Below are 104,291 nucleotides of genomic sequence, written 5' to 3'. Positions count from 1 at the left end.
TTTTGCAACTGTCTTTGGTTTGGTGCATTGGGGTTTGGTGCATCTGGGTGTCAAGAGTATGCCTGTGGCGGGGCAAGTGTTCTTAAAGGCGGTCATGTTTTGTTGCATGGTGGGCTTTATCCTGTGGCTTGCTGCTGTGGGCGTCAGAGATATGGATAGCATAAGGGCGGTATTCTTAAAGGGATTGCTCTTGTCTGTATTGTTGAAAGTGCTCTTGGGGTTCTTTATACGCGAGCAAGGTGATACGGTTTTACAGAGGTTGTTGCGTGCTTTGAATTTTGTGCTGTTTTGCTGCATTTTGGCACTAATCCTTTTTTTTACCCGTCTGGGAGCAGAGAATCTAGGGTTGAGCTGGCTTTGGTTCTCGAATGAGAGGGTGTTTCCCTGCATTATTGGATTTCTTTCTCCTTTGATTTATCAGGGGGTAAGGTCTGCGCGTGTTCTATGGGCTTGGTTCTTGAGGTAGGTAGTGTTTTCTTGCCTTTTTATTGTTGTTGTTATTTGTACTTATAGGCTTTTCAAGCGCTTCGATATTCCATGGTGGCGGGTGGCGTTTTATTGTGTATTTCCCTCTTTTTGAAGGAAGTGCTGCTTTATTGAAGGAAGTGCTGTTTTACGGCATTTTAGGAGTCGTCCTTTTTTTGGGCTCTTTTAGGGGATGGAGAGTATGGACATACCGTGGGGGCTTTTGTCCTTGATAGGGATTGTTTTTGCTGCCCTGTTGGAGTGGTTTTTGATTTTGCATATGGGGGGGTGGCAAGATGGGGTGGTAACGCGTTGTTTGTGGCTATTGAAGGGGTTGGTGTTTTGCGCCATTGGCTTAGAGCGATCCTTTTTTTTACCCGTCTGGGAGCAGAGAAACTAGGGTTGAGCTGGCTTTGGTTCTCGAATGAGAGGGTGTTTCCCTGCATTATCGGATTTCTTTCTCCTTTGATTTATCAGGGGGTAAGGTCTGCGCGTGTTCTATGGGCTTGGTTCTTGAGGTAGGTAGTGTTTTTTGCCTTATGGGTATGATCTTTAATGTGCTTGCTGTGAGGGGTATTTGATGTCGAACGATTTGTTTTTTTTGCTGTTGTTGGTGTTTTCCTACCTTTTTATTGTTGTCGTTATTTGTACTTATAGGCTTTCCAATCGCTTCGATATTCCTTGGTGGCGGGTGGCGTTTTATTGTATTTTTGGTATTTCCCTCTTTTTGAAGGAAGTGCTGTTTTACTGCATTTTAGGAGTCGTCCTTTTTTTGGCTCTTGAGGGAATGGAGAGTATGGACATACCGTGGGGACTCTTGTCCTTGATAGGGATTGTTTTTGCTGCACTGTTGGAGTGGTTCTTGATTTTGCATATGAGGCGGCGGCAAGATGGGGTGGTAACGCGTTGTTTGTGGCTATTGAAGGGGTTGGTGTTTTGCGCTGTTGTTGGAGCGATCTTTTTTTGTTTGCGTTTGGGAGCAGAGCATATGGGGTTGGGCTGGCTTTGGTTGTCGAAGGATTGGGTGTTTTTTATCATTTGTGGATTTATCCTTCCTGTCGTTTATGTGGGAGCAAGGCGTGCGCGTGTGAAGGCGGAGACGTTTTTTAAGAGAGTGGGGTTTATGGAGCATTAAAGATAACGTCGAGGGAATGATTGTTCAAAAGAACAGCGATAGCGGTAGGTTTGGGGATCAAACCAAAGACCTACTTTGCCTTCAAAATCACCAGAACGTTGTTTGGCTATATTCATAATCACACCGGGGCGTTTGGCTAAATCTGCTTTTTCTTGTGCTAGCGAGGCGGCAAAGATTTTATCTTCTAACGGTCGATTGCGCCAAATGGTGATGATGTTAAAGGCATTGGCACCAATCTCTGAGGCGCCTTTAATGTCTTCTGTGCTGGGGATATCTTTATCCAGACCGCCTTTGCGGGCATGGGCTACAAGGTGAATATGTACATTGTTTAAAACAGCCCAATCAACCATTTTATAAACCGCTTGTTCTTGTTTTGCATAATCATCTGAGGCAATGCCAAGCCGCATCAAACTGTCGATGATAAATTGATCGCAGCCATAGCGCGCGCGGCAATAGTCAAACACATCAAGTAAGGTATCAACGTTTGATTTGCCAACATGTTCATAAAGAATAAGCCCATCGTCTAAAAAATGAAGAATCCGTTCAATCGTCTCTTTTGTAGGTTTTTCTAAGCCGCCTGTTTGTTTGGTTAAACGCCGGAGCGATTGTTCTCCTTTCATTTCTAGAGATGCTAAGCAAAGGCGACTGTTTTGCGCAATCCAATGGGGAATACAGTCTGATAACAATTGGCTTTTGCCTGCGCCACTGGCTCCGCTCCAAAGCGTTAATTCTGCTGGGCGGAAATGTAATTTGTCCTTCAGTTTAGGATAGGGAACCGTATAACCAAGATGTTTTTCAGGCTCTGGCCAAAAAAGCCCAATCACTTTATCTTTATAGTCTGAGGCGCGCCGTAAACCTTCTGGTGCAAAGCTTTGTGCTGAGGAAAAGGCGGCTTTTATGGTGGCTCTATCAATCCCTGCGGTTAAACAGTCATTGGCATCTTTACGGGGTAAACGTACACGGTAGCAACGGTGGCGTCCAAGCCTGCTGGCAATTTCACGGGCTGCTTCTTCTCCGGGCTGGTCCATATCGGTGGCTAAAAAAATCGTTTCAAAAGATTCTAAATGATCAAATTCATTTTCAATCCAGTTGTGTTTGCCTCCACTGCCTCCTCCAAAGGGAACAGAAACTGCCGGATATCCATAGGCGGCTAAGGATAGCGCATCAATTTCTCCTTCAGTGATAACAATTGTACGATTTGTTGAAGAAAACATGGGGAATGGCGCGCACTCCATTAAGGACACATGCTGGGATGCCTGTTGGGGTATGTGTGTGGAGGTGGGGTTGGTTGAGGTGGTGTGTTGGGATGCCTGCTGGGGCGTGTGTGTGGCGGTGTGGTTTGTTGAGGTGGTGTGTTGGGATGCCTGCTGGGGCGTGTGTGTGGCGGTGTGGTTTGTTGAGGTGGTGTGTTGGGATGCCTGCTGGGGCGTGTGTGTGGCGGTGTGGTTTGTTGAGGTGGTGTGTTGGGAGACCTGCTGGTGTGTGTGCGTGGCGGTGGGGTTTGTTGAGGCGGTGTTTTGAAATGCCTGCTGGTGTGTGTGCGTGGCGGTGGGGTTTGTTGAGGCGGTGTTTTGAGATGCCTGCTGGGGCGTGTGTGTGGCGGTGGGGTTGGTTGAGGCGGCGTTTTGAGATGCCTGCTGGTGTGTGTGCGTGGAGGCGTGATTTGTTGAGGCGGTGTTTTGGGATGCCTGCTGGGGCGTGTGCGTGGCGGTGGGGTTTGTTGAGGGGGCGTTTTGGGATGCCTGCTGGTGTGTGTGTGTGGAGGCGTGGTTTGTTGAGGCGGTGTTTTGGGATGCCTGCTGGTGTGTGTGCGTGGTGGTGGGGTTGGTTGAGGCGGCGTTTTGAGATGCCTGCTGGGGCGTGTGCGTGGCGGTGTGGTTTGTTGAGGTGGTGTTTTGGGATGCCTGCTGGGGCGTGTGCGTGGTGGTGGGGTTTGTTGAGGTGGTGTTTTGAGATGCCTGTTGGGGTATGTGTGTGGAGGTGGGGTTGGTTGAGGTGGTGTGTTGGGATGCCTGCTGGGGCGTGTGTGTGGCGGTGTGGTTTGTTGAGGTGGTGTGTTGGGAGACCTGCTGGTGTGTGTGCGTGGCGGTGGGGTTGGTTGAGGCGGTGTGTTGAGATGCCTGTTGGGGTATGTGTGTGGAGGTGGGGTTGGTTGAGGCGGTGTGTTGAAATGCCTGCTGGTGTGTGTGCGTGGCGGTGGGGTTTGTTGAGGCGGCGTTTTGAGATGCCTGCTGGGGCGTGTGCGTGGCGGTGTGGTTTGTTGAGGTGGTGTTTTGGGATGCCTGCTGGGGCGTGTGCGTGGTGGTGGGGTTTGTTGAGGTGGTGTTTTGAGATGCCTGCTGGGGCGTGTGCGTGGAGGCGTGGTTTGTTGAGGCGGTGTTTTGAGATGCCTGCTGGGGCGTGTGCGTGGAGGCGTGGTTTGTTGAGGCGGTGTTTTGGGATGCCTGCTGGTGTGTGTGCGTGGTGGTGGGGTTGGTTGAGGCGGCGTTTTGAGATGCCTGCTGGGGCGTGTGTGTGGAGGCGTGGTTTGTTGAGGTGGTGTTTTGAGATGCCTGCTGGGGCGTGTGCGTGGAGGCGTGGTTTGTTGAGGCGGTGTTTTGGGATGCCTGCTGGTGTGTGTGTGTGGAGGTGGGGTTGGTTGAGGTGGTGTGTTGGGAGACCTGCTGGTGTGTGTGTGTGGAGGCGGGGTTGGTTGAGGCGGTGTTTTGAGATGCCTGCTGGGGCGTGTGCGTGGAGGCGAGATTAGTTGAGGCGGTGTGTTGGGATGCCTGCTGGGGCGTGTGTGTGGCGGTGGGGTTTGTTGAGGCGGTGTGTTGGGATGCCTGCTGGGGCGTGTGTGTGGCGGCATGTTGGGTGGGGTAAAGGGCTTGCCAACCAAACAAAATCGGTTCACATTGGGAGGCTGTTGGTTTGGTTTTTGCTCCTGCTTGCGCGAGCCGTTCTTTGACTAAAGCAAGGGTGCCGTCGGGTTTATAAAAGGGGAAAATAATTTTTTCACCATCTTCTCCTATGCGGTAACGCTTTATAACCTCTAGAGGAATGTGGCGTTCTTTGTGGAGATAGTTTTTTACGAGATTTTGCGGGGTCTGTCCTTTAGGAACTGGTGGACGGCGATAGGAACGACGAGGGACCATAAAGGGTTTGGGGCGTGTCAGATTGAGAGCCGCGCGTGCTTCTTCTAATGCTTGAGAGAGGCTAATGCCTTTGACTTCACACCAAAGGTCTAAAAGATCTCCTCCCGTGCCTTCGGCAAAATCATACCAAAGGCCTGCTTTACTACCACTCAAGCAAATTGATAAACTTTGACCAGCCTCTCCACGTGTGTTGCCTACAATCCAATTGTTGCCTCGTTTGTGCCCTTGAGGAAGAAGCATTTCTGCTATTCTATCTGCTTGTAAGATAAGTTTTTGTTTGATTTCAAAAATTGTGCTCATGGTCATTCGTTATATTACTGCTGTTTTTCTCCAGATGTGGAGGGCTCTATTTTTGCTGTTCTAGCCGTTCGATCTGATAGTGAAATTCCGTGGTGCTATAGGGCTATTGGGGGGGCTTATGGGGCTATGGAGCATTGGGGGGGGCGATATGGCTTGCCAGTCTACTTTGAGGGCTTCTTTGCCACTCTTGGCTTGCCAATAGTCGCTAAACTTCTTGGCTTGCCAAATGGGCTTGGCTCTCACTCAAACCTTCTGAAACGGCTGCGTTGATGTCTGCTTGCCAAGCTTCAGGAAGGCGGTGCCCCTCTTTTGGCAAGGGCGGTATTGGAAGGAGGGATATGCTCGAGAAAGAGGAGGGTAAGAAGAGCGGGGTGGATATGCCTGAGGTTTTGTGCATGCTGGGAGCCTGTTGGTGTGCATGAGTGCGGGGGGGTGTGTTGCCAAAGAGTTTGCTTTTCATTGAGGTTTTTGAAACGGCTGCGTTGATGTCTGCTTGCCAATGTTCAGGAAAGCGGTGCTCCTCTTTTGGTAAGGGCGGTATTGGAAGGAGGGATATGCTCGAGAAAGAGGGGGGTAAGAAGAGCGGGGTGGATATGCCTGAGGTTTTGTGCATGCTGGGAGCCTGTTGGGTGCGTGTGTTGGGATGTGTGTTGCCAAAGAGTTTGCTTTTCATTGAGGTTTTTGAAACGGCTGCGTTGATGTCTGCTTGCCAAGCTTCAGGAAGGCGGTGCCCCTCTTTTGGCAAGGGTGGTATTGGAAGGAGGGATATGCTCGAGAAAGAGGAGGGGGGATGCTGAAAGGCTGGAGAGCGTTGTTTGAAGGGTATGATCTTTGCTGAAAGTTTCTGAAACGGCTGCATTGAGAACTACTTGCAAAGGGCATGAAAAACGGTGTCCTTGGGCAATCACTGAGGCAATGGGGGTGGAAAAGGTGGATGGATACAGAGGGGCTGGAGAGCGTTTGTGTTCCTTTGCGTGCAAGAGATGAGGCGTGTAGGGCGAGTGCTTTTGTGATGAGGGCAGTGTTGGGTGATGGTGATCCGTTTTGCTGTGTGAATGGCTTATTTCAGTGTTGTTTCTGTTGTTGTGGTGGTGGTTTTGAAACATTTTTTGTCCCCGCGTGTGCTTGAAAAATACGTTGTTCGTGTGATGTCAAAAATTATCACTATAGTTGATCAGACTGCGGTAAAGCGTGTCGTTGTTCTCAGAGGGGCGTGGTGAAGAGCTCCCCTGTTTTTGCTGTTCTAGCCGTTCAATCTCACGGCGAAACCAGTTGCGCCATGTGGCTTGCCAATCTACTTTGAGGGCCTCTTTGCCACTCTTGGCTTGCCAATAGTCGCGAAACTTCTTGGCTTGCCAAATGGGCTTGGCTTTCACTCAAACCTTCTGAAACGGCTGCGTTGGATGTCTGCTTGCCAATGTTCAGGAAAGCGGTGCCCCTCTTTTGGCAAGGGCGGTATTGGAGGGAGGGATATGCTCGAGAAAAAGGAGGGTAAGAAGAGCGGGGTGGATATGCCTGAGGTTTTGTGCATGCTGGGAGCCTGTTGGGGTGCATGAATGCGGGGGTGTGTGTTGCCAAAGAGTTTGCTTTTCATTGAGGTTTTTGAAACGGCTGCGTTGATGTCTGCTTGCCAATGTTCAGGAAAGCGGTGCTCCTCTTTTGGCAAGGGCGATATTGGAGGGGAGGGATATGCTCGAGAAAAAGGAGGGTAAGAAGAGCAGGGTGGATATGCCTGAGGTTTTGTGCATGCTGGGAGCCTGTTGGGGTGCATGAATGCGGGGGGGGGTGTGTTGCCAAAGAGTTTGCTTTTCATTGAGGTTTTTGAAACGGCTGCGTTGATGTCTGCTTGCCAAGCTTCAGGAAGGCGGTGCCCCTCTTTTGGCAAGGGCGGTATTGGAGGGAGGGATATGCTCGAGAAAAAGGAGGGTAAGAAGAGCGGGGTGGATATGCCTGAGGTTTTGTGCATGCTGGGAGCCTGTTGGGGTGCATGAATGCGGGGGTGTGTGTTGCCAAAGAGTTTGCTTTTCATTGAGGTTTTTGAAACTGCTGCGTTGGATGTCTGCTTGCCAAGCTTCAGGAAAGCGGTGCTCCTCTTTTGGCAAGGGCGGTATTGGAGGGGAGGGATATGCTCGAGAAAGAGGAAGGGGGATGCTGAAAGGCTGGAGAGCGTTGTTTGAAGGGTATGATCTTTGCTGTAAGTTTCTGAAACGGCTGCATTGAGAACTACTTGCAAAGGGCATGAAAAACGGTGTCCTTGGGTAATCACTGAGGCAATGGGGGTGGAAAAAGGTGGATGGATACAGCGGGGCTGGAGAGCGTTTGTGTTCCTTTGCGTGCAAGAGATGAGGCGTGTAGGGCGAGTGCTTTTGTGATGAGGGCAGTGTTGGGTGATGGTGATCCGTTTTGCTGTGTGAATGGCTTATTTCAGTGTTGTTTCTGTGGTGGTTTTGAAACATTTTTTGTCCCCGCGTGTGCTTGAAAAATACGTTGTTCGTGTGATGTCAAAAATTATCGCTATAGTTGATCAAACTGCGGTAAAGCGTGTCGTTGTTCTCAGAGGGGCGTGGTGAAGAGCTCCCCTGTTTTTGCTGTTCTAGCCGTTCAATCTCACGGCGAAACCAGTTGCGCCATGTGGCTTGCCAATCTACTTTGAGGGCCTCTTTGCCACTCTTGGCTTGCCAATAGTCGCGAAACTTCTTGGCTTGCCAATGGGCTTGGCTTTCACTCAAACCTTCTGAAACGGCTGCGTTGATGTCTGCTTGCCAAGCTTCAGGAAGACGGTGCCCTTTGGCAATCATTGAGACAGTGGTCTTTTTGTTGGAAGAAGGTGGGATGGATACAGAGAGGCTGGGTGGGAGTGTGGTGGCGGATTTTGTTTTTTCCCCCGTGACAATTTGCGCAATAGGGGCGGGAGTAAAATCAGCTTGGGGAGCATTTGAGGGGGAGGCGTTTTTTTGCTCCGTTTCTTCTTGTGGAGAGGAAGGGAAAGCAGAATCAAGAGCTAAGGAGAAAGACGGGTGATCGCTTTGTTCAAAGCTTTCTTTGCAGGAAAAACAAGGTTCTGTCTCATCAGACAAAATTTTCTTTTCTAAAACACCGTAAGGTGTTTCATTTTCTTCTGTCTTTTGAGCTTCTGAGCTTTGTACAGCATCTTTTGTACTTTCGTTAAGCAGTTGTTGAATCTCAGCATTGATTTTCTTGCGCTTTTTTGCCGAAGAACGACCCGCAAAGGATTTTTGTTCAAGCAATTTTTCACGCTCTTGAAAAACATTTTCGCAACGCTTGTTCCATAATCCATTGGCTAAATTTAAAATCTTTCCCTCTTGGATGAGCATTTCTAAAACATTAACAAAAGTTCGCTTGTCACAACCGCAAAGACGCGCTAAACGTTCTTCCGATATTTCTAAAGGTCTACCGCGTGCATACATTTCATTGAGGAGAATCGTATAGATTCCAATTTCGTGTGCGCGCATCCCACGAACGCCTCCTAGAAAGTCATTTTGATACCAACAAACATATGGAAGCCTAGACGATTCATAATGAGGAGTTTCTTGTTGATTAGCGTGTTTCATACTGCAATCTACTTTCTTCTTTTTTATACATTTTCATTGATGATAAAAGCGCAAATAGGAATTTAGCTTGTGTTGCGTTGGCTCTGTTTGATGATGACGAGAGGCTTCTTGATGATGCTTATAAATGATTGGGTGTGCTTGAAGCGCATGCAAACTTACGATTTAAGATTGCGGTGATGGAAAAAATAAAGAGTACGACACATTCTCACGGTATTTGCTTTGTGGCAGCAGCTTTTGGAGGCGGTCTTTTATATTCTGTGGGGTGGTGAAAGTGTTTTTATGATCCAAAATGAAAAAATTCCCCCCCTAAAAAGTAAAATTTGTTTCCTTAATTTTATCCTTTTTAGAGGATAATGCAAGCCCGTTTTATAAAAAAGGACGTGTTTTTTTTAAAAGACGCGCTATATGGTGAAATTATGAATATCGATGGTTGGCGTCAAAGATTAAGGATTGCTTTGGAAAAAAGTGGGCGGTCAAAAAGATCTGTTTCCCTCGCTGCCGGTAAAGGAGCGGGGTACCTTCATTCTATTCTTTCTGAAGGAAAAGAACCAACAATCGAATCTCTCTCGCGAATTTGTCACGAAATTAATATCAGTATGAATTATATTCTTTACGGTAAGGGGGCTAGCCCTGAAGATAAAGAATTTATAGAGCTTATTTCAAAGCTCTCTCCGCAAGAGAGACAGGCAATTTTGACTCTTTTGCGGCGACCCGTTGGCGAAGCTTCAAAATAAGTTCCTTCCGTGCTTTTGAATCAAGACGACTCCAGTATTCTATTAATATTATATCACTCATTTTATCTCTCCTGTGTGTTTATAATTGCAATCGAGTAAGAACAAATAGAGAACAACAAAGGGACATGAGGGGAATAAAGAACAATAAATTTTTATTTACATATGTCATTTGAGCCCCGCAAAGATTTAAAATATATCTTTTATGAAGGATAAAATGGTTGACATCTCTCCTATAGAGGATATAAGACTAACGCTATATTTAGCCTTGTCAAGACAAAGCTATGCTTTATCAACTATCTAAAGGGGGGAAATCATGAAAAATATTCCATTCGTTAAAGAGGATGAAATCATTATCATTCTGTGCGAAGACGAAAAACCTGATACCTATGAAGGACCAATCGACGAAATTGAAGAAGTGCTCGAACTGATTGAAGAATCTGAAACTGTTTATAAAGTTTTACGACTCGATCTTACGACATCTCATGCTGAGGATGTTACGGAACAAATCGCTGATTTTTATGTCGATAATCATGAAATGAATGAAGAAAATACGCCATTGCAGCCATTCGTTTTGAATAGTGAGGCTTATCATGCTTGTTTAAATGAAAGAGCGGCTTGTGATTATGAAGATAATCTCTATGGCTCTTATGAAAAACAGCATCGTTTACGCCCATGTGATGTTTTGACAGATTATTGGTGGTAAACATGCCAAGTTATCTCAAGACATTTTATCGAGGGATTCCACTTTATTATGCTGGAAATATGCGAAATTTAATCAGACTCGAACCACAAAAACACAAGGCTATTCTTTTCATATCGCAAGAGGTAGCTCAGTCTATGGCAAAAAAATTGGAGGAAGATTATTGCTGCCATGATTTTTTCGTCGTGCAATAGCAGGATTGAAAAGGGGGGGGTACTTATGAAAGGGCAGGTGCTTTTTTATGGCGGTGATAGTGGTGTGCGTTATGCTTTCGTTTTTGGGGAGGGGGAGCGTGGGGGAGTTTTCGTCGGTATGGGGACAGGGGGGCATGAAGAAAAGAGCCTTATATAGGAGAAATTGTGGGGGGCGTGTTGGGGAAAGGTGTCGGTTGGCTGGGTTCATTGTGGGGGGGGGGATTGAGGAAATGGAGGGGAAGGTAACTATCAGTGGATTTGGAGTGACACGAAAACATGCTGGGAAATGAAAATGAGGCGTGGGAGAAAGGGATCAGTACAGCGTTGATGCGGGGCAAGTTCTATAAACAAGTTCTATAAAGAGGAAAACAAAGGGGGAAAAGCAAGAGGGGGTGTTTTCGGGGCATGCAAGGAGGGAGCTTGGCGTGATAAGTGAAAACATGCAGGGAAATGGAGGAAAATGTAAAGAGGGAAGTGAGAGCGTTAAAGCTTGTTTAGACCTATTGGGGGGCGGGTTTTGGGAGCTTTTGTATTGCGTGGGGGGAGCGTGGGGGATTTTAGCCGATATGAGATAGGGGGGGGAAGAGCCTATGGATGAGGAATTGTGGGCGCTTTGCCAGGGGAAAAGGTGTTGGTTGGCTGGGTTCATTGTATGGGGGGATTGATGAAATGGAGGGGAAGGTAACTATCAGTGGATTTGGAGTGACACGAAAACATGCTGAAAAATGAAAATGAGGCGGGGGGAGAAAGGGATCAGTACAGCGTTGATGCGGGGCAAGTTCTATAAGGGGGAAAGAGCAAAGGGGGGAAAGCAAAGGGGTGTTTTCAGGGCATGCGGGAGCTTGGCGTGATTAAGTGAAAACATGCAGGGAAATGGAGGAAAATGTAAAGAGGGAAGTGAGAGCGTTAAAGCTTGTTTAGACCTATTGGGGGGGCGGGTTTTGGGAGCTTTTGTATTGCGTGGGGGTACTTATGAAAGGGCAGGTGCTTTTTTATGGCGGTGATAATGATGTGCGTTATGCTTTCGTTTTTTGGGAGGGGGAGCTTGGGGGAGTTTTAGTCGGTATGGGGACAGGGGGACATGAAGAAAAGAGCCTTATATAGGAGAAATTGTGGGCGCTTTGCCAGGGGAAAAGGTGTCGCTCTGCTGGGTTCATTGTGTGGGGGGGGGGATTGAGGAAATGGGGGAAGTAACTATCAGTGGGCTTGGAGTGACACGAAAACATGCTGAAAAACAAGAATGAGGCGGGGAAGAAAGGGATCTGTACAGCGTTGATGCGGGGCAAGTTCTATAAAAAGGTAAGTTCAAGGGGGAAAAGCAAGAGGGATGTTTTCGGGGCATGCAAGGAGGGAGCTTGGCGTGATAAGTGAAAACATGCAGGGAAATGGAGGAAAATGTAAAGAGGGAAGTGAGAGCGTTAAAGCTTGTTTAGACCTATTGGGGGGCGGGTTTTGGGAGCTTTTGTATTGCGTGGGGGGGTACTTATGAAAGGGCAGGTGCTTTTTTATGGCGGTGATAATGATGTGCGTTATGCTTTCGTTTCTGGGGAGGGGGGAGCTTGGGGGAGTTTTCGTCGGTATGGGGACAGGGGGACATGAAGAAAAGAGCCTTATATAGGAGAAATTGTGGGGGGTGTGTTGGGGAAAGGTCTCGCTCTGCTAGGTTCATTGTGTGTGGGGGGGATTGAGGAAATGGGGGAAGTAACTATCAGTGGGCTTGGAGTGACACGAAAACATGCTGAAAAATGAAAATGAGGCGGGGAAGAAAGGGATCTGTACAGCGTTGATGCGGGGCAAGTTCTATAAGGGGGAAAGAGCAAAGGGGGGAAAGCAAAGGGGTGTTTTCAGGGCATGCGGGAGCTTGGCGTGATTAAGTGAAAACATGCAGGGAAATGGAGGAAAATGTAAAGAGGGAAGTGAGAGCGTTAAAGCTTGTTTAGACCTATTGGGGGGCGGGTTTTGGGAGCTTTTGTATTGCGTGGGGGAGCGTGGGGGGCATTTAGCCGATATGAGATGGGGGGGGGAAGCCTATGGATGAGGAATTGTGGGCGCTTTGCCAGGGGAAAAGGTGTCGGTTGGCTGGGTTCATTGTGGGGGGGATTGAGGAAATGGAGGGGAAGGTAACTATCAGTGGATTTGGAGTGACACGAAAACATGCTGAAAAATGAAAATGAGGCGGGGAAGAAAGGGATCTGTACAGCGTTGATGCGGGGCAAGTTCTATAAGGGGGAAAAACAAAGGGGGGTGTTTTCAGGGCATGTAAGTAGAGAGCTTGGCGTGACACGAAAACATGCTGGGAAATGGAGGAAAATGTAAAGAGGGAAGTGAGAGCGTTAAAGCTTGTTTAGACCTATTGGGGGCGGGTTTTTGGAGCTTTTGTATTGGGGGGGGGGAGCGTGGGGGATTTTAGCCGATATGAGATAGGGGCAGCGAGAAATTTGCAGGGATATGTTGTGTGTGGGGGGGGGGGGGAGGAGATCAGCAGTTTTTGTGTTTTCTAATGGCACAATATTTAAGAATGCATTTAAGGATACTGTCGTCTTTAATCCGTGTGAGGGACACAGCTTAAAAAATGTGAATGTTTCAAAGAAGATATATTGCAAAAAACACTTTAAAGATGAAGGGGAGGAAGACTATGCCAATCATTATCGATTGTATTCAGGGAACGGAAGAATGGCAGAAAGTGCGTAATGGTTTGATTACGGCTTCTTTGTTTGAGATGGTTATGGCACAAAAAAAACAGGGGCAAAAAACGTCACGATATCATAGTGTGATGATGAAATTGGCGGGAGAAAGAATTACGGGAAAAACCGTTGAGGAAGGAACAACGCTTTCTCAGCGACGCGGGACAGAATTAGAACCAACCGCACGACAGCTTTATGGAAAACTTACACATACAGAACCTGAGTGTATTGGCTTTGTTTTGGCAGATGACCGCAGACAAGGATTTTCTCCTGATGCTTTTGTGGGAAAAAATGGCTTATTAGAAATTAAAACAAAAAAACCTGAAATTTTAATTCCTCATTTCATGCAAAAGAGTTTTCCGGCAGAACATAAAGCACAATGTCAAGGAGGATTATGGATTTCTCAACGCGAATGGGTGGATTTAATGCTCTATTGGCCTGATATGCCACCTTTGATTAAACGTGCTTATCGTGATGAAGCGTATATTTGCAAGCTTGAAAATGAAATTAGCCGTTTTAATGAGGCTTTGGAGAAGATGGTCCAGCAAATTAAGCGTATTGAGACAGGCTTTAGTATAAGGACAGAGATTGTTTTGAAGGAGAGGAAAAACAGAGAACGGGGAGCGAATGCAAAGCGTTTGCTGGTGGGAAAAACAAGAATGAGGCGGGGAAGAAAGGGATCTGTACAGCGTTGATGCGGGGCAAGTTCTATAAAAAGGTAAGTTCAAGGGGGAAAAGCAAGAGGGGGTGTTTTCGGGGCATGCAAGGAGGGAGCTTGGCGTGATAAGTGAAAACATGCAGGGAAATGGAGGAAAATGTAAAGAGGGAAGTGAGAGCGTTAAAGCTTGTTTAGACCTATTGGGGGGCGGGTTTTGAGAGCTTTTATGTTGAGTATTGGGGGGGGACTTATGAAAGGGCAGGTGCTTTTTTATGGCGGTGATAGTGATGTGCGTTATGCTTTCGTTTTTTGGGAGGGGGGAGCTTGGGGGAGTTTTCGTCGGTATGGGGACATGAAGAAAAGAGCCTTATATAGGAGAAATTGTGGGGGGTGTGTTGGGGAAAGGTGTCGCTCAGCTGGGTTAGGGGGGGATTGAGGAAATGGGGGGTTGGGGAAGTGAGAGCGTTAAAGCTTGTTTAGACCTATTGGGGGGCGGGTTTTGGGAGCTTTTGTATTGCGTGGGTGGGCATTTTAGCCGATATGAGATAAGGAGGGGGGAAGAGCCTATGGATGAGGAATTGTGGGCGCTTTGCCAGGGGGAAAGGTCTCGCTCTGCTGGGTTCATTGTGTGTGTGGGGGGATTGAGGAAATGGGGGGGAAGTAACTATCAGTGGGCTTGGAGTGACACGAAAACATGCTGAAAAATGAAAATGAGGCGGGGAAGAAAGGGATCTGTACAGCGTTGATGCGGGGCAAGTTCTATAAACAAGTTCTATAAAGAGGAAAACAAAGGGGGAAAAGCAAGAGGGGTGTTTTCGGGGCATGCAAGGAGGGAGCTTGGCGTGATAAGTGAAAACATGCTGGGAAATGGAGGAAAATGTAAAGAGGGAAGTGAGAGCGTTAAAGCTTGTTTAGACCTATTGGGGTGCGGGTTTTGGGAGCTTTTATGTTGAGTATTAGGGGGGGGCCCTTATGAAAGGGCAGGTGCTTTTTTATGGCGGTGATAGTGGTGTGCGTTATGCTTTCGTTTTTGGGGAGGGGGAGCTTGGGGGAGTTTTCGTCGGTATGGGGACAGGGGGACATGAAGAAAAGAGCCTTATATAGGAGAAATTGTGGGGGGCGTGTTGGGGAAAGGTGTCGGTCAGCTGGGTTAGGGGGGGCAGCAATAAATAAAGCAAGAGCTTTTTTCACTGGGGAGCGAATGCTGCGTATGATATTTTCGTTGATGGAGGATTCGATAGAGGTGATTGATGTTTGTGGGACAAGAGAAGGGGGGTAAGAGAAGAATAAACAAAATGGTGCTGCGAGAGAGGATTGAACTCTCGACCTCTCCCTTACCAAGGGAGTGCTCTACCACTGAGCTACCGCAGCCCTTTTCAATCTTTGCGCTGTCTTGTGCCATATTGTCAGAAAATAGGCAAGAGAACATTTGTATATTCTTGCAAGAAAACCTATCTTATGTCATGACATATGTCTCTTATACGCTTAAATATTTAAGGCTATGAGTTGCTTGGATAGAAGCTCAGCACTGTTCATAAGGTTGCGCAATGGCACAAATGCATCAAAAACAAGATGAAAGTAATCATCAAGATGAAAAAGAAAAACGACGGCAAGAAAGATTGGCGCAACAATTGCGTCAAAACCTGAAACGTCGAAAAGAGCAAAGCAGAAAAAGAGCGCAATCAGAGCTCTAAAATGCAAAAAGCTCTAAAATGCAAAAAATGTTTTTTAGTGAAGCTTTGCAACCAAACTTCTCAATAGTTTGTTCTCATATTTAGAATGCGTTTTAAAAACGATTAATAAAGCATAACTTCCCGAAGGGGGAAAACCTTTGGAAGGGTAGGCACAAAGGAAAAGAGGGAAAACACGATGGATGCTATTCAAATTGTTGGAGGAGAACAACTTAAAGGAAGAATTCCTATCTCAGGGGCAAAAAATGCTGCATTGCCTCTTATGATTGCAGCGCTTTTGACAGAAGAAACGCTTACTTTAGAAAATATTCCACATCTGGCCGATGTCGAACTGCTTATTCGTATTCTCAATAATCATGGTGTTGGATATGCCGTTGATGGACAAGAGTTTAACGATGAGTGTGTCAATTCAAGAACAATTCATTTTACTGCGCAAAAAATAGCGACAACACGGGCACCCTACGAACTGGTGAAAAAAATGCGCGCAAGCTTTTGGGTTATCGGACCTCTGCTTGCACGGTGCTTAGAGGCTTATGTTTCGCTTCCTGGAGGATGCGCTATTGGAACAAGACCCGTTGATTTTATCCTTGAAGGACTTAAAAGTTTAGGCGCACAGATTACTATCGAAAATGGATATGTTCATGCAAAAGCACCAAAGGGATTAAAAGGTGCCCACTACCGGTTCCCTAAAGTCACTGTTGGTGGAACACATGTATTACTGATGGCGGCGACACTGGCAAAGGGAACAACCGTTCTTGAGAATGCGGCTTGTGAACCAGAAGTGGCAAACCTTATTCGAACCCTGAATGCTATGGGAGCTCAAATAACCGGTGAAGGAACAACAACGCTTATAATTGAAGGAGTTAAAAAACTTAAAGGGACAAAAATACGTGTTATTGCTGATCGAATCGAAGCGGGGACATATGCAATGGCTGTGGCTATGACAGGGGGAGATGTTTTTCTTCAAAATGCAAATCCTAACCATCTCACAAAAGTGCTTAAGGTTCTCCAAAAAACAGGACTCGAAATACAAATAGAACCTCAAGGAATTCACGTTAAGCGAAATCCAAAGAAAACAAAAATTATGCCCGTTGATATTAAAACTGGACCTTATCCTGCTTTTCCAACGGATCTCCAGGCGCAGTTTATGGCGCTCATGACACGGGCTGAAGGCATTGCGCATATTACAGAGACGATTTTTGAAAATCGGTTTATGCATGTTCAAGAACTCAATCGTTTAGGGGCGCAAATAAAGCTTGATGGGCAGAGGGCAACCGTTTATGGAACAGAGGGTTTGCAAGGGGCTCCCGTCATGGCGACGGATTTACGCGCTTCTGTTTCTCTTGTTATTGCGGCATTGGCGGCAAAGGGGGAAACAATCGTCAATCGTGTCTATCATCTTGATCGTGGCTTTGAAAGATTAGAAGAAAAATTAATCCGTTGTGGTGCAAAAATCCAACGCATTACAGTGTAAATCTTTCAAACTTGTAAATCTTTCAAAGATGTACTGAATACTGTTTGTGTGGGCGGCATGCCTTAAGGTGGGTAAGGGCCATGTTTTGGGGTGTGCTTGAAGGGCATTTGGGAGGGGGATAGGACGATGCGTGTTTTTTTAATGGTTTGTTTTCTTTTGTGCTTGAATTTGGGCTTTTGTGCTTGAATTTGGGGTGGTTTTGATGATTTTCTAAAGAGCCCCCTTTCATCTTTCAAAGGTATGATTTTTATGGTTGTTTTTTGAGGGGGAGATGTTTTTCTTCAAAATGCAAATCCTAACCATCTCACAAAAGTGCTTAAGGTTCTCCAAAAAACAGGACTCGAAATACAAATAGAACCTCAAGGAATTCATGTTAAGCGAAATCCAAAGAAAACAAAAATTATGCCCGTTGATATTAAAACTGGACCTTATCCTGCTTTTCCAACGGATCTCCAGGCGCAGTTTATGGCGCTCATGACACGGGCTGAAGGCATTGCGCATATTACAGAGACGATTTTTGAAAATCGGTTTATGCATGTTCAAGAACTCAATCGTTTGAGGGCGCAAATAAAGCTTGATGGGCAGAGGGCAACCGTTTATGGAACAGAGGGTTTGCAAGGGGCTCCCGTCATGGCGACGGATTTACGCGCTTGTTGTTTCTCTTGTTATTGCGGCATTGGCGGCAAAGGGGGAAACAATCGTCAATCGTGTCTATCATCTTGATCGTGGCTTTGAAAGATTAGAAGAAAAATTAATCCGTTGTGGTGCAAAAATCCAACGCATCACCGTGTAAATCTTTCAAACTTGTAAATCTTTCAAAGATGTACTGAATACTTTGGCTTGTTGTGTGGGCGGCATGCCTTAAGGTGGGTAAGGGCCATGTTTTGGGGTGTACTTGAAGGGCATTTGGGAGGGGGATAGGACGATGCGTGTTTTTTTAATGGTTTGTTTTCTTTTGTGCTTGAATTTGGGCTTTTGTGCTTGAATTTGGGGTGGTTTTGATGATTTTCTAAAGAGCCCCCTTTCATCTTTCAAAGGTATGATTTTTATGGTTGTTTTTTGAGGGGGAGATGTTTTTCTTCAAAATGCAAATCCTAACCATCTCACAAAAGTGCTTAAGGTTCTCCAAAAAACAGGACTCGAAATACAAATAGAACCTCAAGGAATTCACGTTAAGCGAAATCCAAAGAAAACAAAAATTATGCCCGTTGATATTAAAACTGGACCTTATCCTGCTTTTCCAACGGATCTCCAGGCGCAGTTTATGGCGCTCATGACACGGGCTGAAGGCATTGCGCATATTACAGAGACGATTTTTGAAAATCGGTTTATGCATGTTCAAGAACTCAATCGTTTGAGGGCGCAAATAAAGCTTGATGGGCAGAGGGCAACCGTTTATGGAACAGAGGGTTTGCAAGGGGCTCCCGTCATGGCGACGGATTTACGCGCTTGTTGTTTCTCTTGTTATTGCGGCCCTCTTATCTTTTTACATGACGGTAAAAGGGGGGGCGGCAAAGGGGGAAACAATCGTCAATCGTGTCTATCATCTTGATCGTGGCTTTGAAAGATTAGAAGAAAAATTAATCCGTTGTGGTGCAAAAATCCAACGCATTACCGTGTAAATCTTTCAAAGATATGCCCCAAAGAATGGCTTTGGAGAGGTTGCTTGGGGTGGATGTTGTTGGCGGCGTGCTTTCAGGTGTGCTTTGGGGGGTGTTTTAGCACAATGCTTTTTGGGGGGGGGCTTTGGGGGGCTTGATCTCAAGAATCAAGGTTTGTTAACCTTCTCAATAAACCGCAGGTCTTATTGCATGGTTTTGGAAAGCGAGCATAAGCGTTTGAGAGGCGGGTGGGGTTCATAAAACAAACACTGTTTTAAATTTTATTGCCAATTTCCTGAAATTGCTTTATTGGTAAGAGAATGTTTTGGTCGTCTACGCAGCGATCAACAGGGAATGAAAGACCCGAAACTTGAGACACGTATTTATCCAGCTTTATGGATATCCCGGATTTCCGGGAGCTTTTGTTATGTCCAGGTGCTCTTTAGCACTAAAAGCAAAAGGCTGAGTCAAGTTTCAGCTCTTTCAACTCCCGGAATACCAATGCGAGGGCGCTCGCAACTGGCAGGGGAGCTTGAAGTGAAAGCTAAAAATCCACACTTTAACGATATTTCGATCGGTCGAAAAATTCGCTTTAAAAGAACAATGATCGGAATGTCGCAAAAGCAATTAGGCAGCCAGTTAGGTGTGACTTTTCAACAAATCCAAAAATATGAAAAAGGCTCTAATCGTATAGGAGCGGGGCGTTTACAAGAAATTGCTGATATTCTCAATGTTCCCATTTCCTTTTTTTACGCTGATCTCTCAACAAAAGAAAACGCCTTGGATCCTTGTGATGAAGGGATCGTAAGTAAAGAAGAGCACATTCTTTTGAAAAGTTTTAGAGAGCTCAAACCTAAGAAAAGGAAAGCTATTTTGTGTTTGATTGTCTCATGAGATAAAAAACACTGTTTTAATTTTTATTGTAAATCTCCTGAAATTGCTTTATACCTTAAAGGTGAGTTTGGTCGTATACGCAGCGACCAAGAGGGATTCAAAAACCCCTAAAATCCGAGCGTAAAAATGAACCTACTTTTGTGGGTGTCCCGGAATTCCGGGAGTTTTTGCTATGTCCAGGTGCGCTCTAGCACTAAAAGCAAAAAAGCTGACTCGGATTCAGTGTTTTTGACTCCCGGAATACCAATGCGAGGGCGCTCGCAACCGGCAGGGGAGCTTGAAGTGAAAGCTAAAAATCTACACTTTAACGATATTTCGATCGGTCGAAAAATTCGCTTTAAAAGAACAATGATCGGAATGTCGCAAAAGCAATTAGGCAGCCAGTTAGGTGTGACTTTTCAACAAATCCAAAAATATGAAAAAGGCTCTAATCGTATAGGAGCGGGGCGTTTACAAGAAATTGCTGATATTCTCAATGTTCCCATTTCCTTTTTTTATGCGGATCTCTCAACAAAAGAAAACGCCTTGGATCCTTGTGATGAAGGGATCGTAAGTAAAGAAGAGCACATCCTTTTGAAAAGTTTTAGAGAGCTCAAACCTAAGAAAAGGAAAGCTATTTTGTGTTTGATTGTCTCATGAGATAAAAAACACTGTTTTAATTTTTATTGTAAATCTCCTGAAATTGCTTTATACCTTAAAGGTGAGTTTGGTCGTATACGCGACGATCAATAGGGAACTGAAAGCCCGAAACCTCGATACATAAAATTAACCTACTTTTGTGGGTGTCCCGGAATTCCGGGAGTTTTTGCTATGTCCAGGTGCGCTCTAGCACTAAAAGCAAAAAGCTGATTCGAGGTCAGTGCTTTCAGGCTCCCGGAATACTTATGCGAGGGCGCTCGCAACCGGCAGGGGAGCTTGAAGTGAAAGCTAAAAATCTACACTTTAACGATATTTCGATTGGTCGAAAAATTCGTCATAGACGCATTGCCATGGGGCTTTCTCAAAAAGAATTGGGGAGATTTTTAGGCGTTAGTTTCCAACAAATCCAAAAATATGAAAAAGGCGCCAATCGTATTGGTGCCGGGTGTTTACTGGAAATTGCTAAAAAATTGCAAGTTCCTATGAGCTTTTTTTATGCGGATTTTTTAACAGCCGATATTTCCGTAAAAGAAAATGTCTTGTGCTCCTGCGATGAAAGGATCTCAAGCCAAGAAGAGCACATTCTTTTGAAAAGTTTTAGAGAGCTCAAACCTAAGAAAAGGAAAGCTATTTTGTGTTTGATTGTCTCATGAGATAAAAAAGACTGTTTTAAATTTTATTGCCAATTTCCTGAAATTGCTTTATGAATAACATTGTGACTTTGGTCGTCTACGCAGCGATCAGTAGGGTCTGAAAGCCCTAAAATCCGAGCGTAAAAATGACCTACTCTTGTGGGTATCCCGGAATTCCGGGAGTTTTTGCCATGTCCAGGTGCGCTCTAGCACTAAAAGCAAAAAAGCTGACTGAACTCAGTGTTTTTGACTCCCGGAATACTTATGCGAGGGCGCTCGCAACCGGCAGGGGAGCTTGAAGTGAAAGCTAAAAATCCACACTTTAACGATATTTCGATCGGTCGAAAAATTCGTCATAGACGCATTGCCATGGGGCTTTCTCAAAAAGAATTGGGGAGATTTTTAGGCGTTAGTTTCCAACAAATCCAAAAATATGAAAAAGGTTCCAATCGTATTGGTGCCGGGTGTTTACTGGAAATTGCTAAAAAATTGCAAGTTCCTATGAGCTTTTTTTATGCGGATTTTTTAACAGCCGATATTTCCGTAAAAGAAAATCACTCACATCATGATCAATGCACCTATAGCGAACAAGAATATTTGCTTTTGAAAAGTTTTAGAGAGCTCAAATCTAAAAAGCAGAAAGCAGTCTTATGGTTAATTTCTCATTAGAGTAAAAAAATAAAAGAATCTCTTGCTAAATAATAAATTATTATATAAACCCTTTTTTAGAGAAGGGGGTTAACATTTCCCCCCCCCCGCAGAAATGTCCCAATGGGGCCTCCTTCTCTTCATTTTAAAAATCATGAAAGATTTTACTCTTTACCCTTTTTTTTAAGAGTGACTTAACCTCTTTTTTAAAGAGTGACTTATCCTATTATGTTATGCCGTAAAACACCGTTGTTTCGAGCGGTGATATAAGGCATGAAAATCTTTACATATTGAGTGTTTTTTAGATATCGTGATCAGTATTCAGGGCCGGGCTTGTTTGTCGCACCTATGAAGTGAACTGCATGAAGTGGTTAGCAGGAGGAACCTGCCGCGAGAGGCTGGACTGTTGATAGGTCGGTGACCGGTAGGAATCTCCATCCTTTGAGATGTGGGGAGGAGGTCAATTGTACTAGAAAAGTTGTGTATTAGGCAAATTCAGGGGTGTGGCGTTTTAGGGGAGAAAAATTTTGGGAAGGGCTTGAAAAATTATCTTGCCAAAAAGAATTCTCAAAAGGAAACATTGGAGAACAATCATCCAAAGGGGCGCACAGTGGAGAGTGATCATCAAAGGGACGGCTGAAAAAAGCTACCAAAAATCTGGAACTTCAGGCTTTAAATGAGGACCAATTCGTACTGCCGAGACCTTTTCTGCTAAACCTGTTCGATCTGAAATCTCAACCGCTAAACCACAAAGGGTGGCGGGACCACATGCTGGTTCAAAACGATTTTGCCTCGTTTTATAAAGAAAACGGTGTAAGGGTTCTTCTTTATCCATTCCAAGAGATGAGTTGTAATCTCCACACATGCCTGCATCCGTTAAATAGGCGCTCCCACCTTCTAAGATTTGCGCGTCAGCCGTGGGAATATGCGTATGTGTGCCAACGATAACACTCACACGGCCATCAAGAAAATGGCCAAAACATTGCTTCTCGCTTGTCGTTTCTGCGTGAAAGTCAAAAATAATCGCATCGGCTTGTTCTATCAATGAACAGGCGAGCAGAATATTTTCCGCTGTTGCAAATGGATCTTCTACTTTGCACGGCATAAAAATGGAGCCCAACACATTGGCGACAAGAACACGGGCTCCATTTTTGGCTGTAAAAACACAAGCACCTCTTCCAGGAGTTTCTTTCGAAAAATTGGCAGGGCGTAAAAAACGATCATTCTCATGGGCATACTGCAATGCTTCTTTGTGAGAAAAAGCATGATTGCCCGAGGTAACAACATCAATACCGATCATCAAAAGATCTTGATACGTCTCTTGTGTGAGACCAAAACCACTGGAAGCATTTTCACCATTCACCACAACAAAATCAAGTCGCCATTGCTCAATCAGTTGAGGTAGATGTTCAAAAACGGCTTTACAGCCTGTGTTACCAACAATGTCACCTAAAAATAAAAAACGCATAGGTGCTTTAATCACATTTTAACATTTTAAGAAACCTTTTTCTGTAAAAATGCCCTGTACCTGTAGATCATGTTCTGCTGCGGGAATAGAGGAAACCTCCTGACATGAAAAGCCCATGCCCCATAATGTTATTTGATGTCCTTGTTTTTCAAGGGCTTCAACCGCACGGTCATAATATCCTCCTCCATAGCCAAGACGGTGGCATTGACGATCAAAAGCAGAAAGCGGGACAATAATATTATTGGGAACAACAACGCTATTGTCTGCACCTGGACCAAAGGTGCCAAAGCGCATCGGCTCTAAAATCGTGTTGGACGAAAATGCACGGAAAATCATGGTAGTGGAATCAAGCACTGCTGGTAAGGCTAAACGCCCACCGTGTAACGCTACAGCATCCAGTAAAGGACGCGGGTCAATTTCCGATCTAATGGGCCAATAGCCTGCTAAAATGAGGCGTGAAAAATCTGTTCCCTTTTTTTCAAGGTACTCCATAAAATGGCAACAAGCACGCTGCGAAAAAAGTGCGCGCTCTTCTATTAAAAGAGCATCACGACGTGATAAACCGCTTTTGCGCTGCTGTGTGCGAAGGGATAAAGCAGCTTCACAGAGAGGATTTTGTGTTATTATTTCGTCAATTGTTTTATAAGATACTGGCATTTTATTCATTATTGGCGTTTTGTAAATCGCTTTATGGATAAGCGCTGTGCGCGTGAAAAAAGTGCGCGCTCTTCTATTAAAAGAGCATCACGACGTGATAAACTGCTTTTGCGCTGTTTGTCGTGCGAAGGGATAAAGCAGCTTCACAGAGAGGATTTTGTGTCATTATTTCGTCAATTGTTTTATAAGATACTGGCATTTTATTCATTATTGGCGTTTTGTAAATCGCTTTATGGATAAGCGCTGTGCGCGTGAAAAAAGTGCGCGCTCTTCTATTAAAAGAGCATCACGACGTGATAAACTGCTTTTGCGCTGTTTGTCGTGCGAAGGGATAAAGCAGCTTCACAGAGAGGATTTTGTGTCATTATTTCGTCAATTGTTTTATAAGATGCTGGCATTTTATTCATTATTGGCGTTTTGTAAATCGCTTTATGGATAAGAGCTGTGCGCGTGAAAAAAGTGCGCGCTCTTCTATTAAAAGAGCATCACGACGTGATAAACTGCTTTTGCGCTGTTTGTCGTGCGAAGGGATAAAGCAGCTTCACAGAGAGGATTTTGTGTCATTATTTCGTCAATTGTTTTATAAGATACTGGCATTTTATTCATTATTGGCGTTTTGTAAATCGCTTTATGGATAAGCGCTGTGCGCGTGAAAAAAGTGCGCGCTCTTCTATTAAAAGAGCATCACGACGTGATAAACCGCTTTTGCGCTGTTTGTCGTGCGAAGGGATAAAGCAGCTTCACAGAGAGGATTTTGTGTCATTATTTCGTCAATTGTTTTATAAGATACTGGCATTTTATTCATTATTGGCGTTTTGTAAATCGCTTTATGGATAAGCGCTGTGCGCGTGAAAAAAGTGCGCGCTCTTCTATTAAAAGAGCATCACGACGTGATAAACCGCTTTTGCGCTGTTTGTCGTGCGAAGGGATAAAGCAGCTTCACAGAGAGGATTTTGTGTCATTATTTCGTCAATTGTTTTATAAGATGCTGGCATTTTATTCATTATTGGCGTTTTGTAAATCGCTTTATGGATAAGCGCTGTGCGCGTGAAAAAAGTGCGCGCTCTTCTATTAAAAGAGCATCACGACGTGATAAACCGCTTTTGCGCTGTTTGTCGTGCGAAGGGATAAAGCAGCTTCACAGAGGATTTTGTGTCATTATTTCGTCAATTGTTTTATAAGATGCTGGCATTTTATTCATTATTGGCGTTTTGTAAATCGCTTTATGGATAAGCGCTGTGCGCGTGAAAAAAGTGCGCGCTCTTCTATTAAAAGAGCATCACGACGTGATAAACCGCTTTTGCGCTGTTTGTTGTGCGAAGGGATAAAGCAGCTTCACAGAGAGGATTTTGTGTTATTTGATGTCCTTGTTTTTCAAGGGCTTCAACCGCACGGTCATAATATCCTCTCCTCCATAGCCAAGATGGTGGCATTGACGATCAAAAGCAGAAAGCGGGACAATAATATTATTGGGAACAACAACGCTATTGTCTGCACCTGGACCAAAGGTGCCAAAGCGCATCGGCTCTAAAATCGTGTTGGACGAAAATGCACGGAAAATCATGGTAGTGGAATCAAGCACTGCTGGTAAGGCTAAACGCCCACCGTGTAACGCTACAGCATCCAGTAAAGGACGCGGGTCAATTTCCGATCTAATGGGCCAATAGCCTGCTAAAATGAGGCGTGAAAAATCTGTTCCCTTTTTTTCAAGGTACTCCATAAAATGGCAACAAGCACGCTGCGAAAAAAGTGCGCGCTCTTCTATTAAAAGAGCATCACGACGTGATAAACCGCTTTTGCGCTGTTTGTCGTGCGAAGGGATAAAGCAGCTTCACAGAGAGGATTTTTTTGTAAGTGCTGTCTGTTTTGTAAAATAAAACCCATCGTCATTTTGATTTCTTGAAAAGAGCATATTGCTCTTTGGCTCATAGAAAAGAGAGCTTCATAGACAAAATAGACAAAGAGGGGCTTGTGCAAAAGGGCATGATCAATTTTTGGGGGGAAATTTATGGGTAAAAAAAGTTTTACTGATGTAAAAAGGGTGATCCACAACAGCCGATGGAAAAAGCTGATCCCGGGAACCTATACAAATAGGTGGGCGCCATATGAAAAAGCCCACGGGCTTGATCAGGGACAGCTCCCTTGGAGATCACTAAGGTCTCAGGAATACGTTATTTCCTGTCGAGAAGCGCAGAACACCCTCCTTAATATAAAACAATTTTAGAGTTTCTGCTAGAGATAAAATAACTTAAAGCTCTTATTTTTCATAAAGTTTTTCAAGAGGGGGGGATGATATTGCGGGTGGCTGCTGGAACTGGCTGTATGATGGAGGGACGGCTTATTCAAAGTAAAAAAAACATAAGTGGGGGCAGGTAAAGTGAAGCAGAATTTTTATGGCAATCGCTTGATTTTTATGTTTTAGGGGGAATGCTTGGAGGAGTTTTGATGGGGGATATTTCTTATTCAAGAATATTGGTTTAACTGACGTTGCGTCTTTGAAGTTTTTGCCTTGTAGGGAATATTTCAGGGCTGTTTTATCAATTTTGAGGGAAAATTGTGAACGCTTTTCGTTTCTATGATTTTTCTTTTCGTTTCTATGATTTTCTAAGTCTAAAAAGGCATCACCAATCACGGGGAGAAGACTATGAGAGTACTCGTGAAGAGCGAAATATAGTAAAAGATAAATATTTTTTGTCTTTAGAATGAAGTAACACAATAAAGAGGTGAAAAATCTAAAGAGGGAGGAAACATGAAACCTATTAACTTTAGAAAATTATATACTTTTACTTTCAAGATGACAATTAAAGAACCTGTTAAGTAAAGAACCTGTTAAGCCCTATATGGTTGCAATTGTTAATGTTGAAGATCTAACAGATATCACTGTTTTTACAATAAACGATGGTGATCCTGTTAGACTTTTTTAGAATTTGTGAAAAAAATAGAAAACAGTACAAGATTTTATGCTTATAACCTAAACTATGATTATGCTATTATTCGATCATGGTGTCATTTTAATCAAAATGATCTTATAACACCTAAATTTTATGATTTTATCTCGCAAAATGATAGAGTTCTTAAATCGGAACTTGCATTTCAATCAAATAAATCAAAAAGAGTTTATCTATTCGATTCATTAGAGTTATTTTTAGTTCCTTTGCAAGACATAATAACAGCTTTTACCGATTTAAAACAAAGTGAAGCTTCTCCCTTTGAGTATATTGATGATGTTATTATTCAACAAAATGATATCGACTGTTGTGTGAATGAAAGCAAGGGATTAGCTATTGCTCTCAAAAAAAGACTCCAATGGGGAAGAAATAAAATGACTTTCGCGGCCGATGCTAAAGCTGTATGGTCAGAAAAAATGTTTAAAAAATTTACAAAAATTAAAGCAGAAACATATTTATTCCCATCTTTAGAAGAAGATGAGGAGAAGATTTTAAGAAAAGCAAATGACGGTGGTTTTTGTTTTTTAATAGATATATGGGTAAATTCATAAATAAAGAAATTGAAATTTATGATGTCAATAGTATGGGCCCTGCTATGATGTTAAAACAATTACCTGTAGGGGCACCTCTTTATAAAAAAGGTAAAATTAAAACTAATGACTTACATCCTCTAGGTCTTCAAAGATTTTATATAAATTCAGCAGAATTAAGAGAAAATAAAATACCTATTTTAAATAATAACACAATCATCATCTGGGGGTGTTGAATATTTACAAATTTTATCTGAATATGAATGTGAACATAAAAAAATATTCATGTTAACATTACAAGAATTTGAATTGTTTAAACAATCTTATCACTACCAAAATTTGGAATTATTAGATGGTTATCTATTTAAAGCAAGAGATGACCGTTTCACTGATTATATTGATGAATTTTTTGAATTGAAAAATTCTTCAGATAAAAAATCAGCAGAATAGGAAAAATGTTTCTTAATTCATTATGTGGAAAAATGGCTGAACGTCCTCATAGAATTAAAAGATATATCGAATTTGAAAATGATGTCCTTAGATTTATTGGGGGTGAAACAATATTCCAAAAATGTGATTATTTACCAATTGCTTTATTTGCTGCAAGCTATGCTCGTATGTTTTTAATTGAGTCTATTTACAAAATTGGACTTGAAAACTTCATCTATTGTGACACTGATAGTATCCGTTGTTTCAAAACTGAAAATGCTAAAAAATTAGATATTCATCCCTCTAAAATAGGGGCTTGGAAATTAGAAAATAAAAAGAAAATTATAGCAGCTAAATATTTAGCTCGTCGTCGATATTGTTTGCAATTTGAAGATAATACTTTTCAAGCAGTTTGCCCATATATACCTTCTGACAAATTAACGCCTCACATCAAGTCATTGGATGATTTTCAACTTGGTAAAAGAGTTAAAATGACAGGTTTTGAAATGGGTGTTGGTGGTCTATACCCAATAGAAAGATTTGTTCCAATTTAAAGGAAAATAGGAAAAGTGAGTATACTGGGAGATGAAAACGTGCATAGAAAGGCGTGAGAGTATCAAATTTTATCTTGTTCTGGCGTAACATACTGTTATTTACTGGCAATATAAGATTGCCTCCTTGATAGGTTTAAGTGTTTTTAATGTGTGTGGTGAATGTCCTTAAGGTTGTTTGTCGAGCTTTAAGTTTAAGGAAATCCCATACGTGGGAAACCAAGTGAAGCCTGCTAGAATTCAGATTATTTACAGACCGGGGCGGGTTAAGAAACTTCGTGCTTTGAGGTGAGGATATTCATTGGTAATCGCTTGATTTTTATATTTCGGGGGAATGCTTGGAGGAGTTTTGATGGGGGATATTTCTTATTCAAGAATATTGGTTTAACTGATATTGCGTTTTTGAAACTTTTGCCTCGTGAAGCCATATTTTATTGTTGTTTTATCAATTTTGAGGGGTGGAGAAGAGCCTATATGGTATGTGCTGCTCTAGGTTGAAGCTCATAAAAATAAAAAACAAATGATAATAGTTTATCAGAGATGCTAAGTAATGTTTTAAACTTTTTCAAAAAATATTTTTTGAGGTTCGTGTTTTACAAATTTTTTATCCATGATGGAGGGATGTGAAAAAAAGAGGTGGTGTGAAGAGGACGCAGGCATGAAGCGTTTGCTTGCTATGAGAAGAAATGCTGTAGGTGCGGTGTATTGGAAGTGTTTGGACGCTGCCTTCAATACAAAACAGGTTCAAACGCATTTGTGGGTAATAGTTTAATGCTGTTTCATAAGCTTTAAGAGCAAGTTCTGGATGCTCTGTTGCTTCCATGGTAATGCCAAGTTTTAAAAAAAAGCTCTATAGTTGCGTGAGATATAGGGGATGTTTCATGGTGTGGTTATAAGCTGGGGTTTTTAGTTTATTGAGTGGGATGTAGAGCCGGCTTTGTGTCTTATCCAAGTTTGAAAGGATGGCGTCTTGTTCTTGAATGTGTTCACAGAGCTTGCGGTGCTTGTTCGTCCAACAGGGCTTGCACGCGCTTTTGAATCCTGCGCATTTGTGGGTAATAGTTTAATGCTGTTTCATAAGCTTTAAGAGCAAGTTCTGGATGCTCTGTTGCTTCCATGGTAATGCCAAGTTCAAAAAAAGCTATATAGTTGCGCGGCTCAAGTTCAAGAGCATGGTTGAGATCAAGCATGGCAAGCTTGAAATCGCTCAGTTGAATGTGAATCCAAGCGCGTCTTACCCAAGCTTCAGCGTGAGTAGGTAAAAGTGCAAGAGCATTATCAATATAATCAAGCGCAAGCCCATAATCGTCGCTACTGATCGCATTTTCAGCCCATGACATTAAAAGATCAATCGTTTCACTCCCCGATTGGGACCATAAATGTTGAAGTTGTTGACTGATCTTTTTCGCTTGAGAAACATCAGCACAATATTTCAACTCTTTTAGTAAACGTAAAATTTCTGCTTCTTTGCGTTGCTTAATTCTGTCAACATGAGAAAGCTGCTCTGAGTCAAAATCTTCAAGAATAATCGCAGATGAATTAGAATCGGAGAGCGTTGAGGAAGGGGTAGGAGAATTGGGGATAAGATCATCTAACGGTAAAAGCGATTGTGGAGAAGGACGATCTTCAGGAAGTGAAGGAGGATTTTGCCCATATCCAGAAGAAACAAAACAAAAAACGCCAACAAAAGAAAGAAAAAAAATGCGCTGGAAAATACAGAAAAAACGCAGCTGAGAAAATCGAAAAGCTTTTAAAAAAATAGAAGAACCCATAAAAACAAGCCCCCAAAAGATAAATCACCAAATTTTATCAAACAATGGACTCGTAACCAACGGACTTATAACCAAAAAAATCTTAAGAAAAAATTTTTAAGCCTACAATAAAGTAGGCATAAAAACATTAATCCTAAAAGAATTAGCCCTGACGCGCTCTAAAACGCGGGTTCGTTTTATTAAGAATATAAATACGACCTTTACGACGCACCAAACGATTGTTACGGTGGCGCTCCTTTAGTGCTTTAAGCGAATTTTTAATTTTCATAATATTCACCGTTTAAACAGTTTACGTAACACAATACTATAATATAGCATTAAAAACTATAATACAGCATTAAAACACAAAAATATAATATTACAACCCAAATACAATATTACAACCCCAATATAATATTACAACCCCAATACACTGCTCACTCAATGAACATTACATTGCGGTGAACATTACATTGTGGTGAACATTACATTGCGGTATTGTATTTGCAGCATAACATTACACGATACACTTTTTCACTGTGATCACAAAAAGAAAAACGCACCCTTAAGGTACGCATTAACACACTTCATTAGCACAACGAATAAGTGAAAATTGCAAAAAAAGCAAGGGAGATTTAACAAGAAGTCTTATTCTTGTCAAGGGTGTATTATACATTTCCTATGCTATGTTAATGGTTGCCTTGAAGGTAAAAATATTCTCGCAAAAAGTATAAAAAAAGGATAAAGAATGAAAACAAGCTAAGAGCTTCTTATTTGTGAGAAAATAATCCTGTTGCTCAGTAAAATATCATCGTTTAGTAAGGTTCATGTAAAATTTATATCATGAGGTGTTTTTTGTTAGTCTGTGATGATATTCTTAAGGCTTATTCTTAAAAACTAGAAAATAAACCGCATGATGAAGATAAATGTGATGAATTGATAAGGATAAATTTCTATTGTTCATAGTAAACATAGTAAACTTAAGAGTCTCGCATAGTGTTAAGGTTTTTTATTGCCAATCTGTGCATCTTTAACCATAGCATTTGCTTCTTGCATATCACAAGCGGGGTTGGTGTATGGGTGAAAACACTTGAAGATAAGGAATAAAACGGTCTTTTATAAATGCTTTCAAGTGCAAGAGAGTGTTGCAACATTGGGGACTGGCAAAGCAGTGTGATGAGAATGGTGTTTATGCTTTATAAGCCTGAAGAGGGTGGTGCACTATGAATGTTATGCTATTATCGAGAGCTTTTATGCTCTATGATGGGGGGGCTGTTGTGAAGTGGTGGCAATGTGCATTGGCCAAGTGTTTCTTTAAAATAAGCGCGTGTTAAAATAAGTGCGTAAATTGGTAACACAAGTGTCTTCTGTTTGAGGCTTTTTATTTCACCTGAGGGCTGAGAGGATGTTTGGTTTGGGAATGGATAAGCTTAGTGCTGTAATCGCATTCTGTAATTATATCTTTGATGTGGAGATCAGAAACGGAGCGGAGCGCTTGGCACTTTTAATGAGGGATTAAATCTGTGCTGTTAGTGTGCTGTTAGAGTGAAAGATTATGCATAAATTTCTCTTTTAGGGCAATAGTTTATGATTCTTTGCAACCCCAATTAACCTCTACGTGTCCAATTACCTCTACGTGGCAACCCAATTATTTCTAAGTGGGGTGGATTGCTGGATATTGTCGAGCAGATGGGGAATTCAAATCATCCAGTGAGGGAGCCAGTATATTGAAAATAGGCCTTGGCTCTTGAATGTGGGTGGTTTGAATTCCTTTTAATATCCATATTGCAGAAAAAATTTGACCTTCCCAAGGGCGGTCTACGATGATGTTTATTGAAAGAGTGAAAGGTTCACATTATCTGGCGATAAACGTAACAAAAGTATGTCATAATACCAATTTATATACATGTTGCCAATGCCAAAGAGGGCTGACATAATGATCATTGGTATCCCAACCGATAGGGGCAGTGCCTCTCTTCCTCCTACGAGGTACGCTATACAAAGAAATCCTGTCATTAATAAAAAGCCTATCGACAGGATTTTCGTTACGAGAACAATGGGTTTACGAAAGGTTAAAAGAAAGAGGAACAACATGTGTCTAAATGGACCCCCTTTACGTTTTTTGGGAGGAACAGGCTGTGCCTCATTTAAAGTTGCTTCTTTACTTTCATTGTTTTCATTTTTGAGTTTGTTTGAAGAGATACCCTCCATTACTTTCCCCTTTTGTATGGTATTTTTGCTATAAAAAGATCTAAGTTTGTGCTGAACATTAATCACATATTAAAATAAGATACAAGCGAAATTATTTTGTTATTATTATAAATGAAGTATTTTTTTTGCTAAATAAGCGTTTTAAAGGCAATTATATTATTAAACTGATAGTATTAAAAAGTATAATTTAGCTTTATCAGGGTAATAAAATAAACATTTATACTTTGTCAATTAAGGGTGCTATTAGGTGCTCTTCAAAGAAGCTTGCATCGAGAAAAAATTTGGAACTTTGTGAAGTGCGGGTCTGTTGGTTTTGACGGATGTCATTGCTGAGTAGAATAAAGAGTTACAAACAGTCTCTTATTGGGTGATTATAGAGTATGCGTAAACAAAGTATGTTTACTAAGGGAGTTCATAAAGAACTGTGCGTGATGCAATAAAAATATGCCATAAAATCAATGAGCATTCTATGCTTGTGATGCGCCTTATAATTCCTTGTCTTAACAAGCTTAAAGAAAAGGTGGGACAACTGATGCGCTGAAAAGAGGGGCGCGTGAGAGAAGAAAAATTGATCTGTAAAGAGGCAATTTAAGCCGTTCGAGGACGTTGAGGAAACTTTTTCGAGAAAGATGTTGAGCGGATGAATGAAAGGAACAAAGTCTTCTATCCGTTAAGAAAAAAAGAGAGAGGGAAGCTGCTATGCTGGAGGGGCTATCTTGCCAATATTGGGCTGCGTTTGCGAGAGTTGTTTGGGCAGAGTAATATGTTTTATCTCTTTGCAGCGGTTTTATGAAAAAATAAAACGATGCTTTTGTGAAAATGCTTTTGTGAAAAAATGAATATAAGAAGAGAGGCTAGAGACAATAAAAGCGCATTGTGGATTGGTATCTAGGGGCGCAATAGATTAGTCTATTTCCTAAAGATTTGGATTAAAAGGAAAATGAAGGAGCTGCCTCTATCATGGGAAAATAACACTGCCTGGAGGTAACATGTTGGATGAGGGGGGAAGATGTGTGAAGCGGTTTGGGGCGAGAAGAGGTGATATTTTAAAAGAGCAGGGCTTGTAGGAGGGTGTGAAGCCCTGTCCGGAGGTGGAGAGTTGAAGGGGTGGGGCGCTTGTTGAGCCACGTGGATGGTCTCTCGGTGTTGGGTGAGGCTTTGTTTTGGGGTGGTGAGATGTGAAGCGGTTTGGGGCGAGGGGGGTGATATTTTAAAAGAGCAGGGCTTGTAGGAGGGTGTGAAGCCCTGTCCGGAGGTGGAGGGTTGAAGGGGGGCGCGCGCTTGTTGTGAACCTGCGTGGATGGTCTCTCGGTGTTGGGTGAGACTTTGTTTGGGGGTGGTGAATTGTGTGTGGGGCTTGGGTAAGAAGCTGGGTTGTCGAGTATTGTTTACAGAGCAGTGCGGGGTGGGTGAACTTTTCATTTGGTTAATTGCTGTAAAGATGTAAAAGCGTAAAAATGTGGATCTGTAAAAGTGAAGGGGAAATTCAAGGACGTGGGGATTTATGTATTGTGTGTGTTTTTGTCATGTTGGGCTTTTGGCATGGTGTGGAATGGTGTGAGAGGATGTGGGGAAGAGGTGGTGCGTTGACGGGAGTGGAGAGTTGAAGGGGTGGGGCGCGCTTGTTGTGAACCTGCGTGGATGGTTTCTCGGTATTGGGGGAGGTTGTTTTGGGGGGCTGAGATGTGAAGCGGTTTGGGTAAGAAGCTGGGGTGTCGAGTATTGTTTACAGAGCAGTGCGGGGTTGGGTGGAAGTTTCATTTGGTTAATTGCTGTAAAGATGTAAAAGCGTAAAAACGCGATTCTGTAAAAGTGGAGCGGAAGTTCAAGGACGTGGGGATTTGTGGATTTATGTATTGTACGTGCTTTTGTCATGTTGGGCTTTTGGCATGGCGTGGAATGGTGTGAGAGGATGTGGGGAAGAGGTGGTGCGTTGACGGGAGTGGAGAGTTGAAGGGGTGGGGCGCTTGTTGAGCCACGTGGATGGTCTCTCTGTGTGTGTGGGGGGAGGTTGTTTTTTCCGTCTTTGTAGGAGAAAAGCGTCTTTATAGGTGGGCTTAAGATTTGCTAGCTGGTCCCATTAATTGGATGACATGCCCCATTTTGCGGTGGGGGTGAACAGTGCTTTTGCCATATAAATGGATCGAGGTACGCTCTTGCGTGAGAAAATATTTTAACATGCTTAAATTGTTACCAAGAAGATTTGTCATTTGGCAATCGCTATGGCGATAGGGACTGCCTAAGGGAAGTCCGCAAAGTGAGGGGTGAGGCTTTGTTTTGGGGGGCTGAGATGTGAAGCGGTTTGGGTAAGAAGCTGGGTTGTCGAGTATTGTTTACAGAGCAGCGCGGGATGGTGGGAAGTTTCATTTGGTTGATTGCTGTAAAGATGTAAAAGCGTAAAAATGTGGATCTGTAAAAGTGAAGTGGAAATTCAAGGACGTGGGGGATTTGTGGATTTATGTATTGTGCGTGTTTTTGTCATGTTGGGCTTTTGGCATGGTGTGGAATGGTGTGAGAGGATGTGGGGAAGAGGTGGTGCGTTGACGGGAGTGGAGAGTTGAAGGGGTGGGGCGCGCTTGTTGTGAACCTGCGTGGATGGTTTCTCGGTATTGGGGGAGGTTGTTTTGGGGGGCTGAGATGTGAAGCGGTTTGGGTAAGAAGCTGGGTTGTCGAGTATTGTTTACAGAGCAGCGCGGGATGGTGGGAAGTTTCATTTGGTTGATTGCTGTAAAGATGTAAAAGCGTAAAAATGTGGATCTGTAAAAGTGAAGTGGAAATTCAAGGACGTGGGGGATTTGTGTATTGTGCGTATTTTTGTCATGTTGGGCTTTTGGCATGGCGTGGAATGGTGTGAGAGGATGTGGGGGGTGATGTTGGATGAGGGAGTGGTGTTTTTGAGAAAAGGAGGGTGTGAAGCCCTGTCAGGAGGTGGAGTTGAAGGGGTGGGGGGCGCGCGCTTGTTGAGCTGCGTGGATGGTCTCTGTGTGTGGGGGGGGGGGAGGTTGTTTTTTCCGTCTTTGTAGGAGAAAAGCGTCTTTATAGGTGGGCTTAAGATTTGCTAGCTGGTCCCATTAATTGGATGACATGCCCCATTTTGCGGTGGGGGTGAACAGTGCTTTTGCCATATAAATGGATCGAGGTACGCTCTTGCGTGAGAAAATATTTTAACATGCTTAAATTGTTACCAAGAAGATTTGTCATTTGGCAATCGCTATGGCGATAGGGACTGCCTAAGGGAAGTCCGCAAAGTGAGGGGGGAGGCTTTGTTTTGGGGGGCTGAGATGTGAAGCGGTTTGGGTAAGAAGCTGGGTTGTCGAGTATTGTTTACAGAGCAGTGCGGGTTGGGGGGAAGTTTCATTTGGTTAATTGCTGTAAAGATGTAAAAGCGTAAAAATGTGGATCTGTAAAAGTGGAGCGGAAGTTCAAGGACGTGGGGGATTTATGTGTTGTGCGTACCCTTGGGGCTTGTTGGGCTTTTGTCTGGTGTGAAATGGTGGTGAGAGAACTAGGGGGATGCATTTGTGAATGGAGGGTAAGTTGGGATGAAGAGGGGTGGTGTGTTGACGAGAGAGGAAAGAAGGTGTGAGGGGAAGGGGGCTATGAAGTGATGGAGGGAAGTTTCGTTTTTGAAGTGGGATTGACCGGTGCTTTCAGTGATCTTACTTTAGGGTGGTGAAGGGACAAGAATATTTTAAAATAGGGCATATTTGTCGCTTTTGATGAAACAGTCTCGTTTGGGCGGGATCTGAAGTTTATAGGGGGTGGATATATTGGCAAATAATGTGAGTTGTTGCGCTTTTTCCTAATCAGAGATCAACCATAAAATTGCTTTTTGTTTTTTCGGCTGGAGTTCTCTAAAATTTTTCACAAGTGAGTGTTCTTTTTCGCTGTATGTTTCTTGATCGTGCTGTAAGAGAGTTTCTTTTGTTGAAAGATCTTTTTTTGTAGTAATATCGGCATAAAAAAAGCTTATAGGGACTTCCAGTTTTTGGGCGATTTCCAGCAAACATTTGGCGCTTACACGATTTAAACCTTTTTCATATTTTTGGATTTGTTGGAAACTGACGCCTAAATGGGTTCCTAATTCTTTTTGGGAAAGCCCCATGGCAATGCGTCTATGGCGGATTCTTTTGCCTATAGAAATGTCGATAAAATGTGGATTTTTGGTTGGCACTTTGCACCCCCTCCGGTTGCGAGCGCCCTCGCATTGGTATTCCGGGAGTAACAAGTACTGAACCCTAGTCAGCTTTTTGCTTTTAGTGCTGGTGGCACCTGGACATAGCAAAATCTCCCGGAATTCCGGGAAACCCACAAAAGTGGGCTCAATTGTACGCTAGGGTTTAGGGCTTGTTTTCCCTCTTGGTCGTTGCGTATACGACCAAAATATCTCTTTAAGTGATAAAGTAATTTCAGGAGATTGGCAAGAGAAATCAATACGTCATAAAACGGCGTGATTGGGAGGGGCAGTGATCTGAAGAGCGTGGGGGGCTGGGGTAAGAAGCTGGGTTGTCGAGTATTGTTTACAGAGCAGTGCGGGGTTGGTGAACTTTTCATTTGGTTAATTGCTGTAAAGATGTAAAAGCGTAAAAATGTGGATCTGTAAAAGTGAAGTGGAAGTTCAAGGACGTGGGGGGGGGCTTGGATAAAAAGCTGGGTTGTTGAGGATTGTTTTCAGAGCAGCGCGGGATGGTGGGAAGTTTCATTTGGTTAATTGCTGTAAAGATGTAAAAGCGTAAAAATGTGGATCTGTAAAAGGTAAGGGGAAATTCAAGGACGTGGGGATTTGTGGATTTGTGTATTGTGCGTGCCTTGGGGCTTGTTGGGCTTTTATCATGGTGTGGAATGGTGTGAGAGGATGTGGGGTGTCAGAATGAAGCCGAGGGAGATTGATGGAATGGTGTGAGAGGATGTGGGGAAGAGGTGATATTTTAAAAGAGCAGGGCTTGTAGGAGGGTGTGAAGCCCTGTCCGGAGGTGGAGGGTTGAAGGGGGGCGCGCGCTTGTTGTGAACCTGCGTGGATGGTCTCTCGGTGTTGGGTGAGACTTTGTTTGGGGGTGGTGAATTGTGTGTGGGGCTTGGGTAAGAAGCTGGGTTGTCGAGTATTGTTTACAGAGCAGTGCGGGGTTGGTGAACTTTTCATTTGGTTAATTGCTGTAAAGATGTGAAAGCGTAAAAATGTGGATCTGTAAAAGTGAAGTGGAAGTTCAAGGACGTGGGGATTTGTGCTGTGTATGTTTTTGTCTGGTGTGGAATGTGTTCAGAGAACTAGGGGGGGGATATTTTAAAAGAGCAGGGCTTGTAGGAGGGTGTGAAGCCCTGTCCGGAGGTGGAGGGTTGAAGGGGTGGGGCGCGCGCTTGTTGTGAACCTGCGTGGATGGTCTGTGTGTGGGGGGGGGTGAATTGTGTGAAGCGGTTTGGGTAAGAAGCTGGGTTGTCGAGTATTGTTTACAGAGCAGTGCGGGTTGGGGGGAAGTTTCATTTGGTTAATTGCTGTAAAGATGTAAAAGCGTAAAAATGTGGATCTGTAAAAGTGAAGTGGAAATTCAAGGACGTGGGGATTTGTGCTGTGTATGTTTTTGTCTGGTGTGGAATGTGTTCAGAGAACTAGGGGGGGATATTTTAAAAGAGCAGGGCTTGTAGGAGGGTGTGAAGGGCCCTGTCCCGGGGGGGGAGTTGAAGGGGTGGGGCGCGCGCTTATTGAGCCGCGTGGATGGTTTCTCGGTATTGGGTGAGGCTTTGTTTTGGGGGGTGAGATGTGTGTAGGGCTTGGATAAAAAGCTGGGTTGTTGAGGATTGTTTTCAGAGCAGCGCGGGATGGTGGGAAGTTTCATTTGGTTAATTGCTGTAAAGATGTAAAAGCGTAAAAATGTGGATCTGTAAAAGTGGAGTGGAAGTTCAAGGACGTGGGGGATTTATGTGTTGTGCGTACCCTTGGGGCTTGTTGGGCTTTTGTCTGGTGTGAAATGGTGGTGAGAGAACTAGGGGGACGCATTTGTGAATGGGGGGTAAGTTGGGATGGAACGGGGGAAGTGTTTGGGTGTGTTGATGGGAAGGGGTGTAGGAAATGGAGGAGGAGAGAGTGCGTATGGGATAAAGGGAAGAGGGGGGATAAGAGGCGGTGGTGCGAAGGGATGCGTGAAGGGGGGGTGTGAGGGGATAGCGCTTGGCTTATGGTACTTGATGAAACAGTCTCGTTTGGGGGGGATCTGAAGTTTATAGGGGGGGATATATGAGCGAAGAATATTGAATGGTGCGCTTTTTCCTAATCAGAGATCAACCATAAAATTGCTTTTTGTTTTTTCGGCTGGAGTTCTCTAAAATTTTTCACAAGTGAGTGTTCTTTTTCGCTGTATGTTTCTTGATCGTGCTGTAAGAGAATTTCTTTTGTTGAAAGATCTTCTTTTGTAGTAATGTCTGCTGTTAAAAGATCCGTGTAGAAAAAGGTAAGAGGAACTTCCAGTTTTTGGGCGATTTCCAGCAAACATTTGGCGCTTACACGATTTAAGCCTTTTTCATATTTTTGGATTTGTTGGAAACTGACGCCTAAATGGGTTCCTAATTCTTTTTGGGAAAGCCCCATGGCAATGCGTCTATGGCGGATTCTTTTGCCTATAGAAATGTCGATAAAATGTGGATTTTTGGTTGGCACTTCAAACTCCCCTCCGGTTGCGAGCGCCCTCGCATTGGTATTCCGGGAGGTTGAAAATACTGAACCTAAATCAGCTTTTTGCTTTTAGTGCGAAAACGCACTTGGACATAGCAAAAACTCCCGGAATCCCGGGATACCCGCAAAGCGGGATAAATTTATGTTTAGGTTTCGGGTCTTCAACTCCCTATTTGACCGTTGCGTAGACGATCAAAGTCACAGGGCTATCAATAAAGTAATTTCAGGAGATTGGCAAGAAAAATCAATACGTCATAAAACGGCGTGATTGGGAGGGGCAGTGATCTGAAGAGCGTGGGGGGGGGCTGGGGTAAGAAGCTGGGTTGTCGAGGATTGTTTTCAGAGCAGTGCGGGATGGTGGGAAGTTTCATTTGGCTTCTTTCTGTAAATGTGTAAAGGCGTGAAAATGTGGATCTGTAAAAGTTGAGTGGAAGTTCAAGGACGTGGGGGATTTATGTGTTGTGCGTACCCTTGGGGCTTGTTGGGCTTTTATCATGGCGTGGAAGGTGGTGAGAGGATTGGGGAACGCATTTGTGAATGGGGGGGGGTAAGTTGGGATGGAAAGGGGGAAGTGTTTGGGTGTGTTGATGGGAAGGGGGGTAGGAAATGGAGGAGGAGAGAGAGCGTATGGGATAGAAAAGGGAGGGGGGATTTGACGGTGGAGATATTTGGTTGGGTAAGAAGTTTGGGTATTGTTTATAGAGTGGTGTGGGGTGGAAGTTTTGTCTTTTGGGGGGATTTTTGGGATTGTTCGGTGGTTGGTTTGGAGGTTTCGTTGGCTGCGTTCTATAAAGATGTAAAAGCGTAAAAATGTGGATCTGTAAAAGTGAAGGGGAAATTCAAGGACGTGGGGGATTTGTGGATTTATGTATTGTGCGTGTTTTTGTCATGTTGGGCTTTTGGCATGGTGTGGAATGGTGTGAGAGGATGTGGGGAAGAGGTGGTGCGTTGACGGGAGTGGAGAGTTGAAGAGGTGGGGCGCGCTTGTTGTGAACCTGCGTGGATGGTTTCTCGGTATTGGGGGAGGCTTTGTTTTGGGGGGCTGAGATGTGAAGCGGTTTGGGGCGAGAAGAGGTGATATTTTAAACAGGGCTTGTAGGAGGGTGTGAAGCCCTGTCAGGAGGTGGAGGGTTGAAGGGGGCGCGCGCTTATTGAGCCGCGTGGATGGTTTCTCGGTGTGTGTGGGGGGGGGGAGGTTGTTTTTTCTGTCTTTGTAGGAGAAAAGCGTCTTTATAGGTGGGCTTAAGATTTGCTAGCTGGTCCCATTAATTGGATGACATGCCCCATTTTGCGGTGGGGGTGAACAGTGCTTTTGCCATATAAATGGATCGAGGTACGCTCTTGCGTGAGAAAATATTTTAACATGCTTAAATTGTTACCAAGAAGATTTGTCATTTGGCAATCGCTATGGCGATAGGGACTGCCTAAGGGAAGTCCGCAAATAGCACGGATATGCTGTTCAAATTGTGAAGTTATGCATGCTTTTTGTGTCCAATGACCAGAATTATGTACACGCGGCGCTAATTCATTCACTAAAAGATGACCATCTGTTAAGACAAAAAACTCAATACAAAGAACACCAACATAATCGAGGGCATTCATGACTGTTACGCTGATTTCTTGGGCTGCTTTTTGCACGTCAAGGGGAATATGGGATGGAACAAAGGATTTATGAAGAATCCCGTTTTTGTGTTGGTTTTCAGGGCAATCATAAAAAATATGTTCCCCTTGTTTTGTGCGAGCCGAAAGAACCGAAATTTCCGATAAAAAAGGAACGATTTCTTCCAAAATACAAGGCTGTTCCTGAATGGTCCTTAAGGCTTCGTCAAGGGTTTGTTCCGTGGGGTGGTCAAGTTTGATCTGGTTTTTTCCGTCATAACCAAAACGACGCGTCTTTAAAAGACCACGTCTACCTAAGGCATCGAGAGCGGAAAGAAGAGAAGAAGAATTGTCAACACCATACCATGAGGCGGTGCCAATCCCTTGATCACGCAAAAATTGCTTCTCAAAAAGCCGATCTTGCGTGATCTCTAATGCTTTGGAAGAAGGATAAACAGGCTTACTCTTCTCTATATATTGAACTGTTTGAAGCGAAAGATTTTCAAATTCATAGCTGACAACATCACACTGAGAAATAAAATGATCTAAAGCTGATGTATCATCATAGGAGGAAACAATATGGCTGTTTGCTGTTTGAGCGGCTGGGCAATCGGCCTCAGGGCAAAAAATAACCGTTCGAAATCCTAATTCTGCGGCCGCTATGGCGAGCATCCGTGCTAATTGTCCGCCGCCGATTAAACCAATAACGCTGCCTGGAGGTAACATGTGGGACGAGAGGGACGAGGGGGATGAAGCGGTGGTGTGGGACGAGGCGGTGGTGTGGGACGAGGCGGTGGTGTGGGACGAGGCGGTGATGTTGGACGAGGCGGTGATGTTGGACGCGGGCGTATTGGAAAACGGTGCCATTTTAAACCTCCGTTACAGGCGTTTGGGCGACATTGGCTGTTTGTTGTTGACGCCAATCTTGTAATCGTTGGGCAAGATCATGATCATAAACCGCCATAACAGCCGCCGCTAAAAGTGCTGCATTAATTGCGCCTGCTTTGCCAATTGCTAATGTGCCAACGGGTATCCCTGCGGGCATTTGCACGATTGAAAGCAAAGAATCTTGACCAGAAAGAGAATGAGAATGCACTGGAACACCAAACACAGGAAGAGGAGTAAGGGCTGCTAGCATACCAGGAAGATGTGCTGCACCCCCCGCACCGGCAATTAAAACTTTAAACCCTGCTTCTTTTGCTTCTTTTGCAAATTGATAAAGGCGTTCAGGGGTTCGGTGTGCTGAGACAATATGCGAACTATGAGAAATACCAAGATTCGTCAAAATATCTGCACTATGGCACATCGTTTGCCAATCCGATTGGCTCCCCATTAAAATCGCGACATCACATGATTTTTTCATCATTCACCATCCTTTTGATTCAATGCGATCCTTTATCATTATTTTTTTAAAGTTTTATATTCTCTTTGCAAAGCCAATTGATGACAGAAAAACAGTTATTTTTCAAATAAGATGGAAAGCTAAAAATTTAAAGGGGATTTCGAGAGATGAAAAATCAGAGTATTGAGGGTCATGAAGTACTTTTTTGAGGGGGGGTGAAAATGTTAAGGGGTGGTGTGGGACCCATGAGGCTGTTGAGCTGCGGGGTTGTCGTTTATTTACGATAAGAGGAAACAATACATTGGGGGAAAGCCATTGATTGTAAGTTTTTTTAAAATCTCTCATTTTTTATTTGCTAAAGTAAACACGATCACCATATACTATGAAATCTACTGCAATTTGAAACATTGCTTATGGGAAAAAGAGATTTTTATAGAAAAAATGCGTTGCAAAGTGAGGATATTCTTTTGAGAAAAAAGAGAGGACGCTCTCTCAATTTCAAAGGCTATTTAATTTTGCTGTTCAAGTGATTCTTTTATAAGTGGGGGGAATATACTCTTTATAATTATTGGTATATCTTTAATAATAGCTGATATAAAGGGAAGCGAATAATCAACGCTTTTGTGCTTTTGTTAAGATGTGTTTCTTAGCAATTATAAAGTTCTTTATTTTTTCACTTAAATATAATGACAAGAAAAGTGAATGATGAATTGTGAATATTAAATCCATGGTCTCTTTTTGGCCCAATTTTGTAATATGGTGAACGCTGAAGTGAATTGAAAGTTAAACACCGGATGTAAAGGAGATTTAGAAGCTATGTTTTTTCCATTTTTAATCGCTTTAGGTACTGCAATAACGACTATATATGGCAAAAAAAATATAAGTTATGCTTTGTGGGCAATTTTATTCGTTGTCATTCTTCTTACTTTTAATCATCACGCAACTTCTACTTTAAATTTATCTTTTTGAGAGAATAACCATGGAACATGTTGAACAGAAAAATCCTCACTTTGTCATATTTATGAATACGCTAGGACTCATGGGGTTATCTATTGTCTTGGTGGTGGCTTTTTATTATCAACTGGTAAAGTTTGAATTACCTTGTCCCCTTTGTTTGCTGCAGCGCGTTGGATTGATGCTGGCAGGCTGTGGGTTCTTGCTCAATATTCACTATAAGGTGAAAAATACCCATTATGGTATGGTTATTCTCGGTTGTATGGTAACCAGTGTTGTTGCAGCACGGCAAGTTTTTTTGCATATCACACCTGATGATTTGGGATATGGTTCAACGTTCTTTGGATTGCATTTTTATACTTGGGCTTTCATTATCTCTGTTCTTTGTATCTTTGCTGTCTCATTTGTCATGATTTTAGGCGAATTGGCACACAAGTTCAAAGAATTTTCTCCTTTTCCAATCTTGAGTAAAACGGCAAGTTTTTTATTTGTTTTTTTGATTGCGGCAAATTTGCTTTCTACCATACTGGAATGTGGTGGGGGACAATGTGCCGATGATCCTGTAAGGTATGAATTGTTATCAAATTGGTTCCCTTCACAGTCTTGAAATTTTTTAATAATCCCTCATCATAATTTTTATTGTTAAAGAGGCGGAAATATTTAAAAATCCGCTTCTTTTTATTTATTAGGAAGATATTTCAGCAAGACTTTCAATAATCTGATCTTTTATGCCAATGCTGGCTTTTATGAGCGCTTGCGGTTGATACTTTTTAGCGAAGGCTTACTCTGTGAACCTTTTATACTGTCTTTTGAGGGAGATGAAAGGATTGGTCGGAGGCACTGTTGAGCAGCCCAGATTGTCGAGCGGCGTGGGTTAAGAAACTGCATTTTTAAAGAGCGCATTAACGATAAAATTTTTTTGTTCTTGATTTTTCTTAATTTTGTATTAAGTAGATCTTTGTATTCATTTTGGTGCTTCTGAAGTATCTTTATTACTTCTAGAGCGATTAATTTAAGTTTGAAAATTATGTGAATAATTTTCTGCAAAGGTTTGTTTATTAGAGGCAAACCTTTTTTTTTATCTAATTTTTAGATGTTTTCTTTCAGTATAAAGCTTTTCTTTTAGAAAAAGGCAAGCGGCTTGATGATGACACTCTTGTGTTATAACATATTGATTTATAATGATAAATAATCTTTTTAATGTGAATCACAACGCTGAGTATAATAAAAATTTTTCATCACAGTTCTCTCATATGGAATCAATTAAAATTACTTGCTTGTACATCGTGAGCGGGTGGGCCATGCATGTGGGGAAAAACTGTACAAGAAAGGCGCATGCCTTTAATGGATCGTTTCAAGGACTAAGGGCTGTCTGCAACACCCACGAGCTGGCAGAGTTTTTGTGATGGTGGTGTCGGTCTTGTTCCTCCATAAGCGTGAAGATGGGGGCTGAATGGATTTTATATACTTCATGGGGGGCTTTACCATTGTGCCTTGCACGGGGGGATAGCGTTTGCGAAATGGGTGTGACGAGCGTTGAGAGATCTGTCTTTAAAACAAGCGCGTGAATATGCAACGTAAGTGCATTCCTTTTGGCGCGTTTTGTATTACGAAAAAATATTGACTGATAAGGATAAGTTATCGTTGCGGATATTGAATGAGAAAAACGAAAAGGTTTTCTCATTTCAAATTTTCTTATAGTCAATCAATTAAATGTATTCTTGTCCGTTACAAAAAAGCACTGGATGTGGGGCAAAATTCTTTTAAAAGTTGTAAAACGCTTCGTATGAACCCTTTCGATAGTTAGAATTTGTCGAAAAATTTTATGCTGGTCAATACAATAATAGGGCGGTTTATATTTATGATTTAAATGAAAATGGGGGTGAGATTTTAAAGACAGTTGTTGAAAACGGTATTGTATAATGCACTTTTTACAGATTTTTTGCTTTCTGTAAAGATGTAAAAGCGTAAAAATGTGGATCTGTAAAAGTGAAGTGGAAATTCAAGGACGTGGGGATTTGTGGATTTGTGCTGTGTATGCTTTTGTCATGTTGGGCTTTTGGCATGGTGTGAAATGGTGGTGAGAAGATTGGGGTGTCAGAATGAAGCCGAGGGAGATTGATGGAATGGTGTGAGAGGATGTGGGGGATGCATTTGTGAATGGGGGGTAAGTTGGGATGGAACGGGGGTGGTGTGTGACTGGAGGAGAGAGTGTGGGGAATATCTTAGGGGAGGACTGGTTTATAGCGCCTTTTGGAGTATGGTCTCCTTTGGGGGGATTTGACGGTGGAGATATTTGGTTGGGTAAGAAGTTGGGGTATTGTTTATAGAGTGGTATGGGGTGGAAGTTTTGTCTTTTGGGAGGGATTTTTTAAGATAAGGGATTGTTCAGTGGTTGGTTTGGAGCTTCTATTTGCTGTTCTTTCAGGAGCTTCACAATTGCCTTAAAAAACACATAGGATTGTTTATGATGAGCGTAAATGAGCAACCAGAAAAGAAATGCTAGCAGTAGAAGTAGAAATTGTCGATAGTGGGGGAAAACGGGATCAAAATAGCTTGTAAAATAAATATTCAAACGAAAATGACTTTTTCCCCCAATGATAATTTCAATTTATGGGGATAAAAGATATCATTTTATCTGCTTGGGAAATCATTCAATAGACGATTTTTTGACGGATAAGTCCGTCTTCAATTCTATATTCATACAGAATATCATGAAAATAAGTGCCTATAGGATATATTAAGCATAAGCTTTGAATGCTATCAGAAATGGTGGTCGTTTTTTTAACGCGGGAAAAATTGATTTACGACTACTTGATTACAAACCAATGCAGTGTTAATCCTGCTTCTTAGCAGGGGTGCTCTTACTTTTTGGTGTAGGAGCTTTTCAGGAGAGGATATAATTGAGAGGGCGTTTAAGATGTCAAGATATTTATTCCCGTTACCGCTTGTGTTGGTGGCTGGTTGCGCATCTGTGAATAATTCAAGTTATGTCGATCGAAATGTTATGAAGGCTGATATAAAGTTGATTGCTCATGATTTTGTTCACAATCTGAAACAATCTTTACCGCCAGCTCAAACAACGTTTATTGTGAAAAAAAGTAAAATAGAAGATAATTTTACACCTTTATTTATCGATCTATTGCAACGCAATGGATATCGCGTGATTTATACAGATAAACCCCAAAAACAGCAAAATGGTATCATTTTGAATTATCAAATAATGCCAATAGATATAGGTCTATTGTCTACTGTCTATTATGATGTGGCTGGAGTAACACGTTATTATGTGCGTACCTATAAGAGATGAAATCTCTTTGCCGGTTTGTCTAAAGGAAGTGGATAATGAGGAAATGTTGGAAGAAAAATCGGCTTAAGAAGTGAAGCTGTAGATCCGTTAAATCAGATAAAATTCTGGTGAGAGTGGTGAAGTATCTTCTCTAGACTTTGATCTTGATTACTCTATGAGATCGTAAAACATTGTCGTTTGGGGTATTGTTATGTTCTACTATGCTGTCCAATAATATTGTTTGAGGTCTGGTGATATCGGCAGGGAAAATTTTGAGCAGGGGTGGATATATTGGCAAATAATGTGAGTTGTTGCGCTTTTTCCTAATCAGAGATCAACCATAAAATTGCTTTTTGTTTTTTCGGCTGGAGTTCTCTAAAATTTTTCACAAGTGAGTGTTCTTTTTCGCTGTATGTTTCTTGATCGTGCTGTAAGAGAATTTCTTTTGTTGAAAGATCTTCTTTTGTAGTAATGTCTGCTGTTAAAAGATCCGTGTAGAAAAAGGTAAGAGGAACTTCCAGTTTTTGGGCGATTTCCAGCAAACATTTGGCGCTTACACGATTTAAGCCTTTTTCATATTTTTGGATTTGTTGAAAACTGACGCCTAAATGGGTTCCTAATTCTTTTTGGGAAAGCCCCATGGCAATGCGTCTATGGCGGATTCTTTTGCCTATAGAAATGTCGATAAAATGTGGATTTTTGGTTGGCACTTCAAACTCCCCTCCGGTTGCGAGCGCCCTCGCATTGGTATTCCGGGAGTCTAAAAGTACTGACTTGACTCAGCTTTTTGCTTTTAGTGCTAGAGAGCACCTGGACATAGCAAAATCTCCCGGAATTCCGGGATACCCACAAAAGTGGGATAAATTTATGTGTCAAGTCTTCGGGCTTTTAGTTCCCTATTGATCGCTGCGTATACGACCAAACTTACAGTATTTACTCATAAGGCAATTTCAGAAGATTGGCAAGAGAAATGAAAATATTTGGAAAATGAGAGCATTTTTTGATTTCAATAATTATCCTCTTATGCTGTGAAAAAATGCTCTTTGAGGTTGATATTGGGTAATAGATTTACACATCTAGGGTATTTTTTGTGTGTGGGGAATATCTTAGGGGCGGACTGGTTTATAGCGCCTTTTGAAGTACAGTCCTTTGAGAGGGGATTTGACGGTGGAGATATTGGTTGGGTAAGAAGTTGGGGTATTGTTTATAGAAGTGGTGTGGGGTGGAGGTTTTGTCTTTTGGGGGGATTTTTGGGATTGTTCGGTGGTTGGTTTGGAGGTTTCGTTGGATGCGTTCTGTAAAGATGTAAAAGCGTAAAAATGTGGATCTGTAAAAGGTAAGGGGAAATTCAAGGACATGGGGGATTTATGTGTTGTGCGTATTTTTGTCATGTTGGGCTTTTGTCTGGCATGGAATGGTGTGAGAGGATGTGGGGTGTCAGAATGAAGCCGAGGGAGATTGATGGAATGGTGTGAGAGGATGTGGGGGGTGATGTTGGATGAGGGAGTGGTGTTTTTGAGAAAAGGAGGGTGTGAAGCCCTGTCAGGAGGTGGAGGGTTGAAGGGGTGGGGCGCTTGTTGAGCCACGTGGATGGTCTCTCGGTGTTGGGTGAGGCTTTGTTTTGGGGGGTGAGATGTGTGTAGGGCTTGGATAAAAAGCTGGGTTGTCGAGTATTGTTTTCAGAGCAGTGCGGGGTGGAAGTTTTGTCTTTTGGGGGGATTTTTGGGATTATTCGTTGGTTGGTTTGGAGGTTACGTTCGGCTGCGTTCTGTAAAGATGTAAAAGCGTAAAAATGTGGATCTGTAAAAGTGGAGCGGAAGTTCAAGGACGTGGGGGATTTATGTATTGTGTGTGTTTTTGTCATGTTGGGCTTTTATCATGGTTGGGAAGGTGGTGAGAGAACTAGGGGGGCATGTGAATGGGGGGGGAAGTTGGGATGGAAAGGGGGTGGTGTGTGACTGGAGGAGAGAGTGTGTATGGGTTAAAGGGAAGAGGGGGATTTGACGGTGGAGATATTGGTTGGGTAAGAAGGCGGGGTATTGTTTATAGAAGTGGTGTGGGGTGGAAGTTTTGTCTTTTGGGGGATTTTTGGGATTGTTCGGTGGTTGGTTTGGAGGTTACGTTCGGCTGCGTTCTGTAAAGATGTAAAAACGTAAAAATGTGGATCTGTAAAATGTAAGCGGAAGTTCAAGGACGTGGGGGATTTATGTGTTGTGCGTACCCTTGGGGCTTGTTGGGCTTTTATCATGGCGTGGAAGGTGGTGAGAGAACTAGGGGGGACGCATTTGTGAATGGGGGGGTAAGTTGGGATGGAAATGGAGGAGGAGAGAGTGCGTATGGGATAAAGGAGTGGAGGATTTGTGTGTTTAGGGGGGGGCGTTGTGGTTAATGAGACAGAATGTATAGGGATCATGTTTTCAAGGTAGAGAGAAACATAAATGGAAGGTAGCTTAGATGAAGTGGGTTGGGAAGAGGAAAAAGGGGCAGGTTGGAAGAAATGCCTAGAGAGTGGAGTGGGGTGGTGAAGTATGTTGTGGATGGATGCGTAAAGAATGGAGGATGTTTTTGAAAAAAGGAGGGGCCTTTTGGTATGGGGTGAGAGATGTTTGCATTTATCTGAATGGCGTGTGTTTAGGGTGTGGAAGGCGAGGAAAAGTTGGAAGAATGATGATTGTTTGTAAGTCGTGGAAGGAGATAGTCAGAGGCGTTGGGAAAACGCTTGAGGGGGAGAAAATTTAACATAACTTCTTGTCATTCTGAAACCAAGATTATCATAAAAATTGGAGGAAATGGGTGGTAAAATTGGTGGAAAAAAGTTTTCAGCCTCAATGTGTGGGGTGACGTTTTTTGAGAGCATGAGAGAGTAAACTTGAAAAACCTTTCTCTTTTTGTTGAATTTTTATTCACAAACTTAAGAAAATAGGGTATGAACGCTGGAAATAACGCGCAGCTTAACAAAATATGTGCACTGTAAAGGAAATGTTTGTTTATGTCAAAAGAAGAAGTTTTAGAATTTTCTGGTATCGTTACTGAACTCTTACCCAACGCGATGTTTCGTGTGAAACTGGAAAATGATCATGAAATTATTGCGCATACCGCTGGAAGAATGCGAAAAAATCGTATTAGGGTGTTGGCAGGTGATAAAATCATGGTGGAAATGACACCTTATGATTTGACAAAAGGGCGCATTACATATCGCTATAAGTAGCCTAATGGGTGGCTTGCGCTTTTTTCTAAAAGCTACCATATTATTTAATAGTTCTTTAGCTTGCTTTTCATGAGTGAGAAAAAGTGAGTGTTTGAATGACCTTGAAAAACTGTAAAATCAATGCAGAAAAAAGATAAGGAGATTAATGGTGCGTAAAGGGGGGAGCTTAAAACGGGTGCTTAAAATGGGGTGAGAGGGATGTCGATTGTGAAGGGGTGGAAATGAAAAATATAAGAGAGTGGGGGAAAAAACGTTTGGCAGATACTCTTACAGAAGAAATGCATTTGGTGCTTGCCTCCGCTTCGCCAAGGCGTTTAGCGCTCTTAGCACAAATAGGGATTGATCCGCAGCAGGTTTGTGCAAGCGATATTGATGAAACGCCAAAATTAAAAGAACATCCTGCAAACCTGGCCAAACGTTTGGCAAAAGAAAAAGCGCTGAAAGCCCAAGAAATTTTGCGCTGGTATAATCAGAATGGTCAAGAAGAATTGCAGAATGGTCAAGAAGAATTATCTGCACAGAAAATGATTATCTTGGCTGCTGATACGGTGGTGGCTGTTGGGCGCACCATTCTCCCCAAACCAGAGGGTGAAGATGAGGCTTATGAATGTTTACGATACCTTTCAGGACGGGCGCATAAGGTCTATGGTGCTATTTGTGCGCTCAATGAACGAGGAAAAATAACCGTAAAATTGGTTGAAAGTCGTGTCCGTTTTAGACGCTTAACCTCTGCCATGATGAAGGCTTACCTTGATTCTGGTGAATGGCAAGGGAAAGCTGGAGGCTACGCTATTCAGGGAAAAGCTGGTGCTTTCGTCGTCCATATGGTTGGTTCTTATTCCAATGTGGTTGGTTTGCCTTTGGCTGAAACAGTTGATCTCTTGACCGCTTTTCACTATCCACTTTTTACTCTCTGGGCTGAAGAAACGCATTAGAAAAACTTTAAGGCAAGATCAATGCAGGGTGAAAAGCAATAAAAAGAGAAAAGCAGAAATGAAAAAAAAGAAACAGAAGAAAAATTAATGAAAGAGCAGATGACAAAGGTGCGTCAAGAAAAAAAAGAGCTAAATTTGCAAAAAGAGACGCGTCCACCGCATCCTTGTCCTATTTGTGGTCAGATGTCACAAAAATCTTCTTATCCTTTTTGTTCCACACGATGCCGAGCTATTGATCTTAATCGTTGGCTTTCAGGCGCTTATATTTTACCACCCCCACCGCAGAAAAGTGATGAAGAAGAATAAAGAGTCCTCTTGAGGAGAGAATGCTCAGAGCGTTTTTTTGTGTTAGAGTTGAAGGGGAGGCGCGCGGGATTATCATAAATGGATTCAAAAGCTGGATTAATGGCTTGGTTATTGTCGTCATTCGCAGAGACGCAGATTAATATCAATCAATGATAGTCGTTTTAATACATATCTAAGACTTACAACGATTATAAATTGCTTTGTTCCATGAGGATTGTTGATGCCTTTAGGGTGCTGGCAAGAATTGATCGTCTAATCATATTGCTACGGAAAAAGAAGGGGTGGTGCAAATAGACGGGGCAATAAAAAATCGCTTGTTGGTGCTTTGTTGCATGAAGGTTGTTGATGCCTTTAGGGTGCTGGCAAGAATTGATCGTCTAATCAGTATTGCTACGGAAAAAGAAGGGGGGGTTGGTGCAAATAGACAGGGCAATAAGAAATCGCTTGTTGGTGCATTGTTGCATGAAGGTTGTTGATGTCTTTAGGGTGCTGGCAAGAATTGATAGTCTAATCAGTATTGCTACGGAAAAAGAAGGGGGGGTTGGTGCAAATAGACAGGGCAATAAAAAATCGCTTGTTGGTGCTTTGTTGCATGAAGGTTGTTGATGCCTTTAAGGTGCTGGCAAGAATTGATAGTCTAATCAGTATTGCTAAGGAAAAAGAAGGGGGGGTTGATGCAAATAGACGGGGCAATAAGAAATCGCTTGTAAAAATCGCTTGTTGGTGCTTTGTTCCATGAGAATTGTTGATGCCTTTAGGGTGCTGGCAAGAATTGATCGTCTAATCAGTATTGCTAAGGAAAAAGAAGGGGGGGGTTGATGCAAATAGACGGGGCAATAAAAAATCGCTTGTTGGTGCTTTTGCTGGGGAATGGCGTGGTTTCATTTGGGGGATGGATTGATTATATCGTGATTTTGACCGTATCTGTGTTCACTTTGAAAGCTGATCAATATGATGTCGCTTTTATTGGAGCGGCAACGTTATTACCTGGTATTGTTCTTTCTAAGCCAATTGGAATGTTAGTAAGTCATCATTATATGATCCATTGGTTGCGGGCGTCACTGCTGTTACGGGCGCTATGTACTGTCGGTTTATTGCTGGCAACGAGTCTGCAAGGATTTATTGTATTGGCAGTCATTCGAGCGACATTCAATAGTGTAGCCATGCCAGCAATTTCTGTTCTCAGTGCAAATTCTGTACCTGAAAACGAACGGAGCCGTTACTATTCTGTGCTTAATATGATCAATAGCATGGCGAAGATGATAGGACCTGCTTTGGGGAGTGCTCTCTCTGCATTTTTGTCAGATACCTATACTTTATTGTTTTCTGGATTTTTGACATTTCTAGGCTTTATGGTGTTTTGTTGTATTGGTGCACAACCTGTTTCGTCGCTAAGAATAAAAAAAGCGAATACCATGAAATTACAGCAGAGACTTTATGGAACAACTTGGTATGCCTATGTGGCTGTGATATTCATTTATTTTGCAATGATCTTTATGGTGAATAATCAGTTGCCTGTCATCCTTAATGCACTGAAAATGAATAAACAGGCTCTTGGGATGTTGGTATCCGCTTCGGCAATTGGTAATTTTCTATATGGGTTTTGGAGTGTGAAAAAATCAAAGCATAAACCATTTACGGGAAAGATGTCGGAGTTGTTAATGCCCGCAATGTCAACGATGGTTTGTTTTGTACTGATCTCAGTGTGCTTTTTTTACTTGGATTTACTCCATATTGAGGCTTTGTTATTCTGTTTTTTCCTCATTGGAATGGTGAGTGCTTACTTTTCCATATCTTCTAACGTTTATCTGGTAACCCATTTCAATGAATGGATTGGGTTGGCTTCTGGATGGGTACAGTCTGTACAAAATTTAGCTATGTTGGTAGCGCCGTTTGTTGGAGCGTTTGTTTTAGATCACACTTCTTCGGGTAAGTTATTCCTTCTTTCTGGATTGAGTGGATTATTCTGTTTATTGGGTATCAGGATATTGGTGAACCGTTCTTTGTCAATTGTTCGTTCTCAATGATTGGCTCTTCAATGAAACAAGTGTTTTATCCTATCCATGCTGTAACACTGCTCTTTGAGGTTGATATTGGGCAATAGATTTACACATCTAGGGTATTTTTTGTGCGCGTCGTGTGTTGAATATCTTAGGGGCGGACTGGTTTATAGCACCTTTTGAAGTACGGTCCTTTGAGAGGGGATTTGACGGTGGAGATATTGGTTGGGTAAGAAGTTGGGGTATTGTTTATAGAGTGGTGTGGGGTGGAAGTTTTGTCTTTTAGGGGATTTTTTAAGATAAGGGATTGTTCAGTGGTTGGTTTGGAGGTTACGTTGGCTGCGTTCTGTAAAGATGTAAAAGCGTAAAAATGTGGATCTGTAAAAGGTAAGGGGAAATTCAAGGACGTGGGGGATTTATGTGTTGTGCGTACCCTTGGGGCTTGTTGGGCTTTTGGCATGGCGTGGAATGTGGTGAGAGAAGTAGGGGGGGCGCATTTGTGAATGGGGGGTAAGTTGGGATGAAGAGGTGGTGGTGTGTGACTGGAGGAGAGTGTGTGGGGAATATCTTAGGGGCGGGCTGGTTTGGTAAGCCTTTAAAAACATTGTTTTTTGGGGGCGATATCAGATATGGGAAACTTTAGGCGGGGATATTTTGACGATGGATGAGAGTTTCTTTGCTGCTTTTAAAGCTTTTCGTATTGATCGCACTTGTGTTAGTGGATAATGGAACATGATCCTCTTCAATTTAATACATTCTCTTATGCTATAAAATACCGTTGTTTAACGCAGGGAGGAATTCAGGTTCTCGTATTTTTCGGGTATAATCAGGTATATATTTCGGTATGAAAACGAATATATTTTACAATTCCTCACGTTTAGGATCAGCCTATGGCTCTTTGGCAATTTTTAAAAAGTAATTGAATTTTTCATTATTTTATATATATATATTCAATAGCGATATCTATACGAAGAGGATTTTTCTATGCCTTCATTAACTGTTACAGCAAAAGGACAAGTGACGCTGAAGCGGGATTTACTCCAGCATCTTGGTGTTAAACCAGGTGAGCGGATCAGTTTTGACAAGTTACCAGGTGGTGAACTTCGTATAAAAGCAGCACAGCCTACAAGCACAATTGATAGCTTTATTGGACGATTTGCTGGAAAAGTTAAAAAAACACTGACCATTGAAGAAATGAACGAAATTGCTGCTTCTGGTTGGGCGGGGGAAAAATGAAGATTTCTGTAGATACAAATGTTCTAGTCCGCGCTGTTTTACAAGATGATAAAAAGCAAGGTGAAATAGCAAGTAAAATCTTGAGAGAAGCTTCTCTCATCGCTATTTCTTTGCCTTGTCTTTGCGAACTTGTTTGGATACTTTGCCGTGGGGCGAAATTATCAAAAGAAGATGTCGCTTTGATGGTCCGCGATCTTCTGGAAACGGGTAATGTCGTCATGAATCGACCAGCTGTTGAAGCTGGACTTGCTATGCTTGAGGCTGGTGGAGATTTTGCTGATGGAATTATATTTTATGAGGGGCATTGGCTAGGCGGAAAAACCTTTGTTTCATTTGATAAATTAGCAATAGATTTGTTAACCAAAAATGGGCAGTCAGCAAGACTCCTTTCCTAATACGTAATTTAAGATCGTGATGTTGTCATTGATATAGGAAATGACTGGGGTATAGGAATGACTGGGGTGTAGGAAATGGCTGGGGTATAGAAAATGGCTGGGGTGTAGAAAATGGCTGGGGGTATAGGAAATGACTGGTCTCGCTTTTTTAACCTTATAGCATTTTTCTCTTAAAGGACCTATATTTTTGAAGTTTTTTAATTGATTTTCTTTGCTGTTTAAGTTTTTTAATTTAGTTTAGCCATGCTTTTTGACATTGTGTTGGTATTCAATGTTTTAATAGCCTCGGATTTCAAGCTTTTTGCTTTATCTGAGGGCTTCTTTGTTAAATGGCAGTTATTTGATTGTCCGCAATACTAGACAATATCTCAAGATTTTTTTGTTAAGACACTGTTCTATGATAAATTTATCCTATCATGCCCTAAACACTGCTCTTTTAGGTCGATATCAGGTATGGGATACTTTATTAGGCGGGGATATTTTGAATACTGATTGGGCGTTCCTTTTAAGTTCATATCACCAATTGTATTAAAAGGCGTGTAACTTTAACTGGAGAAAAGTGTAATATCGGATGGGTGATATGAATTTAGTTTTTAAAAAGAGTCCATTAACTCTTTTTTCTTCTCTCTTTATTTCTAAAGTTGGTGATTATGCTTATGAAGTTGTTTTTGTTTTACTGGTCTTAGAATTAACAGATAACACCTTTTTTATAGGTCTTGTGTATTTTTTTCGATTTATCCCTTTTCTCTTTTTTGGTCCTATAGGAGGTTGGTTAGCGGATAATTTTTCTTTGAAGAAAAATATGATCTTCAGTGAATTGGTGAGATTATTCGCTTCATTATTCGTTTTTATAACCACTATAACAGGGACTGCACATATTATTGTTCTTATTTTCGCAGCAATATGTACAACTATAGGAAGAAGTATTTTCCAACCAAGTTTTCAAGCTGCTATTCCCAGAATGTTTTCAGAAAAGGATTTGACAAAGGCAAATAGCCTTGCACAAATTATAGAGGAAACTGCATCCGTCATGGGTCCTTTGGTATGTTCTCTACTGCTTTTTTTCGCCAATAAATCGGCAGTACTCATTTTTGATTTTTTGACCTATTTTATATCTATTCTCTTGTTGTTTAATCTCATGAATTTCAATACAAGTGAGAATAAATCATTCAATTTTATCAAAATTTATCGAGAAACGGCTTTCTATCTTCAATATATTTCTACTGAAAATAAACATTTATTTATTACGCTCGTTGGCTCATCATTTGCTATTCTCTTTACGGGGGCAATTTTAAGATTTTTAATTCCAGCTTTTGTTCTCTCTATAGGGGGAGAGGAAAGCTTTGTGAGTTATATTTTTTCTCTCATGGCTGTTGGAACTATTGTTGGTGGTTTGTTATATCGTAAAATTATATTCAATGTTACATCTTTGAAACTCATGGTATTTTGGTTTCTTTATGGGGTTATTCTGTTTGTTATACCCTTAGCGGCAGAACTTTATTTAAAACTCCTTCTTGTGTTAGCTTTTATTTTAGGATTTACTGGTGCATTTGTCGATATTAGTTTAGTCTCAGCTATTCAATTATATTCTCGTCGTGAAGATTTTGGTAAGAGCTTTGGAACTTTTTCAACTTTAGCGAACTCTGCGGAAGCAGTGTCTGGCTTTATTGCTGGACTTTTTGCACTCGTGGGATTGTTAAGCTCTTTTTTAGCGATGTCTGCATTCATTATTTCTATTGGTATGATTGGCGTTATAAAAAGTAAGAAAAATAAAGAGCTAACACCCCTTAACACGACAGTAGATGACGACCATTAATATATTTGATATCTCCATGCTGTTTCTTTTTTCTAAGACGGTTCGTTAATTATTCTGTTCATGATGTAAAAACACCGTTCTTTAAAGGGTGGTGACCTGAACTGCATGAGTGGTTAGTGGTGGAATCTGGCTAGGCCAGCTATTTAAATTATTGACAGACTATTGTTTATAGAGCGGTGCGGGGTGGAAGTTTTGTCTTTTGGGGGATTTTGGGATTGTCCGGTGGTTGGTTTGGAGGTTACGTTCGGCTGCGTTCTATAAAGATGTAAAAGCGTAAAAATGTGGATCTGTAAAAGTGGAGCGGAAGTTCAAGGACGTGGGGGATTTATGTGTTGTGCGTACCCTTGGGGCTTGTTGGGCTTTTATTATGGTGTGAAATGGTGGTGAGAGAACTAGGGGGATGCATTTGTGAATGGAGGGTAAGTTGGGATGAAGAGGGGTGGTGTGTTGACGAGAGAGGAAAGAAGGTGTGAGGGGAAGGGGGCTATGAAGTGATGGAGGGAAGTTTCGTTTTTGAAGTGGGATTGACCGGTGCTTTCAGTGATCTTACTTTAGGGTGGTGAAGGGACAAGAATATTTTAAAATAGGGCATATTTGTCGCTTTTGATGAAACAGTCTCGTTTGGGCGGGATCTGAAGTTTATAGGGGGTGGATATATTGGCAAATAATGTGAGTTGTTGCGCTTTTTCCTAATCAGAGATCAACCATAAAATTGCTTTTTGTTTTTTCGGCTGGAGTTCTCTAAAATTTTTTAAAAGTGAGTGTTCTTTTTCGCTGTATGTTTCTTGATCGTGGTGTAGGAGAGTTTCTTTTGTTGAAAGATCTTTTTTTGTAGTAATATCGGCATAAAAAAAGCTTATAGGGACTTCCAGTTTTTGGGCGATTTCCAGCAAACATTTGGCGCTTACACGATTTAAACCTTTTTCATATTTTTGGATTTGTTGGAAACTGACGCCTAAATGGGTTCCTAATTCTTTTTGGGAAAGCCCCATGGCAATGCGTCTATGGCGGATTCTTTTGCCTATAGAAAAGTCGATAAAATGTGGATTTTTAGTTGGCACTTTGCACCCCCTCCGGTTGCGAGCGCCCTCGCATTGGTATTCCGGGAGTAACAAGTACTGAGTCCGAGTCAGCATTTTGCTTTTAGTGCGGAAACGCACTTGGACATAGCAAAATCTCCCGGAATCCCGGGATATCCGCAAAGCGGGTTCGTTTTTACGCTCGGACTTAGGGCTTGTCTTCCCTATTGATCGCTGCGTAGACGATCAAAATTACACTTCAAGTGATAAAGTAATTTCAGGAGATTGGCAAGAGAAATCAATACGTCATAAAACGGCGTGATTGGGAGAGGCAGTGATCTGAAGAGCGTGGGGGGCTTGGGTAAGAAGCTGGGTTGTCGAGGATTGTTTTCAGAGCAGTGCGGGGTTGGGTGGAAGTTTCATTTGGCTTCTTTCTGTAAATGTGTAAAGGCGTAAAAATGTGGATCTGTAAAAGTGAAGTGGAAGTTCAAGGACGTAGGGGGATTTGTGGATTTATGTGTTGTGCGTACCCTTGGGGCTTGTTGGGCTTTTATTATGGTGTGGAATGGTGGTGAGAAGATTGGGGTGTCAGAATGAAGCCGAGGGAGATTGATGGAATGGTGTGAGAGGGATGTGGGGATGAAGAGTCTATGAAGGGGATGTGGGGAGTTGGGATGGAAAGGGGGTGGTGTGTGACTGGAGGAGAGAGTGTGTTGAATATCTTAGGGGAGGACTGGTTTATAGTGCCTTTTGAAGTACAGTCCTTTGAGAGGGGATTTGACGGTGGAGATATTGGTTGGGTAAGAGGTTGGGGTATTGTTTATAGAGTGGTGTGGGGTGGAAGTTTTGTCTTTTGGGGGATTTTTTGGGATTGTTCGGTGGTTGGTTTGGAGGTTTCGTTGGCTGCGTTCTATAAAGATGTAAAAGCGTAAAAATGTGGATCTGTAAAAGTGAAGGGGAAATTCAAGGACGTGGGGGATTTGTGGATTTATGTATTGTGCGTGTTTTTGTCATGTTGGGCTTTTGGCATGGTGTGGAATGGTGGTGAGAGGATGTGGGGTGGAAGTTTTGTCTTTTAGGGGGATGTTTTTTAAGATAAGGGATTGTTCGGTGGTTGGTTTGGAGGTTTCGTTGGCTTCTTTCTGTAAATGTGTAAAGGCGTGAAAATGTGGATCTGTAAAAGTGGAGTGGAAGTTCAAGGACGTGGGGGATTTATGTGTTGTGCGTACCCTTGGGGCTTGTTGGGCTTTTATCATGGTGTGGAATGGTGTGAGAGGATGTGGGGTGTCAGAATGAAGCCGAGGGAGATTAATGGAATGGTGTGAGAGAACTAGGGGGATGCATTTGTGAATGGAGGGTAAGTTGGGATGGAACGGGGGAAGTATTTGGGTGTGGGAAGGGGTGTAGGAAATGGAGGAGGAGAGAGTGCGTATGGGATAAAGGAAGGGGGGATAAGAGGCGGGGTGGTGCGAAGGGATGCGTGAAGGGATGGTGTGAGGGGGTGAGAGTGGAAGTTGAGGATTCTATTAAAGGGTGATGTGGTTTTGAGAGGGGGGAGAGTGGAAAAAATGCGCTGGAAAGCATGGTGATGAGGTAAGTTCAAGGGTATGGGATGAGAGCAGGGCTTGAAAAAGTAACTGGAAATGGAGAAAAACAGTGGTGGGGAAATGAAAAAACTACTTCACTCCCATTTGCTTTTAAAGGGGCGTGAGGAATTTATGTTTTATCAAGAAGAAAAAGCTTAGTTTGGTTTCAGAATTTTCCAAGTTTTTTCATCAGACATATACATGATTTTGGGGCCTGTGGTTATCTTTTGTGTGCCGTGAGTGGTATGAAGTGTAGAACTGTAAGCTGCTTGATGATCTATAAAGATTGATTTCTACTGAAATGGGCTTAGGGGGGAAAGATATTAGGTGCCCAAGCACGATCTTTTGAACGAATAATGACAAGTTCTTCTTTTTTCAATGTGTCAAAGACAGTTTGTGCTGATAGATCTTTCCCATTGGAAATGGGGACTTCCAGTTCAGCTGCGGGTGAGGCTAAACCTCTAAGGTCGCTTATACTATTCATACAAAAACTGAATGTATATGATGTTTGGACGACGTAAGGATCTTTACATTTTCCTGGAACAGAGTCTTTCAAAGTCGCTGCGTATAGAGTGTTGTTTTTCAGGGATCTAGGATTTAAAAAGCTTGAACTTTGTGGACTTAATACATAACAGGAGGAAAGCTGCCTCTTCCAACGAGAATGGTCCTCAACAAAATTATAAGATTTGTGAAGCATGCCAAATGTACTTGGTCGTTCTATGATACCAACTATTGTTTTTTACCCGATATAAGATCGGTTATTGTTCCTGGAACCAGATTTACATTCTTGGAAACATCTAATTTATATCGGCTTCCAATTTTCCACGGAAATTCAATCTCACAGCGTACTCCTGAGTCCTCATGGGTAAAATGGTTACATTGATCACTCTTCCATCCTGTGGCATTCCGGATAGAAAAGTGAATGGTGCGGGTGCCTCTATTGAATAAACCAATATAATCACTTTTTCCATTTTGAAATTGAAAGTGGTTTTCCCAGAAATAGATGGAATGGGGTCCACCATCATAAGTTATTTGTTGGGTGAAAGAAAGAATGTATTAAATGACATGTGTGAGGCCATTCATATTGCATCGTGACAACTTTACCAGCAAAAACAGCGTAGCTTGGCTTGCTTATGAGAAAAAAAGAATTAGAAGAATATTTTTTACTTTACTGTATATTTAACCTAATTTCATTTAATAAATTTAATATGATTCCGTAAATATAATTATATTTTATGTATTTTAAATAAAAAATATAATAAATACTTTTTATTTTACTCTTAATTACATGTCTTTAAATACGCTTTTTTAAAAATAAAGAGGTGTATTTGCTTTTATTCAAATTAAATTCATTAATAATGACGTACTGATGTTGTGGTTTTACTTGTAAGATTGTGCTGGTGGGGGGTTGTGCTGGCGGGGTTGTGCTGGCGGGGGGTGTGCTGGCGGGGGTGTGATGGTGAGGGTTGTGATGGTGCGGGCTGTGCTGGTGGGGGCTGTGATGGCGGGGCTGTGATGGCGGGGCTGTGATGGCGGGGGTGTGTTGGTGGGGCTTGTGCTGGCGCGGGCTGTGATGGCGGGGGTGTGATGGTGGGGGTTGTGATGGCGGGGGCTGTGCTGGTGGGGCTTGTGCTGGTGGGGGTTTGTGCTGGTGGGGGCTGTGCTGGCGGGGGTTGTGCTGGTGAGGGTTGTGCTGGTGGGGTTGTGCTGGCGGGGGTTGTGCTAGTGGGGGCTGTGATGGCGGGGGCTGTGATGGTGAGGGTTGTGATGGTGGGGGCTGTGATAGTGGGGGGGTGTGCTGGCGGGGGTTGTGTTGGTGAGGGGTGTGCTGGTGGGGTTGGGGGAGTTGCAGTTTTTATTTAAAAATGACAGTGTGCCTTTCTCTTCCTCTTGCTATGAGGCTTGTGAGGACCCATATTCTTTTTAGCACTCCGGTTCTTCTTCATGCGGCGTCATTTTGCGGTGTTTTGTGGGGGGGAGCCGGTCCTTTGAAGATGCCTCTTTTGTGGAATGTTTGGGGAGTTTGAAGTGCGGTGGTGGCTTGAGATTTAAGGAAAAAAAATGAACCTAGAAAAATATAGCGAACGGTTGCAAGGTTTTTTACAATCCGCACAAAATAGTGCTCTTGCTTCTGATCATCAGCAGTTTATGCCGGAGCATCTGTTGAAAGTGTTGTTAGACGATTCTCAAGGGTTGGCAGCGTCACTGATTCAAAAAGCAGGTGGTGATCTTACTCTTATTCGAAAGGTGCTTAATGAAGCACTTGATGCTTTGCCAAAAGTACAAGGGGGGAATGGGCAGCTCTATTTGTCTCAGCCGTTGGCAAAGGTCTTTAATATGGCAGAAGATCTGGCGAAAAAAGCCGGTGATCAGTTTGTTACCGTCGAGCGTGTGCTGCAAGCACTGATCATGGAAAAGACCGCAAAAACTGCTGATGTTCTCACAAGTGGAGGGTTGACAGCGCAAGCGCTTAATCAGGCTATTAATGATTTGCGGAAGGGAAAAACAGCAACAAGCCCCCATGCCGAAAGCCAATATGATGCTCTGCAAAAATATGCGCGTGATTTGACAAAAGATGCACGCGAAGGAAAACTCGACCCTGTCATTGGGCGAGAAGAAGAAATTCGACGCACCATTCAGGTGCTTTCACGGCGGACAAAAAATAATCCTGTGCTGATCGGTGAACCAGGGGTGGGGAAAACTGCTATCGTGGAAGGATTGGCGTTGCGCATTGTTAATGGCGATGTACCTGAAACTTTGCGCGATAAACAGCTTCATGCTCTCGATATGGGAGCGCTTATTGCGGGTGCAAAATATCGTGGGGAATTCGAAGAGCGCCTCAAAGCAGTGCTGGCAGAGGTGCAAACTGAAAATGGGCAGATTATCCTCTTTATCGATGAATTGCATAATCTCGTTGGGGCTGGAAAATCCGATGGTCCTATGGATGCTTCCAACTTGCTAAAACCAGCTCTTGCACGCGGAGAACTCCATTGTGTGGGGGCTACTACTTTGGATGAATATCGAAAATATGTTGAAAAAGATGCTGCTCTTGCACGGCGCTTCCAGCCTGTCTTTGTACCTGAACCCTCTTTAGAGGATACCATCTCTATTTTGCGCGGTATTAAGGAAAAATATGAACAGCACCACAAAGTGCGTTTGGCAGATAGTGCTTTGATTGCGGCGGCACGGCTCTCTTCCCGTTATATTACAGATCGCTTCTTGCCGGATAAAGCGATTGATCTTATCGATGAAGCGGCGGCACGCTTGCGGATGCAGGTCGATTCAAAACCGGAAGAACTCGATGCCGTTGATCGGCGTATTTTACAGTTGAAGATTGAACGCGAAGCTTTGAAAACAGATGTGGAGCCAACAGCAAAAGAACGTTTGAAAAATGTGCAAGAGGAACTGAATACCTTAGAACAACAGTCCGCTGAGATGACAACGGCTTGGCAGGCTGAAAAGCAAAAATTAGGGCATGCTGCTGATTTGAAAAAACAACTCGAAGAAGCACGCAATGCTTTGGCTATTGCACAGCGTGATGGACAATTCCAAAAAGCTGGAGAGCTCGCCTATAGCGTTATCCCTGAACTCGAAAAACAATTGACTTTGGCGGAAAATGATGACCAACAAAATCATCTCGTCGAAGAAACGGTCACTGCTGAACATGTGGCGCGTATCGTTTCACGCTGGACTGGGATTCCTGTTGATCGGATGCTTGAAGCAGAACGTGAGGCGCTCTTGCGGATGGAAGATGAAATTGCAACCCGTGTCGTGGGGCAGGGAGAAGCTGTTCAAGCTGTTGCTCGTGCTGTACGCCGCGCCCGTGCGGGGTTGCAAGATCCCAATCGTCCGCTTGGCTCTTTCATGTTCTTGGGACCTACCGGTGTTGGAAAAACCGAATTAACCAAAGCACTCGCCGCGTTTCTTTTCCAAGATCCCAATGCCATGTTGCGTATCGATATGTCGGAATATATGGAAAAGCATGCTGGGGCGCGGCTGATTGGAGCGCCACCTGGATATGTCGGATATGAAGAAGGCGGCGTGCTGACAGAGTCTGTGCGAAGAAGACCTTATCAAGTTATTCTGTTCGACGAAATTGAAAAAGCACATCCTGATATTTTTAATCTCTTGTTGCAAGTGCTGGATGAGGGACGTTTGACCGATAGTCAAGGACGAACCGTCGATTTTCGTAATACCTTGCTGATTATGACCTCAAACCTCGGTGCTGAGTTTTTAACCGCGCTGCCTGAAGGACAAACAACCGATCAGGCAAAAAATGATGTCATGAATGTTGTGAAAGCAGCTTTCCGTCCTGAATTTTTAAACCGTATTGATGAGATTATTCTTTTTCAGCGGCTGCAACGCAAGGATATGGAAGCTATCGTCGATATTCAGATAGAACATTTGCAAAATTTGCTCAATGAACGCAACATAACTTTGCATATCGAACCAGAAGTACGACGATTCCTTGCTGATAAAGGCTATGATCCCCTGTATGGGGCACGTCCACTTAAACGGATTATCCAAAAGGAAATTCAAGATCCTCTCGCAGAGAAAATCTTGTTTGGAGAAATTCATGACGAGACGGCAGTGAACATTACAAAACAAGGTGATCGGTTGGAATTTTTGCCTGAAGATTAAGTTTTGAGAAATTCACGCTATAAGGGCGGTGTTAACCCTATTATGTGATAAACACCGCTCTTTGAGGCGTGCCTGATTTAGAAAAATTCACGATGAGACAGCGGTGTTTTATTGCAAAGCAAAGGGAGTGGTCGGTGTTTTTGCATGTTAAACGAGCGTTCCGAATAACGTAGGATTCTTTTACTTCTGTTTGTCGTGAAAACTATTTTCTTGCAATGTTATAAGTGAAGTCACAAGCGGGATTGCTTTATTGCTTTATTGCTTTGTGCGTAAAAGCGTTAAAGAGAAATGCCGTTTATCTGCCGTAAAACATTGCTCTTTGAGGGGGCTGATCTGTGGCATGGGAATTTTAGACGAAGATATTTTGACGATGGATTGGAGTTTCGCTGTTTAAGCAAAAGGTGGAGGATGCGTAAAATGCACTGCTCTCTCATTTTTTCGGTGATGTGCGTTTTTCTGCTTTAAAATTTTGCTGAAAGTTTTTTAAACTGTTTGTATTGATCATACTCTTGTCGGTGGCTAATAGATGATGGAGCATGATTATCTGCACAATCAAGTTTGCTACTTTGCAGTTTTTTAATCAAGATAAAGACTTAAAAAACAAGACCTCTAACCTGTTTTTTGTTAAAATTTTCGCTATTCGTGTTATAAAAGCAAGTTTAAGTGAAGGTGTATATTAAAAATATCATCTATATCTTACTTTACTTATTTGCTAATAAACTATAATATGGTAAATATTAAGTAAAATAAAAAGATAATGAACTTTTTTCAAGAACTTTAATAAAAACTGTATTGGAGTTTATTGATCAAAAGGATCATTTGAAATTTAAATGGGGGGCATAATCTCATGAAATTAGCCACAAACAAGGAAATAATTAACAGCTGGTTTGCAAAGGACGTTAAGAGTTACAATTGGCATATTCCAGAAGGCTTAAAGGATTTCTATGAGGATAGGAAAGATTCGTTAATAAGTGATGATAAGCTTCAATAGAAAATTTTGGAGTCTTTAATACAGGATATGTCGTTAACACCGGATGATTCCAATCCATTAAAGATGTTTCTTGAATAAGGCATTTCTTTTAGTGAGGAGCAAGGGGAGAGAGTTTTTGATACTATTAGAGGTGAGCATTCGATACCTGTTAAAAGTGGAGAAAGCGTTGATCAATTTAAAGTGAATGATCCAAAAATTGAAGCATCATCTATACCGGTCAAACGAAAAGAGTCCTATCCATTTCCAATGACGTGTGATCGAACAGAGCGTGCTTTTAGAGAAGAGTATGGGCTGTACAATCTTTTAGAAGAGATCAGATCGTTCTTCCGAGATCAGGATAATATTGAGAGTTACAATTGGTTAGAAAAGCTTATTGATAGTGCATTAAACAGTGAAGTTGCACCGTTACAAGAAACACAAGAAATCTACATTCCAGACATTCGTGATCATCGTTTAGATGAAAAATCATATGAGCTCGCTATAAAAATCATTCGACGAGCAGTCAGATGTCTTGGGATTCCCTCACGTTTGTACAATGCTTGTTATTTTCAAAAAGCTTGTTCTTTGCGTGATCTTGTATTCATTTTTAGCATAGATGCTCAATTTGACATAAATGATCAAGTTCTTAACGAAGTCATGAATATATCGACAGTTTGTGACGCTAAAAATAACCTTTTAACAGTGGAAGATTTTGGTGAGAAAAATAGCGATGTTATTGGTCTTGCTATGTCAAAAAAAGCGATATCTATCCATGACTTAGAAAGAAAAGAGGATAGCGAGTTTGATCCAAGCAATTTGCGCACGAATATCTTTTTTCATATTTCGCAATCGTCATTATTTCGTCCGTTTGAAACAATGATTGTCTTTAAAGCAGGGACTGATGATCAGATTGAAAAAACAATAAAAAGGTACGAAGGTGCCAATGGCATGAAGTTAAAAGAAGAAGCAGAGAAAGAAGCTTTAAAAAGAGTAAAAGTGCTATAAAAAAGATTAATAGAGGCATTCAAAAGTCATTGGAAAATTATAAGTGACAACAAAGATGCAGTTGATTATCCTACCTTCCATAAAACATTGCTCTTTGAAGGGGTGTGGGGAGCTGGTTTGAATTCGACTTAAGGGGGGGATATGAATGGAATAATGTTGATCGTTGCGCTTTTGCTTAATCAGAAATGAGCCACAAGATTGCTTTTTGTTTTTTCGTTTTGAGCTCTCTAAAGTTTTTTAAAAGTGCCTGTTCTTTTTCGCTGTATGTTTCTTGATCGTGGTGTAAGAGAATTTCTTTTGTTGAAAGATCTTCTTTTGTGGCAAGGTCTGCATAAAAAAAGTTCACGGGGACATCTAGTATGTTGGCAATTTTTAGTAAACACCCTGCGCTTACACGATTGAAGCCTTTTTCGTATTTTGGGATTTGTTGGAAACTGACGCCTAAATAGCTTCCTAATTCTTTTTGGGAAACTCCCATTGCAATGCGTCTATGACGGATCCTTTTGCCTATCAAAATGTCGATAAAATGTGGATTTTTAGTTGGCACTTCAAGCCCCCCTCCGGTTGCGAGCGCCCTCGCATTGGTATTCCGGGAGTTAAAGGTACTGAATCCGAGTCAGCTTTTTGCTTTTAGTGCTGAGAAGCACCTGGACATAGCAAAATCTCCCGGAATTCCGGGATACCCGCAATGCGGGTTTGTTTTTAGGCTCGGATTTAGGACCTTTAATCCCTCTTGATCGGTGCGTAGACGACCAAAATTACACTTTAAGTGATAAAGGAATTTCAGAAGATTAGCAAGAAAAATCAAAAATTTTCTATTCTATTATGCTGTAGAACATTGCTCTTTGAAGGGGGTGAAGAGCTAGAATATTTGAAGGGCAGGGCTTGATTTGTTGAGCTTGATGAAGTGCTGTTGTTTGAGGGGGGGGCTGAAGACTGTAAGGTACTAGGCAAAAAGCTTTGTTCGTTTGCAGCCCCTTGTTTACAGAGCAGTGCGGAGTGGTGATGTGGAAATTTTATTTGGCTGCGTTCTGTGAATGTGTAAAAGCGTAAAAATGTGAATCTGTAAAATGATGCGGAGGATTTGTGGATTTATATATTGTGCGTGTTTTTGGTCACGTTGGGCTTTTGGGGGCGTGGAATGTGGTGCGAGGATTGGAAAGGTGAAGAGTGTGCAAACTGGAGGAGGAAGCTGGGAGGAAGAGTGCTGTTCAGTTGTTAAGTGTGTGATGGGAGAGAAAAGGGGGAATGGAGGATGAAGAGAGTGCGCATGGATAGGAGGAGAGTGTGGATAAGAGGTGGTGGCGCGAAGGGATGAAGGATGGCGGTTTAAGGAGAGTGGGCTTGATTTGTTGAGCTTGATGAAGTGCTGTTGTTTGAGGGGGATTTGAAGTTTAAGGGTACTAGGCAAAAAGCTTTGTTCGTTTGCAGCCCCTTGTTTACAGAGCAGTGCGGAGTGGTGATGTGGAAATTTTATTTGGCTGTGTTCTGTGAATGTGTAAAAGCGTAAAAATGTGAATCTGTAAAATGATGCGGAGGATTTGTGGATTTATATATTGTGCGTGTTTTTTGTCATGGTATGAAGTGGTGAGAAGGATTGGAGAGGTGAAGGGTGTGTAGACTGGAGGCGAAAGCTGGGATGAAGAGTGCTGTTGAAGTGCGTTGGTTGGAGAGGAGAGTGTGGGAATAGCTGTGAACGGATTGGAAGGGGGATGTGTAAAGAGATGTGAAGAAAGAAAAATCGTGATTGGCTTTTGTATTCTATGCGAAATTTAACAATTATATTTGCGTCTATATTTGTATGGGGGATATCCGTGAAATGGGTGTGAGAAGCATTGAAAGATGTTTTTTTAATAAGTGGGTGAATGAAAAATACAATGGTAATCCTATTTAGGGGTAATCCTATTTAGGGGTAATCCTATTTAGGCTCTTGTTGTTTTGGATATTGCGTTTTGTATGAGGGGTGTTTTTCTGGAACGGCGTTTTGCAAGAGAGGTGTGTTGAGGGATATGGCTTCCTTAAAGAAAAACACAAAAATATCAAAAGAAAAATATAAAAACTTGACAAGGTAAATGTAAAAAGTTATCATAATGATACAATCGGAATTGTGCGTTTAAGTCAGAAGAGATCTCTTGATAAGATTCTGTGAGAGTAGTGAAGTTCTTCCCAAGGTTTTGATGTTTGTTATCCTATTTTGATGTGTGGTATCTTATGATGCTCCGTAAACCGTTTTTTGAGATGTGGTGATATCTGGCGGGCAAGGTTTTAGGCACAAGGGAATATTGGCGAAGGGGAATATTGGCGAATATGTTGATGGCTACGCTTTTGTTTAATCAGAAACTAACCACAAGATTGCTTTTTGTTTTTTCGGCTGGAGCTCTCTAAAGTTTTTTAAAAGGGCGTGTTCTTTTTCGCTGTATGTTTCTTGAGCATGGGGTGAGGCATGTTCTTTTGTGGGAATATCTTCTTTTGTAGCAATATCGGCATAAAAGAAGGTAATAGGGACATCCAGTATATTGGCGATTTTCAGCAAACACCCTGCACTTACACGATTGGAGCCTTTTTCGTATTTCTGGATTTGTTGGAAACTGACACCTAAATGGCTTCCTAATTCTTTTTGAGAAAGCCTCATTGCAATGCGTCTATGGCGGATTCTTTTACCTATAGAAATGTCGATAAAATGTGGATTTTTGGTTTGCACTTTGCTCCCCCTCCGGTTGCGAGCGCCCTCGCATTGGTATTCCGGGAGGTTGAAAATACTGAACCTAAATCAGCTTTTTGCTTTTAGTGCGAAAACGCACTTGGACATAGCAAAAACTCCCGGAATCCCGGGATACCCGCAAAGCGGGATAAATTTATGTGTCAAGTCTTCGGGTTTTCAGTTCCCTATTGGTCATTGCGTATACGACCAAACTTACAGTATTCCTTCATAAGACAATTTCAGAAGATTGGCAAGAAAATTAAAATAATCTCAAGACTATAAGATTGGGTCCTTTTTAAAAAAGTGCGAAATATGGATTATAAATCGCGTTTTTTGCTTAATCAGAAATGTCGTTAAAATGTGGATTTTTGGTTTGCACTTTGTGCCCCCTCCGGTTGCGAGCGCCCTCGCATTGGTATTCCGGGAGTTAAAGGTACTGAATCCGAGTCAGCTTTTTGCTTTTAGTGCTGACAAGCACTTGGATAGTGCAAAATCTCCCGGAATTCCGGGATATCCGCAAGAGTGGGTTCATTTTTACGCTAGGGTTTAGGGCTTGTTTTCCCTCTTGATCGGTGCGTGGACGATCAAAATTACACTTTAAGTGATAAAGTAATTTCAAGGGATTGGTAAAAACAATTAAAAGATTGGCTATGCTACACATTTGTAAAAGAGTGTTGTTCTAAGGTGTGGTGATCTGAGGCATATGAAGTGGGAAGCCAAGGGGGCTGGGCAAGATTTTGGTTATCGTTTACTGAGCAGTGGAGGGTTGCTTTTTCGTAAAGATGCAAAAGCGTAAAAACGTGGATCTGTAACATGATACGGAGGATTTGGGCGTTTTGGCTTTTATCATGGTATGGCATATAGGGAGAAAATAGGGGAAAAAGAGTGAAGAAGAGGATAGGACTTGTTTTTAAGATTCCTTGAAATGTTGTCTTTTGAGATGTGGCATGAGTTTTATTGAGGGGTGTTGGGTTGAATATGTTGGCGAAGGGTGTTAATGGCTACGCTTTTGTCTAATCAGAAACTAACCACAAGATTGCTTTTTGTTTTTTCGGCTGGAGTTCTCTAAAATTTTTTAAAAGAGCGTGTTCTTTTTCGCTGTATGTTTCTTGATCATGGTGTGAGAGAGTTTCTTTTGTGGGAATATCTTCTTTTGTAGCAATATCGGCATAAAAGAAGGTAATAGGGACTTTCAGGATGTTGGCGATTTCCTGTAAACGTCCGGCACTTACACGATTGGAGCCTTTTTCGTATTTCTGGATTTGTTGGAAACTGACGCTTAAATGGGTTCCTAATTCCTTTTGGGAAAGCCCCATGGCAATGCGTCTGTGACGGATTCTTTTACCTATAGAAATGTCGTTAAAATGTGGATTTTTGGTTTGCACTTTGTGCCCCCTCCGGTTGCGAGCGCCCTCGCATTGGTATTCCGGGAGTCTGAAAACACTGACTTGACTCAGCTTTTTGCTTTTAGTGTTGAGAACACCTGGACATAGCAAAATCTCCCGGAATTCCGGGACACCCACAAGAGTGGGACAAATTTATGTGTCAAGTCTTCGGGTTTTCAGTTCCCTATTGGTCATTGCGTATACGACCAAACTTACAGTATTCCTTCATAAGACAATTTCAGAAGATTGGCAAGAAAATTAAAATATTTGCTATACGGTTATATTGTAAAATAGAGTTGTTTGGGGGGGGAAATCTAATGTCAGTAGGGGGATTTACTGGGTAAACGGATTCTTTTACCTATAGAAATGTCGTTAAAATGTGGATTTTTGGTTTGCACTTTGTGCCCCCTCTGGTTGCGAGCGCCCTCGCATTGGTATTCCGGGAGGTTGAAAATACTGAACTCGAATCAGCTTTTTTGCTTTTAGTGCTTGTGGCACTTGGACATAGCAAAAACTCCCGGAATTCCGGGATACCCGCAAAGCGGGCTAATTTTTGTAGAACTTAGGGCTTCAACTCCCTATTTGACCGTTGCGTGGACGATCAAAAACACAAGCTAATTCATAAAGTAATTTCAGAAGATTGGCAAGAAAATTAAAATAATCTCAAGACTATAAGATTGGGTCCTTTTTAAAAAAGTGCGAAATATGGATTATAAATCGCGTTTTTTGCTTAATCAGAAATGTCGTTAAAATGTGGATTTTTGGTTTGCACTTTGTGCCCCCTCCGGTTGCGAGCGCCCTCGCATTGGTATTTCGGGAGGTTGAAAGCACTGACTTGACTCAGCTTTTTGCTTTTAGTGCTTACAAGCACTTGGATAGTGCAAAATCTCCCGGAATTCCGGGACACCCACAAGAGTGGGTTCATTTTTACGCTAGGGTTTAGGGCTTGTTTTCCCTCTTGATCGGTGCGTGGACGATCAAAATTACACTTTAAGTGATAAAGTAATTTCAAGGGATTGGTAAAAACAATTAAAAGATTGGCTATACGGTTATATCGTAAAATAGAGTTGTTTGAGGGGGGGTAATCTAATGTCAGTAGGGGGATTTACTGGGTAAGAGGCTGGATTATAGTTTAAAACAGGTGCGGGGTGGAAGCTTTATCCAGCAGAGAAAAATTTGCTTTTTAAAGTGGAATTGTAGATCAGAGCTTATCTGTCGTGTCTGATAACACCATTCTTTGAGGTGTGGGATAGCTATATGAAATAATCAGCAGGGGAAGTTGATAGACGAGAAATCAGATTATTGCAGACCAGTGTTTACAGAGCGGTGCGGGGTGATGGATGGGAGTTTCGTTTGGCTTTGTTCTGTGTTAATGTAAAAGCGTAAAAACGATGATCTGTAAAATGATGCTGGGGATTTGTGCTTTGTGGGGGGTAATCTTTTAGGGTGTGTCTCATTTTTTTAATTGCTGGTTGCTTTTGAGGTTTCCTTGCTGATTTTCACATATTATTTTTTGTGTCTGAGGCTTTTGTTTCTCTTTAATTGGAAGGAACATGATGATGGTAGATGAACATAGTCTTCCCTTACGTCGAAGAGGGCGGAAAAAAGGGGCTTTGAATAAAACAACAAAGCGATTTAATGAAGCTCTTCTGACAGCGGCGGAGCAGGCTGGCTATCACTATGGTGAAGATGGGCTGGTGTCTTATCTTCAGTATCATGCTCTAAATAATCCCGTACCGTTTTTTTCGCTTCTTGCAAAAGTGTTGCCTCTTCAGGGGGCTGGGGAAGGAGAGGTTAAAACAGTTTCGCGTATCGAGATTGTACCAGTGAATGCAAAAAATAGTGAACCGGAGAAGCATGATCCTTCGACAATGGAGGCTTGTGATATTGGAAAATGTTAGGCTGAGGTGGATGATGTAGGGTGACGTTTCTACAAGGGGATTGCTTTTGTGATTGTTTGTCTTGAGGGGATTGAAGCGGAGGCTATCTCCTGCTTGAGGTGCTCGTGATACTGGAAGGTGTGGGGCTTTTTAGGTGAATGATGCGTAAGGGCGTGTGCTAGAGAGGATTTGGTGCTGGGTATTGGGGGACGGGATAGTGTTTTGATGGGTGAGAGGCGTGACACTTGAGAGAAGTGTTATGCTTGTGAGATAGTGTGTTCTGGTGAGCGCATGATCCTTCGACAATGGAGGCTTGAAGAGGGAGTTGTGATGTTTGGGCGTTTACTGGAGAGCAGAATATGTCGGTGGGAGATATTGGGGCTTCCTACGTGGGGGGGGGGAGACGCCGGCTTTTATGGACGATGACAGGCGGGGGCGTGTGCTGAAGAGGTGATCCCCGAGAGATACAATACTTAGGATCCGTGATGTTATCTACTGTTTTGGATTTTTTGTGAAGGTTTGGTTTTTTTCTCGTTATTGAAGGTGTGGAGAGGTTAAAACAGTTTCGCGTATCGAGATTGTACCAGTGAATGCAAAAAATAGTGAACCGGAGAAGCATGATCCTTCGACAATGGAGGCTTGTGATATTGGAAAATGTTAGGCTGAGGTGGATGATGTGGGGTGACGTTTCTACAAGGGGGTTGCTTTTGTGATTGTTTGTCTTGAGGGGATTGAAGCAGAGGCTATCTCCTGCTTGAGGTGCTCGTGATACTGGAAGGTGTGGGGCTTTTTAGGTGAATGATGCGTAAGGGCGTGTGCTAGAGAGGATTTGGTGCTGGGTATTGGGGGACGGGATAGTGTTATGATGGGTGAGAGGCGTGAAACTTGAGAGAAGTGTTATGCTTGTGAGATAGTGTGTTTTGGTGGGCGCATGATCCTTCGACAATGGAGGCTTGAAGAGGGAGTTGTGATGTTTGGGCGTTTACTGGAGAGCAGAATATGTCGGTGGGAGATATTGGGGCTTCCTACGTGGGGGGAGACGCCGGCTTTTATGGGCGATGACAGGCGGGGGCGTGTGCTGAAGAGGTGATCCCCGAGAGATACAATACTTAGGATCCGTGATGTTATCTACTGTTTTGGATTTTTTGTGAAGGTTTGGTTTTTTTCTCGTTATTGAAGGTGTGGAGAGGTTAAAACAGTTTCGCGTATCGAGATTGTACCAGTGAATGTAAAAAATAGTGAACCGGAGAAGCATGATCCTTCGACAATGGAGGCTTGTGATATTGGAAAATGTTAGGCTGAGGTGGATGATGTGGGGTGACGTTTCTACAAGGGGGTTGCTTTTGTGATTGTTTGTCTTGAGGGGATTGAAGCGGAGGCTATCTCCTGCTTGAGGTGCTCGTGATACTGGAGGGTGTGGGGCTTTTTAGGTGAATGATGCGTAAGGGCGTGTGCCAGAGAGACTTTGGTGCAAGGGTATTGGGGGACGAGACAGTGTTTCGATGGGTGAGGGGCGTGAAGCTTGAGATGATGTGTTTTGGTGGGGGTATCTTGGGTATATAGACAAGTGTGAGGATTGGTGATGCTTAAGAAGCATGATATTGGAGCTTTGGACATGCTTCAGAGCCTCCATGTGCTGAGGCTATGATTTGGTGTGGGATACCCGTGCTTTTGTGGGGGACAGGGGTGCGGTGTATTTGAGGGGTGGGGTTTTAGTGCCTTAGGGGGATAGGTTTCTTGGGGAATAGCGGCGTATGGCGGGATTAAGGGGAACTCATGCCAAAAAGGGAATGCATTGCATATCAGGATAAAGAGAAGATAAAGCGCTGCTTTTGAGAAGGGTGTTTTTCGTTCAATTGCTCTTTTCCTTCAATTGCTTTGGAAAAATTAAACTTGGGATAAGCAAAAGGGTGAAGCGCAATTATTGCTAATGTATGAAAATTTATAATGAAAATTGTTCAGAAAATTTCTCAAAAAATAGGGCAGAAAACAGCTCAAGTGGCTCTTATTCCAAAGCTTATTCCTGTTTTTACTGGAAAAGCAGATGTGCGAGCTGCTTGGGGAGGACGGGGTTCTGGAAAAACACGTTCTTTTGCTTTGATGTCGGCTGTGGTGGGATATCGCCATGGAATGGCTGGAGAACGCGGTATTATTCTTTGTGCACGCCAGTTTCAAAATTCTCTCAATGATAGTTCTTTGGAAGAAATTAAACGCGCTATCGAATCTTATCCTTTTTTACAAGACTATTATGAAGTCGGCGATAAATATATTAAGTCAAAAGATGGGCGCATCGTCTATGTATTTGCTGGTCTTGATCGAAATATCGCAAGTATTAAGTCAATGGGGCGCGTTTTCCTTTGCTGGGTCGATGAGGCGGAGCCGGTGACAGAAACTGCTTGGCAAACACTTATTCCAACTTTGCGCGAAGAAGGAAAAGATTGGAATGCAGAATTATGGGTCACATGGAACCCGTGCAATGAAAATGCACCCGTGGAAAAACGTTTCCGAAATGTCGATAATCCTCATATCAAAGGAGCAGAAATTAATTGGCGTGATAATCCGCAATTTCCGGAAAAACTCAATCGTGATCGAATGGATGATTTGCAGCAAAGACCAGAGCAGTATAACCATATTTGGGAAGGCGAATATCTTCAAGCTGTCCAAGGGGCTTATTATCAGAAATGTCTTCTCGAAGCCGAAATGGAAGGGCGGATTACCACTGTTCCACGTGATCCTTTGATGCAGGTGAGAATCTTTTGGGATATCGGGGGAACAGGAGCAAAGGCTGATGCTACCGCATTGTGGGTTGCGCAATTTATTGGACGGGAAATCCGAGTGCTCGATTATTATGAAGCCCAAGGACAGCCTCTCTCAGAGCATGTGGGTTGGGTCTTTCAAAGGGGATATGAAAAGGCTCTCATGGTTTTGCCCCATGATGGCGCTACAAAAGATCGTGTTTATAATGTGAGTTTTGAAAGTGCACTGCAACAAGCCGGTTTTCAAACCAAGGTGATTCCTAATCAAGGAACAGGCGCTGTGAAAATGCGTATCGAAGCCGTAAGGCGGTTGTTTCCTGCACTATGGTTTAATCGTGAAACGACAGGAGCGGGTAGAAAAGCACTCGCTTGGTATCATGAAAGGCGCGACGAACAGCGCAATATCGGTCTAGGGGCTGAACATGATTGGGCTAGCCATGGGGCAGATGCCTTCGGACTGATGTGTGTGGCTTATGAACAACCAAATGCTAGAGCGCGAAAAAAAACTTATCGCTCGTTTCACCATTCTCAAACGTCATGGATGGCTTTTTAATGAATATTTCTACAGATTCTTCTTTTTCTTCTTTTGATCAAATCGAAACGCTTGAAAATCAAGCACTCTTTAAAAAACTCGTGGGGTGGTATCAGGATGATATTGCCCATGTCGAAAAATGGCGAAAAAATGCCCAAGAAGATTACGATTTTTATAATGGACGGCAATGGAATGAGCAAGACTTGGCCGTCTTGAACGAACAAAACAGACCGGTTATGACTTTTAATCGTATTGCGCCTTTAATTAATGCCGTGATTGGGGCTGAGCGCAATAATAAAAGACAAGTCCAATTTATTCCACGACAAGAAGGAGCAGCCTTTGCAAACCAGATTCTGACAGGGGCGGCTGAGTGGTTTCGCGATGAAGCCGACGGGGAATACGAAGATTCCGATGCCTTTCAAGATGCAATTATTTGCGGAATGGGGTGGACAGATACACGCCTTGATTATGAAGAAGATCCGCAAGGAAAACCAATCATTGCGCGCTTAGACCCTATGAAAATGGTGTGGGATGCTAGTGCTGTCAAGCCTAATCTCATTGATGCACAACGTTTGTGGTATATTGATGAAAAACCTCTTGCTGTGGCTGAAGAAATGTTTCCCAATGTTCATTGGAGCGATCTTAATGCTGATTGGGTTAAACATCAGAGTTTTTTACATTCAACCAGCAATGGGATGACACAAAGTTATCAGACTGAGAGGGGGGATCAAGGAGAAGAGGGAGGGGCCTATCAACGTCCTAAAATGGTGACATTGGTAGAATGTCGCTGGTTTGAACGCGAGGTGGTTTATAAAGTTCTCGAGCCGCAAAGTGGAAAGTTTATCGATTATTCAGAGAAAGATTTCCAAAATTTAAGCAAAACCTTTCCTCATGTTCAAGCAACAAGGTTGAATAGAAAAGTTGTCAAACGGGCATTTTTGGGCAGAAAGCTGCTCGATGCGCCTGATAAGCCATTGGTTCCACACAATCAATTGGGGTGGGAGTGTATTACCGGTACTTTTGATAAGTTAAGCCGGCACTTTTACGGAATTGTGCGCCCTACAAAAGATCCTCAACGGTGGGCAAACAAATATTTTAGTCAAGTGATGCATTTGCTCAATAGCCAATCAAAAGGCGGAATTATGGCAGAACGCGATGCTTTTGATGATGATCGCCAAGCCGTCGAGAGTTGGGCTAGAGCCGATAGTATTACTTGGTTGAAAAGTGGGGCTGTGTCTGGGGGAAGAATTCAGCCTAAACCCGTGGCACAATTTCCGCAAGGGTTTTTCCAATTGTTTAATGAAGCAAAAAGCGCTCTCGAACAGGTGACGGGGTTGTCTTCTGAATTTATTGGGACAAGAGCTGTCAATCAACCCGGCATTCTTGAACAACAACGGCGACAATCGTCACTTAATCTTTTGGCTTCCTTTTTTGACGGGTTGCGTCGATATCGGCAACGACAAGGAAAAATTATTCTCTATCTTATTCAAAATTATCTGTCCGATGGGCGGCTGGTTCGTATTGCCGGGGATGAAAATGCCCAGTATGTTCCACTGACACGCGAAATGGTGACAAGTTTGGAATATGATATTGTCGTGGATGATGCACCAACAAGTCTTAATGAAAAAGAGCGTACTTTTGCACTGATCATGCAATTGCTTCCTTTGATGCAAAATTTTGCAACACCTGAGATTATGCTCGATCTCTTACGCTATTCGCCTTTACCGGCCTCACTCATTCATAAAATTGCGATAAAGGCGCAAAATTCTCTTCAAGAAGAGCAAAATGCCTCAGCACAGATGGGGGGTAATGTGGGAACAGAGCAGATAATGCAAATGTTGCAGACAGTAAAGGCTCAACAATAGGGTGCTTTATGATGTGCTCTCTTGGATGAATTTCATCAATTGAAGGGTGTCTATAAATTCCCATAGTACCATGTTGCTTATGTCGTGCAATGTCGCTTCTCTTTATCTCAGAAGAGCTGTTTTATTGGACAGTGTGTATGGGGGAAAATGTTCGATAGCGTCTTGTCGTCATGGTGGAGGAGCCATGTGGGGGCATTACTGGAGCTCAAGTGATAATGGGTAAGCATTAAGGGGCTAAATGCTCTCAGGCTGTTTTATCTGAAAAATTTAATTTTATTGTTTAAAAAAGAGAAGGTTAACCTCATGGATCAAGAACACTTAATGCCGGCAGAACAAAACCAATTGAAACAGGATTATCTACTCTCAACACAAGAGGGAGAAGACGGTGAAATTGGAAGAGAAGCAAAAACTCTAGAAGATAATTTTCAAGGGCAAACGCAGCCAAAACAGGACTCTTCGCAAAAGGCTGGAAAAGAAGTGCAAGGGGGAGAAGATGCTCCGCCAGATCCGCAAAAAGACTTTATGGGCTATATGCAATGGCTGGGAAAAACACTTCAAAAACAAGGGCTGTTACATGAAAAACAACAACCTTCTCTGGCTCGCGAAGCAGAACAGTTGCATGCGTTCTATCAGCAGTCTGTTGCAAGTGTTAAACAAAAGCATCATGATTTTGATCAAGCCGCTGATTTTATTTATGAAACGCGGGCTAAACAATTGGCAGCTTGCGCTTCGCTTTATCCTGAGATGGCTGATCCTAAAAATATTGATGCGTTGATTGGTGATGAGTTGAAACAGATCTTACGCGATTGTGCGCGAAAAAATCAAAATCCGGCTGAAGTGATTTACTCTATTGCACAAAAAATTGGCTACACAAATGTTCCCAATAACATGGGTGAAAATTTACAGGAAAGACACAATTCTGCACGTACACTTGCTGCTTATAACGGTTTGACGCCAAATGGACCGATTTCTTTGGATATGCTTGATAAAATGTCAGAAGCAGAGTTTAGCGCTTGGGTTTCTGATCCTAAAAATAAAGCTGCTTTTAATCGTTTAATGGGGGGAAGAGAATTTTAAAAACAAGAATGCGGGGGCTGTGTTTTTTGCGGGAACGTGAGGCTTTAGCGCGGAGAATGCGGGGGATGTGTTTTTTGCGGGAACGTGAGAGGCTTTTAGCGCAGGGAATTGTGGGGGGATGTTTTTGCGGGAACGTGGAGAGGCTTTTAGCGCGGAGAATGCGGGGGATGTGTTTTTTGCGGGAACGTGAGAGGCTTTTAGCGCGGAGAATGCGGGGGATGTTTTTTGCGGGAACGTGAGAGGCTTTTAGCGCAGGGAATGCGGGGGATGTTTTTGCGGGAACGTGGAGAGCTTCGGGTGGAGGGGGGAAACGGGGATTTCTCAAAGCATGGATGTGGTGAGGAGAGCTCTTATAAGGGGGAGGCAGACGCTAACAGAAATGAGATAAAACACACGAATAACCTATTCACCATCTGAAATGAAATGTGGTGTTTTAACAACCGGCGCTTTGCCGGGTTTTTTATGTCAATAAAACTTTTAGAGGATAAAATGACTGTAACTTATATCGGACTTAATGACCCAATGGCAGTGCGCACATGGTCTAAATTATTAAACCAAGAAGTCTCAAAAGCAATTCCTATTGCACCGTTGATTGGAAATGATTCAAACAGTATCGTACAATTAAAGGATGAAACCACGAAAGCAAGTGGGGATGCCATTAGCTTTAATTTGCGTGTGCAGTTGCTCGGCGATGGGGTGAGTGAAGGGCAGACATTGGAAGGCAATGAAGAAGCTTTACAGTTTCTCAATGATCGCTTGGCAATTAATGAACTTGTTCATGCCGTGCGTGTCAAAAATGAAGGAACGATTGATCAGCAACGAATTCTCCATGATTTGCGTACCGAAGCAAAAAATGGTTTGGTTGATTGGTATGCAGATCGTCTGAGTATGATGTTCTTCATTCAAGTGTGTGGATATACCGCAAAAGCTATTAACTTTGAGGGACGTACTATTACTCTTAAACCGGTTCATTATGGTTTTAATGCACCAACAGCGCCAACCGATAAACGCGTCGTGCGCCCTAATGGAAAAACAAAAGATGAAGACTTAAAATCAAACGATGTTTTTGATCTCAAGCTCATTGATAAAGCTGTTGAACGGGCTAAATTGGCAAATCCAAAAATTAGACCCGTGCGGATTGATGGGGAAAATGTCTATGTGCTTTATCTCCATCCAACCCAGGTGACGCAATTGCGAACCAATACAGATGCAGGGCAATGGCTCGACATTACCAAGGCAATCTATAATGGAAGTCGCATCAAAAATCCGCTCTATGATGGATCTTTGGGCATGTATAATGGTGTGGTTTTGCGCGAAGCTGAACATATTACCGAAGGAGTCGAATCTGGAGCGGCAAATAAAGCTGTACCAAATGTGCGGCGGGCTGTTCTACTTGGTGCCCAGAGTGCTGTGATTGCTTTTGGTAAAGATCGAGGTGAAACACGCTATAAATTGGTCGAAGAACTCTTCGACTATGAAAGAGAATTCGGGGTTGCGGCAAAAACCATTATTGGGATGAAAAAAACTTGCTTTACCTTGCCAGGAAGTACGCAAGGGGCTCAGGATTTTGGTACTATCGTTATTCCAACTTATGGAGCACCTGCTTAAAGCGAATTTGCTTACTTCCCCCCAATAGATTCTTCTTGTTGGGGGGAAAATTTAAAATGCTTCCAGAAAAAGGACAGGCTTATGACCACTTTATCTACTGATCCTCTAAACCTTACACATTCAGACCATTCTAAAACTTTTGCTTATATGGTTGCGCTTATTCAAGATGAAATTGACGATACAACAGCGGAATATTCCCTGCAAATTCAAGATTCAATTTTTACGGCTTTGCGTTTGTGTGAATGCGAACCCTTTTTCTTTAATGAAAAAAGAGAAAGGACGTTCAAAACACAAAGTGGTAAAACATGGTATGGGCAAGAAGAGGGGGTTTTTATTGAATCAGAAAAGTGTTTGGAAGACGTCTTTTTAACAACAAAGAATGCAACACCAACAAAGTTGTTCTTTAAGCCCTTGGAAGTGTTGCATCAACAATATGGTATGCACCCTGCGCTAGGAACGCCATTCTTTTATACGTGCCTTGATCAAAAAATAGGACTCTTTCCAACACCAGAACATGTAGAAACTGTCCAACTTTCTTATGCTCCTGTTCATTTTGCCGATGAACAGCTGAAAGAGGACAATAATCCTTGGTTGATTTATGCTTTTGATCTTATTAAAGCACGGGCAAAATATGAACTTTATAAAAATATTCTTAAAGATCCTGAATATGCCGCCGTTTCTTTCAGAGATTTTCAAGAACAGCTTCAAGCTTTGCGCATTGAAACATCGCGCCGAAAAGGTTCTTCAAAGATTCGTCCAATGAGTTTTTAAAAGGCTTTTTCCCAAATCGTTGATGGCTGCTTTATCCCTTATGGTTGGATGAAGCGTTGGGTATTTATGGTGAAGGGCTGGTGGATGACGCTGGATACGCCATTATTTGTGGTATCATTTTTTTCGACGTGTTTATCAACTTGGGGTTGTGTATTTTATTGAATTTTATGCCCTTAGAGTTTTAAGGGCTTTTGTTATTTCAATCAATAAGTCTTGATGTTTTGAATGGCACTAGGCTTTTCAAAGATTTTATGGGGAGAGTTTTTTTCTCAATCATTGGGTTGGTGCGGGCGGTTGATTTTGGTCGGTCTCTGGTGGATGACATTGGATACGCCATTATTTGTGGTATCATTTTTTTCGACGTGTTTATCAACTTGGGGTTGTGTATTTTATTGAATTTTATGCCCTTAGAGTTTTAAGGGTTTTTGTTATTTCAATCAATAAGTCTTGATGTTTTGAATGGCACTAGGCTTTTCAAAGATTTTATGGGGGTCTTGATGGCTTTTTTCCCAATCGCTGATTATCGACCCGATGTGGCGGATATCAATGGAATTTTTACCGATGAACTTGTCAATGTGCTATCAGCTGATGGCTCCTATATCCCTATGCCGAGTTTTGAACCTTTATCAGAGCCGTGTCCTGAGCCAATTTTAGGCGCTCTTGCGGTTAAAACAAAAAATGGGGTTTCTATTATTGTCGGGACAAGAGAAAAAATCTACTTACTTGATAATACCACAATGAAGTGGAAAGATATTAGCCAAAAAGGAAAATCTTATCTGGCTAATGTTGATGCTCCGTGGTCTTTTGCTTTGTTTGGTGATTTTATCATTGCTGTTAATGCCAATGATAAACCACAAGTGATTGATATTAATCATGATAAAAGGTTTAGAAATTTAGGAGGAAATCCACCACAAGCGGGGATTGTTCGGATCTGGGGAGATTTCGTTTGTTTGATGAAATTAACCGAGAATCCAAGACGCGTCCATTGGTCTGGATTGAATGATGCTGAATTTTGGACTGTGGGGAAAAAAAGCTGTGATTATCAAGATTTTCCTGATGGCGGATTTGTGCAAGGGGCAACCGAGACAACAAATCCAATTATCTTTATGCGTTCTGCAATCTATGCCGGCTCTTTTATCCCTGGATCTAAGATTATTTTTAGTTTCCAAAAAATTCACGATAAACGAGGCGCAAAAAATGCTGAATCGATTGTTTGTCGAGGAGACTTAGCATTCTTTGCCGATGAGGGTGGTTTTTATCAAATAACAAATGAGGGACAGATTATACCCATTGGATTCGAAAAAGTGGATCGAACGATGACAGCAAAATCAAGGCAGGATAATCTATGTACCATGTCTGCGGCTATCGATGGGGTGTATAATCGTGTTTATTGGATGGTTGATTCTGATGAGAACCTTCATAAACGTATCTTGCTCATTTATGATTGGGGATTGCAAAAATGGACAAAAGCACTCGTCGATATCAAAATGATATTGCCTATTTTCTTAGCCGGAACAACCCTAGAAGGTCTTGATTTTGTGACGAAGAATATTGATGATTTGTCCTTTTCTCTCGATAGTAAAGCTTGGAAAAATGAATCGCCTATTCTGGGGGCATTTGATCAACAGGGCAGACTTGGTTCGTTTTCTGGTTCTCCTATGGCTTGTGTGGTGACATCGCAAGAAATGGGGCAGACAAATGGCATGATAACACGGGTGAAAAATATTATGCCTCAAGTCAATAGTGGAAAGTTTTATTTGTCTGTGGGAATGCGCTTTCGACAATCTCTTGAAGAGGAAACTGTTTGGTTGCCAGAAAAACAGCCCTCTTATAATACTGGACAAATTCATTGTCGCGCAAGGGCACGGTTTTATCGCTTTAAATTGCGTATTCCTGAGGGAGTGAACTGGACTCATGTTACCGGATTTGATGTGGAATTGACGCGGGCCGGCATGCGGTAAGCATGCCTTTTTATAGTACAAAGAACAATGCGGTAAGCATTGCCTCTTTATATAATAGTATGCGGTAGGCATGCCCTTTTATAGTACAAAGAACAATGCGGTAGGCATGCCTCTTTATATAATAGCATGCGGTAAGCATGCCCTTTATATAATAGCATGCGGTAGGCATGCCCTTTATATAATAGCATGCGGTAGGTCCAAGCCTTTATCATCGAAGGAATAAGGTGGTTCGTTATGCTGCATGCTTGTCTGCGATAAAGGAAAAATAGTCTGCACAATTTTTTATTTTTATAAAGAAGAAAGTTTCCTATTTTTTGTGACAAAGGGATAAAGGGGCTTCTTTTCTTTTGTTGTATTGTTTTTTGAAAGTTGTGCGGTAAGCATGGAACGTGTGACATGCGTAGGGGGAGGATGTTATTTGAGGGGAGATGAGTGACAAAACTAAAAGAGCCAAAGCCATGATGCAAGAGAGTCAAGATTTGTATTCTGCTCATTTAACAGATCAATGGCCATGGGAAAAAATAGCGCCCTATCAAGAGGCCCTTAATGCTGCGTTTCAAAAATATGCTCAGCGCTTTCCGGATGATGTTTGTCTGGAAAAAATTGCTGAAGAAATCGCAACAGGACAAGCACAATTGTGGCTTGTCTTAAAAAATAAAATCCAATTTAGTGCTTTTGCAATAACCAAAGTTGAAAGTGCCCATACGGGGAAAAAATGCGTCGTTCTCTCAGATCTTGCTGGAGAGGGAGGGCTGAAATTGGTCAAATTGATTGATGAAGTCGAAAAATGGGCGCGAAAAATCAACGCTGAAGAAATACACATGTTTGGAAGAACTGGATGGGCGAAAAAGCTCGCTTATCACGGATATTCTCGTAATCTTATTCAATATAGAAAGGTTCTGGGTCCATGAGTAGAAAAACCACACCTCAAGTGCAGACAACAACTCAAACAAACGCTCCACCCGCTTGGGCGGCGGATATTTTTAAACAAGCTAGTGCTGACGCGCTTGGGCTTTATAATAAAGGAATTGGTGGAAACGTTTATCAAGGAGAGAGAGTTGCTGGTCTTAGTGATATGACAAAAAATGCGCTGTCCGGTTTACAACAAGCAGCAGGGCTTTATAACAATCCAACGGTAATGCAATGGTTGAATGCACCAACCAACAGCGCTACAAATCTTTCCAGTATGGCTAAAGGAAGCTGGATTGGAAGCAATAGTAAATTTAATACTGCATTGCAAAATGCCCTGAATAAAACTTCCGATGCAATTAATCAATCGATGTCTGGGGCAGGGCGTTATGGCTCTGGGGCTCATACCGGTGTGCTGGCCGATGAACTAGGTGCCTTGGCAACAAATGCTGCAGCACAGCAATATAATCAAGATATTAACAATATGATGAATGCAAACCAGATGATTGATCGCTCTCTCAATGATCAGGTTAATGCGGCAAATAGCTATTATCAAGGACAGAGTAACGTGCAAAGCAATGCTTTGAAAGGGGGCATGGTTCAAGATATAAACCGTCAAAATATCTTAGATGCTGAACGCCAAAAATGGTCAGAAAAAGATAATCAAGATTGGAACCGATTGCAAAGCTTGTTACAAATAGGAACACAGGCTGCTGGAAATTACGGAACAACTTCAGGAAAATCCACAACAATGCCTTCTGTGACAAAAGATCCATTGCGTGATGCGCAGCAAGTACTTGGATTGGTCGGAGGAATTTTAGGGCTTTGTGATGTGAGAGCAAAAGAAAATATTATCCCTGTGGGGCAGAAAAAGGGATATCCCCTTTATACCTTTAATTATAAAGGAAATCCACAACGTTATCAGGGCGTTCTGGCGCAAGACGTATTGCGTGTGAAGCCTGAAGCTGTTTATGTCAATGCAAAAACAAAATTATTGCATGTTGATTATGACAAAATAGGCCTGAAAATGGAGAAAATGAAAGGGGAGAAAATACCGGCATCTAAAAATAAAATTGCGGCTTTCTTTTCTTCATTTTTTGCTCGTTTTCCCTTTTTGAAAAAAGAGTATCTTCTATGAGTTCGATTTATGATTGGTCAATTATTGCATCAGAAAATGCTTATGTCGATGAAAGTATAAACTGGGCAGAAGGGCAACCTCCAAGCTCAGTCAATGATAGTGCTCGCGCTATGATGCAACGTATCAAAGAATATTTGTTGGATAATGGGGGCGGGATTGAAACACAGTTTACAGTTGATGTGGAGAATGAGAGAACATCACTCCGTTTGGCAACAAAGTCTTTTTTTGAGACTTATATGGATGGCATTGTTGTGCGCTTTAAAGCACAAGGCGTCAATAGAGGAATAACAAGTGTTTCTTTAAATCAATTGCCGCCAAGACCAACTTATATGGCAACGCCAGAGGGTATTATGCCTTTAAAGGGGGAAGAAATTCAAAAGGGGGGGCTTTATGAAATCGTTTATACGCGTGATATTGCCGGAAAAAATGCTGATGGCTGGTTTTTAACCAATCCTACTATAAAACTGCCTGAAATCCCTCCCTTTCCTCCTTTGCCTGAATCTTTTTCGTCCGGATTTATTGGGACTTTTGCTACGGAAAAAATACCTCCTGGGTGGTTACTCTGTGATGGGAAAGAATATTCACGAAAAAACTATGCCAATCTCTTTGCTGTTCTGGGGGAAACATGGGGAAAAGGAGACGGGAGAACAACATTCAATGTTCCCGATTTGCGTGGAATGTTTTTACGGGGGCTCGATAGTGGAAAAGAAATTGATAAAGGACGTCTCTTGGGAAGTCGACAAGAAGAGTCTTTTAAATCTCATACCCATGAAGGAAAAACAGATTCAACAGGCAAGCACCAGCATAGTTATCCAATGTTTAAAAACTATGTTATAATCCACGGTTGGGGTAGCTCTCAAGAGTATGCATCTGTAATGCTCAATAAAAATTGGTTGACAGAAGCTGCGGGAGAGCATGAACATAAGGTCTTGTTGAAAAAAACAGGGGAGGATGAAACACGTCCTGTCAATATGGCGGTGGTTTATGCTGTCAAAGCCTGAGAATGAAAGCTTTAAGAGAGATAAAAGAGAGAAAGCAAAATGGTTGCAAAATCTTTATTATGAAAAAAAGTCTTATCGAATATAAAGCCTTATAGAATATATTGTGCAGAAAATTTTGAGGCGTTCCTAAAAAAATGAACTCTCTTTATTATTTTATTTTTTGTGCTGCCTTTGTTGGATGTGTAAAGGTAAGTTTGTCTATTGTTTTTTAGAGGATCAAGATAGTGATTATTAAAGGTAGAGATAAAAGCGAACAAAAAATCCTTCTTTATTTATAGATTTTTTTGCTTATGAAACAATATGTTATCTAAAATACTCCCTCTTGTGGTATCGTGATACGTTTTTTAAGCGCTGGATTTAAAGCGCTGGTGTGTGATGACAAAAAAACATGGATAATTTTATCCTACTACGCCGTAAAATACCGTCATTAAAACACTATTATTGAAGGTGGTGATATCAGCTTAATCCATTAAGTATTTAATACATTAGCAAATGTTCAGAGGAGGATTTGCCCGTAGAGTTTTCATGTCAATGAATCATATAAATGATTAGCAAATGGAATACCTTCAGAGTCGTTGGATTGTTTACAAACCAATGTGGGGCTGCAATTTTCATCCTTTGAGGTGGCGGGAAGAGGTTAATGGGTATGTGTATTTAAAGCGAGGAAAGGTAAAATGGTGCTCTCCCTCTTTTGGGTAGAGAGTGTATGCAAAAAGCGTTCGTTCTTTCAAAATGGGGACTCTGGGGGCTAGAGCAGATTGGCGATCGTTTAATGCATGGTGAGTTGAACTCGCTTAGATGGCATTTTGTACTTGTCAGGCAACTTTTTGAAACAGGATGAAAGTAATATGAGAAAATCTGTAAGACAATAGTTTACCTCGTTGTGTCGAAAAATACTATTGTTTGAGGTACGGTTAAAACTTTATGCATGAGATGTTTTTCGTCTGTGAGTATTTTTAAAGCGGCGTTTTTTGTAGAAAAACTCTAGACAGGGATGCATTGCAAGGGGGCATTTGAAGGGGGAAGCTAAGTCAAATCCACTAGATAAGAAACAAGATTGTTTACAGACTGTTGTTTATCGATTGGTATTGTTTAAAGATCGGTGGGGGTGGCTTTGTCATTTTGGGGAAAACCAACACAGCATGCAAGGTGATCATGCATTTTTCTTTGGTTTCAGGGGTTAAAATCATCGTTTTATGTGGAAAACAGAATATAATCTAAAAAAATACCTTGTAAAAATTTTCGATGAGGAAATTTTTTTCAAAAGCCTTTCTGAGGTTTTCTGAGGTTTTCTGAGGTTTTCTGAGGTTTTCTGAGGTTTTCTGAGGTTTTCTGAGGTTTCTAGGTTTTCTGGGTTTTCTGAGGTTTTCTGAGGTTTTCTGAGGTTTTCTGAGGTTTTCTGAGGTTTTCTGAGGTTTTCTGAGGTTTTCTGAGGTTTTCTGAGGTTTTCTGAGGTTTTCTGAGGTTTTCTGAGGTTTTCTGAGGTTTTCTGAGGAATGCAGGAGCCGTACAACGGAAAAGATATTCAAATGCTTAATATGCGTTTAGTTTATCAAAAAGGGGGATATAATGGCACTTTTTCCATTTTCTATTGCTGATATTGATGATCCTGAATGTATTCGTGTGGTGCTTTACGCTAGCGGAAGAACGGGACATGCTCCTTTAAACGCATTGTTGAAAAAAATATATGAAGATATTACAAAAATTTCAAAGCGCATGGATGCTTTAGAAAAAAAATTAAATACTCTAAATCCTACCAAAAATCCTACCAAAGTCGAACAGAAAAAAAATAGGAAAGAAGAGAATCAAGACAGTATTAATAGTGTCGTGAGTGGTGGAATAACGACAGCAAACCGTTTTGTGAGCGCACCAGAAATTAAACTAGAATCATCATCCGCTGGAGACATATTTTTTTCTCCAACAAATGGGATGTCAGCAATAGACTACAGTTCTTTTGTTTCAAAACTTACAGAACAAAAGCCGCTAGAAATACACAGTAGTGTTAGTCAAAACATCAGTGTTGAGCAGTCTAGAGGGATTTCTTCTTTTTTAAAAAAGAGAAAACATATAAAAGACTTATCATAACAATATGCATGGGTTTAAGCTATAGATCAGATAAAACTTATTTATATTTTCGGTGGAGCGTGAATTGCTATGCGTTTGAGAGGTTAAAAAAGGTAAAAAGTTTATCAAAAGAGAAGCGTTGTTGCAGGAAAGTTGATCATGAGTTGTTGGGGAGATTAGGGTGCATATTGAAATCTAAGAGCAAGTTTTAAAGCTTATAGAGGAAGGAGCTATGCCCAAACAGAAACGCATGGCAAAAGAAGCTTGTAAAAGAGAAAAAAGCAGCTTATCGCAATTTTGATTTGTTAAAAATCCCATAAAAAGTTTTAATTGCCGAAAAGGCAAAAGCAGAAAAATACCAATAAGAAAAAAATGCGTATTGTTGTGTCTTTTCTTATAAAGCGTATTGTTGTGTCTTTTCTTATAAAGAAGAGCAATGCTATACTGTTGGTGCAGGTTTGAAGGCTAAAGTTTCACTTGTTTTCTTATCAAACAAGATTGTGTAAGCGTTGTCTTATTTGTCTTATGCTGTAAAATACCGTCCTTTGAGGTGTGATGATATAAGGAAAGCCTCTTTGTAAGAGCTTCAGTGACACAAGAAGTGTTTTTAAGGGTGTGCCAAATATTTAAGGCAGGGCTTTTTTGTTGAGCTTTAAGTTTAAGTAAATCACATGCGGGAAAGCCAGATGCCCCCCGATACAATCCAAGCTGTTGATAGATCAGATTGGGTGATGAATCTTCGTCTTTTGAAGTGGTGGACGCAAGTCAAGAAAAACAAGCTTTTACAAGCGTAAAAGAACGGGTTTTATTATAATTATGTACTTAAACTGTATGTATTGTTATGGATTATATTGAAATAAATCTACAAAGTATTTTGATTTATTTGATACATTTTGATTTTAGAAAGTATGTTGTTGCAAACGAATTTCATCAATACGAAGGCGTCGTTGTTTATACTCTTTTTGGATAAGTTTTATAAATATAATTAAAAAGCTTGCAATATTATACGTTTTGTGTATAAGTATTTATTATTGATTTCTTTTGTATTTTATTTAATTATATCTCTATTCATAAGCCGCGCCATTTAAAGGTGCGGCTTTTTTTACTTTCTAATAGCAGGGGCGCTATATATTTGTTATTGAAGTGGTTTGGGATATTTTTTATTATTCTCATCATTGTATTTTGTGATTTCGTTTTGCAGTGAAATCTCTAAATTCTTGTGCGTTTTATCCCAATCGGGAAGATCTAAAATAAAAATGCAGGTATCTGTTTTAGTTTCCTTTGCGTTGGTTATAATGGGGGATAGCTAAAGAATCTTTGTAACTGTTTGACGGTGGAAGGATATGGGGTGAAGCGTAAAATGGTGGCGCACTTGAAGATCCATTATCATACATGCTCGCATGATCAAAAATACAAATATTGATAATCCTGGATGTCTTTACAAATGTGTCTTTAACAGTGTTTGTTGATCTTGATTAGAAAGTCCATTCTTTTCTTTGTTTGGAGTTTTACATCACTGATCTCTTATCTTGTTGTCGTGGTGACTGCCTTTTGAGAGTGCGGTGATAGAAGGTATGTAAGATTTTATACATGAAGTGTTTGTGTGTGGTAATATGTGGGGTATCTTTTTGTAAAGTCTCATGTAAATGCACATAAGATTTTTTTGTATGTGATGAACTCTTCGGGCGGTGGGGTTTTTGTCCATAAAGCCTCAAGAAATGTCGCTTTTTGTTCTATCGTGATAGAGATCCCGTGAGGGGGAAAGCCAAAGGGGAAAGGCAAATGGATTCTGCAAGCCAATCATGCAAACTGGAACGAATCCCATGCGGGTATACGAATATACATCAGTCTCTGTTTGTTGCATATAGCTCTATTTGTTGCCTAACTTATGATAGGCAATTTCTCTAAATAAAGGAATTTGACCGGTAGCAGAAAAAGAAATCATTACGAGACAGCAAGAGTGCTTGTTTCAGAATGTTTAATACTTTTGCATGACAAAGGAATGCAAAACTCTGTCACGCTTTTCATTCATATTTTCAAATTCAGGGTTGTCTATATATTCCCTTCAATTTGATCTTTATGCATAGAACACAAGTGAATTGGGTGTAAGGGAATTGGGTGTAAGGGAATTGAATGCAAGAGATTGGTATGAACATTTTTTGGATAAGCAAAGCCAATATGTTACACTCGTTATTTTACAGCGTGTTTTATAAAAAGCTAGGACATCTTTCCAATCTATAAAAAAATCATTACGAGACAGCAAGAGTGCTTGTTTCAGAATGTTTAATACTTTTGCATGACAAAGGAATGCAAAACTCTGTCACGCTTTCCATTCATATTTTCAAATTCAGGGTTGTCCATATATTCCCTTCAATTTGATCTTTATGCATAGAACACAAGGGAATTGGACACAAGGGAATTGGGTGTAAGGGAATTGGGTGTAAGGGAATTGAATGCAAGAGATTGGTATGAACATTTTTTGGATAAGCAAAGCCAATATGTTACACTCGTTATTTTACAGCGTGTTTTATAAAAAGCTAGGACATCTTTCCAATCTATAAAAAAATCATTACGAGACAGCAAGAGTGCTTGTTTCAGAATGTTTAATACTTTTGCATGACAAAGGAATGCAAAACTCTGTCACGCTTTCCATTCATATTTTCAAATTCAGGGTTGTCCATATATTCCCTTCAATTTGATCTTTATGCATAGAACACAAGGGAATTGGGTGTAAGAGAATTGAATGCAAGAGATTGGTATGAACATTTTTTGGATAAGCAAAGCCAATATGTTACACTCGTTGTTTTACAGCGTGTTTTATAAAAAGCTAGGACATCTTTCCAATCTATAAAAAAATCATTACGAGACAGCAAGAGTGCTTGTTTCAGAATGTTTAATACTTTTGCATGACAAAGGAATGCAAAACTCTGTCACGTTTTTCATTCATATTTTCAAACTCAGGGTTGTCCATATATTCCCTTCAATTTGATCTTTATGCATAGAACACAAGGGAATTGGACACAAGTGAATTGGGTGTAAGGGAATTGGGTGTAAGAGATTGGTATGAACATTTTTTGGATAAGCAAAGCCAATATGTTACACTCGTTATTTTACAGCGTGTTTTATAAAAAGCTAGGACATCTTTCCAATCTATTATGTGTGTAATTTTAAGGCATTGTTTTCTTAAGAGAGTACAGAGCTTTTTCTGTTGCTTGTCAATCAACATCAAATCTCAACGCTTCAGCATGTTTGAAAGAAAGAAGAATGAGAATCCTACGGATTTAGAAGGGTAAAACTCTCTGAGCTACTCCAGCTTTTGTAAGCTAGACGTTATGCATGCCAGATGGGGGCTGTATTTGAGTGATTTCTGAAATAGGGAGATGCCTTATTGAGAAAAAATATAAAGGCATATAATTACTCGTTTTGACATCATCTTTTTGCTTTATAATTTTCAAAAATACCTATAGCAATATTATTTAAATAATGAAGATAATGCTTTATGCCTTTGTGTATTGCGCATCTTTTGGGGATCATGCCTCTCATGTATAACAGAATGCCCCAAATATTATTTGTCCCCGAATATACATTTATTGCATATTTACGTATTGCATATTTACGGACTTGTTTTAAAGAGATATCCTACTCCCAAGCCACTTTCACAAGGACACTCGTCAATGGTATAGGGGTAAAGCCCTTATGAAATGTATAAAATTTATAAGGTATCCCCCATCTTTATGCTTCATAAAAGTGCAAGCCGGTACTGTTATTCATTTTTCAGTTCCTAAATGTTACGACAGCCTTGGTTTGTGAGATGCTTCATAAGAGGCATGCCTTTTTTGTATAGTTTTTAATCCATATGCTAGCTCCGCTTGTAACTTGCAAGCGACAAGGTTTGATCGTTTTAACAGAAAATAAATTTAGGATGAGAGAATCCTATGGTGTTTGGGCCTTTCATTCAACATGCAAAACAATAAATATTCTTTATAAATCAATGTGATGTGTCTTAAAGAAGACGAATTGTTTATAGATTTTTAAAGTAATGAGAGAAAATCATAATCCCTATTTTTCATAAAGGGCATGAGAAAAGTGTTTCACAAGAATTTTATACGATAAAAATTATACGATAAAAAAGAGAGTCTTTTGACATAAGAGTCTTGATCGTTTGCCGTTATAACCTGTATTGTGTATACGGATACTTCTATCATTTTTGGCTGTAAAAAGCTTTTCTTTGGATGTTAAAGGGTACAATCTTTATGGAAAAAAGAATCCGTGCAAGGCAAAAGGCTTATTTCAAAAGATTATATCGCAAGATTGCTTTTGTTTGCATAATACTTTTTTGTATAGTGGTTTTGTGTTTTGTTGTTGTAAAGGTGGTTAGTTATTTTTCTTCTCATAAAAAAATAACACAACAAGCACCCGTTGAATTGGTTATTCCTGTTTTTGATTTGCGCGTATATTGCAAGGAAATTTCTGCTTCTGTTATGCCTGATATGAAAAGAGAAGTTTATCAGCATTGCCTTAATTTGGAAAGTGAGGCCTATTTTGCTATTCGTGAAATGTGGGATAAGCTTTCTGATACTGCAAAAAAACAATGTTTAACGATGGTACGACCTGGGGATGGAAATTATTTTCTCTTACGCGATTGTTTTCTCAATGAAAAAGAAAATAAAAAAGGCAAAGTACGCAATTACTTTTAAGTTTTATACGGAAAGTTAAAAGACTGCGGAAGTTGATGAAAAGATAAAAACCTCTTAAATTACTATCTGCCTCGATACCTATAAAAATTTGATTTATTTATCTTGTTGTATCACCTTTTTTAAGGTGTGGCGGCATAAGATATGGATACCTCCTTGAAATGTTTAAGGGGGCGTGGTGAAGTTTCAGGAGGATTTGTTGAGCTTTTTTAAGGGAAATAACAGGCGTAGGAAATCCATTTCGTAATGGTTCTGGTGAATGGTATAATGGTAAAGCACCCATGAAGTGTATAAAATTTATAGAGTACGTTCATCTTTACGCTTTAAAAAAGAGTAAGCCGGTACCATTCCATACTTTTCTAACTCCCAATAGTACCTCTCGACAGCCCTTGAGCTTTAGAGACGGTTTATAAGAGGCCCTTTTAGTTTTTTATTGTTTTTACGCCATGCAGGTTTTGCCACGTGTAACATGCAAGAAAAAAAGAGATTGGTTCAACAGCAAACAGATTGAGAATGAAAAATCCTACGGTGTTAAGTTTTCTTACTCAACACAAAAAATATGAATTATCATTATAAATCAATACAGTGTATGAATTTTACAAGAATTTTCATTGTTGACAGACCAGTTTAACTTGAGAACCTTCGTTCTTTGAGAGCGTAAGTCAATAGACAAGACAAAAATGAGTAAAAAAGAAACATTCCTTTTTAAACATTCAAGGCTGCTTCATGTGTAAAGCGCTGTGCTGGGTTTACAAATGTGCTTGTTTTATAATTCCAGTTTTCTTTATCAGAAAAGACTTTATCAGAAAAGATAAGAGAGGAAATGTCTTATATCATTTTTATTAATAGATTTTGAGGAGGGCATTTTTTTTGAGAAGAAGCTAATTTTTAGGGAAGCGTAAAATATTGGTCGTTTTTTTCATAATTTGATATTTTTGTATTTAAATATTTTGTTTTTAAGCTCAGTTTGTTATAAATAAAAACTGTGATTAACTTGAAAATTCCATGGGTTAAAATAGAAATTGATAGTATCGTTGCTTATTTTGGAAAGAAGATTGATCTCTTGGTGATTATAGGGCTTGAATAATACTTCCTATTAATCTATCTATAAAAATCAAGAGGTTTTGTGAAGCGGTCGTGGATTATCGCTCACAAGGGGTTGCTTTAGCGATGAAGAGAGGCTATATATCATAAATAAAGAGGTTCGCGCAATGACTCGCAATGACTCGTTGGGATGGAAGTGCTTGTGAGTTAAAGGCACGAGAGGGCAGGGAATACCGGCGTTTTTAGGAGCGGTGGTTTTAGAGCAAAAAAGGGAAGTTTCTAATATTCTCTGGTGGGAATTTTTTCTTTGTCAGGTATGTTGTATATGTGTTCTCCTTTTTGTTTTCCACAAGATAGTTATTTTTTTAGTGAAATATGGTTTATTTAAAAAAAAACACTTGGCATTTTATGTGAACATCATTAGGTTTCTGCTGTTTGACAGAGAAAGAGGGAATTTCTGATTGACGGTTTCCCTGCTGTTTTATGATTATCAAGAAAATATATGCTTTTATCAATGTCAGTAGGGTTCGTTTGAGTGAAATAAACGCGGATAGCTTGATAACCGTATGTTAAAAATGACCAGCATTATCAAAAGGTAATGCAGTGAGGAAGAGTCGATTAAAACATACATAAGACAAACACTCCAAAAAGGGATAAAAATGAGGCCACAACAAAATAGACGGGTACGCGGTCGCAATAATAACAATAATGGTAATAACAATAATAATCGTCGCGGTCCTAATCCATTGTCTCGCAATTATGAAAGTAGCGGTCCGGATGTTAAAGTTCGCGGGAATGCTCAGCAAATTGCCGATAAATACATAAGCCTTGCGCGGGATGCACAAGGTGCGGGTGATCGTGTTATGTCGGAAAATTATTTACAACATGCCGAGCACTATTTGCGTATTATTTTAGCAGCAGCTGGGCAAATGTCTCAATCGGTTCGACGTGATGAAAATCGTGGTGATGAAAATCGTGATGAAAATAATGAGCAAGAATGCGGTGAAATAAATTTTGAGGGTGAAAAAAAGGATGCTGTCGAGGGGGATACAGATGTATTACAGATGCCGTCGCAAAAAAATGGCAATGGCCAATATGCTAAAACGCAAAATGGGGATGCGCGTGAAAATGCTTTAGAAGCTCTATCGGATGAAAAAACGGATCAAGAGCACTGTCGCTCTGAGAAAAATGTTGAATCCGTCAAAAAAACACGTCGCTCTCCCCGTCGGCGTACTGTACGGACTCAAGATGAATCATCTCTTGAGCTTTCACTTACAACAGCAGAAAGCTCTAGCAATGGAGATGCGTCAACCGCAACAAAAGAGGTTTCTTCGTTGCCTGGATTAGGTGAGGAGGTACAGAGAAAAACGCGCCGTCGCCGGGTGGTCAATCTTGAAGCAGAGGAAAATGTTTAAATCTTCAGGGATGTTGTTTAAGCGCTTGTGGTGATGTTGTTGGTATCATGATGGTCAATTATATATACTCAAGAAGCTTTTTGCGTTTTCTTTGAATCTTCACGGGCAGTATCCGGAATTTAACGAAGGATGGCGGCAGGAGTTTTTTCGTTGCCAGTATTTAAGTGAGGGGGATACAGAGAAAAACGCTCCGTCGCCTAAGTGGTCGCATCTTGAAGCAGAGGAAAATGTTTAAATCTTCAGGGATGTTGTTTAAGCGCTTGTGGTGATGTTCGTTTGCTTAATGAGGCATTATCTTCGATATTTCTTTTGTTGTTTCAACAGAAAGAACGGCAATTAGTGCACCGGTATGATAATTGTAAATCATAAATTTTGTTTGTCCATCAGCGGTTAAAACTTTCAGTACAATATTGTGTTCTGAGAGGCTTTGCGACAAAATCTGTGTTTTTTCCGGTAGAGAGAGCGTATGATGGATAACGTGTGGGTTTTTGCTGGGAGAGGAAGATGGTTCTGTTTGTTTTGGCGCTGATCCGGTTGCTATTACTTTATAAACAATTAAAAACAGTACGGTTAGGATAAGGAAAAGCGTTATTAAAACGGAAATAATCATTAACCCCATAAGTTTTTTTCTTACTCTTTCTACAGCAGGATCTAAAGGGAGATCTTGAGGCAGAGAATTTTGCTCTGTGTGATGGTCTTTTAAAGGTTGCATTCGCTTATTATCCATCATGTCTTTCATTGATTATTTTTTTGAGATCTGATGGGTTTATGCTTTTAAAGTTTTTTGTGCAAGAGATTTGTGGAAGAAGAATGCAAAAGAGGAAGCAATGTTGGTAAAGTATCTTCTTTGTGGACTGTAGACATCTTGTTATTTATGTTTTTGCTTTTAAGCAGGAAATTTCCACGGTTTGTTACAGACCAGATCAATTTTACTTCTTGTTGATGTAAATTGGCATGTACGTTTATACATTGGGCAAAAATTTGTTGTCCATAAAATGCAAACTTTTTTGTGGATGGTATCATGGCTTGTTCACATGCTTTTGCTGTTGGATAAATTTTAACCATTGTATTGTTCGAATAGCAACTCTTAAAATCATCTGTACATGAAACCAATAAGAGGATAAAAACAAGGGGATTCATCAATTATTTTCCAAATGAGAGGTTGACAGCGCGGCCCCCAATTTGTCAGCCTAGGGGCTTCTTCATTGTTAAACGTTTTCAGAGTTTTTTAGTTCCCCCTTTAAGATGTGCTTCCCCCTTTAAGATGTGCTTCCCCCTTTAAGATGTGCTTCCCCCTTTAAGATGTGCTTCCCCCTTTAAGATGTGCTTCCCCCTTTAAGATGTGCTTCCCCCTTTAAGATGTGCTTCCTTTAGATGTGCTTCCCTTTAAGATGTGCTTCTAGATGTGCTTCCCCTTTAAGATGTGCTTCCCCCTTTAAGATGTGCTTCCCCCTTTAAGATGTGCTTCCCCCTTTAAGATGTGCTTCCCCCTTTAAGATGTGCTTCCCCCTTTAAGATGTGCCTTTAAGATGTGCTTCCCCCTTTAAGATGTGCTTCCCCCTTTAAGATGTGCTTCCCCCTTTAAGATGTGCTTCCCCCTTTAAGATGTGCTTCCCCCTTTGAGATGCTGTTCTATAGTGAATTAATCAAAATCATTGGTTTGCACGTCATAAAAGGGAGTGTGTGGGTTTTATGTTGGTGAGAAATATTTGAAAAAAAGACTAAAATGCCTCTTATGAATGCTCTCAAAGGTCAAGGGCTGTTGCAACATGAGGGACAGATGGTATTATGATGCTTGGCTACTACTTTTATGAAGTAAAAAGGGGCATGAAGGTAAAGGAGGATGTGGAGTGAAAAGGGGCATGCTTGATGGTTTACTTTACAAAGGCTATTATATCTTATTTACAGACGCTGTTTTGAAATGAGTGTGGATGCGCTGGGAAATATTAAAAAGAGTGCATAAATGAGAGATACAAGTGTATTCTGTTGTAGGATGTCTTTTTGTACCTGAAGAGCATATATCCATTAAAGAATGCGATAAATAAAAGCATAAAATGTGTATTTTCATCAGTTAATTGCCGTTTTCGTGGATGCTTTAAGCCCGTAAAACTGAAGAGTGATGAGGGATGTTGGCTTTACTCCTTGAAATTTCATATTCTGCTAAAATGAAATTGTATGCGCATTGCGAAAATTACATAAAAAGAGATGGGGGATAGGCTTGCTTTGATTTGGCATATAAAAGCTGAAACGGTTTGCTCTTTATCGTTTTTATTTCTGTCTTAAAATATGCGGTTATATGAGGGAGGGAAATTGATTGATAGTGGGAATGGACTTTATATGCGGTTAAGTTTTTATCGTTAAGGTTTTGGAAAATGAGTAGAGAACTATAGAGGTTGCTTTAAAGAGGTTGGAAAATATCTTTGTGCTTAATAGAATAGATGAGAAATTTTGCTGAAAAGGGGAAACTTCTCTTGTTTAGTGTTTGAAATGCTCTTTTAAGAAAAAATATCAAAATAAGTATCCGGAACAGAGAGGCAATAGACAATGCCTTCTTTTGTCAATTTGAGGGAAGCTGAACCATTTACGGAAATGGGAACGATTTTTTCGAGAACGGCACTACCAAAACAGGCTTTTTTATTGTTTGTGGGAGGGAGGCCAGATTCAAAATTTTCATGCCAAGTGATAATAAGTTGCATTTTGCCATTCAGTTTTGTTTCAATTTCACAGCGTACACAGATGCTTCCCTTTTCTTGAGAAAGGGCTCCAAAAGAAAGAGAATTGACAATCAGTTCATGAAAAGCCAAACCAATATGCAAAGCGGCATTGGGAAAAAGATAAGGATCTGCGCCTTCAAGTGAAAAACGCTCTGTTTCTTTCATAAAATAGCCTAAAGCTTGCGTTTGGATCAATTCGCGAAATTGAGCACCACGCCAATCGGAATCAGTGATCAGATCTTGAGAGTGAGAAAGAGAATGAAGACGACCTTGAAATTTGCGTAAGAAAACCTGAAGAGATTCAGTATAGCGGGCGGTTTGGCTGGCAATACTTTGAATGATCGCTAGAAGATTTTTAGAACGGTGACTGACTTCGCGAAGAAGGATTTTAAGCACTTGTTCACGACGGCGTAAGCCGGAAATATTAACACCGGTGGTGATAATACCGATAATATCTCCATTATCATTGCGGTGGCAATCAATAGAAAATTTGTACCAAATCTCTTGTTTGTTTGTATCTTCAAAACGTGCTTCAACAGTTTGCATTTTGCCACTCGCTAAAACTTGCAGTTTGATGGTTTCCATATTGTCTGCAAGGTCAAGCGAAAAAAAGTCGCTGTCACGGCAACCAACCCGCCATTTATTGTGCAAATGGTGGGGCAAGTTTTCAGCCCATAAATAAACCAGATTTGTTGCCTGATAGAGAACACAAATATCAGCACCACGAATCGCTTGCATGAGCGCATTCATATGAGATCTATCAACGGGAGGCTTTGAAAGAGGCGTAACGATCATAATTTTAAGATGTTACTCTGTTCTAAGCCGCTTTAGAAGCATTCTCTTGAAAAAATAAAGCTTGGGAAATAAGCGCTTTCACCATATCAGGGTTAAAAGGTTTGGTTACTAAAAAAGTTGGTTCTGGACGCTCGCCGGTCAGCAGCCTTTCGGGAAAAGCCGTGATGAAAATCACTGGTATATGCTCATTTTTCAAAATCTCGTTGACCGCATCAATACCTGAACTGTTATCGGCTAATTGAATATCAGCTAAAATCAACCGTGGTTTTTTCTTATGATACATGATGACAGCTTCATCACGCGTGCGCGCTATTCCTACAACATGATGACCCAGGCTTTCTACCATTTGCTCAATATCAAGCGCAATAAGAGGTTCATCTTCAATAATCATTACTTCAGTGGCAATTTGTTGAGAAATATCAATGGATGCTTGGTTGAGAAGCTTGCGGAATTCTTTCGTATCCAGATTCATGATTTCACTGGCTTCTTGTTCATGAAATCCTTCAACGGCAATGAGCAAAAATGCTTGGCGTGCACGGGGCGTGAGATAGGATAATTTGGCACTGGTTTTTTGTTCAAGACCAAATTGGGGCAGAGGTTCAGGGATGTTCGGTGTGGTTTGGTCAAAAAGATGACAAAAAAGCCAATAGGTACCAATTCGGTCACTGGATGCTTTGGGAAAAATGGAAATATCGGCAATGAGTGCTTCCAACATCGCTGACACATAAGCATCGCCAGAGGATTGGCTACCAGTGACAGAGCGGGCAAAACGCCGAAGATAGGGAAGATGCGGGGCAATGCGCGTTGATAATGACATAATTTATAACTCCTTTGACCTTTCAAGCATTTTGTTGGTTGAAATTCTCAATAGATAAAAAAGTTCCTTGATTTGTATGGAACTTTTTACCGACAGCTATATTTACAACCATAAGGCGAAAAATTCTTCGCGGTGCTACTGATATTATATGGATTAGGGGGATGAAAAATGAACGACCGTGATGAAAAAAATCTCACCACACAATTTACAGTTGGAGATGATCTTCTCGGGGTCAATAGCGAAATAGCACGGAAATTACGCCAATTTTACATGGAAATTCAGGAAGAAGCGCTACCACGGCGTTTGCTCGAGCTTTTAGAAAGGTTGGAGCGCGCAGAGCAATTTAGCTTAAACAATGTGGAAAAGGTTTGAATCCTTTATGTCAAAGTGCGCGAAAAATTTTAAACAAGAACTCCTTTTGATGTTGCCGGCTTTACGAGCTTTTGCTGTTTCTTTAAGTGGCAAGCACGATAAAGCCGAAGATTTAGTCCAAGATACGGTTATGAAAGCGTGGGCTAAGCAAGATAGTTTTGAGATGGGAACCAATCTTAAAGCTTGGCTTTTTACCATTTTGCGCAATGAATTTTATAGTCAAATGCGCAAAAAGGGAAGAGAAGTTCAAGATACCGACGGCGTGTTTACTCAAAATGTTGCTGTTCATCCTGCTCAATATGGATCGCTTGATTTGCAAGATTTCAAAAAAGCCTTAAATTTGCTTTCTGCCGATCAAAGAGAAGCCATTATTCTCATTGGTGCATCGGGGTTTTCTTATGAAGATGCTGCGGCTATTTGTGGTTGTGCTGTTGGAACCATCAAAAGCCGTGTGAGTCGGGCGCGTAATCGATTACAAGAACTTCTCAAGGTGGATGGTGAGTCTGATTATGGTCCCGATTCTTATTCAGCGGGGAGTACATTGTGTTCATTTAACGGCTAAAAAAGCATAATAATTATGATGGATAGTCTTGTTTTTTTTATTCCCGTTATAGCTATTACAGTAAAGTCAGTATCTGAGGAAGTTCAGAGTGTTTGGCGTGTATCCTTAGGAACACAAAAAAAGCCTGTATGAAATTCTTTCACGGGCTTTGGGTTTTATGTTCCATAAGGTTGCCTTCCTTTGTACTGAAAAATGACGACTTTCAAGTTCGCCAATGGACATTCTATGACAACAAAGACAAATTTGATGCCTCAAATGCCTTCTTCTGATGCAACGATATCACATTGGCGGTGGGTAGCGATTGTTGTTTCTCTTGTTATGGCTCTTTTGGCATCGGTTTTTATTATGTTGCTTTCAAATGCCGTTGATCGAGAAGTCGCGCAGTTGAATACAAGTTCAGAATTGCGCGAACAGGCTGATTTGGTCCTTATTAGCTTGATTGATATGGCTGTTGCTGATCGCAGCTATGTAAAAACGCGCAAGGCGGAAGATAAAATACGTTTTGAAAATGCAGAGCGGGAGTTAGGAGATATTCTCGATTATATCGCACTTATTGTTTATGCGCATCCGCAATGGTATGAATGGTTTACGGCTTTTAAAAAAGAGGTTGAAGCACGAAAAGAATTTATGAATGCCCATATGCATGCTCTTGATGCGATTCCTGAACAACCTTCTCATGCTGCCTCTTTGGAGGTATCAAAGATTCCTGTGGCACGTTTAGCTCAATTGATGACAAGCTTTATTAATGGGGATGATGTGGTGCGACAAAAACAGCGTGAGGGTATCGCATTGATGCGGGCTGCTTTAACTTTGGCGGCTATTGTTTCCGTTGTGAGTACCTTTATTTCTGCCTATTTTGTTATTAATCGTTTTCATCGTGATGTGCGCTCTTTAAAATTGTATCAATTGCTGCTTCATAGTGAAAATATTGCTCTGGAAGCCCGCGTGAAAGAACGAACTCAAGAATTAGAAAGAGCACGCAATCACGCTGAAAAAGAACGCCAACGGGTTGAAATGTTGTTGCAGGATGCAAGCCATCGCATTGGCAACTCTCTTGGGACGGTGTCTTCTTTACTGGGACTTCAGTTAAACCGGAGCAAAAATGAAGAGGTACGTTCTGTTCTAGGAGCTGCACGTGATCGTATTCAGACAATTTCTACAGCACATCGTCGTTTGCGCTTAAGTGATGATATGGAAACAACTTTATTGGCAGAGTTTCTCAGTTCTGTTGTGCATGATGTAGAATTGGCTGTCCCTTTTGAATTGCGCGAAAACATCACCATTCACACGGACTTTAAAGAGTGTCGTCTGTCTTCAAGAGATGCGACAACACTTGGAATTATCCTTGGTGAACTGCTGACAAATTCCTTAAAACATGCCTTTCCTAATCAACGTACGGGTCATATTTATATCTCCTTTGGTCCCCAGAAAGATGGACAATTGATGCTCATTGTAGAAGATGATGGCGTAGGAATGAAAAGTCAAACTTTAGAACAAAAAACAGGACTTGGTCGTGTGGTCGTGGAACAGCTCTGTATGCAATTTGGTGAAAAACCTCTGTTTGAAACTTCTGCTTTAGGAGGCACAAAGATTGTTATTCCTTTGCCAAAACTCACAATGAATAGTTCAAAAAAAGCTCTGACTGATTTTTAAAAAGGATAAACTTTTTTTCTCTGCTTGTTCGTTTTAATAAAAATGAGAATAAAATATGACTTAGATAATGCGAACACAGCGCTATTCATATCAGATTGTCAATTGTCTTCAAGAGAAGCAACTTTGCTTCTTCATTCGTTGGTCTCTTTGTTTTTCGCTTTGTTGACTCCGATTATCGGCTTTTAAAATTCTCCTTTTTTGTATGTTTTATAGCTTTGAAGTGCTTAAGTTAAAATTTAAATTTATTTTGAATAAGAGCTTCTTTAGCCAATACTTATATTAGTAAGCTCTATTTCTTTGCCAAGAGATTGTTTTTTTAAGTTTTGTTATTTTGTGTAAGGCATGTGAAACTTACAATATGTGGTGTTTTGTAAAATTGTGTAACGAATATTCTTAGGTAAAACTTGCTCATAAAATTCATGAAACACCGTTCTTTAGGGCTATGAATAGCATAAGCATTCAACAGGTGGACTATTCAACAAGAAGTTGGGTTGTTTATAGAATGATATGGGTTTTAGAATCTTCGTTCTTTAGAAGAACTCACCTTTTATTAAGATTTTATTGCATGGAAAATAAGGGGATTTTTATCGTTTTGATAAAATAAATAAGAAGAGTTAGCTTTTTTGGGTTTCATATTTTGCACTTTTCTATTGTGCGTAAACCTCAAAAGGGGAGGATGTTTTATTTTTAATCATTGTTATGCGACGTTATGCGACCTTGGGTGGTGGCATATTTCGGCGTATTCTTTACAGATATTTAAAGTGCGGAAATCTCTTTGAGAAAAATAAGCGCTAAAGCATATTTTTAGATATTTTGAGTCGTAAAAATGCAGATTCTTTCATGCTTTAAGTCTCTTCAGAGGGCGTTATCGGGCTGTTGATCAAGGAATCAATATTGTTTTTTTCTTGGAGGAATGTTTGTAGGTCTTGATTGGTTAAGGCTTTGCTATCCGGTATACGGATGCGCATGGGATCAACTTTGACGCCATTGACAATGATTTCAAAATGACAATGGGGGCCGGTTGCCATTCCTGTTGTTCCAACATATCCAATGATTTGTCCTTGTCGTACTTTCACGCCTGGTTTGATATCTGGTGCATAACGGCTTTGGTGTGAATAACTACTGACATATCCATTGGCATGTTGAATTTCCGTGTGATTTCCATAGCCGCCTGTTACGCCTACTTTTGTAACAATACCATCTCCTACAGCAATAATGGGTGATCCTTTAGGAGCAACCCAATCAACACCCGTATGCATGCGAACATAGCCTAAAATAGGATGTTTGCGTGGACCAAAGGGGGAGCCAAAAATCCCATTTGGTGTGGGTTTGCGTAGCAAGAAAGGTTTTGAACTCTTCCCTTCAGAATCATAATAATCAACGCTTCCATCCTTTAATTGATAACGGTAATATTTATAAGTTGTATTTCCAAAAGTTGCGCTAATATAACGAATTTCTGGATCTGTGTTTTTGGATGCTTCCTTTGTTTTCAAGTTCTTTTTGCCGTTTTGGTTTTCTTTATCGCTTTGTGGTACGGCATAAAATATTTCGATTTGATCATTAGGGGTTATCGGACTTTTCATGTCAATATTGGTGGCAAGCAGACGAATAAGACGATGAGAGAGAGATTGTGATATATTATGGCTTAGCAATGCACTATAGAGTGCATCATAAGCTGTTGGTAATTGCGCACTATTGATATAAGAATGCGGAATACCATTCTGAAAAGCCGTTTTAAGAGTTTTAGACATTTTAGGCTCTGTGCTTTCAATGAATTGGCCTTTATCATTCAGTGCAACGGTGAGAACATGATACATCCCTTGATAGATACTTGCGCGTACGAGATGGTCTTCTTCACCAGCTTGTGTCACGATACCAATGCGTAAAAGACTTCCCTCTTTAAGAGTATCGGAAAGGCTCATTTTTTCTAGCGTTTTTACAATTTGTTCAATTTGCTTTTTTGTATAACTGGTTTTTTTGAAAGCATCGGCTATTTTTTGTTTTTTGCGAATAGGAATAATATCTTCAACATAATTTTTTGTCAGATCAATACGGTGACTTTGAGGAGAAACAGTTACATTTTCTTGAATAATGCGAACTTCAGGGGATTCTGTACCTTGGGAATCAGAGGATACATCTTCTAATTTTAAAGGATCAATCAATGTGAGAACTGAAAGAAGTTCGGTACTTTTTTCTAAAGTAAATCCAGCTTTTTGCACCTCTTGTTGTGCCTCTTCATCTGTCAGCGTATCGTTGTCGTCAAAATCGAATTGATTTACCTTAAAATCATAGCTGCGTAAGGTGATTTTTGTTTCAACCTTTGCTCCATAAATCTGTCCAGAATCTTGTGGTTTGGCGCTTTGATTTTTCGAATCACTGGCAAGAATGCTTAAAGAATCAAATTTTGGATAGCTATATTTCTGGGGGCGCTTTTCGGCTAAAGCCATACGAATCCATTCAAAATGTTGTGTTTTAATGACTTTTTCATCGCCTTTTTTTTGCAGAATCGATAGTTCAAACTGACGTTTGCTGTCAAAGCTTTGTCGTGCATGGGTGGGAGAAATACGATCGCCTTTATATCCATTGGCCTCAGGATCTTGTGCGTATGAGAGATTTTCTTTTGTAAACCATTGTGGAGGGGTTACCAATCGCTGTTGTTCATCAAGAGCCGTAAAAAGTGCAATACCCATAAGAATGCAGGAAGTGATTCCTGTCAGGACGGTTCCTGTAAGCCAACGGGCAGAGACTTGTCGGCGCGCAGGCCGCAAGCGTTTAACGATAAGAGCAGGCTCTTGTCCGGGATCGTTTTTTTGTTGTTCGTTATCCCACATAGATTTTAAGAGTACTTTTCAATATTAAATAAAAAAGGCTAGCATAGCTTAGCATGTTTCTACAAGAATTTGATTCTTTTTACAAATTACCGATCATGCAAATTCTCTTTTATACCGTAATGCCTTTATAAATCGTACCTGAAAAATTTCCTTATTTAAAGTAATATAAAATAAGCATTATTGTTATTAACCCATTCCTTGGTACTTCCTATTTCTATGCATTGCAATGGGGTACTATATTTTATTTTAAAGGTGTCATGCTCCCTTTAACTCTTTCTGTTTTCATGTTTTATTTTTATTTTAATGTCTGCAAGACCCGCTTGAATTTCAGCTAAAGAGGAGGAGACAATTTGGATATCTAAGATTGCCATAAACATGCCAAAAGACATAGCAATGAAAACCACAATTTTGTGCATTCCTATGGGTTCTTGAGATTGTATGAGCTCTGGTATGGAAGATGTCATAGTAAGATCTTCTACTTTTTTGTTATTAAGAAACTTTTATCTTGTGGCTTTGTACGTGTATCAATTTTCACTGAAACACTCATTCCTGCTCGGATATGTCCGGTTTTTAAGACTTCTTCTGGAATAGAAATACGTACGGGAATGCGCTGGATAATCTTGGTAAAGTTACCGGTAGCATTTTGTGGAGGCAAAAGAGAAAAAACAGCGCCTGTTGCAGGCGAAATAGACAGCACTTTTCCTGTAAAAAACTCCTTTTCGAAGGCATCAACAGTAATATAAGCTTTTTGTCCTGCGTGAATATTTTGCAACTGTGTTTCTTTGTAGTTTGCTTCAATATACAGTGCATGTATGGGGACTAACGCCGCAAGACGTTGGCCATTTACAACAAAATCTCCCGTTTTTGCTGTTAAATTTCCTATAACTCCATCAAATGGCGCTCGTATAATGGTCGAATCAAGATCACGTTGTGCTTTTTCACGCGAGAGTTCTAAATTCTTTGTTTGGCTTTCTATTTCATTTCGTTGCGCTTCTAGTACTCGGATATTTGCACGTGCTGCAGCTATTTGTGCATCCGCTCTGTTAACATTTGCAATGGCTTGTTCGTAAGCTGATTTGGC

General features: G+C 41.4%; 119 protein-coding genes, 1 tRNA gene, 1 other RNA gene and 7 pseudogenes (1 of these 128 only partly in view). 89 read left to right on the top strand and 39 right to left on the bottom strand.

Features of this window, described 5'->3' with window-relative positions; translation table 11 throughout:
* Nucleotides 1-64: 64 nt before the first annotated feature.
* The 3 genes from QHG57_RS09700 (at nt 65) to QHG57_RS09690 (ending at nt 1,600) form a co-directional block, all read left to right on the top strand.
* Nucleotides 65-466 (top strand): hypothetical protein, encoded by a 402-nt coding sequence (locus QHG57_RS09700; protein WP_330169215.1) that lies wholly within the window; start codon nt 65-67, stop codon nt 464-466.
* A gap of 201 nt (nt 467-667) precedes the next feature.
* Entirely contained in the window at nt 668-865 is a 198-nt protein-coding gene (locus QHG57_RS09695; RefSeq protein ID WP_330169214.1) for a hypothetical protein, read from the top strand.
* Between the two features lie 180 nt (nt 866-1,045).
* On the top strand, nt 1,046-1,600 hold the full coding sequence (locus tag QHG57_RS09690; RefSeq protein ID WP_330169213.1) for a hypothetical protein: 555 nt from the start codon (nt 1,046-1,048) through the stop codon (nt 1,598-1,600).
* On the opposite strand, the gene QHG57_RS09685 is transcribed toward QHG57_RS09690, so the two are convergent.
* Nucleotides 1,597-5,034 (bottom strand): toprim domain-containing protein, encoded by a 3,438-nt coding sequence (locus QHG57_RS09685; RefSeq protein WP_330169212.1) that lies wholly within the window; start codon nt 5,032-5,034, stop codon nt 1,597-1,599. The genes QHG57_RS09690 and QHG57_RS09685 overlap by 4 nt on opposite strands.
* Nucleotides 5,035-5,184: 150 nt before the next feature.
* Nucleotides 5,185-5,350 (bottom strand): annotated as a pseudogene (locus tag QHG57_RS09815) (YdaU family protein); the annotation flags it as partial.
* On the opposite strand from QHG57_RS09815, the gene QHG57_RS09675 reads away from it, so the two are divergent.
* The 3 genes from QHG57_RS09675 to QHG57_RS09665 all read left to right on the top strand — a co-directional run bounded on the left by QHG57_RS09675 (nt 5,304) and on the right by QHG57_RS09665 (nt 6,163).
* Nucleotides 5,304-5,456 (top strand): hypothetical protein, encoded by a 153-nt coding sequence (locus tag QHG57_RS09675; protein ID WP_330169608.1) that lies wholly within the window; start codon nt 5,304-5,306, stop codon nt 5,454-5,456. The pseudogene QHG57_RS09815 and the gene QHG57_RS09675 sit on opposite strands and share 47 nt — an antisense overlap.
* A 15-nt stretch (nt 5,457-5,471) precedes the next feature.
* Complete coding sequence (locus tag QHG57_RS09670; RefSeq protein WP_330169211.1) at nt 5,472-5,831, top strand: hypothetical protein; 360 nt, start codon at nt 5,472-5,474, stop codon at nt 5,829-5,831.
* A gap of 83 nt (nt 5,832-5,914) precedes the next feature.
* Nucleotides 5,915-6,163, top strand: a complete 249-nt coding sequence (locus QHG57_RS09665) for a hypothetical protein (RefSeq protein WP_330169210.1) — start codon at nt 5,915-5,917, stop codon at nt 6,161-6,163.
* Between the two features lie 22 nt (nt 6,164-6,185).
* Here the strand turns inward: QHG57_RS09665 and QHG57_RS09660 are convergent.
* A pseudogene (locus QHG57_RS09660) lies at nt 6,186-6,484 on the bottom strand (YdaU family protein); the annotation flags it as partial.
* Here QHG57_RS09660 and QHG57_RS09655 point away from each other — a divergent pair.
* The 4 genes from QHG57_RS09655 to QHG57_RS09640 all read left to right on the top strand — a co-directional run bounded on the left by QHG57_RS09655 (nt 6,438) and on the right by QHG57_RS09640 (nt 7,513).
* On the top strand, nt 6,438-6,590 hold the full coding sequence (locus tag QHG57_RS09655) for a hypothetical protein (RefSeq protein WP_330169607.1): 153 nt from the start codon (nt 6,438-6,440) through the stop codon (nt 6,588-6,590). The pseudogene QHG57_RS09660 and the gene QHG57_RS09655 overlap by 47 nt on opposite strands.
* Nucleotides 6,591-6,746, top strand: a complete 156-nt coding sequence (locus QHG57_RS09650) for a hypothetical protein (RefSeq protein ID WP_330169209.1) — start codon at nt 6,591-6,593, stop codon at nt 6,744-6,746. It begins immediately after the preceding gene.
* A 78-nt stretch (nt 6,747-6,824) separates the two neighbouring features.
* The gene (locus tag QHG57_RS09645; protein WP_330169208.1) at nt 6,825-7,025 is read left to right on the top strand and encodes a hypothetical protein; all 201 of its coding nucleotides are present in this window, start codon (nt 6,825-6,827) and stop codon (nt 7,023-7,025) included.
* Nucleotides 7,026-7,327: 302 nt separating this feature from the next.
* Nucleotides 7,328-7,513 carry a hypothetical protein gene (locus QHG57_RS09640; RefSeq protein ID WP_330168113.1) on the top strand — a complete coding sequence of 62 codons (186 nt, stop codon included), beginning with the start codon at nt 7,328-7,330 and terminating at the stop codon, nt 7,511-7,513.
* 22 nt (nt 7,514-7,535) lie between these two features.
* Here the strand turns inward: QHG57_RS09640 and QHG57_RS09635 are convergent, their stop codons facing one another.
* Nucleotides 7,536-8,606, bottom strand: a complete 1,071-nt coding sequence (locus tag QHG57_RS09635; protein WP_330169207.1) for a YdaU family protein — start codon at nt 8,604-8,606, stop codon at nt 7,536-7,538.
* Between the two features lie 416 nt (nt 8,607-9,022).
* On the opposite strand from QHG57_RS09635, the gene QHG57_RS09630 reads away from it, so the two are divergent.
* From QHG57_RS09630 to QHG57_RS09575, 12 genes are all read left to right on the top strand, one after another.
* Complete coding sequence (locus tag QHG57_RS09630; RefSeq protein ID WP_330168111.1) at nt 9,023-9,340, top strand: XRE family transcriptional regulator; 318 nt, start codon at nt 9,023-9,025, stop codon at nt 9,338-9,340.
* 313 nt (nt 9,341-9,653) lie between these two features.
* Nucleotides 9,654-10,043, top strand: coding sequence for a hypothetical protein (locus QHG57_RS09625; RefSeq protein ID WP_330168110.1), 390 nt, complete (start codon nt 9,654-9,656; stop codon nt 10,041-10,043).
* A 2-nt stretch (nt 10,044-10,045) separates the two neighbouring features.
* Nucleotides 10,046-10,234, top strand: a complete 189-nt coding sequence (locus QHG57_RS09620; RefSeq protein WP_330168109.1) for a hypothetical protein — start codon at nt 10,046-10,048, stop codon at nt 10,232-10,234.
* A gap of 25 nt (nt 10,235-10,259) precedes the next feature.
* Nucleotides 10,260-10,391: a hypothetical protein gene (locus tag QHG57_RS09615; protein ID WP_330169206.1), complete on the top strand. Its 132-nt coding sequence runs from the start codon at nt 10,260-10,262 to the stop codon at nt 10,389-10,391.
* A gap of 437 nt (nt 10,392-10,828) precedes the next feature.
* Complete coding sequence (locus QHG57_RS09610; protein WP_330168106.1) at nt 10,829-10,963, top strand: hypothetical protein; 135 nt, start codon at nt 10,829-10,831, stop codon at nt 10,961-10,963.
* 243 nt (nt 10,964-11,206) lie between these two features.
* On the top strand, nt 11,207-11,338 hold the full coding sequence (locus QHG57_RS09605; RefSeq protein ID WP_330169205.1) for a hypothetical protein: 132 nt from the start codon (nt 11,207-11,209) through the stop codon (nt 11,336-11,338).
* A gap of 8 nt (nt 11,339-11,346) precedes the next feature.
* Nucleotides 11,347-11,478 (top strand): hypothetical protein, encoded by a 132-nt coding sequence (locus tag QHG57_RS09600; protein WP_330169204.1) that lies wholly within the window; start codon nt 11,347-11,349, stop codon nt 11,476-11,478.
* Between the two features lie 382 nt (nt 11,479-11,860).
* Nucleotides 11,861-11,983, top strand: a complete 123-nt coding sequence (locus QHG57_RS09595; RefSeq protein WP_330169203.1) for a hypothetical protein — start codon at nt 11,861-11,863, stop codon at nt 11,981-11,983.
* Between the two features lie 281 nt (nt 11,984-12,264).
* Nucleotides 12,265-12,402, top strand: coding sequence for a hypothetical protein (locus QHG57_RS09590; protein WP_330168105.1), 138 nt, complete (start codon nt 12,265-12,267; stop codon nt 12,400-12,402).
* 467 nt (nt 12,403-12,869) lie between these two features.
* Nucleotides 12,870-13,613, top strand: a complete 744-nt coding sequence (locus QHG57_RS09585) for a YqaJ viral recombinase family protein (RefSeq protein WP_330168104.1) — start codon at nt 12,870-12,872, stop codon at nt 13,611-13,613.
* 213 nt (nt 13,614-13,826) lie between these two features.
* Complete coding sequence (locus QHG57_RS09580) at nt 13,827-14,012, top strand: hypothetical protein (protein WP_330169202.1); 186 nt, start codon at nt 13,827-13,829, stop codon at nt 14,010-14,012.
* 536 nt (nt 14,013-14,548) lie between these two features.
* Entirely contained in the window at nt 14,549-14,680 is a 132-nt protein-coding gene (locus QHG57_RS09575; protein ID WP_330169201.1) for a hypothetical protein, read from the top strand.
* 192 nt (nt 14,681-14,872) lie between these two features.
* On the opposite strand, the gene QHG57_RS09570 is transcribed toward QHG57_RS09575, so the two are convergent.
* Nucleotides 14,873-14,947 (bottom strand) — tRNA-Thr (locus QHG57_RS09570).
* A 176-nt stretch (nt 14,948-15,123) separates the two neighbouring features.
* Here QHG57_RS09570 and QHG57_RS09565 point away from each other — a divergent pair.
* The 8 genes and pseudogenes from QHG57_RS09565 (at nt 15,124) to QHG57_RS09530 (ending at nt 21,176) form a co-directional block, all read left to right on the top strand.
* Entirely contained in the window at nt 15,124-15,270 is a 147-nt protein-coding gene (locus QHG57_RS09565; RefSeq protein WP_330168103.1) for a hypothetical protein, read from the top strand.
* Between the two features lie 175 nt (nt 15,271-15,445).
* Nucleotides 15,446-16,741, top strand: a complete 1,296-nt coding sequence (murA, locus tag QHG57_RS09560; protein ID WP_330168102.1) for a UDP-N-acetylglucosamine 1-carboxyvinyltransferase — start codon at nt 15,446-15,448, stop codon at nt 16,739-16,741.
* Between the two features lie 264 nt (nt 16,742-17,005).
* Nucleotides 17,006-17,534 (top strand): annotated as a pseudogene (locus QHG57_RS09555) (carboxyvinyltransferase); the annotation flags it as partial.
* Between the two features lie 270 nt (nt 17,535-17,804).
* Nucleotides 17,805-18,363, top strand: a pseudogene (locus QHG57_RS09550) (carboxyvinyltransferase); the annotation flags it as partial.
* Between the two features lie 288 nt (nt 18,364-18,651).
* Nucleotides 18,652-19,236 carry a helix-turn-helix domain-containing protein gene (locus QHG57_RS09545; RefSeq protein ID WP_330169200.1) on the top strand — a complete coding sequence of 195 codons (585 nt, stop codon included), beginning with the start codon at nt 18,652-18,654 and terminating at the stop codon, nt 19,234-19,236.
* A gap of 246 nt (nt 19,237-19,482) precedes the next feature.
* On the top strand, nt 19,483-19,875 hold the full coding sequence (locus QHG57_RS09540) for a helix-turn-helix domain-containing protein (protein WP_330169199.1): 393 nt from the start codon (nt 19,483-19,485) through the stop codon (nt 19,873-19,875).
* Between the two features lie 245 nt (nt 19,876-20,120).
* On the top strand, nt 20,121-20,528 hold the full coding sequence (locus tag QHG57_RS09535) for a helix-turn-helix domain-containing protein (RefSeq protein WP_330169198.1): 408 nt from the start codon (nt 20,121-20,123) through the stop codon (nt 20,526-20,528).
* Between the two features lie 243 nt (nt 20,529-20,771).
* Nucleotides 20,772-21,176: a helix-turn-helix domain-containing protein gene (locus QHG57_RS09530; protein ID WP_330169197.1), complete on the top strand. Its 405-nt coding sequence runs from the start codon at nt 20,772-20,774 to the stop codon at nt 21,174-21,176.
* A 625-nt stretch (nt 21,177-21,801) separates the two neighbouring features.
* On the opposite strand, the gene QHG57_RS09525 is transcribed toward QHG57_RS09530, so the two are convergent.
* The 10 genes and pseudogenes from QHG57_RS09525 to QHG57_RS09480 form a co-directional block, all read right to left on the bottom strand.
* Complete coding sequence (locus QHG57_RS09525; RefSeq protein WP_330168759.1) at nt 21,802-22,623, bottom strand: TIGR00282 family metallophosphoesterase; 822 nt, start codon at nt 22,621-22,623, stop codon at nt 21,802-21,804.
* Between the two features lie 18 nt (nt 22,624-22,641).
* Nucleotides 22,642-23,280, bottom strand: coding sequence for a 5-formyltetrahydrofolate cyclo-ligase (locus QHG57_RS09520; RefSeq protein ID WP_330169592.1), 639 nt, complete (start codon nt 23,278-23,280; stop codon nt 22,642-22,644).
* Nucleotides 23,281-23,356: 76 nt separating this feature from the next.
* Nucleotides 23,357-23,488 carry a hypothetical protein gene (locus QHG57_RS09515; RefSeq protein ID WP_330169196.1) on the bottom strand — a complete coding sequence of 44 codons (132 nt, stop codon included), beginning with the start codon at nt 23,486-23,488 and terminating at the stop codon, nt 23,357-23,359.
* A gap of 67 nt (nt 23,489-23,555) precedes the next feature.
* On the bottom strand, nt 23,556-23,687 hold the full coding sequence (locus tag QHG57_RS09510; RefSeq protein ID WP_330168098.1) for a hypothetical protein: 132 nt from the start codon (nt 23,685-23,687) through the stop codon (nt 23,556-23,558).
* Between the two features lie 67 nt (nt 23,688-23,754).
* On the bottom strand, nt 23,755-23,886 hold the full coding sequence (locus QHG57_RS09505) for a hypothetical protein (protein WP_330169196.1): 132 nt from the start codon (nt 23,884-23,886) through the stop codon (nt 23,755-23,757).
* Nucleotides 23,887-23,953: 67 nt separating this feature from the next.
* Nucleotides 23,954-24,085, bottom strand: a complete 132-nt coding sequence (locus tag QHG57_RS09500) for a hypothetical protein (RefSeq protein WP_330169196.1) — start codon at nt 24,083-24,085, stop codon at nt 23,954-23,956.
* Between the two features lie 67 nt (nt 24,086-24,152).
* Complete coding sequence (locus QHG57_RS09495) at nt 24,153-24,284, bottom strand: hypothetical protein (RefSeq protein ID WP_330168098.1); 132 nt, start codon at nt 24,282-24,284, stop codon at nt 24,153-24,155.
* 348 nt (nt 24,285-24,632) lie between these two features.
* Nucleotides 24,633-25,164, bottom strand: a pseudogene (locus tag QHG57_RS09490) (5-formyltetrahydrofolate cyclo-ligase); the annotation flags it as partial.
* 155 nt (nt 25,165-25,319) lie between these two features.
* Nucleotides 25,320-25,480, bottom strand: a non-coding RNA gene (ssrS, locus tag QHG57_RS09485) — 6S RNA.
* A 138-nt stretch (nt 25,481-25,618) separates the two neighbouring features.
* Entirely contained in the window at nt 25,619-25,912 is a 294-nt protein-coding gene (locus tag QHG57_RS09480; protein ID WP_330169195.1) for a hypothetical protein, read from the bottom strand.
* A 297-nt stretch (nt 25,913-26,209) separates the two neighbouring features.
* Between QHG57_RS09480 and QHG57_RS09475 the strand changes: the two genes are divergently transcribed.
* The 4 genes from QHG57_RS09475 to QHG57_RS09460 are packed head-to-tail and all read left to right on the top strand — an operon-like array spanning nt 26,210 to nt 27,741.
* Nucleotides 26,210-26,779 carry a hypothetical protein gene (locus tag QHG57_RS09475; RefSeq protein WP_330168096.1) on the top strand — a complete coding sequence of 190 codons (570 nt, stop codon included), beginning with the start codon at nt 26,210-26,212 and terminating at the stop codon, nt 26,777-26,779.
* A complete protein-coding gene (locus QHG57_RS09470) occupies nt 26,764-26,994 on the top strand; it encodes a DNA polymerase (RefSeq protein WP_330168095.1) in 231 nt (76 codons plus the stop codon). Before QHG57_RS09475 ends, QHG57_RS09470 begins: the two co-directional genes overlap by 16 nt.
* A gap of 49 nt (nt 26,995-27,043) precedes the next feature.
* Nucleotides 27,044-27,208 (top strand): hypothetical protein, encoded by a 165-nt coding sequence (locus QHG57_RS09465; RefSeq protein WP_330169194.1) that lies wholly within the window; start codon nt 27,044-27,046, stop codon nt 27,206-27,208.
* 32 nt (nt 27,209-27,240) lie between these two features.
* A complete protein-coding gene (locus tag QHG57_RS09460; protein ID WP_330169193.1) occupies nt 27,241-27,741 on the top strand; it encodes a hypothetical protein in 501 nt (166 codons plus the stop codon).
* A 601-nt stretch (nt 27,742-28,342) separates the two neighbouring features.
* Here the strand turns inward: QHG57_RS09460 and QHG57_RS09455 are convergent.
* From QHG57_RS09455 to QHG57_RS09440, 4 genes are all read right to left on the bottom strand, one after another.
* Nucleotides 28,343-28,561, bottom strand: coding sequence for a hypothetical protein (locus tag QHG57_RS09455; protein ID WP_330169192.1), 219 nt, complete (start codon nt 28,559-28,561; stop codon nt 28,343-28,345).
* A gap of 163 nt (nt 28,562-28,724) precedes the next feature.
* Nucleotides 28,725-29,510 carry a tetratricopeptide repeat protein gene (locus QHG57_RS09450; RefSeq protein ID WP_330168091.1) on the bottom strand — a complete coding sequence of 262 codons (786 nt, stop codon included), beginning with the start codon at nt 29,508-29,510 and terminating at the stop codon, nt 28,725-28,727.
* A gap of 142 nt (nt 29,511-29,652) precedes the next feature.
* Complete coding sequence (gene ykgO / locus QHG57_RS09445; protein ID WP_013545486.1) at nt 29,653-29,778, bottom strand: type B 50S ribosomal protein L36; 126 nt, start codon at nt 29,776-29,778, stop codon at nt 29,653-29,655.
* 1,541 nt (nt 29,779-31,319) lie between these two features.
* Complete coding sequence (locus QHG57_RS09440) at nt 31,320-31,700, bottom strand: hypothetical protein (RefSeq protein ID WP_330169191.1); 381 nt, start codon at nt 31,698-31,700, stop codon at nt 31,320-31,322.
* A 1,457-nt stretch (nt 31,701-33,157) separates the two neighbouring features.
* Here QHG57_RS09440 and QHG57_RS09435 point away from each other — a divergent pair.
* Nucleotides 33,158-33,307 (top strand): hypothetical protein, encoded by a 150-nt coding sequence (locus QHG57_RS09435; RefSeq protein ID WP_330168085.1) that lies wholly within the window; start codon nt 33,158-33,160, stop codon nt 33,305-33,307.
* The gene (locus QHG57_RS09430; protein WP_330169190.1) at nt 33,304-33,486 is read left to right on the top strand and encodes a hypothetical protein; all 183 of its coding nucleotides are present in this window, start codon (nt 33,304-33,306) and stop codon (nt 33,484-33,486) included. The genes QHG57_RS09435 and QHG57_RS09430 overlap by 4 nt, the downstream gene beginning before the upstream one ends.
* Nucleotides 33,487-33,757: 271 nt before the next feature.
* On the opposite strand, the pseudogene QHG57_RS09425 reads toward QHG57_RS09430, so the two are convergent.
* Nucleotides 33,758-33,961 (bottom strand): annotated as a pseudogene (locus QHG57_RS09425) (5-(carboxyamino)imidazole ribonucleotide synthase); the annotation flags it as partial.
* A gap of 141 nt (nt 33,962-34,102) precedes the next feature.
* On the opposite strand from QHG57_RS09425, the gene QHG57_RS09420 reads away from it, so the two are divergent.
* The 3 genes from QHG57_RS09420 to QHG57_RS09410 are packed head-to-tail and all read left to right on the top strand — an operon-like array spanning nt 34,103 to nt 34,723.
* Nucleotides 34,103-34,261: a hypothetical protein gene (locus QHG57_RS09420; RefSeq protein WP_330169189.1), complete on the top strand. Its 159-nt coding sequence runs from the start codon at nt 34,103-34,105 to the stop codon at nt 34,259-34,261.
* Nucleotides 34,258-34,422, top strand: coding sequence for a hypothetical protein (locus QHG57_RS09415; protein ID WP_330169188.1), 165 nt, complete (start codon nt 34,258-34,260; stop codon nt 34,420-34,422). The genes QHG57_RS09420 and QHG57_RS09415 overlap by 4 nt, the downstream gene beginning before the upstream one ends.
* Nucleotides 34,423-34,465: 43 nt before the next feature.
* A complete protein-coding gene (locus QHG57_RS09410) occupies nt 34,466-34,723 on the top strand; it encodes a hypothetical protein (RefSeq protein ID WP_330169187.1) in 258 nt (85 codons plus the stop codon).
* Nucleotides 34,724-34,748: 25 nt separating this feature from the next.
* Here the strand turns inward: QHG57_RS09410 and QHG57_RS09405 are convergent.
* A pseudogene (locus QHG57_RS09405) lies at nt 34,749-34,952 on the bottom strand (5-(carboxyamino)imidazole ribonucleotide synthase); the annotation flags it as partial.
* Between the two features lie 178 nt (nt 34,953-35,130).
* On the opposite strand from QHG57_RS09405, the gene QHG57_RS09400 reads away from it, so the two are divergent.
* Nucleotides 35,131-35,286, top strand: coding sequence for a hypothetical protein (locus QHG57_RS09400; protein ID WP_330169186.1), 156 nt, complete (start codon nt 35,131-35,133; stop codon nt 35,284-35,286).
* A 216-nt stretch (nt 35,287-35,502) separates the two neighbouring features.
* Here QHG57_RS09400 and QHG57_RS09395 read toward each other — a convergent pair whose 3' ends face one another.
* Nucleotides 35,503-35,874 (bottom strand): helix-turn-helix domain-containing protein, encoded by a 372-nt coding sequence (locus QHG57_RS09395; RefSeq protein WP_330169185.1) that lies wholly within the window; start codon nt 35,872-35,874, stop codon nt 35,503-35,505.
* A gap of 1,001 nt (nt 35,875-36,875) precedes the next feature.
* On the opposite strand from QHG57_RS09395, the gene QHG57_RS09390 reads away from it, so the two are divergent.
* The 3 genes from QHG57_RS09390 to QHG57_RS09380 all read left to right on the top strand — a co-directional run bounded on the left by QHG57_RS09390 (nt 36,876) and on the right by QHG57_RS09380 (nt 37,852).
* A complete protein-coding gene (locus tag QHG57_RS09390) occupies nt 36,876-37,064 on the top strand; it encodes a hypothetical protein (protein ID WP_330169184.1) in 189 nt (62 codons plus the stop codon).
* A gap of 197 nt (nt 37,065-37,261) precedes the next feature.
* A complete protein-coding gene (locus QHG57_RS09385; protein WP_330169183.1) occupies nt 37,262-37,432 on the top strand; it encodes a hypothetical protein in 171 nt (56 codons plus the stop codon).
* Nucleotides 37,433-37,603: 171 nt separating this feature from the next.
* Nucleotides 37,604-37,852, top strand: a complete 249-nt coding sequence (locus QHG57_RS09380; protein ID WP_330169182.1) for a hypothetical protein — start codon at nt 37,604-37,606, stop codon at nt 37,850-37,852.
* A 110-nt stretch (nt 37,853-37,962) separates the two neighbouring features.
* On the opposite strand, the gene QHG57_RS09375 is transcribed toward QHG57_RS09380, so the two are convergent.
* Nucleotides 37,963-38,349 carry a helix-turn-helix domain-containing protein gene (locus QHG57_RS09375; protein WP_330169177.1) on the bottom strand — a complete coding sequence of 129 codons (387 nt, stop codon included), beginning with the start codon at nt 38,347-38,349 and terminating at the stop codon, nt 37,963-37,965.
* Between the two features lie 469 nt (nt 38,350-38,818).
* Here QHG57_RS09375 and QHG57_RS09370 point away from each other — a divergent pair, with 469 nt between their 5' ends.
* Together QHG57_RS09370 and QHG57_RS09365 are read left to right on the top strand one after the other, a co-directional pair.
* Nucleotides 38,819-39,172 (top strand): hypothetical protein, encoded by a 354-nt coding sequence (locus tag QHG57_RS09370; RefSeq protein ID WP_330169181.1) that lies wholly within the window; start codon nt 38,819-38,821, stop codon nt 39,170-39,172.
* A gap of 2 nt (nt 39,173-39,174) precedes the next feature.
* Nucleotides 39,175-39,333, top strand: a complete 159-nt coding sequence (locus QHG57_RS09365) for a hypothetical protein (protein ID WP_330169180.1) — start codon at nt 39,175-39,177, stop codon at nt 39,331-39,333.
* 273 nt (nt 39,334-39,606) lie between these two features.
* Here the strand turns inward: QHG57_RS09365 and QHG57_RS09360 are convergent, their stop codons facing one another.
* Nucleotides 39,607-40,830, bottom strand: a complete 1,224-nt coding sequence (locus QHG57_RS09360; RefSeq protein ID WP_330169179.1) for a 5-(carboxyamino)imidazole ribonucleotide synthase — start codon at nt 40,828-40,830, stop codon at nt 39,607-39,609.
* 1 nt (nt 40,831) lies between these two features.
* Entirely contained in the window at nt 40,832-41,329 is a 498-nt protein-coding gene (gene purE / locus QHG57_RS09355) for a 5-(carboxyamino)imidazole ribonucleotide mutase (RefSeq protein ID WP_330168079.1), read from the bottom strand.
* Nucleotides 41,330-42,121: 792 nt separating this feature from the next.
* Here purE and QHG57_RS09350 point away from each other — a divergent pair.
* Complete coding sequence (locus tag QHG57_RS09350; RefSeq protein ID WP_330168078.1) at nt 42,122-42,274, top strand: DUF5993 family protein; 153 nt, start codon at nt 42,122-42,124, stop codon at nt 42,272-42,274.
* A 10-nt stretch (nt 42,275-42,284) separates the two neighbouring features.
* Nucleotides 42,285-42,866, top strand: a complete 582-nt coding sequence (locus QHG57_RS09345; RefSeq protein ID WP_330168077.1) for a disulfide bond formation protein B — start codon at nt 42,285-42,287, stop codon at nt 42,864-42,866.
* Between the two features lie 747 nt (nt 42,867-43,613).
* Here the strand turns inward: QHG57_RS09345 and QHG57_RS09340 are convergent.
* Nucleotides 43,614-43,943, bottom strand: coding sequence for a hypothetical protein (locus QHG57_RS09340; RefSeq protein WP_330168076.1), 330 nt, complete (start codon nt 43,941-43,943; stop codon nt 43,614-43,616).
* Between the two features lie 493 nt (nt 43,944-44,436).
* Between QHG57_RS09340 and QHG57_RS09335 the strand changes: the two genes are divergently transcribed.
* The gene (locus tag QHG57_RS09335; RefSeq protein ID WP_330169178.1) at nt 44,437-44,589 is read left to right on the top strand and encodes a hypothetical protein; all 153 of its coding nucleotides are present in this window, start codon (nt 44,437-44,439) and stop codon (nt 44,587-44,589) included.
* A 590-nt stretch (nt 44,590-45,179) separates the two neighbouring features.
* Complete coding sequence (locus QHG57_RS09330) at nt 45,180-45,569, top strand: conjugal transfer lipoprotein TrbH (protein ID WP_330168073.1); 390 nt, start codon at nt 45,180-45,182, stop codon at nt 45,567-45,569.
* Nucleotides 45,570-45,871: 302 nt separating this feature from the next.
* On the opposite strand, the gene QHG57_RS09325 is transcribed toward QHG57_RS09330, so the two are convergent.
* Nucleotides 45,872-46,258, bottom strand: a complete 387-nt coding sequence (locus QHG57_RS09325; protein WP_330169177.1) for a helix-turn-helix domain-containing protein — start codon at nt 46,256-46,258, stop codon at nt 45,872-45,874.
* Nucleotides 46,259-46,642: 384 nt separating this feature from the next.
* On the opposite strand from QHG57_RS09325, the gene QHG57_RS09320 reads away from it, so the two are divergent.
* The 16 genes from QHG57_RS09320 (at nt 46,643) to QHG57_RS09245 (ending at nt 55,917) form a co-directional block, all read left to right on the top strand.
* Entirely contained in the window at nt 46,643-46,849 is a 207-nt protein-coding gene (locus QHG57_RS09320) for a hypothetical protein (RefSeq protein ID WP_330169176.1), read from the top strand.
* 617 nt (nt 46,850-47,466) lie between these two features.
* The gene (locus QHG57_RS09315; protein ID WP_330169175.1) at nt 47,467-47,688 is read left to right on the top strand and encodes a hypothetical protein; all 222 of its coding nucleotides are present in this window, start codon (nt 47,467-47,469) and stop codon (nt 47,686-47,688) included.
* Between the two features lie 66 nt (nt 47,689-47,754).
* On the top strand, nt 47,755-47,937 hold the full coding sequence (locus QHG57_RS09310) for a hypothetical protein (protein ID WP_330169174.1): 183 nt from the start codon (nt 47,755-47,757) through the stop codon (nt 47,935-47,937).
* Between the two features lie 600 nt (nt 47,938-48,537).
* Nucleotides 48,538-48,756: a translation initiation factor IF-1 gene (infA, locus tag QHG57_RS09305; protein WP_004857577.1), complete on the top strand. Its 219-nt coding sequence runs from the start codon at nt 48,538-48,540 to the stop codon at nt 48,754-48,756.
* Nucleotides 48,757-48,977: 221 nt separating this feature from the next.
* A complete protein-coding gene (locus QHG57_RS09300; RefSeq protein WP_330169173.1) occupies nt 48,978-49,691 on the top strand; it encodes a Maf family nucleotide pyrophosphatase in 714 nt (237 codons plus the stop codon).
* Nucleotides 49,692-49,790: 99 nt separating this feature from the next.
* Nucleotides 49,791-49,997, top strand: coding sequence for a DNA gyrase inhibitor YacG (gene yacG / locus QHG57_RS09295; protein ID WP_330169172.1), 207 nt, complete (start codon nt 49,791-49,793; stop codon nt 49,995-49,997).
* A gap of 284 nt (nt 49,998-50,281) precedes the next feature.
* Nucleotides 50,282-50,473: a hypothetical protein gene (locus tag QHG57_RS09290; protein ID WP_330169171.1), complete on the top strand. Its 192-nt coding sequence runs from the start codon at nt 50,282-50,284 to the stop codon at nt 50,471-50,473.
* Entirely contained in the window at nt 50,460-50,603 is a 144-nt protein-coding gene (locus QHG57_RS09285) for a hypothetical protein (RefSeq protein WP_330169170.1), read from the top strand. Before QHG57_RS09290 ends, QHG57_RS09285 begins: the two co-directional genes overlap by 14 nt.
* Nucleotides 50,590-50,736, top strand: a complete 147-nt coding sequence (locus QHG57_RS09280; RefSeq protein ID WP_330168060.1) for a hypothetical protein — start codon at nt 50,590-50,592, stop codon at nt 50,734-50,736. Before QHG57_RS09285 ends, QHG57_RS09280 begins: the two co-directional genes overlap by 14 nt.
* A gap of 79 nt (nt 50,737-50,815) precedes the next feature.
* Nucleotides 50,816-52,024, top strand: a complete 1,209-nt coding sequence (locus QHG57_RS09275) for an MFS transporter (RefSeq protein ID WP_330169169.1) — start codon at nt 50,816-50,818, stop codon at nt 52,022-52,024.
* Nucleotides 52,025-52,136: 112 nt separating this feature from the next.
* Nucleotides 52,137-52,283, top strand: a complete 147-nt coding sequence (locus QHG57_RS09270) for a hypothetical protein (RefSeq protein WP_330169168.1) — start codon at nt 52,137-52,139, stop codon at nt 52,281-52,283.
* Between the two features lie 234 nt (nt 52,284-52,517).
* Nucleotides 52,518-52,640 carry a hypothetical protein gene (locus tag QHG57_RS09265; protein WP_330169167.1) on the top strand — a complete coding sequence of 41 codons (123 nt, stop codon included), beginning with the start codon at nt 52,518-52,520 and terminating at the stop codon, nt 52,638-52,640.
* Between the two features lie 341 nt (nt 52,641-52,981).
* A complete protein-coding gene (locus QHG57_RS09260; protein WP_330168056.1) occupies nt 52,982-53,233 on the top strand; it encodes an AbrB/MazE/SpoVT family DNA-binding domain-containing protein in 252 nt (83 codons plus the stop codon).
* Nucleotides 53,230-53,628: a type II toxin-antitoxin system VapC family toxin gene (locus QHG57_RS09255; protein WP_330169166.1), complete on the top strand. Its 399-nt coding sequence runs from the start codon at nt 53,230-53,232 to the stop codon at nt 53,626-53,628. Before QHG57_RS09260 ends, QHG57_RS09255 begins: the two co-directional genes overlap by 4 nt.
* A 580-nt stretch (nt 53,629-54,208) precedes the next feature.
* Nucleotides 54,209-55,444, top strand: coding sequence for an MFS transporter (locus QHG57_RS09250; RefSeq protein ID WP_330169591.1), 1,236 nt, complete (start codon nt 54,209-54,211; stop codon nt 55,442-55,444).
* Nucleotides 55,445-55,773: 329 nt separating this feature from the next.
* The gene (locus QHG57_RS09245) at nt 55,774-55,917 is read left to right on the top strand and encodes a hypothetical protein (protein WP_330168054.1); all 144 of its coding nucleotides are present in this window, start codon (nt 55,774-55,776) and stop codon (nt 55,915-55,917) included.
* Nucleotides 55,918-56,133: 216 nt separating this feature from the next.
* On the opposite strand, the gene QHG57_RS09240 is transcribed toward QHG57_RS09245, so the two are convergent.
* The gene (locus QHG57_RS09240) at nt 56,134-56,505 is read right to left on the bottom strand and encodes a helix-turn-helix domain-containing protein (RefSeq protein ID WP_330169165.1); all 372 of its coding nucleotides are present in this window, start codon (nt 56,503-56,505) and stop codon (nt 56,134-56,136) included.
* 432 nt (nt 56,506-56,937) lie between these two features.
* Here QHG57_RS09240 and QHG57_RS09235 point away from each other — a divergent pair, with 432 nt between their 5' ends.
* The 3 genes from QHG57_RS09235 to QHG57_RS09225 all read left to right on the top strand — a co-directional run bounded on the left by QHG57_RS09235 (nt 56,938) and on the right by QHG57_RS09225 (nt 57,788).
* Complete coding sequence (locus QHG57_RS09235) at nt 56,938-57,060, top strand: hypothetical protein (protein ID WP_330169164.1); 123 nt, start codon at nt 56,938-56,940, stop codon at nt 57,058-57,060.
* 53 nt (nt 57,061-57,113) lie between these two features.
* A complete protein-coding gene (locus tag QHG57_RS09230) occupies nt 57,114-57,395 on the top strand; it encodes a hypothetical protein (protein WP_330169163.1) in 282 nt (93 codons plus the stop codon).
* A gap of 234 nt (nt 57,396-57,629) precedes the next feature.
* Complete coding sequence (locus QHG57_RS09225) at nt 57,630-57,788, top strand: hypothetical protein (protein WP_330169162.1); 159 nt, start codon at nt 57,630-57,632, stop codon at nt 57,786-57,788.
* Nucleotides 57,789-58,356: 568 nt separating this feature from the next.
* On the opposite strand, the gene QHG57_RS09220 is transcribed toward QHG57_RS09225, so the two are convergent.
* Complete coding sequence (locus QHG57_RS09220) at nt 58,357-58,533, bottom strand: hypothetical protein (RefSeq protein WP_330168050.1); 177 nt, start codon at nt 58,531-58,533, stop codon at nt 58,357-58,359.
* A gap of 890 nt (nt 58,534-59,423) precedes the next feature.
* Between QHG57_RS09220 and QHG57_RS09215 the strand changes: the two genes are divergently transcribed.
* From QHG57_RS09215 to QHG57_RS09200, 4 genes are all read left to right on the top strand, one after another.
* Nucleotides 59,424-59,579 carry a hypothetical protein gene (locus QHG57_RS09215; RefSeq protein WP_330169161.1) on the top strand — a complete coding sequence of 52 codons (156 nt, stop codon included), beginning with the start codon at nt 59,424-59,426 and terminating at the stop codon, nt 59,577-59,579.
* Nucleotides 59,580-59,636: 57 nt separating this feature from the next.
* Nucleotides 59,637-59,912, top strand: a complete 276-nt coding sequence (locus QHG57_RS09210) for a hypothetical protein (RefSeq protein ID WP_330169160.1) — start codon at nt 59,637-59,639, stop codon at nt 59,910-59,912.
* 198 nt (nt 59,913-60,110) lie between these two features.
* Nucleotides 60,111-62,690, top strand: a complete 2,580-nt coding sequence (gene clpB / locus QHG57_RS09205) for an ATP-dependent chaperone ClpB (RefSeq protein ID WP_330169159.1) — start codon at nt 60,111-60,113, stop codon at nt 62,688-62,690.
* A gap of 1,171 nt (nt 62,691-63,861) precedes the next feature.
* Entirely contained in the window at nt 63,862-64,665 is an 804-nt protein-coding gene (locus QHG57_RS09200) for a phage major capsid protein (RefSeq protein WP_330169158.1), read from the top strand.
* Between the two features lie 175 nt (nt 64,666-64,840).
* Here QHG57_RS09200 and QHG57_RS09195 read toward each other — a convergent pair whose 3' ends face one another.
* From QHG57_RS09195 to QHG57_RS09185, 3 genes are all read right to left on the bottom strand, one after another.
* Entirely contained in the window at nt 64,841-65,212 is a 372-nt protein-coding gene (locus QHG57_RS09195) for a helix-turn-helix domain-containing protein (RefSeq protein WP_330169157.1), read from the bottom strand.
* Between the two features lie 1,782 nt (nt 65,213-66,994).
* Nucleotides 66,995-67,366, bottom strand: coding sequence for a helix-turn-helix domain-containing protein (locus QHG57_RS09190; protein WP_330169156.1), 372 nt, complete (start codon nt 67,364-67,366; stop codon nt 66,995-66,997).
* A 1,013-nt stretch (nt 67,367-68,379) separates the two neighbouring features.
* Nucleotides 68,380-68,751 (bottom strand): helix-turn-helix domain-containing protein, encoded by a 372-nt coding sequence (locus tag QHG57_RS09185; RefSeq protein WP_330168043.1) that lies wholly within the window; start codon nt 68,749-68,751, stop codon nt 68,380-68,382.
* Between the two features lie 1,559 nt (nt 68,752-70,310).
* On the opposite strand from QHG57_RS09185, the gene QHG57_RS09180 reads away from it, so the two are divergent.
* The 14 genes from QHG57_RS09180 to QHG57_RS09115 all read left to right on the top strand — a co-directional run bounded on the left by QHG57_RS09180 (nt 70,311) and on the right by QHG57_RS09115 (nt 93,466).
* The gene (locus QHG57_RS09180; RefSeq protein WP_330169590.1) at nt 70,311-70,652 is read left to right on the top strand and encodes a hypothetical protein; all 342 of its coding nucleotides are present in this window, start codon (nt 70,311-70,313) and stop codon (nt 70,650-70,652) included.
* Nucleotides 70,653-72,578: 1,926 nt separating this feature from the next.
* Nucleotides 72,579-73,940, top strand: a complete 1,362-nt coding sequence (locus QHG57_RS09175; RefSeq protein ID WP_330168042.1) for a PBSX family phage terminase large subunit — start codon at nt 72,579-72,581, stop codon at nt 73,938-73,940.
* Entirely contained in the window at nt 73,940-75,784 is a 1,845-nt protein-coding gene (bgtI, locus tag QHG57_RS09170; RefSeq protein WP_330169155.1) for a BaGTA-type gene transfer agent portal protein BgtI, read from the top strand. Before QHG57_RS09175 ends, bgtI begins: the two co-directional genes overlap by 1 nt.
* 303 nt (nt 75,785-76,087) lie before the next feature.
* Nucleotides 76,088-76,861 carry a hypothetical protein gene (locus QHG57_RS09165; RefSeq protein ID WP_330169154.1) on the top strand — a complete coding sequence of 258 codons (774 nt, stop codon included), beginning with the start codon at nt 76,088-76,090 and terminating at the stop codon, nt 76,859-76,861.
* Between the two features lie 26 nt (nt 76,862-76,887).
* Complete coding sequence (locus QHG57_RS09160) at nt 76,888-77,100, top strand: hypothetical protein (RefSeq protein WP_330169153.1); 213 nt, start codon at nt 76,888-76,890, stop codon at nt 77,098-77,100.
* Nucleotides 77,101-77,350: 250 nt separating this feature from the next.
* A complete protein-coding gene (gene bgtG / locus QHG57_RS09155) occupies nt 77,351-78,469 on the top strand; it encodes a BaGTA-type gene transfer agent major capsid protein (RefSeq protein WP_330168038.1) in 1,119 nt (372 codons plus the stop codon).
* A gap of 81 nt (nt 78,470-78,550) precedes the next feature.
* A complete protein-coding gene (locus tag QHG57_RS09150) occupies nt 78,551-79,240 on the top strand; it encodes a hypothetical protein (protein ID WP_330168037.1) in 690 nt (229 codons plus the stop codon).
* A 497-nt stretch (nt 79,241-79,737) separates the two neighbouring features.
* Complete coding sequence (gene bgtE / locus QHG57_RS09145; RefSeq protein WP_330168035.1) at nt 79,738-81,201, top strand: gene transfer agent protein BgtE; 1,464 nt, start codon at nt 79,738-79,740, stop codon at nt 81,199-81,201.
* Nucleotides 81,202-81,629: 428 nt separating this feature from the next.
* A complete protein-coding gene (locus tag QHG57_RS09140) occupies nt 81,630-82,112 on the top strand; it encodes a hypothetical protein (RefSeq protein WP_330168034.1) in 483 nt (160 codons plus the stop codon).
* Nucleotides 82,109-83,248, top strand: a complete 1,140-nt coding sequence (gene bgtD / locus QHG57_RS09135) for a BaGTA-type gene transfer agent maturation protease BgtD (RefSeq protein WP_330168033.1) — start codon at nt 82,109-82,111, stop codon at nt 83,246-83,248. Before QHG57_RS09140 ends, bgtD begins: the two co-directional genes overlap by 4 nt.
* Entirely contained in the window at nt 83,245-84,249 is a 1,005-nt protein-coding gene (gene bgtC, locus QHG57_RS09130) for a gene transfer agent tail collar protein BgtC (RefSeq protein WP_330169152.1), read from the top strand. The genes bgtD and bgtC overlap by 4 nt, the downstream gene beginning before the upstream one ends.
* Nucleotides 84,250-85,818: 1,569 nt before the next feature.
* Nucleotides 85,819-86,334: a hypothetical protein gene (locus QHG57_RS09125; RefSeq protein ID WP_330168030.1), complete on the top strand. Its 516-nt coding sequence runs from the start codon at nt 85,819-85,821 to the stop codon at nt 86,332-86,334.
* Between the two features lie 4,232 nt (nt 86,335-90,566).
* Nucleotides 90,567-91,010, top strand: a complete 444-nt coding sequence (locus tag QHG57_RS09120; RefSeq protein ID WP_330169151.1) for a hypothetical protein — start codon at nt 90,567-90,569, stop codon at nt 91,008-91,010.
* Nucleotides 91,011-92,710: 1,700 nt separating this feature from the next.
* Entirely contained in the window at nt 92,711-93,466 is a 756-nt protein-coding gene (locus QHG57_RS09115; protein WP_330168028.1) for a DUF4167 domain-containing protein, read from the top strand.
* A 280-nt stretch (nt 93,467-93,746) separates the two neighbouring features.
* Here QHG57_RS09115 and QHG57_RS09110 read toward each other — a convergent pair whose 3' ends face one another.
* The 4 genes from QHG57_RS09110 to QHG57_RS09095 form a co-directional block, all read right to left on the bottom strand.
* Complete coding sequence (locus QHG57_RS09110) at nt 93,747-94,196, bottom strand: hypothetical protein (RefSeq protein ID WP_330168754.1); 450 nt, start codon at nt 94,194-94,196, stop codon at nt 93,747-93,749.
* Nucleotides 94,197-94,240: 44 nt separating this feature from the next.
* Nucleotides 94,241-94,606, bottom strand: a complete 366-nt coding sequence (locus QHG57_RS09105; RefSeq protein ID WP_330169589.1) for a hypothetical protein — start codon at nt 94,604-94,606, stop codon at nt 94,241-94,243.
* A gap of 1,355 nt (nt 94,607-95,961) precedes the next feature.
* Complete coding sequence (locus tag QHG57_RS09100; RefSeq protein ID WP_330168027.1) at nt 95,962-96,975, bottom strand: PAS domain-containing HWE histidine kinase family protein; 1,014 nt, start codon at nt 96,973-96,975, stop codon at nt 95,962-95,964.
* Nucleotides 96,976-96,997: 22 nt separating this feature from the next.
* Nucleotides 96,998-97,792: a response regulator gene (locus tag QHG57_RS09095; protein WP_330168026.1), complete on the bottom strand. Its 795-nt coding sequence runs from the start codon at nt 97,790-97,792 to the stop codon at nt 96,998-97,000.
* Between the two features lie 168 nt (nt 97,793-97,960).
* On the opposite strand from QHG57_RS09095, the gene QHG57_RS09090 reads away from it, so the two are divergent.
* The 3 genes from QHG57_RS09090 to QHG57_RS09080 all read left to right on the top strand — a co-directional run bounded on the left by QHG57_RS09090 (nt 97,961) and on the right by QHG57_RS09080 (nt 100,379).
* On the top strand, nt 97,961-98,164 hold the full coding sequence (locus tag QHG57_RS09090; RefSeq protein WP_330168025.1) for a NepR family anti-sigma factor: 204 nt from the start codon (nt 97,961-97,963) through the stop codon (nt 98,162-98,164).
* Nucleotides 98,165-98,171: 7 nt separating this feature from the next.
* Nucleotides 98,172-98,726: an RNA polymerase sigma factor gene (locus QHG57_RS09085; protein WP_330168024.1), complete on the top strand. Its 555-nt coding sequence runs from the start codon at nt 98,172-98,174 to the stop codon at nt 98,724-98,726.
* Between the two features lie 225 nt (nt 98,727-98,951).
* Complete coding sequence (locus QHG57_RS09080) at nt 98,952-100,379, top strand: sensor histidine kinase (protein WP_330168023.1); 1,428 nt, start codon at nt 98,952-98,954, stop codon at nt 100,377-100,379.
* Nucleotides 100,380-101,224: 845 nt separating this feature from the next.
* Here the strand turns inward: QHG57_RS09080 and QHG57_RS09075 are convergent.
* The 3 genes from QHG57_RS09075 to QHG57_RS09065 all read right to left on the bottom strand — a co-directional run.
* Nucleotides 101,225-103,210, bottom strand: coding sequence for a M23 family metallopeptidase (locus QHG57_RS09075; protein WP_330168022.1), 1,986 nt, complete (start codon nt 103,208-103,210; stop codon nt 101,225-101,227).
* 266 nt (nt 103,211-103,476) lie between these two features.
* Nucleotides 103,477-103,674, bottom strand: a complete 198-nt coding sequence (locus QHG57_RS09070) for a hypothetical protein (RefSeq protein ID WP_330169150.1) — start codon at nt 103,672-103,674, stop codon at nt 103,477-103,479.
* 11 nt (nt 103,675-103,685) lie between these two features.
* Nucleotides 103,686-104,291 carry the 3' portion of an HlyD family secretion protein gene (locus tag QHG57_RS09065; RefSeq protein ID WP_330169103.1) on the bottom strand. 501 nt of this gene lie beyond the right edge of the window, so only the last 606 of its 1,107 coding nucleotides appear in the window; its start codon lies off the right edge, out of view; its stop codon occupies nt 103,686-103,688.

This window comes from Bartonella grahamii subsp. shimonis (genome assembly GCF_036327415.1).
Lineage (GTDB): Bacteria > Pseudomonadota > Alphaproteobacteria > Rhizobiales > Rhizobiaceae > Bartonella > Bartonella shimonis.
This window is presented reverse-complemented; position numbering and strand designations above follow the sequence as displayed.

Excerpts from the sequence above, each read along its gene's own strand:
- QHG57_RS09695 (WP_330169214.1), top strand. The coding sequence starts at position 668 with ATGGACATACCGTGGGGGCTTTTGTCCTTGATAGGGATTGTTTTTGCT.
- QHG57_RS09690 (WP_330169213.1), top strand. The coding sequence starts at position 1,046 with ATGTCGAACGATTTGTTTTTTTTGCTGTTGTTGGTGTTTTCCTACCTT.
- QHG57_RS09685 (WP_330169212.1), bottom strand. The coding sequence starts at position 5,034 with ATGAGCACAATTTTTGAAATCAAACAAAAACTTATCTTACAAGCAGAT.
- QHG57_RS09675 (WP_330169608.1), top strand. The coding sequence starts at position 5,304 with ATGTCTGCTTGCCAAGCTTCAGGAAGGCGGTGCCCCTCTTTTGGCAAG.
- QHG57_RS09665 (WP_330169210.1), top strand. The coding sequence starts at position 5,915 with ATGAAAAACGGTGTCCTTGGGCAATCACTGAGGCAATGGGGGTGGAAA.
- QHG57_RS09655 (WP_330169607.1), top strand. The coding sequence starts at position 6,438 with ATGTCTGCTTGCCAATGTTCAGGAAAGCGGTGCCCCTCTTTTGGCAAG.
- QHG57_RS09650 (WP_330169209.1), top strand. The coding sequence starts at position 6,591 with ATGCGGGGGTGTGTGTTGCCAAAGAGTTTGCTTTTCATTGAGGTTTTT.
- QHG57_RS09640 (WP_330168113.1), top strand. The coding sequence starts at position 7,328 with ATGGATACAGCGGGGCTGGAGAGCGTTTGTGTTCCTTTGCGTGCAAGA.
- QHG57_RS09635 (WP_330169207.1), bottom strand. The coding sequence starts at position 8,606 with ATGAAACACGCTAATCAACAAGAAACTCCTCATTATGAATCGTCTAGG.
- QHG57_RS09630 (WP_330168111.1), top strand. The coding sequence starts at position 9,023 with ATGAATATCGATGGTTGGCGTCAAAGATTAAGGATTGCTTTGGAAAAA.
- QHG57_RS09625 (WP_330168110.1), top strand. The coding sequence starts at position 9,654 with ATGAAAAATATTCCATTCGTTAAAGAGGATGAAATCATTATCATTCTG.
- QHG57_RS09620 (WP_330168109.1), top strand. The coding sequence starts at position 10,046 with ATGCCAAGTTATCTCAAGACATTTTATCGAGGGATTCCACTTTATTAT.
- QHG57_RS09615 (WP_330169206.1), top strand. The coding sequence starts at position 10,260 with ATGAAAGGGCAGGTGCTTTTTTATGGCGGTGATAGTGGTGTGCGTTAT.
- QHG57_RS09610 (WP_330168106.1), top strand. The coding sequence starts at position 10,829 with ATGAGGAATTGTGGGCGCTTTGCCAGGGGAAAAGGTGTTGGTTGGCTG.
- QHG57_RS09605 (WP_330169205.1), top strand. The coding sequence starts at position 11,207 with ATGAAAGGGCAGGTGCTTTTTTATGGCGGTGATAATGATGTGCGTTAT.
- QHG57_RS09590 (WP_330168105.1), top strand. The coding sequence starts at position 12,265 with ATGGATGAGGAATTGTGGGCGCTTTGCCAGGGGAAAAGGTGTCGGTTG.
- QHG57_RS09585 (WP_330168104.1), top strand. The coding sequence starts at position 12,870 with ATGCCAATCATTATCGATTGTATTCAGGGAACGGAAGAATGGCAGAAA.
- QHG57_RS09580 (WP_330169202.1), top strand. The coding sequence starts at position 13,827 with ATGAAAGGGCAGGTGCTTTTTTATGGCGGTGATAGTGATGTGCGTTAT.
- QHG57_RS09575 (WP_330169201.1), top strand. The coding sequence starts at position 14,549 with ATGAAAGGGCAGGTGCTTTTTTATGGCGGTGATAGTGGTGTGCGTTAT.
- QHG57_RS09565 (WP_330168103.1), top strand. The coding sequence starts at position 15,124 with ATGGCACAAATGCATCAAAAACAAGATGAAAGTAATCATCAAGATGAA.
- murA (WP_330168102.1), top strand. The coding sequence starts at position 15,446 with ATGGATGCTATTCAAATTGTTGGAGGAGAACAACTTAAAGGAAGAATT.
- QHG57_RS09540 (WP_330169199.1), top strand. The coding sequence starts at position 19,483 with ATGCGAGGGCGCTCGCAACCGGCAGGGGAGCTTGAAGTGAAAGCTAAA.
- QHG57_RS09535 (WP_330169198.1), top strand. The coding sequence starts at position 20,121 with ATGCGAGGGCGCTCGCAACCGGCAGGGGAGCTTGAAGTGAAAGCTAAA.
- QHG57_RS09530 (WP_330169197.1), top strand. The coding sequence starts at position 20,772 with ATGCGAGGGCGCTCGCAACCGGCAGGGGAGCTTGAAGTGAAAGCTAAA.
- QHG57_RS09525 (WP_330168759.1), bottom strand. The coding sequence starts at position 22,623 with ATGCGTTTTTTATTTTTAGGTGACATTGTTGGTAACACAGGCTGTAAA.
- QHG57_RS09520 (WP_330169592.1), bottom strand. The coding sequence starts at position 23,280 with ATGCCAGTATCTTATAAAACAATTGACGAAATAATAACACAAAATCCT.
- QHG57_RS09515 (WP_330169196.1), bottom strand. The coding sequence starts at position 23,488 with ATGAATAAAATGCCAGTATCTTATAAAACAATTGACGAAATAATGACA.
- QHG57_RS09510 (WP_330168098.1), bottom strand. The coding sequence starts at position 23,687 with ATGAATAAAATGCCAGCATCTTATAAAACAATTGACGAAATAATGACA.
- QHG57_RS09505 (WP_330169196.1), bottom strand. The coding sequence starts at position 23,886 with ATGAATAAAATGCCAGTATCTTATAAAACAATTGACGAAATAATGACA.
- QHG57_RS09500 (WP_330169196.1), bottom strand. The coding sequence starts at position 24,085 with ATGAATAAAATGCCAGTATCTTATAAAACAATTGACGAAATAATGACA.
- QHG57_RS09495 (WP_330168098.1), bottom strand. The coding sequence starts at position 24,284 with ATGAATAAAATGCCAGCATCTTATAAAACAATTGACGAAATAATGACA.
- QHG57_RS09470 (WP_330168095.1), top strand. The coding sequence starts at position 26,764 with ATGGGTAAATTCATAAATAAAGAAATTGAAATTTATGATGTCAATAGT.
- QHG57_RS09465 (WP_330169194.1), top strand. The coding sequence starts at position 27,044 with ATGTTAACATTACAAGAATTTGAATTGTTTAAACAATCTTATCACTAC.
- QHG57_RS09460 (WP_330169193.1), top strand. The coding sequence starts at position 27,241 with ATGGCTGAACGTCCTCATAGAATTAAAAGATATATCGAATTTGAAAAT.
- QHG57_RS09455 (WP_330169192.1), bottom strand. The coding sequence starts at position 28,561 with ATGGAAGCAACAGAGCATCCAGAACTTGCTCTTAAAGCTTATGAAACA.
- QHG57_RS09450 (WP_330168091.1), bottom strand. The coding sequence starts at position 29,510 with ATGGGTTCTTCTATTTTTTTAAAAGCTTTTCGATTTTCTCAGCTGCGT.
- ykgO (WP_013545486.1), bottom strand. The coding sequence starts at position 29,778 with ATGAAAATTAAAAATTCGCTTAAAGCACTAAAGGAGCGCCACCGTAAC.
- QHG57_RS09440 (WP_330169191.1), bottom strand. The coding sequence starts at position 31,700 with ATGGAGGGTATCTCTTCAAACAAACTCAAAAATGAAAACAATGAAAGT.
- QHG57_RS09435 (WP_330168085.1), top strand. The coding sequence starts at position 33,158 with ATGTGGATCTGTAAAAGTGAAGGGGAAATTCAAGGACGTGGGGATTTA.
- QHG57_RS09420 (WP_330169189.1), top strand. The coding sequence starts at position 34,103 with ATGTGGATCTGTAAAAGTGAAGTGGAAATTCAAGGACGTGGGGGATTT.
- QHG57_RS09390 (WP_330169184.1), top strand. The coding sequence starts at position 36,876 with ATGTGGATCTGTAAAAGTGAAGTGGAAGTTCAAGGACGTGGGGATTTG.
- QHG57_RS09370 (WP_330169181.1), top strand. The coding sequence starts at position 38,819 with ATGTGTTGTGCGTACCCTTGGGGCTTGTTGGGCTTTTATCATGGCGTG.
- QHG57_RS09365 (WP_330169180.1), top strand. The coding sequence starts at position 39,175 with ATGTGGATCTGTAAAAGTGAAGGGGAAATTCAAGGACGTGGGGGATTT.
- QHG57_RS09360 (WP_330169179.1), bottom strand. The coding sequence starts at position 40,830 with ATGGCACCGTTTTCCAATACGCCCGCGTCCAACATCACCGCCTCGTCC.
- purE (WP_330168079.1), bottom strand. The coding sequence starts at position 41,329 with ATGATGAAAAAATCATGTGATGTCGCGATTTTAATGGGGAGCCAATCG.
- QHG57_RS09350 (WP_330168078.1), top strand. The coding sequence starts at position 42,122 with ATGTTTTTTCCATTTTTAATCGCTTTAGGTACTGCAATAACGACTATA.
- QHG57_RS09345 (WP_330168077.1), top strand. The coding sequence starts at position 42,285 with ATGGAACATGTTGAACAGAAAAATCCTCACTTTGTCATATTTATGAAT.
- QHG57_RS09340 (WP_330168076.1), bottom strand. The coding sequence starts at position 43,943 with ATGAGAAAACCTTTTCGTTTTTCTCATTCAATATCCGCAACGATAACT.
- QHG57_RS09335 (WP_330169178.1), top strand. The coding sequence starts at position 44,437 with ATGGAACGGGGGTGGTGTGTGACTGGAGGAGAGAGTGTGGGGAATATC.
- QHG57_RS09330 (WP_330168073.1), top strand. The coding sequence starts at position 45,180 with ATGTCAAGATATTTATTCCCGTTACCGCTTGTGTTGGTGGCTGGTTGC.
- QHG57_RS09315 (WP_330169175.1), top strand. The coding sequence starts at position 47,467 with ATGGGGGGGGAAGTTGGGATGGAAAGGGGGTGGTGTGTGACTGGAGGA.
- QHG57_RS09310 (WP_330169174.1), top strand. The coding sequence starts at position 47,755 with ATGTGTTGTGCGTACCCTTGGGGCTTGTTGGGCTTTTATCATGGCGTG.
- infA (WP_004857577.1), top strand. The coding sequence starts at position 48,538 with ATGTCAAAAGAAGAAGTTTTAGAATTTTCTGGTATCGTTACTGAACTC.
- QHG57_RS09300 (WP_330169173.1), top strand. The coding sequence starts at position 48,978 with ATGAAAAATATAAGAGAGTGGGGGAAAAAACGTTTGGCAGATACTCTT.
- yacG (WP_330169172.1), top strand. The coding sequence starts at position 49,791 with ATGACAAAGGTGCGTCAAGAAAAAAAAGAGCTAAATTTGCAAAAAGAG.
- QHG57_RS09285 (WP_330169170.1), top strand. The coding sequence starts at position 50,460 with ATGAAGGTTGTTGATGTCTTTAGGGTGCTGGCAAGAATTGATAGTCTA.
- QHG57_RS09280 (WP_330168060.1), top strand. The coding sequence starts at position 50,590 with ATGAAGGTTGTTGATGCCTTTAAGGTGCTGGCAAGAATTGATAGTCTA.
- QHG57_RS09275 (WP_330169169.1), top strand. The coding sequence starts at position 50,816 with ATGCAAATAGACGGGGCAATAAAAAATCGCTTGTTGGTGCTTTTGCTG.
- QHG57_RS09265 (WP_330169167.1), top strand. The coding sequence starts at position 52,518 with ATGAAGAGGTGGTGGTGTGTGACTGGAGGAGAGTGTGTGGGGAATATC.
- QHG57_RS09260 (WP_330168056.1), top strand. The coding sequence starts at position 52,982 with ATGCCTTCATTAACTGTTACAGCAAAAGGACAAGTGACGCTGAAGCGG.
- QHG57_RS09255 (WP_330169166.1), top strand. The coding sequence starts at position 53,230 with ATGAAGATTTCTGTAGATACAAATGTTCTAGTCCGCGCTGTTTTACAA.
- QHG57_RS09250 (WP_330169591.1), top strand. The coding sequence starts at position 54,209 with ATGAATTTAGTTTTTAAAAAGAGTCCATTAACTCTTTTTTCTTCTCTC.
- QHG57_RS09230 (WP_330169163.1), top strand. The coding sequence starts at position 57,114 with ATGAAGGGGATGTGGGGAGTTGGGATGGAAAGGGGGTGGTGTGTGACT.
- QHG57_RS09225 (WP_330169162.1), top strand. The coding sequence starts at position 57,630 with ATGTGGATCTGTAAAAGTGGAGTGGAAGTTCAAGGACGTGGGGGATTT.
- QHG57_RS09220 (WP_330168050.1), bottom strand. The coding sequence starts at position 58,533 with ATGAATAGTATAAGCGACCTTAGAGGTTTAGCCTCACCCGCAGCTGAA.
- QHG57_RS09210 (WP_330169160.1), top strand. The coding sequence starts at position 59,637 with ATGGTGGGGGTTGTGATGGCGGGGGCTGTGCTGGTGGGGCTTGTGCTG.
- clpB (WP_330169159.1), top strand. The coding sequence starts at position 60,111 with ATGAACCTAGAAAAATATAGCGAACGGTTGCAAGGTTTTTTACAATCC.
- QHG57_RS09180 (WP_330169590.1), top strand. The coding sequence starts at position 70,311 with ATGGTAGATGAACATAGTCTTCCCTTACGTCGAAGAGGGCGGAAAAAA.
- QHG57_RS09175 (WP_330168042.1), top strand. The coding sequence starts at position 72,579 with ATGAAAATTGTTCAGAAAATTTCTCAAAAAATAGGGCAGAAAACAGCT.
- bgtI (WP_330169155.1), top strand. The coding sequence starts at position 73,940 with ATGAATATTTCTACAGATTCTTCTTTTTCTTCTTTTGATCAAATCGAA.
- QHG57_RS09165 (WP_330169154.1), top strand. The coding sequence starts at position 76,088 with ATGGATCAAGAACACTTAATGCCGGCAGAACAAAACCAATTGAAACAG.
- bgtG (WP_330168038.1), top strand. The coding sequence starts at position 77,351 with ATGACTGTAACTTATATCGGACTTAATGACCCAATGGCAGTGCGCACA.
- QHG57_RS09150 (WP_330168037.1), top strand. The coding sequence starts at position 78,551 with ATGACCACTTTATCTACTGATCCTCTAAACCTTACACATTCAGACCAT.
- bgtE (WP_330168035.1), top strand. The coding sequence starts at position 79,738 with ATGGCTTTTTTCCCAATCGCTGATTATCGACCCGATGTGGCGGATATC.
- QHG57_RS09140 (WP_330168034.1), top strand. The coding sequence starts at position 81,630 with ATGAGTGACAAAACTAAAAGAGCCAAAGCCATGATGCAAGAGAGTCAA.
- bgtD (WP_330168033.1), top strand. The coding sequence starts at position 82,109 with ATGAGTAGAAAAACCACACCTCAAGTGCAGACAACAACTCAAACAAAC.
- bgtC (WP_330169152.1), top strand. The coding sequence starts at position 83,245 with ATGAGTTCGATTTATGATTGGTCAATTATTGCATCAGAAAATGCTTAT.
- QHG57_RS09125 (WP_330168030.1), top strand. The coding sequence starts at position 85,819 with ATGGCACTTTTTCCATTTTCTATTGCTGATATTGATGATCCTGAATGT.
- QHG57_RS09120 (WP_330169151.1), top strand. The coding sequence starts at position 90,567 with ATGGAAAAAAGAATCCGTGCAAGGCAAAAGGCTTATTTCAAAAGATTA.
- QHG57_RS09115 (WP_330168028.1), top strand. The coding sequence starts at position 92,711 with ATGAGGCCACAACAAAATAGACGGGTACGCGGTCGCAATAATAACAAT.
- QHG57_RS09110 (WP_330168754.1), bottom strand. The coding sequence starts at position 94,196 with ATGATGGATAATAAGCGAATGCAACCTTTAAAAGACCATCACACAGAG.
- QHG57_RS09105 (WP_330169589.1), bottom strand. The coding sequence starts at position 94,606 with ATGAATCCCCTTGTTTTTATCCTCTTATTGGTTTCATGTACAGATGAT.
- QHG57_RS09100 (WP_330168027.1), bottom strand. The coding sequence starts at position 96,975 with ATGATCGTTACGCCTCTTTCAAAGCCTCCCGTTGATAGATCTCATATG.
- QHG57_RS09095 (WP_330168026.1), bottom strand. The coding sequence starts at position 97,792 with ATGTCATTATCAACGCGCATTGCCCCGCATCTTCCCTATCTTCGGCGT.
- QHG57_RS09090 (WP_330168025.1), top strand. The coding sequence starts at position 97,961 with ATGAACGACCGTGATGAAAAAAATCTCACCACACAATTTACAGTTGGA.
- QHG57_RS09085 (WP_330168024.1), top strand. The coding sequence starts at position 98,172 with ATGTCAAAGTGCGCGAAAAATTTTAAACAAGAACTCCTTTTGATGTTG.
- QHG57_RS09080 (WP_330168023.1), top strand. The coding sequence starts at position 98,952 with ATGACAACAAAGACAAATTTGATGCCTCAAATGCCTTCTTCTGATGCA.
- QHG57_RS09075 (WP_330168022.1), bottom strand. The coding sequence starts at position 103,210 with ATGTGGGATAACGAACAACAAAAAAACGATCCCGGACAAGAGCCTGCT.
- QHG57_RS09070 (WP_330169150.1), bottom strand. The coding sequence starts at position 103,674 with ATGACATCTTCCATACCAGAGCTCATACAATCTCAAGAACCCATAGGA.